General features: G+C 64.4%; 100 protein-coding genes, 2 tRNA genes, 1 rRNA gene, 1 pseudogene and 2 riboswitches (1 of these 106 only partly in view). Of the genes and pseudogenes, 61 read left to right on the top strand and 43 right to left on the bottom strand.

The annotated features are described in order from the left end of the window. A protein-coding gene (locus HAP48_RS10470; RefSeq protein WP_166213841.1) for a cytochrome b family protein crosses the window boundary here: on the top strand, positions 1 to 605 show its final stretch. 901 nt of this gene lie to the left of the window's left edge; 605 of the gene's 1,506 nt are visible here — the last part of the coding sequence; its start codon lies off the left edge, out of view; the stop codon is at positions 603 to 605. Here the strand turns inward: HAP48_RS10470 and HAP48_RS10465 are convergent. Both HAP48_RS10465 and gspD read right to left on the bottom strand, forming a co-directional pair. After that, the gene (locus HAP48_RS10465; RefSeq protein WP_166216601.1) at positions 598 to 1,071 is read right to left on the bottom strand and encodes a tetratricopeptide repeat protein; all 474 of its coding nucleotides are present in this window, start codon (positions 1,069 to 1,071) and stop codon (positions 598 to 600) included. The genes HAP48_RS10470 and HAP48_RS10465 overlap by 8 nt on opposite strands. Positions 1,072 to 1,147: 76 nt before the next feature. Further along, positions 1,148 to 3,526: a type II secretion system secretin GspD gene (gene gspD, locus HAP48_RS10460; protein WP_166213842.1), complete on the bottom strand. Its 2,379-nt coding sequence runs from the start codon at positions 3,524 to 3,526 to the stop codon at positions 1,148 to 1,150. 325 nt (positions 3,527 to 3,851) lie between these two features. On the opposite strand from gspD, the gene HAP48_RS10455 reads away from it, so the two are divergent. From HAP48_RS10455 to HAP48_RS10410, 10 genes are read left to right on the top strand one after another with little or no spacing between them, the layout of a single operon-like run. Beyond that, positions 3,852 to 5,528 carry a GspE/PulE family protein gene (locus HAP48_RS10455; RefSeq protein ID WP_166213843.1) on the top strand — a complete coding sequence of 559 codons (1,677 nt, stop codon included), beginning with the start codon at positions 3,852 to 3,854 and terminating at the stop codon, positions 5,526 to 5,528. Between the two features lie 4 nt (positions 5,529 to 5,532). Further along, a complete protein-coding gene (locus tag HAP48_RS10450) occupies positions 5,533 to 6,744 on the top strand; it encodes a type II secretion system F family protein (protein WP_166213844.1) in 1,212 nt (403 codons plus the stop codon). A 17-nt stretch (positions 6,745 to 6,761) separates the two neighbouring features. After that, positions 6,762 to 7,274, top strand: coding sequence for a type II secretion system major pseudopilin GspG (gspG, locus tag HAP48_RS10445; protein ID WP_166213845.1), 513 nt, complete (start codon positions 6,762 to 6,764; stop codon positions 7,272 to 7,274). A gap of 18 nt (positions 7,275 to 7,292) precedes the next feature. Beyond that, entirely contained in the window at positions 7,293 to 7,757 is a 465-nt protein-coding gene (locus HAP48_RS10440; protein ID WP_029079778.1) for a type II secretion system protein, read from the top strand. After that, a complete protein-coding gene (locus HAP48_RS10435; protein WP_166213846.1) occupies positions 7,732 to 8,142 on the top strand; it encodes a prepilin-type N-terminal cleavage/methylation domain-containing protein in 411 nt (136 codons plus the stop codon). Before HAP48_RS10440 ends, HAP48_RS10435 begins: the two co-directional genes overlap by 26 nt. Then, complete coding sequence (locus HAP48_RS10430) at positions 8,139 to 8,867, top strand: PulJ/GspJ family protein (RefSeq protein ID WP_166213847.1); 729 nt, start codon at positions 8,139 to 8,141, stop codon at positions 8,865 to 8,867. The genes HAP48_RS10435 and HAP48_RS10430 overlap by 4 nt, the downstream gene beginning before the upstream one ends. Next, positions 8,867 to 9,781, top strand: a complete 915-nt coding sequence (locus HAP48_RS10425; protein WP_166213848.1) for a type II secretion system minor pseudopilin — start codon at positions 8,867 to 8,869, stop codon at positions 9,779 to 9,781. The genes HAP48_RS10430 and HAP48_RS10425 overlap by 1 nt, the downstream gene beginning before the upstream one ends. Before the next feature lie 5 nt (positions 9,782 to 9,786). Further along, a complete protein-coding gene (locus HAP48_RS10420; RefSeq protein WP_166213849.1) occupies positions 9,787 to 10,854 on the top strand; it encodes a PilN domain-containing protein in 1,068 nt (355 codons plus the stop codon). After that, positions 10,851 to 11,414 carry a type II secretion system protein GspM gene (gene gspM / locus HAP48_RS10415; RefSeq protein WP_166213850.1) on the top strand — a complete coding sequence of 188 codons (564 nt, stop codon included), beginning with the start codon at positions 10,851 to 10,853 and terminating at the stop codon, positions 11,412 to 11,414. The genes HAP48_RS10420 and gspM overlap by 4 nt, the downstream gene beginning before the upstream one ends. After that, complete coding sequence (locus HAP48_RS10410) at positions 11,414 to 12,058, top strand: hypothetical protein (RefSeq protein ID WP_224497004.1); 645 nt, start codon at positions 11,414 to 11,416, stop codon at positions 12,056 to 12,058. Before gspM ends, HAP48_RS10410 begins: the two co-directional genes overlap by 1 nt. Before the next feature lie 19 nt (positions 12,059 to 12,077). Here the strand turns inward: HAP48_RS10410 and HAP48_RS10405 are convergent, their stop codons facing one another. Continuing rightward, positions 12,078 to 12,569, bottom strand: a complete 492-nt coding sequence (locus HAP48_RS10405) for a prepilin peptidase (RefSeq protein ID WP_166213852.1) — start codon at positions 12,567 to 12,569, stop codon at positions 12,078 to 12,080. 227 nt (positions 12,570 to 12,796) lie between these two features. On the opposite strand from HAP48_RS10405, the gene HAP48_RS10400 reads away from it, so the two are divergent. From HAP48_RS10400 to HAP48_RS10385, 4 genes are all read left to right on the top strand, one after another. Continuing rightward, on the top strand, positions 12,797 to 13,597 hold the full coding sequence (locus tag HAP48_RS10400) for an EfeM/EfeO family lipoprotein (RefSeq protein WP_224497003.1): 801 nt from the start codon (positions 12,797 to 12,799) through the stop codon (positions 13,595 to 13,597). Further along, positions 13,594 to 14,970, top strand: coding sequence for a cytochrome c peroxidase (locus HAP48_RS10395; RefSeq protein WP_166213854.1), 1,377 nt, complete (start codon positions 13,594 to 13,596; stop codon positions 14,968 to 14,970). Before HAP48_RS10400 ends, HAP48_RS10395 begins: the two co-directional genes overlap by 4 nt. A gap of 241 nt (positions 14,971 to 15,211) precedes the next feature. Continuing rightward, on the top strand, positions 15,212 to 17,263 hold the full coding sequence (locus HAP48_RS10390; protein WP_166216605.1) for an alkaline phosphatase family protein: 2,052 nt from the start codon (positions 15,212 to 15,214) through the stop codon (positions 17,261 to 17,263). Positions 17,264 to 17,383: 120 nt separating this feature from the next. Next, positions 17,384 to 18,064, top strand: coding sequence for a hypothetical protein (locus tag HAP48_RS10385; RefSeq protein ID WP_224497001.1), 681 nt, complete (start codon positions 17,384 to 17,386; stop codon positions 18,062 to 18,064). A 23-nt stretch (positions 18,065 to 18,087) separates the two neighbouring features. Here HAP48_RS10385 and HAP48_RS10380 read toward each other — a convergent pair whose 3' ends face one another. Next, positions 18,088 to 19,518, bottom strand: a complete 1,431-nt coding sequence (locus HAP48_RS10380; RefSeq protein ID WP_166213855.1) for a cytochrome c peroxidase — start codon at positions 19,516 to 19,518, stop codon at positions 18,088 to 18,090. A 306-nt stretch (positions 19,519 to 19,824) separates the two neighbouring features. On the opposite strand from HAP48_RS10380, the gene HAP48_RS10375 reads away from it, so the two are divergent. Then, positions 19,825 to 21,588, top strand: coding sequence for an alkaline phosphatase family protein (locus HAP48_RS10375; protein WP_166213856.1), 1,764 nt, complete (start codon positions 19,825 to 19,827; stop codon positions 21,586 to 21,588). A gap of 59 nt (positions 21,589 to 21,647) precedes the next feature. Here HAP48_RS10375 and HAP48_RS10370 read toward each other — a convergent pair whose 3' ends face one another. After that, positions 21,648 to 26,153, bottom strand: coding sequence for a DUF5801 repeats-in-toxin domain-containing protein (locus HAP48_RS10370; RefSeq protein ID WP_166213857.1), 4,506 nt, complete (start codon positions 26,151 to 26,153; stop codon positions 21,648 to 21,650). Between the two features lie 439 nt (positions 26,154 to 26,592). Between HAP48_RS10370 and HAP48_RS10365 the strand changes: the two genes are divergently transcribed. Further along, entirely contained in the window at positions 26,593 to 27,246 is a 654-nt protein-coding gene (locus HAP48_RS10365) for a FecR family protein (protein ID WP_224497000.1), read from the top strand. Between the two features lie 37 nt (positions 27,247 to 27,283). After that, positions 27,284 to 28,150 (top strand): tetratricopeptide repeat protein, encoded by an 867-nt coding sequence (locus tag HAP48_RS10360; RefSeq protein WP_166213858.1) that lies wholly within the window; start codon positions 27,284 to 27,286, stop codon positions 28,148 to 28,150. A 183-nt stretch (positions 28,151 to 28,333) separates the two neighbouring features. Here HAP48_RS10360 and HAP48_RS10355 read toward each other — a convergent pair whose 3' ends face one another. The 5 genes from HAP48_RS10355 to HAP48_RS10335 form a co-directional block, all read right to left on the bottom strand. After that, on the bottom strand, positions 28,334 to 29,200 hold the full coding sequence (locus HAP48_RS10355; protein WP_166213859.1) for an efflux RND transporter periplasmic adaptor subunit: 867 nt from the start codon (positions 29,198 to 29,200) through the stop codon (positions 28,334 to 28,336). Next, positions 29,197 to 29,403 carry a DUF1656 domain-containing protein gene (locus HAP48_RS10350; RefSeq protein ID WP_029079762.1) on the bottom strand — a complete coding sequence of 69 codons (207 nt, stop codon included), beginning with the start codon at positions 29,401 to 29,403 and terminating at the stop codon, positions 29,197 to 29,199. Before HAP48_RS10350 ends, HAP48_RS10355 begins: the two co-directional genes overlap by 4 nt. Further along, positions 29,400 to 31,451: an FUSC family protein gene (locus HAP48_RS10345; RefSeq protein WP_166213860.1), complete on the bottom strand. Its 2,052-nt coding sequence runs from the start codon at positions 31,449 to 31,451 to the stop codon at positions 29,400 to 29,402. The genes HAP48_RS10350 and HAP48_RS10345 overlap by 4 nt, the downstream gene beginning before the upstream one ends. 2 nt (positions 31,452 to 31,453) lie before the next feature. Beyond that, positions 31,454 to 31,927, bottom strand: coding sequence for a MarR family winged helix-turn-helix transcriptional regulator (locus HAP48_RS10340; protein ID WP_166213861.1), 474 nt, complete (start codon positions 31,925 to 31,927; stop codon positions 31,454 to 31,456). Between the two features lie 218 nt (positions 31,928 to 32,145). Next, positions 32,146 to 32,703 (bottom strand): HNH endonuclease, encoded by a 558-nt coding sequence (locus HAP48_RS10335; RefSeq protein ID WP_166213862.1) that lies wholly within the window; start codon positions 32,701 to 32,703, stop codon positions 32,146 to 32,148. Between the two features lie 191 nt (positions 32,704 to 32,894). On the opposite strand from HAP48_RS10335, the gene HAP48_RS10330 reads away from it, so the two are divergent. Continuing rightward, positions 32,895 to 34,655 carry a chloride channel protein gene (locus tag HAP48_RS10330; protein WP_166213863.1) on the top strand — a complete coding sequence of 587 codons (1,761 nt, stop codon included), beginning with the start codon at positions 32,895 to 32,897 and terminating at the stop codon, positions 34,653 to 34,655. 205 nt (positions 34,656 to 34,860) lie between these two features. Here HAP48_RS10330 and HAP48_RS10325 read toward each other — a convergent pair whose 3' ends face one another. From HAP48_RS10325 to HAP48_RS10305, 5 genes and pseudogenes are all read right to left on the bottom strand, one after another. Further along, positions 34,861 to 35,838, bottom strand: coding sequence for a peptidyl-alpha-hydroxyglycine alpha-amidating lyase family protein (locus HAP48_RS10325; RefSeq protein WP_166213864.1), 978 nt, complete (start codon positions 35,836 to 35,838; stop codon positions 34,861 to 34,863). A gap of 67 nt (positions 35,839 to 35,905) precedes the next feature. Continuing rightward, complete coding sequence (locus HAP48_RS10320; RefSeq protein ID WP_166213865.1) at positions 35,906 to 37,693, bottom strand: flavin-containing monooxygenase; 1,788 nt, start codon at positions 37,691 to 37,693, stop codon at positions 35,906 to 35,908. A gap of 100 nt (positions 37,694 to 37,793) precedes the next feature. Then, positions 37,794 to 38,879, bottom strand: coding sequence for a DUF2855 family protein (locus HAP48_RS10315; protein WP_166213866.1), 1,086 nt, complete (start codon positions 38,877 to 38,879; stop codon positions 37,794 to 37,796). Positions 38,880 to 38,986: 107 nt separating this feature from the next. Further along, positions 38,987 to 40,505: pseudogene (locus tag HAP48_RS10310) on the bottom strand (acyl-CoA synthetase). Positions 40,506 to 40,536: 31 nt separating this feature from the next. Next, entirely contained in the window at positions 40,537 to 41,505 is a 969-nt protein-coding gene (locus HAP48_RS10305; protein ID WP_166213867.1) for an NAD(P)H-dependent flavin oxidoreductase, read from the bottom strand. A 205-nt stretch (positions 41,506 to 41,710) separates the two neighbouring features. On the opposite strand from HAP48_RS10305, the gene HAP48_RS10300 reads away from it, so the two are divergent. Further along, positions 41,711 to 42,598 (top strand): LysR family transcriptional regulator, encoded by an 888-nt coding sequence (locus HAP48_RS10300; RefSeq protein WP_166213868.1) that lies wholly within the window; start codon positions 41,711 to 41,713, stop codon positions 42,596 to 42,598. 111 nt (positions 42,599 to 42,709) lie between these two features. Here the strand turns inward: HAP48_RS10300 and HAP48_RS10295 are convergent, their stop codons facing one another. Both HAP48_RS10295 and HAP48_RS10290 read right to left on the bottom strand, forming a co-directional pair. Beyond that, positions 42,710 to 44,278: a glycoside hydrolase family 17 protein gene (locus tag HAP48_RS10295; RefSeq protein WP_175612341.1), complete on the bottom strand. Its 1,569-nt coding sequence runs from the start codon at positions 44,276 to 44,278 to the stop codon at positions 42,710 to 42,712. Between the two features lie 158 nt (positions 44,279 to 44,436). After that, on the bottom strand, positions 44,437 to 45,090 hold the full coding sequence (locus tag HAP48_RS10290) for a DNA-3-methyladenine glycosylase family protein (RefSeq protein WP_166213869.1): 654 nt from the start codon (positions 45,088 to 45,090) through the stop codon (positions 44,437 to 44,439). Positions 45,091 to 45,254: 164 nt separating this feature from the next. On the opposite strand from HAP48_RS10290, the gene gluQRS reads away from it, so the two are divergent. Beyond that, entirely contained in the window at positions 45,255 to 46,124 is an 870-nt protein-coding gene (gluQRS, locus tag HAP48_RS10285; protein ID WP_166213870.1) for a tRNA glutamyl-Q(34) synthetase GluQRS, read from the top strand. 134 nt (positions 46,125 to 46,258) lie between these two features. Then, entirely contained in the window at positions 46,259 to 47,578 is a 1,320-nt protein-coding gene (locus HAP48_RS10280; protein WP_166213871.1) for an ATP-binding protein, read from the top strand. Here HAP48_RS10280 and HAP48_RS10275 read toward each other — a convergent pair. Beyond that, on the bottom strand, positions 47,505 to 48,365 hold the full coding sequence (locus HAP48_RS10275; RefSeq protein ID WP_420869894.1) for a YihY/virulence factor BrkB family protein: 861 nt from the start codon (positions 48,363 to 48,365) through the stop codon (positions 47,505 to 47,507). The genes HAP48_RS10280 and HAP48_RS10275 overlap by 74 nt on opposite strands. A 166-nt stretch (positions 48,366 to 48,531) precedes the next feature. On the opposite strand from HAP48_RS10275, the gene HAP48_RS10270 reads away from it, so the two are divergent. The 5 genes from HAP48_RS10270 to HAP48_RS10250 all read left to right on the top strand — a co-directional run bounded on the left by HAP48_RS10270 (position 48,532) and on the right by HAP48_RS10250 (position 52,402). Further along, on the top strand, positions 48,532 to 48,726 hold the full coding sequence (locus HAP48_RS10270; protein ID WP_166213872.1) for a twin transmembrane helix small protein: 195 nt from the start codon (positions 48,532 to 48,534) through the stop codon (positions 48,724 to 48,726). 157 nt (positions 48,727 to 48,883) lie between these two features. Beyond that, positions 48,884 to 49,456, top strand: a complete 573-nt coding sequence (locus tag HAP48_RS10265) for a cob(I)yrinic acid a,c-diamide adenosyltransferase (protein ID WP_166213873.1) — start codon at positions 48,884 to 48,886, stop codon at positions 49,454 to 49,456. 117 nt (positions 49,457 to 49,573) lie between these two features. Next, the gene (locus HAP48_RS10260) at positions 49,574 to 50,323 is read left to right on the top strand and encodes an electron transfer flavoprotein subunit beta/FixA family protein (protein ID WP_092123260.1); all 750 of its coding nucleotides are present in this window, start codon (positions 49,574 to 49,576) and stop codon (positions 50,321 to 50,323) included. Next, on the top strand, positions 50,323 to 51,273 hold the full coding sequence (locus tag HAP48_RS10255; RefSeq protein WP_166213874.1) for an electron transfer flavoprotein subunit alpha/FixB family protein: 951 nt from the start codon (positions 50,323 to 50,325) through the stop codon (positions 51,271 to 51,273). Before HAP48_RS10260 ends, HAP48_RS10255 begins: the two co-directional genes overlap by 1 nt. A gap of 247 nt (positions 51,274 to 51,520) precedes the next feature. Further along, positions 51,521 to 52,402 carry a 3-hydroxybutyryl-CoA dehydrogenase gene (locus HAP48_RS10250; RefSeq protein ID WP_029079743.1) on the top strand — a complete coding sequence of 294 codons (882 nt, stop codon included), beginning with the start codon at positions 51,521 to 51,523 and terminating at the stop codon, positions 52,400 to 52,402. Positions 52,403 to 52,528: 126 nt separating this feature from the next. On the opposite strand, the gene HAP48_RS49980 is transcribed toward HAP48_RS10250, so the two are convergent. The 3 genes from HAP48_RS49980 to HAP48_RS10240 are packed head-to-tail and all read right to left on the bottom strand — an operon-like array spanning position 52,529 to position 54,242. Next, on the bottom strand, positions 52,529 to 52,654 hold the full coding sequence (locus HAP48_RS49980) for a hypothetical protein (protein WP_275949040.1): 126 nt from the start codon (positions 52,652 to 52,654) through the stop codon (positions 52,529 to 52,531). Beyond that, on the bottom strand, positions 52,651 to 53,862 hold the full coding sequence (locus HAP48_RS10245; RefSeq protein ID WP_224496999.1) for a pyridoxal phosphate-dependent aminotransferase: 1,212 nt from the start codon (positions 53,860 to 53,862) through the stop codon (positions 52,651 to 52,653). Before HAP48_RS10245 ends, HAP48_RS49980 begins: the two co-directional genes overlap by 4 nt. Continuing rightward, positions 53,859 to 54,242 (bottom strand): tautomerase family protein, encoded by a 384-nt coding sequence (locus HAP48_RS10240; protein ID WP_166213875.1) that lies wholly within the window; start codon positions 54,240 to 54,242, stop codon positions 53,859 to 53,861. The genes HAP48_RS10245 and HAP48_RS10240 overlap by 4 nt, the downstream gene beginning before the upstream one ends. 106 nt (positions 54,243 to 54,348) lie before the next feature. On the opposite strand from HAP48_RS10240, the gene HAP48_RS10235 reads away from it, so the two are divergent. Both HAP48_RS10235 and HAP48_RS10230 read left to right on the top strand, forming a co-directional pair. Then, positions 54,349 to 55,206 carry a LysR substrate-binding domain-containing protein gene (locus HAP48_RS10235; RefSeq protein WP_210292824.1) on the top strand — a complete coding sequence of 286 codons (858 nt, stop codon included), beginning with the start codon at positions 54,349 to 54,351 and terminating at the stop codon, positions 55,204 to 55,206. 100 nt (positions 55,207 to 55,306) lie between these two features. Further along, on the top strand, positions 55,307 to 55,495 hold the full coding sequence (locus HAP48_RS10230) for a putative motility protein (RefSeq protein WP_166213877.1): 189 nt from the start codon (positions 55,307 to 55,309) through the stop codon (positions 55,493 to 55,495). Here the strand turns inward: HAP48_RS10230 and tlpA are convergent, their stop codons facing one another. Then, positions 55,496 to 56,188, bottom strand: coding sequence for a thiol:disulfide interchange protein TlpA (gene tlpA, locus HAP48_RS10225; RefSeq protein ID WP_176399263.1), 693 nt, complete (start codon positions 56,186 to 56,188; stop codon positions 55,496 to 55,498). Between the two features lie 115 nt (positions 56,189 to 56,303). Here tlpA and argH point away from each other — a divergent pair, with 115 nt between their 5' ends. From argH to lysA, 3 genes are all read left to right on the top strand, one after another. Continuing rightward, entirely contained in the window at positions 56,304 to 57,701 is a 1,398-nt protein-coding gene (gene argH, locus HAP48_RS10220) for an argininosuccinate lyase (protein WP_166213878.1), read from the top strand. Between the two features lie 92 nt (positions 57,702 to 57,793). Then, positions 57,794 to 58,069 carry an LPS translocon maturation chaperone LptM gene (lptM, locus tag HAP48_RS10215; RefSeq protein ID WP_166213879.1) on the top strand — a complete coding sequence of 92 codons (276 nt, stop codon included), beginning with the start codon at positions 57,794 to 57,796 and terminating at the stop codon, positions 58,067 to 58,069. Between the two features lie 15 nt (positions 58,070 to 58,084). Then, the gene (gene lysA / locus HAP48_RS10210; protein ID WP_166213880.1) at positions 58,085 to 59,350 is read left to right on the top strand and encodes a diaminopimelate decarboxylase; all 1,266 of its coding nucleotides are present in this window, start codon (positions 58,085 to 58,087) and stop codon (positions 59,348 to 59,350) included. Between the two features lie 217 nt (positions 59,351 to 59,567). Here lysA and HAP48_RS10205 read toward each other — a convergent pair whose 3' ends face one another. Together HAP48_RS10205 and HAP48_RS10200 are read right to left on the bottom strand one after the other, a co-directional pair. Then, complete coding sequence (locus HAP48_RS10205; protein ID WP_166213881.1) at positions 59,568 to 60,479, bottom strand: NAD(P)-dependent oxidoreductase; 912 nt, start codon at positions 60,477 to 60,479, stop codon at positions 59,568 to 59,570. A gap of 198 nt (positions 60,480 to 60,677) precedes the next feature. Then, on the bottom strand, positions 60,678 to 61,061 hold the full coding sequence (locus tag HAP48_RS10200; protein ID WP_166213882.1) for a carboxymuconolactone decarboxylase family protein: 384 nt from the start codon (positions 61,059 to 61,061) through the stop codon (positions 60,678 to 60,680). A gap of 172 nt (positions 61,062 to 61,233) precedes the next feature. Here HAP48_RS10200 and HAP48_RS10195 point away from each other — a divergent pair, with 172 nt between their 5' ends. The 4 genes from HAP48_RS10195 to HAP48_RS10180 all read left to right on the top strand — a co-directional run bounded on the left by HAP48_RS10195 (position 61,234) and on the right by HAP48_RS10180 (position 66,343). Further along, positions 61,234 to 63,846, top strand: a complete 2,613-nt coding sequence (locus HAP48_RS10195) for a TIGR02302 family protein (RefSeq protein ID WP_175612342.1) — start codon at positions 61,234 to 61,236, stop codon at positions 63,844 to 63,846. Between the two features lie 243 nt (positions 63,847 to 64,089). Then, complete coding sequence (locus tag HAP48_RS10190) at positions 64,090 to 65,454, top strand: pilus assembly protein TadG-related protein (RefSeq protein ID WP_224496998.1); 1,365 nt, start codon at positions 64,090 to 64,092, stop codon at positions 65,452 to 65,454. Positions 65,455 to 65,465: 11 nt separating this feature from the next. After that, a complete protein-coding gene (locus tag HAP48_RS10185; RefSeq protein WP_210292823.1) occupies positions 65,466 to 65,969 on the top strand; it encodes a TadE/TadG family type IV pilus assembly protein in 504 nt (167 codons plus the stop codon). Further along, positions 65,966 to 66,343, top strand: a complete 378-nt coding sequence (locus HAP48_RS10180) for a TadE/TadG family type IV pilus assembly protein (RefSeq protein WP_224496997.1) — start codon at positions 65,966 to 65,968, stop codon at positions 66,341 to 66,343. Before HAP48_RS10185 ends, HAP48_RS10180 begins: the two co-directional genes overlap by 4 nt. A 120-nt stretch (positions 66,344 to 66,463) precedes the next feature. Here HAP48_RS10180 and HAP48_RS10175 read toward each other — a convergent pair whose 3' ends face one another. Then, on the bottom strand, positions 66,464 to 66,841 hold the full coding sequence (locus HAP48_RS10175; RefSeq protein WP_166213883.1) for a response regulator: 378 nt from the start codon (positions 66,839 to 66,841) through the stop codon (positions 66,464 to 66,466). A gap of 37 nt (positions 66,842 to 66,878) precedes the next feature. Further along, a complete protein-coding gene (locus tag HAP48_RS10170; RefSeq protein ID WP_166213884.1) occupies positions 66,879 to 67,736 on the bottom strand; it encodes an MJ0042-type zinc finger domain-containing protein in 858 nt (285 codons plus the stop codon). Between the two features lie 160 nt (positions 67,737 to 67,896). On the opposite strand from HAP48_RS10170, the gene ftsE reads away from it, so the two are divergent. The 6 genes from ftsE to HAP48_RS10140 all read left to right on the top strand — a co-directional run bounded on the left by ftsE (position 67,897) and on the right by HAP48_RS10140 (position 75,167). After that, positions 67,897 to 68,556 (top strand): cell division ATP-binding protein FtsE, encoded by a 660-nt coding sequence (gene ftsE / locus HAP48_RS10165; protein WP_029079730.1) that lies wholly within the window; start codon positions 67,897 to 67,899, stop codon positions 68,554 to 68,556. After that, positions 68,549 to 69,520 carry a cell division protein FtsX gene (locus HAP48_RS10160; protein WP_166213885.1) on the top strand — a complete coding sequence of 324 codons (972 nt, stop codon included), beginning with the start codon at positions 68,549 to 68,551 and terminating at the stop codon, positions 69,518 to 69,520. Before ftsE ends, HAP48_RS10160 begins: the two co-directional genes overlap by 8 nt. A 162-nt stretch (positions 69,521 to 69,682) precedes the next feature. Further along, positions 69,683 to 70,393, top strand: a complete 711-nt coding sequence (locus HAP48_RS10155) for a YdcF family protein (protein ID WP_166213886.1) — start codon at positions 69,683 to 69,685, stop codon at positions 70,391 to 70,393. 94 nt (positions 70,394 to 70,487) lie between these two features. Next, on the top strand, positions 70,488 to 71,249 hold the full coding sequence (locus tag HAP48_RS10150) for a lysophospholipid acyltransferase family protein (protein WP_166213887.1): 762 nt from the start codon (positions 70,488 to 70,490) through the stop codon (positions 71,247 to 71,249). Between the two features lie 240 nt (positions 71,250 to 71,489). Beyond that, positions 71,490 to 73,103 (top strand): hypothetical protein, encoded by a 1,614-nt coding sequence (locus tag HAP48_RS10145; protein WP_166213888.1) that lies wholly within the window; start codon positions 71,490 to 71,492, stop codon positions 73,101 to 73,103. 231 nt (positions 73,104 to 73,334) lie between these two features. Then, positions 73,335 to 75,167, top strand: coding sequence for an outer membrane protein assembly factor BamB family protein (locus HAP48_RS10140; RefSeq protein WP_166213889.1), 1,833 nt, complete (start codon positions 73,335 to 73,337; stop codon positions 75,165 to 75,167). Between the two features lie 19 nt (positions 75,168 to 75,186). On the opposite strand, the gene HAP48_RS10135 is transcribed toward HAP48_RS10140, so the two are convergent. Continuing rightward, entirely contained in the window at positions 75,187 to 76,467 is a 1,281-nt protein-coding gene (locus tag HAP48_RS10135; RefSeq protein WP_166213890.1) for a serine hydroxymethyltransferase, read from the bottom strand. A gap of 34 nt (positions 76,468 to 76,501) precedes the next feature. Then, positions 76,502 to 76,586, bottom strand: a riboswitch (ZMP/ZTP riboswitch). Between the two features lie 67 nt (positions 76,587 to 76,653). Continuing rightward, positions 76,654 to 76,818: a hypothetical protein gene (locus HAP48_RS10130; protein WP_166213891.1), complete on the bottom strand. Its 165-nt coding sequence runs from the start codon at positions 76,816 to 76,818 to the stop codon at positions 76,654 to 76,656. An 89-nt stretch (positions 76,819 to 76,907) separates the two neighbouring features. On the opposite strand from HAP48_RS10130, the gene HAP48_RS10125 reads away from it, so the two are divergent. From HAP48_RS10125 to HAP48_RS10110, 4 genes are all read left to right on the top strand, one after another. Beyond that, on the top strand, positions 76,908 to 77,786 hold the full coding sequence (locus HAP48_RS10125; RefSeq protein ID WP_166213892.1) for a helix-turn-helix domain-containing protein: 879 nt from the start codon (positions 76,908 to 76,910) through the stop codon (positions 77,784 to 77,786). Positions 77,787 to 77,858: 72 nt separating this feature from the next. Beyond that, a complete protein-coding gene (locus tag HAP48_RS10120) occupies positions 77,859 to 78,671 on the top strand; it encodes an amidohydrolase family protein (RefSeq protein ID WP_166213893.1) in 813 nt (270 codons plus the stop codon). A gap of 24 nt (positions 78,672 to 78,695) precedes the next feature. Further along, positions 78,696 to 79,493 (top strand): enoyl-CoA hydratase/isomerase family protein, encoded by a 798-nt coding sequence (locus HAP48_RS10115; RefSeq protein ID WP_166213894.1) that lies wholly within the window; start codon positions 78,696 to 78,698, stop codon positions 79,491 to 79,493. Positions 79,494 to 79,635: 142 nt separating this feature from the next. Then, the gene (locus HAP48_RS10110) at positions 79,636 to 80,391 is read left to right on the top strand and encodes an SDR family NAD(P)-dependent oxidoreductase (RefSeq protein WP_166213895.1); all 756 of its coding nucleotides are present in this window, start codon (positions 79,636 to 79,638) and stop codon (positions 80,389 to 80,391) included. Positions 80,392 to 80,466: 75 nt separating this feature from the next. Here the strand turns inward: HAP48_RS10110 and HAP48_RS10105 are convergent, their stop codons facing one another. The 5 genes from HAP48_RS10105 to HAP48_RS10085 form a co-directional block, all read right to left on the bottom strand. Further along, complete coding sequence (locus HAP48_RS10105) at positions 80,467 to 81,948, bottom strand: aldehyde dehydrogenase (protein ID WP_166213896.1); 1,482 nt, start codon at positions 81,946 to 81,948, stop codon at positions 80,467 to 80,469. A 118-nt stretch (positions 81,949 to 82,066) separates the two neighbouring features. Further along, positions 82,067 to 82,534, bottom strand: a complete 468-nt coding sequence (locus HAP48_RS10100; RefSeq protein WP_166213897.1) for a peroxiredoxin family protein — start codon at positions 82,532 to 82,534, stop codon at positions 82,067 to 82,069. Positions 82,535 to 82,855: 321 nt separating this feature from the next. Next, positions 82,856 to 83,884, bottom strand: a complete 1,029-nt coding sequence (locus tag HAP48_RS10095) for a hypothetical protein (protein WP_166213898.1) — start codon at positions 83,882 to 83,884, stop codon at positions 82,856 to 82,858. A 341-nt stretch (positions 83,885 to 84,225) separates the two neighbouring features. After that, a complete protein-coding gene (locus HAP48_RS10090; protein WP_166213899.1) occupies positions 84,226 to 87,531 on the bottom strand; it encodes an efflux RND transporter permease subunit in 3,306 nt (1,101 codons plus the stop codon). Between the two features lie 199 nt (positions 87,532 to 87,730). Next, a complete protein-coding gene (locus HAP48_RS10085) occupies positions 87,731 to 88,330 on the bottom strand; it encodes a gamma-glutamylcyclotransferase (RefSeq protein ID WP_166213900.1) in 600 nt (199 codons plus the stop codon). A 154-nt stretch (positions 88,331 to 88,484) separates the two neighbouring features. Here HAP48_RS10085 and HAP48_RS10080 point away from each other — a divergent pair, with 154 nt between their 5' ends. The 6 genes from HAP48_RS10080 (at position 88,485) to HAP48_RS10055 (ending at position 94,012) form a co-directional block, all read left to right on the top strand. After that, the gene (locus HAP48_RS10080; RefSeq protein WP_166213901.1) at positions 88,485 to 89,672 is read left to right on the top strand and encodes a DUF2125 domain-containing protein; all 1,188 of its coding nucleotides are present in this window, start codon (positions 88,485 to 88,487) and stop codon (positions 89,670 to 89,672) included. 3 nt (positions 89,673 to 89,675) lie between these two features. Continuing rightward, positions 89,676 to 90,095 (top strand): hypothetical protein, encoded by a 420-nt coding sequence (locus HAP48_RS10075; RefSeq protein ID WP_166213902.1) that lies wholly within the window; start codon positions 89,676 to 89,678, stop codon positions 90,093 to 90,095. Positions 90,096 to 90,385: 290 nt separating this feature from the next. Further along, on the top strand, positions 90,386 to 91,393 hold the full coding sequence (locus HAP48_RS10070) for a YggN family protein (RefSeq protein ID WP_224496996.1): 1,008 nt from the start codon (positions 90,386 to 90,388) through the stop codon (positions 91,391 to 91,393). Between the two features lie 36 nt (positions 91,394 to 91,429). Further along, positions 91,430 to 91,954 carry a hypothetical protein gene (locus HAP48_RS10065; RefSeq protein ID WP_224496995.1) on the top strand — a complete coding sequence of 175 codons (525 nt, stop codon included), beginning with the start codon at positions 91,430 to 91,432 and terminating at the stop codon, positions 91,952 to 91,954. A gap of 314 nt (positions 91,955 to 92,268) precedes the next feature. Further along, positions 92,269 to 92,691, top strand: a complete 423-nt coding sequence (locus HAP48_RS10060) for a hypothetical protein (RefSeq protein ID WP_224496994.1) — start codon at positions 92,269 to 92,271, stop codon at positions 92,689 to 92,691. 331 nt (positions 92,692 to 93,022) lie between these two features. Then, positions 93,023 to 94,012, top strand: a complete 990-nt coding sequence (locus HAP48_RS10055) for a Bug family tripartite tricarboxylate transporter substrate binding protein (protein WP_166213904.1) — start codon at positions 93,023 to 93,025, stop codon at positions 94,010 to 94,012. Positions 94,013 to 94,046: 34 nt separating this feature from the next. On the opposite strand, the gene HAP48_RS10050 is transcribed toward HAP48_RS10055, so the two are convergent. Continuing rightward, on the bottom strand, positions 94,047 to 94,526 hold the full coding sequence (locus HAP48_RS10050; RefSeq protein ID WP_166213905.1) for a hypothetical protein: 480 nt from the start codon (positions 94,524 to 94,526) through the stop codon (positions 94,047 to 94,049). A gap of 123 nt (positions 94,527 to 94,649) precedes the next feature. On the opposite strand from HAP48_RS10050, the gene HAP48_RS10045 reads away from it, so the two are divergent. Further along, positions 94,650 to 94,985, top strand: coding sequence for a hypothetical protein (locus tag HAP48_RS10045; protein ID WP_166213906.1), 336 nt, complete (start codon positions 94,650 to 94,652; stop codon positions 94,983 to 94,985). 647 nt (positions 94,986 to 95,632) lie between these two features. Here HAP48_RS10045 and HAP48_RS10040 read toward each other — a convergent pair. From HAP48_RS10040 to HAP48_RS10030, 3 genes are read right to left on the bottom strand one after another with little or no spacing between them, the layout of a single operon-like run. Next, positions 95,633 to 96,565: a prephenate/arogenate dehydrogenase family protein gene (locus HAP48_RS10040; protein ID WP_166213907.1), complete on the bottom strand. Its 933-nt coding sequence runs from the start codon at positions 96,563 to 96,565 to the stop codon at positions 95,633 to 95,635. Positions 96,566 to 96,569: 4 nt separating this feature from the next. After that, a complete protein-coding gene (gene hisC / locus HAP48_RS10035) occupies positions 96,570 to 97,667 on the bottom strand; it encodes a histidinol-phosphate transaminase (protein WP_166213908.1) in 1,098 nt (365 codons plus the stop codon). Positions 97,668 to 97,703: 36 nt separating this feature from the next. Next, a complete protein-coding gene (locus tag HAP48_RS10030) occupies positions 97,704 to 98,567 on the bottom strand; it encodes a chorismate mutase (protein ID WP_166213909.1) in 864 nt (287 codons plus the stop codon). Positions 98,568 to 98,741: 174 nt separating this feature from the next. Continuing rightward, positions 98,742 to 98,821, top strand: a riboswitch (SAM riboswitch). An 85-nt stretch (positions 98,822 to 98,906) separates the two neighbouring features. Between HAP48_RS10030 and metX the strand changes: the two genes are divergently transcribed. Both metX and metW read left to right on the top strand, forming a co-directional pair. Further along, positions 98,907 to 100,115, top strand: coding sequence for a homoserine O-acetyltransferase MetX (metX, locus tag HAP48_RS10025; protein WP_166213910.1), 1,209 nt, complete (start codon positions 98,907 to 98,909; stop codon positions 100,113 to 100,115). Next, a complete protein-coding gene (metW, locus tag HAP48_RS10020) occupies positions 100,112 to 100,774 on the top strand; it encodes a methionine biosynthesis protein MetW (RefSeq protein WP_166213911.1) in 663 nt (220 codons plus the stop codon). Before metX ends, metW begins: the two co-directional genes overlap by 4 nt. 132 nt (positions 100,775 to 100,906) lie before the next feature. Here the strand turns inward: metW and HAP48_RS10015 are convergent, their stop codons facing one another. After that, positions 100,907 to 101,779, bottom strand: coding sequence for an alpha/beta fold hydrolase (locus HAP48_RS10015; RefSeq protein ID WP_166213912.1), 873 nt, complete (start codon positions 101,777 to 101,779; stop codon positions 100,907 to 100,909). A gap of 229 nt (positions 101,780 to 102,008) precedes the next feature. Between HAP48_RS10015 and HAP48_RS10010 the strand changes: the two genes are divergently transcribed. Continuing rightward, positions 102,009 to 102,674 carry a TIGR02594 family protein gene (locus HAP48_RS10010; protein WP_166213913.1) on the top strand — a complete coding sequence of 222 codons (666 nt, stop codon included), beginning with the start codon at positions 102,009 to 102,011 and terminating at the stop codon, positions 102,672 to 102,674. 42 nt (positions 102,675 to 102,716) lie between these two features. Here HAP48_RS10010 and HAP48_RS10005 read toward each other — a convergent pair whose 3' ends face one another. Both HAP48_RS10005 and HAP48_RS10000 read right to left on the bottom strand, forming a co-directional pair. Next, the gene (locus HAP48_RS10005) at positions 102,717 to 103,508 is read right to left on the bottom strand and encodes an MOSC domain-containing protein (protein WP_166213914.1); all 792 of its coding nucleotides are present in this window, start codon (positions 103,506 to 103,508) and stop codon (positions 102,717 to 102,719) included. A gap of 56 nt (positions 103,509 to 103,564) precedes the next feature. After that, a complete protein-coding gene (locus HAP48_RS10000) occupies positions 103,565 to 104,080 on the bottom strand; it encodes a GNAT family N-acetyltransferase (protein ID WP_166213915.1) in 516 nt (171 codons plus the stop codon). 57 nt (positions 104,081 to 104,137) lie between these two features. Here HAP48_RS10000 and HAP48_RS09995 point away from each other — a divergent pair, with 57 nt between their 5' ends. Then, positions 104,138 to 104,701 carry a helix-turn-helix domain-containing protein gene (locus tag HAP48_RS09995; RefSeq protein WP_166213916.1) on the top strand — a complete coding sequence of 188 codons (564 nt, stop codon included), beginning with the start codon at positions 104,138 to 104,140 and terminating at the stop codon, positions 104,699 to 104,701. Between the two features lie 191 nt (positions 104,702 to 104,892). Continuing rightward, positions 104,893 to 107,544 (top strand): ATP-dependent chaperone ClpB, encoded by a 2,652-nt coding sequence (gene clpB, locus HAP48_RS09990; RefSeq protein WP_166213917.1) that lies wholly within the window; start codon positions 104,893 to 104,895, stop codon positions 107,542 to 107,544. A gap of 158 nt (positions 107,545 to 107,702) precedes the next feature. Here the strand turns inward: clpB and HAP48_RS09985 are convergent, their stop codons facing one another. From HAP48_RS09985 to HAP48_RS09975, 3 genes are all read right to left on the bottom strand, one after another. After that, on the bottom strand, positions 107,703 to 107,969 hold the full coding sequence (locus tag HAP48_RS09985) for a hypothetical protein (RefSeq protein WP_166213918.1): 267 nt from the start codon (positions 107,967 to 107,969) through the stop codon (positions 107,703 to 107,705). A gap of 95 nt (positions 107,970 to 108,064) precedes the next feature. After that, positions 108,065 to 108,427, bottom strand: a complete 363-nt coding sequence (locus HAP48_RS09980; protein WP_166213919.1) for an SPW repeat protein — start codon at positions 108,425 to 108,427, stop codon at positions 108,065 to 108,067. A gap of 183 nt (positions 108,428 to 108,610) precedes the next feature. Beyond that, complete coding sequence (locus HAP48_RS09975; RefSeq protein ID WP_166213920.1) at positions 108,611 to 110,671, bottom strand: M23 family metallopeptidase; 2,061 nt, start codon at positions 110,669 to 110,671, stop codon at positions 108,611 to 108,613. Between the two features lie 853 nt (positions 110,672 to 111,524). Here HAP48_RS09975 and HAP48_RS09970 point away from each other — a divergent pair. From HAP48_RS09970 to HAP48_RS09960, 3 genes are all read left to right on the top strand, one after another. Beyond that, positions 111,525 to 113,015 (top strand): 16S ribosomal RNA (locus HAP48_RS09970). A gap of 210 nt (positions 113,016 to 113,225) precedes the next feature. Then, positions 113,226 to 113,302 (top strand) — tRNA-Ile (locus tag HAP48_RS09965). Between the two features lie 35 nt (positions 113,303 to 113,337). Then, positions 113,338 to 113,413, top strand: a tRNA-Ala gene (locus HAP48_RS09960). Positions 113,414 to 113,813: the final 400 nt, after the last annotated feature.

Here is a 113,813-nt window from a genome sequence, read left to right as displayed (position 1 = left end):
GCTACAGCGGGCATGACGCGCCTGACATCGCCGCCGGCTTCCAGTCGTCGCCGTCGGTGCCGGCCGTGGAGGCGCGCTTCGTCTGGATCGGCGGACACAAGCTGATGATGCTTGATGACAGCAATGGCCGTCGCAGCCTCGCCGATCCCGCGACCGGCGTGCCTGTAACTCTATCGCGTGACGAGATCATCGCAGCCGCCCGGCGCGCGGTGCCCGGAGCTGCCATGAACTCGGCCCAACAGCTCGATGAACCCGACGCCTATTGGTACACGCTGCACAACATGCGCGAACTCCCCGTGCTGCGGACCGGCTTTGATGATCCCGCGCAAACCTGGCTGCACATCTCTCCGGTCACTGGTGAAATTCTCGACCGCAGCGACGACAGCCGCCGCTCCTATCGCTGGCTGTTCAACGCGCTGCACAGCCTGGATTTCCCGCTGCTGCTGCGCATCTCGCCTGCACGCGATGTCGTGGTGTGGCTGCTGTCAACCGTCGGCACGATCGTCTCGATCAGCGGCATCGTGATCGGCTGGCGCCGACTGCGTCGCCGGCCGCTACGACGGAGACGCGTGTCTCCCTTGGCGCCTATACGGGAAGCTACTTGACCGTCAGGTGCACGTCCGGCGCCGGCGGGCCGGGGACCCATCCCAATGCAAACCGCTGGCCGGCGATGATCTCATTGCGCGAGAGTTTTGATGCGACCGCATCGCGGAAGCGGAGATAGGCTTCGCGCTGCCGCCCGCCGGTGCGGGCCGCCGCCAGATTGAGCCATTTGTAGGCCAGCACGAAATCCACCGGAACGCCGTGACCCTTGTCGTACGTCAGGCCGAGCATGGCTTGCGCGAACGGGTCGCCTTGCACGGCGCCGCGATAGTAGAGATCGGCGGCGGCGTCATAGGCCTGCGGCACGCCAAAACCGTGCTCATACATGAAGCCGAGCAGGCCGAGAGCGCGTGCATTGCCGCGCTCGGCGGCCGGCGCGAGCTCCCGAGATGCTCTGACATAATCGCCGCGATGGAAGGCGGCCGTTCCGCGCGCAAGGCTGTCGGCGCTCGCGACGGATGCGGTCATCGCCCAGAGCGCGACCGCAAGCGAGGCGCAGAGGCCGGTTCGCAGCGCGCGCATGCGGAGCATCCAGTTGCCCGGCTCAGTGGAAGCTGGTGGTGATCGGCGCATTGGTCGATGTCGTGGCGATGCTGCCGCGCAGTTTCGATCGAAGCTCCTCGGCGACGACCTGGGCGTCGGTACCGTTGCGGATGATCTGCGGGCGGATGAAGATGATCAGCTCGGTGCGCTGGGTGCCGTTGCTCTGATGCCCGAAGGCGTCGCCGAGGCCAGGAATCTGGTCGAGCACGGGAAGCGCATTGCGGTTGCCGCTCTGCTGTTCGCTGATCAGGCCCGCCAGCAGCACGGTCTGGCCATTGGCGACCGCGATCTGGCTCTTGACCCGCCGTTCCGACACCGTCGGCGTCAGGTTTACCGAGCTGCTTTGGGGAACGTTGCTGATCTCCTGCTCGACATCGAGCCGCACGGTGCCGTTGACGCTGACGCGTGGCGAGACCTTCAGGATGATGCCGGTGTTGCGATAGTCGATGGTGTTGACCACCGTGTTGCTCGTGGTCAGCACCGTTGCGCTGCCGGTCGAGACCGGGACGACGTCGCCGACCTGCAGCGTCGCGACCTGGTTGTTGATCACGACCAGCGAGGGATTGGACAACACCTTGACGCTGGTGACGGCATGCAGCGCGTCCAGGATCAGGCTCGGCTGCGTCGCGGAGCCGATCAGGAAGTTGAAGCCCGGGAAGGTCTGGTTGATGAAAGCATTGGTGAGCGAGCCCGCCACCGAGACCGCGCCTGTGGTCGCGTCGGTGGTGGTCGCGGGCGCGCTGGTGGCTTGGGTGCCGAGGATCGAGCCGGTGTTCGGCTTCAGGCCGAGGTTCTGGCTGGTGAGATAGGTCTGCACGCCGTAGGACAGGGTGTTGTTGAGCGTGACTTCGGCGATCGTAGCATCGATGGCGACCTGGAGCTGTGGCTCGTCGATCTGCAGCAGCGTCGACTCGATGATGCGGTAGTTGGCCTGGTCGGCATAGATCAGCAGATTGTTGTTCACGACATCGGGCGTGATGCGGACGTCCTGCAGCACAGGCTGGCCGTTGCCGCCGCCGGCGCCGCGTCCGGCATCCAGCGCGGCATTGTTACCCTGGCCCGCATTGGGATTGTTGGCTTGTCCACCGGCGCCAAATCCCTGGCCCAGGCCTTGGCCGGTCGCACCGGTCCCCGACGTGCCGCGGGATGCGAAGCCGCCCATGCTGGAATTCGAGCCGTTGTTGTTGTTGAGCGACAGGCGGTCGGCGACGCTTGACGTCGACGAGGTGCCGGAGCCCGGCGCGAGCTGGCTGTCGGCACTGTCGAGCAGATTGCCGGAGGAGCCGCCGAGGAACATGTCGGTCAGGACCCGCGCGATCTGGCGCGCATCGCCATACTTGACGCGGTAGACATGGACCGTGGTTCGCGCGGTGTCGTTGCGGTCGAGGCGCTTGATCCAGATCGCGGCCGTGTGCAGCATGTCCGGCTTCTTGGTCACGACCAGCACCGCATTGAGGCGTGCGATCGGCATGAACTTGATGACGTTCTGGCTGAGCCCGTTCTCGCCGGAATCGACGATCTTCTCCAGCTCGGCAATGACAGGCGCGGGCGAGCCGCTCGAGATCGGGAAGATGCCGACGGATTGGCCGCGCATCCAGTCGACGTCGAAGCTGAGCACGGTGTCGACCGCGGTGCGGCGCTCGGCCCCGGTGCCCTGGATCAGCAGAAGATTCCGTGTGGTGTCGGCGCGGATCGCGCCCGCCCTGGTGGCAAAGCTGTCGGTCAGCTTCAGCAGGGTCTGGGCCGACACATATTGCAGGGGAACCACTGAGACGCCGAAACCGGGCTCGGGATTGGCTGCCGCGGCATCGATGCGGCCGCCGCCGACGGCGTCGCCGAGCGGGGTCAGGCGATAGCCCGCGGTATCCTTGAGCAGCACGACGCCGCTCAGCCGCAGCGCGTTTTCAAGCACGAACACCATGTCGGATTTCGGCACCGGGCGGACCGAGACCAGGCTCACCGTGCCCTGCACCCGCGGATCGATCGTGTAGCCGACATGCAGGATATCGCCCAGCACGACCTTGGCGACGGTCGCCACCGGCGTGCTCTCGAAATTCAGATCGAAACCATTGCCATTCGCTGCCGGCTGCGGCCGCGCGTCGGCGACGGCCGTCACGTCGCTGCCTTCATACATCGACGCGCGGACATTCCCGCCCTGGTTGCCGGGTGTCGCCGCGAGTGCGCTCACCGGTTGTGGCTGGCGCGGTAGCAGATCCAGCGAGCGCACCTTGTCGGTGACGTCGAGCTGGGACGCGTCCACGCTCTCGCCGACCGTCGCGGAATTGCAGGACGCCAGCAACCCCAGCGACGTCAAGACGAAAATGGCTGTCAGGCCGCCACGGATCGTCGGGCAGCGGCCCACTGTGCCTACGCGTTGCATGAAGGCCCTTCGCTACTTGCTGGCTGATATTTCGATGGCTTGCGACGATCGGTCCTGCCCCGCAGGACTCTTAGCGAGCGTTCATGACAGAAATAAATTGGTTACATGATTGTCGTTCGCGACCTGCATCGTGTCGTGCCAAAATTTGTGCAGCCGGCGCGTTGCTTGTGTCCGCGATGCCACCTCAAAGTTTCTTGAGCGCGGCGGACGATGTGACTTCGCACAGCTGTCACACTTCGGGTTGATAACCGCGCAGTTAACGGGAGCCGAACGGCGCCAGCGCCTCGGCGCGAGCTGATCCAGGATAGCGTGGCGGGATAAGAGAATGGCCAACGACCTGTCCGTTCGGTTTGTGGATTATCTCCGTCAGAACAATCACCTCGCGCCGACCGATGGGCCGGCCGAGCGGACCGGGCAGGGTGCCGACCACAGGCAATTGAAACTGTGGGAGGTCATCAGTCTTTCGCCGGTCGAATTCGCCGACGAAGCCGCGCGCTTCTTCGCGCTGGGCCGCCTGACGCTCCAGGAAATGACCTCGGCCGAGCCGCTGGTCGGGTCGTTCTCGCCGCGCTTCCTGCGCGAGACCATGGTCTATCCGTGCCGGGAAGCCGATGGAACCAGTGTTCTCGCGGTCGTCGACCCCACCGACCAGGCGACGCAGCGGGCCGCGCAGATTGTGCTCGGCGCCGGGATAACAGTGAAAGTGGCATCGTCGGAAGACGTCGCCATCGTGCTGAACAACCGTGCCAGTGCTGAGGAGGACGAGGCCACCGAACTGACGGCGGCGCTGCCCCGCGAAGACGACATCGAGAGCCTGCGCGATCTCGCCAGCGGCGCGCCGGTGGTGCGCGCGGTCAACGATCTGATCGAGAAGGCGGTCGAGCTTCGCGCCAGCGACATCCATATCGAGCCGTTTGCCGCCGGCCTCATGGTCCGGCTCCGGATCGATGGCCTGCTGCGGCCGGTCGCGGCGCTGTCGGGCGTGCTACCCCAGGCGGTGGTGTCCCGCATCAAGATCATCGCCAATCTCAATATCGCCGAGCGCCGCCTGCCGCAGGACGGCGCGGCGCGGCTGCGGGCCGGGCGGACCGATATCGATATCCGCGTCGCGATCATGCCGATGCAGCATGGCGAATCCGCCGTCATCCGTATCCTGCCCAAGGATCGCGGCCTGCTGGTCGTGGAAAAACTCGGCTTCTCGCAGGCTGACGAGGCCAAGCTGCGGCGGCTCTTGAAGCTGCCGCATGGCATGATCGTGATCACGGGACCGACCGGCAGCGGCAAGACCACGACGCTGGCGACGATCCTGTCGATCCTCAACGAGCCCAGCCGCAAAATTCTCACGATCGAGGACCCGGTCGAATACGAGATCCCCGGCGTCAACCAGTCCCAGGTCAAACCGGCGATCGGTCTGACCTTCGCCACCGCCTTGCGCTCCTTCGTTCGACAGGATCCCGACGTCATCATGGTCGGCGAAATCCGGGATACCGAGACCGCGCACGTCGCCGTGCATGCGGCGCTGACCGGGCATCTGGTGCTGACGACGCTGCACACCGAAACGGCGGCGGCCGCGGTGCCACGCCTGCTCGACCTCGGGGTCGAGGGCTATCTGCTCCGCTCGGTGCTGCGCGGCGTGATCGCGCAACGCCTGGTCCGGCAATTATGCGAGCGCTGCAAGACGGCGCGGCCGCTGGCAACGGCCGATTTCACCGAGGATCCCCGGCTTGCGGCGATCGGATTCCGGGCCGGCGAGATTGTTCACGAGCCGTGCGGCTGCGAACGCTGCGGCGGAACCGGCTATCGCGGCCGCCTCGGCGCATTCGAGCTGCTCGAACTGTCGAATGAATTGCGCGAGCTGATCGGGGAGCGAACCGACGGACTGAAGATCGATACGATGGCGATCCGGGCGGGCATGACCACCATGCTCGATGACGGGGTCGCCAAATGCCGCGCCGGATTGACCTCGCCCGCCGAGATCCTCCGCGTTGCGACGGTGCGGTGACGTCGTGCCGAATTATCGCTATCGCGCGTTGACCCAGGCCGGCGAGATCGTGAACGGCACGATCGCCGCCCCGACCGCGGCCGAGGTGGCGCGACGGATCGAATATCTCAAGCTGCTGCCGATCGAAACCACCGAGGACAAGCGCGCGTCTGGTGCTGGCGGTGGCCGCAGCCTGTTCGGCGGGCCGAGCGCCGCCGAGGTCACCACATTCACGCGCGACCTTGCGCTGCTGCTCAAGGCCGGCGCGCGTCTCGACGATGCGCTGGAGCTTCTGTCCGGCGATGCCGATGTCGGGCGGATGCGTCCGGTGGTGGCAAAAATTCGCGCGGCCCTGCTCACCGGCGAGAGCTTTGCCGATGCGGTGGCGGATCATCCGACCCTGTTCCAGCCGATGTACATCGCCCTGGTCCGGGTCGGGGAAATCTCCGGCACGCTGGATTCCGTGCTGGAGATGCTCGGGACCGAGCGCGCGCGTTCCGAGCAGATGCGGCGCAAGCTGACTGACGCCATGCAGTATCCGGCCTTCGTGCTGGTCGCGGCGTCCGGCGTGATGCTGTTCTTCCTGCTGTTCGTGCTGCCGCAGTTCTCGACCGTGCTGGGCGATTTCGGCGGCAAGTCGGATACGGCGCTCGCCAGCTTCATCGCGGTATCGGATTTCCTCCGTGCCAATGCGACGGCGGCAAGCCTGATTAGTGCGGCCACGATCGCGCTCGCATGGTGGCTGCTGCGGCAGGCGCGGGTGCGTGCCGCCCTCGTCAACGCGATCTCGCGGGTTCCCGGCATCAGCAGCGCCTTCCAGTTCTATCGCGCCAGCCTGTTCTGCCGCAATCTCGGCGTCCTGCTCGGCAGCGGCGTCAACCTCACCGCTGCGCTGCGCATCCTCGTCGACATCATGGCGGTGACCGGGAGCGAGGCGAACTGGACCGCCGCCGCCGACCGCGTCCGCCATGGCGGAAAACTGTCGGAAGCCCTCGCCGTGGCGGACAGCCTGCCGCCGATGGCGGTCCGCATGCTGCGGCTCGGCGAAGAGACCGGGCAGCTGCCGGTGCTGGCCGGGCGGGTCGCGGAATTCTACGAAGCAAAATTGCAGCGCAGCCTGGACCGTGTCGTCGGCATTGTCGGTCCGCTGGCGATCATCACCATCAGCACCGTCGTCGGCGGACTGATCGTATCAGTGATGACGGCGCTGCTCTCGGTCACGCAGCTAGTCGGTTAGAGCAGGGGTCATCGGTCATGATATCGCGCAACACCATCATCAGGGCATTTTCCACGCGAGCGGGACGCGCTCGGGCGCGGTCACAAGGGCCGCAGCGTCCGGGTCAGGAAGGCTTCACCCTGGTCGAGATGCTGGTGGTGATTGCGATCATCGGCCTCATCATGGGGCTGATCGGACCGCGCGTGCTCAACTATCTCAGCGAATCCAAGGTCAAGACCGCGCGCATTCAGCTGCAGAGCTTCTCCAGCGCGCTCGACCTGTTCTATCTCGACGCGGGCCGCTTCCCGTCCACGGCGGAGGGCCTCGCCGCTCTGGTCCGGCGCACGCCGGGCGTTGCTGCCTGGAACGGCCCGTATCTGAAGGGCGGCAACGTTCCGAGCGATCCCTGGAATCACGCCTATCTCTATCGGTCGCCCGGCGAACACGGGCCGTATGACATCGTCTCCTATGGATCTGACGGTCAGGAGGGCGGCAGCGGCACTTCGGCCGACATTTCGCTGGAGAAGGCGACAGCCGCCAACAATGAATAGCAAGGGTACATGGCGAGCATGAATGACGCGACGCAGCGCGGTTTCACTTTGCTCGAGATGGTGTGCGTGCTCGCCATCATCGCGCTGCTCGCGGCCGTGCTGCTTCCGTTCATTCCGCACCAGACCTCGCGTTCGCGGTTGCAGGCCTATGCGCTGCAGACCGCGACGCTCTTGAAGGCCGATCGCAATGCCGCCATCGAGCGCAGCACCAGCGTGGCGACCTTGGTTGATGCGGCGAGCCGGGTGATCCACTCGGGCGCATCGCGCATGGCGGTGCGGATTCCCGATGATGTGCGGTTCGATGCCGTGCTGCCGCAGCGCTGTCAGCGGCAGGCCGCGCTATCGACCATTCGTTTCTTCGCCAATGGCGGTTCCTGCGGCGGCTCCATCGCGCTGACGCGGCTCGATGCGGGATATGAAGTGCGCGTCAACTGGCTCACCGGAAGGGTTGAAATCGTTGCTCGCGACGTCGCCGCCAACTGACCGCACTGATGCGGGGTTCACGATCATCGAGGTGCTGGTGGCGCTGGCGCTGGTGGCCGTCTCGATCGTCGCGATCGGTGCCGTCATGGGCGTCAAGACGCGTGGCGTTCGCGCCATGGAGCAGCACGTGGCGCTGATGCAGGCAGCGCGCACCTTGATGACGGTCGGCATTCCGCCCCGCGCCGAATTGCAGCCGGGCTCATCGACCGGGCAGGCAGAGGGCTACCGCTGGACCGTCGACGTCAGTCCGCTCGGTGGTGACTGGACGGTTCCCGAGGGCAACGTGCCCTGGGCCCCGGAGCTGGTGAGAATTCGTGTCAAATCTCCGGGCGGCGCGTTGTCCGACGTCCGCACCGTGCGCCTGATGCCGAGGTCCTCGCAATGACCCCGGCGCGCACAGACCAGCGCGCGCATGAGCGCGGCTTCACGCTGATCGAGACTATCGTCGCGCTGGCGCTGATGGGGCTGTTGCTGTCGGCGCTCGCCAGCATCACGGCGCAATGGCTGCCGAGCTGGAACCGGGGGCTCGACCGGATCCAGCGCAGCGAGCTGATCGGGATCGCGCTGGAACGGATCGGGGCCGACCTCGCCGCGGCGGAGTTCGTTGCCGCCAATCGCGACGCCCACAAGCCGCTGTTCGATGGATCGGAATTGTCGGTGACGTTCGTGCGGACATCGGTGGGACCGAATGCGGGGCCGGGGCTCGACATTGTGCGGCTTGGCGAGATCAGGGATCGCGGCGAATTCGTCACGGTGCGTTCGCAGGCGCGGTTTACGCCGCTGGCCGACGGAGTGTCGCTGTCGGAACAGGTGCATCTCGGCAGCCCGGTCGTGCTGCTGCGCGCGCCCTATCGGCTGTCCTTCGCCTATGCCGGGGCGGACCGGGCATGGAAAAGCGTGTGGCGGGATGCCGACAGACTGCCGGCGATGATCCGCCTGACGGTGCGTGACGCGGCGAGCCAGCGCATCCTGTCGGTGTCGACCATCGCGCCGGTCCATGTCCAGATTCCGAGCGACTGCACCAAGCCGGACGGCAATTGCGGCGACAAGCGCAATTCCGACGGCAACGCCGATCAGGGCAAGACGTCTACCGATCAGGGGAAGACGTGATGGGCGCGACCGGCAAGTGCGGCCAAACGCCGGCCGATCGCGGCTTCGTCATCGTTGCGGTGCTCTGGATCCTGCTCGCGCTGTCGTCGCTGGCGATCATCTTCTCGGCCTATCTCGCCGCCTCGGCGCGGGCGCTGGCTGCCAGCGACCTGTCGTTGCAGACCGAGGCGCTGATGTCGGCCGGAGTTGAGCTCGCCGCCTATCAATTGACGCTGACCGACGAGAAGACGCGGCCGCAGCAAGGGGCGTTTCATTTCGGGCTGGACGATGCCAGCGTCGGCGTGACCTTCACGTCGGAGGCAGGGCGCCTCGATCTGAACTACGCGTCGAAGGAGGTGCTGATTGGCCTGTTCGTCGTGCTCGGCGCCGGCAAGGACGCAGCCGGCGAATACGCCGACCGGATCGTCGGCTGGCGAACCCGGCCCGCGCCGGGCAGCGAGAATGTCGAGGCCGCGCGCTACAATGCGCTCGGCTACTCGCCGCGACAGGGTCTGTTCGTCCATGTCAACGAGCTGGCGCTGATCGCCGGTATCCCCGAAGCCCTGGTCGACCGCGCGCTGCCGTTTGTGACGGTGTTCAACGGCAGCCCGGATGTCGATCTGAAGATCGCGGCGCCGGAAGTCGTCAAGGCGCTGGGCAAGGCGTCGGGCAACGATCAGGACGGCTTCGGGGCGCGTTCGGCCTCGCCAAACGGCATCGCGGCCGGAGCGCAGGCGCCGGACCCGCAAAGTGCGGCATCGACGGCGCAGAGCCCATGCTACCGGATCGCGATCTCGATCCGTTTCCGCAACGGCCATCGCACCACGTCCGAGGCGGTGATCGCACTCGGCGACAAGGTCGAGCCCTATCGTGTGTTGTCCTGGCAGAACGATGTCGAACCGCGAAATCCGGTTCTGCTTCGCGGGAGAGGTTGAGCGCAATGTTGGCCGAAGCACGACAATGGTTTGAGCGGTGGATCGGCGCGGTCGCGGTCACCGTTGACGGCGTCGCTGATAGGTTCGTGCGCCGGCGTGGCCTCGCGCTCGACGAAAATGCCGACGGCACGTTCACTGCCCGTCTCGCGGTGTCGAAGGATGGTTCACCCTCGGTGCCGGTTTCGTTTCGGCTCGATCACGATGCGCCACAGCCTCCACTGTCAACGGATTGGAAGACGGCGTTCGACGGCAGCCGGATCGAGGTGCGCTTGCGATCGGATCAAATCGTCAGCCGCGTGCTCGATTTCCCGAGCCAGGCTGGCGATTTCCTCGACGGCATGATCCGCGCGCAGGTCGACCGGCTGACACCATGGAGCGCCGCTGACGCGGTGTTCGGCTGGGGCGCGCCGCAGCCGGTCGGCAATGACCGTATTGAAGTCGCGTTCAGTGCGACCGCGGCGGCCAAGGTCGATCCGTTGATCCGGTTGGCCAGGACGCTGGGCGGCGCCTCCATCGCGGTCTCGGCGCCGGCGGTTGGCGGCGACGGCACGCTGCAGCAGGTAACGCTGCTCGATCGGCCGCTGCGGGGTCTTGCCGGACCTGTGGTTCCGCGCCTGTTGCGCATCGGCCTGGTCTCGACGGCCGCCGCAGCCGCGGTCTCGCTGCTGCTGAACATCTATCTCGGCGGCTGGCTGCAATCGGAGCAGGACGATCTCCAGCACCGGATCTCGCAGCGCCGTGCCGCGCTGCGCCTCGATGCCAATGGCGATTCGTCCGGTCTCGGCCTGTTGGCCAAGCGTAAGCAGACGACGCCGTCGAGCGTCATGGTCCTGGAAGCGATCTCGCGCGTACTGCCCGATACCACCTATGTGACCGAGCTGCGGATCGAGGGCAACAAGGTGCAGGTGGTGGGAATGACCCAGGATGCGCCATCCCTGATCCGGCTGCTGGAGCAGTCGCCGCAATTCACCCGCGCCACGTTCTTCGCGCCGACGACGCGTGCAGCGAACGAGACGGCGGAGCGGTTCCACGTCGAGGCCAACATCACCGCGAATTTTGGGTCCGGCACATGAACGCAGCATCCCGATCGCTGGCCGCCGTCAGCACCTCGCCACTGGTTGCGACCGCGAGCTATCTCGGCCTTTTCGTGCTTTTGCTCTTTGTCGTCATTTCGTCGCTGTCTGATATCGCTGGCCTGCGCAGCGATGTTGCGGCCTCGGCCGGAATGCTGGAGCAGCTCGAGGGACGATCCAGGGCGAATACCGCGCCTGGTCAGCCCGCGATGCCGACCGGTTCCGCCTATCTCGAGGGTGCGACCGTCACGGTTGCCGGCGCCACCTTGCTGCAACGCGTGTCGGGTGCCGTGATCAAGGCCGGCGGCAACGTGCTGTCGACGCAGCTCGACGTTCCCAACGCGCCGGCGAAGGCCGGCTTCCTCAGCATGGTCGCGAGCTGCGAGATCGAGCAGGCGCAATTGCAACAAGTGCTCTACGATCTCGAAGCCAGCATGCCGTTCCTGTTCATCGACCAATTGGTCGTGCAGCCCGTCGCCGACGAGGCCGCCAAGGGCGCTGATCCCGGCAAGATGCGCGTGCTGCTCGGCGTGTCCGGACAATGGCGGGGAGCCAAGTGATGCAACGCTTCGCAGCGATCATCCTGCTGTTGATTGTGTCGGTTCATGCCGCAGCGGCCGCCGTGCCCGACCGGTCCGGCGATACGCTCGACGCCGGGCTGCTCGATGATACCCGCCTGGGCGGACCGGTGCTGAGTTCGCCGCCGCCGTCCGAACCTGTAACGTCGGTCCGGGTGGCCCCTTCGCCGGCGCCGACGCCGCGGCCACTCAGCGCAAATCCGCTGTGGGGCATCCCGCTCAAGACGCTGTCCAACACGCGCGACCGGCCGGTGTTCTCGCCGTCGCGGCGGCCGCCGCCCGCGGTCGTTGCGGAGCCGGAAGTCAGCAAGCCATTGCCGCCGCCGCCGCGCAAGGCGGTGATCGAGCCGCCGCCGCTGTCGCTGGTCGGCACGATCGCGGGAGATGATGAAAGCTTCGGGATCTTTCTCGATCAATCGAACAAGACCGCGCTGCGACTGAAGATCGGTGACGATTTCCAGGGATGGAAGCTGCGAGCCATCAGCGGGCGTGAAGTCAGGATGGAGAAGGACGAGCAGGAGGCCGTGCTCACATTGCCCCAGCCCGGTGGTGAAGAGAGCGGCGACGTCCGGCTGGTTCCGGTCAGCACGGAGCGGAAGCCTTTGGCCGCGCGGCGCCAGATGTGATTGCAGCGTCCAGCGGAAGCTAGATCAGCGCGAGCCAGCTCTGAAGCGCCGACGTCAGGAGAAGGCCGAGCGCAAGAAAGGGACCGAACGGGATCGACGTCTGGCGCTTCATCTCATGTCCGGCGAGTTGCAGGCCGCCGGCAACTGCAAGTGCCGCGAGTGCCGCGATCAGCAGCAAGGTCGGGATTCCTGTCGTGCCGACCCAGATCGTGGCGGCGGCAAGAAACTTGACGTCGCCAAGTCCCAATCCGTCGACATGCCGCAAGGCGAAGTAAAGCCGCTGCAACAGCCAAAACACTGCGCCGACAAGGACCGCGCTCGCCATTGCGGTGAAGGCGGCTGTCGCGCCTTCAGTGACGACGACGTTTGCGAGACCGAGCGCCGCGATCGCAAGGTTCAGCCAATTCGGAATGATGCCGTGGCGAAGATCGATCAGCGCGACCGCGCAGCAGAGCACGCAAAGCGCGCCGTAAGACCCGATAAAATAAAGAACTTCGCGATCGATATGCATGATGGCGGGACAGGTGTGACGCGTGCTGATTGTGTTGCAACAACTCGCGCGCGTTGAACAGTCCATTTTCAATTGATCCGTCGCCGCGCGACGGGTTTGCGAAATTGTGATCGTCATCGACGGCAGCGAAGCAGAAAAGATGCGACAAAATGTCTGCGCTGTCACAAATCCGCATAGGATACCGACAATAGTCCGCACCACTACGTGCTGCGAGCCCTTCGTGGCAGATGAGTGGGTTGACTATGCACAAGATGCGAGTGGCGGCGTGCCTTGCTTTGCTGGCAGCGTTCGCGGGCGCGCGCGCCGCGAATGCCGGCGCTCTGGAGGAAGGTGCCGAGCGCTATCGGCCGTATTTGATCGAGGGCGTCGCCAGTGCGCTGACAGGCGCGCGTGCATTGCGCGAGCGCGCCGCGGCAGCGGATTTGCCCGGTGCGAAGAAGGCCTGGCTGTCGGCGCGCGCCGGCTGGGAGCGCTCGGAAGTGTTCACCGCAGGCTTCGTTCCCGAGCTCGATGCGCAGATCGACGCCTGGCCGAACGCGGACAGCGGGTTCCACGCCATCGAGGCGAAGCTGTTCGGGGCAGGCAGCACCGACGTCGCCACTGACGCGGCGGGTCTTGTCGAGCATCTGAACGACCTTCATGGCAAGCTCAAGGACATCAAGCTGACGCCGCAGGGCCTCTTGGACGGCACGGTGCGGCTTGCTTACGAGGTCGGAGAGAGCAAGGCGGATGGCGGCGAATCGCGCATCAGCGGCACCTCGCGCGACGACATGCGCAACAACATCGCCGGCATCGACTTCGCTTACCACACGATTTTCTCTGCCGCGCTCAACACGGTCGACGGCAAGCTCGACGAGACGGTGAACAACCGGATCGAGCAGCTCGAGGCGATCGTCGCGACGCCCGACCTGCCGCACGTCAACATTGCCGATCTACGCCAGACCAGTGAGGAGCTGGTCATCGCGTTGCAGAGCGCGTCGGCGAAGCTCGGCCTGCAGCGGCCGACTTTGGAGGCCCAGGCGCGATGACATCGCTTCAGCTGCGTCTGGCTGCGCTGCTCTCCGGCGTCATCGCCCTTGCACTGCTCGGGCGCGCTGTGGCGTTTCCCGTCGATGGCGACAAGACCGTGTTGCCGGTTGCGACCGAGCTGAACGAGGATGCGCTCGACAAGCCGCGCGAGGTGTTCCAGTCCGAGCGCACTGGCAGCAAGTCCTATCTGGTGAATCTCGGCGATCTCGCTTTCAATTCGCCCGGATTGCTTGGCGAGGTGGCGCGGCAGGCCAGCGTGAGCTGCGGCACCTGCCACGTCAATGGTGCCAACAACGCCAAATTCTTCATGCCGAAGATGTCGAGCCGGCCCGGCACGTTCGACACCACCGGTCCTCTGTTCAATCCGAAGGCCAACAATCTGGCGTTCGATCCCGTGCGGATTCCGAGCCTGCGTGGCGCCCGCTATCTGGCGCCCTATGGCGCCGATGGCCGGTTCGCCTCGCTGCGCGATTTCGTCCACAACGTCATCACCAGCGAGTTCGCCGGACCGGAGCCGTCGCCGGCGACGCTCGATGCGATCGTGGCCTATATTCACGACATCGACTTCCTGCCCAACCCGAGCCTCGGTCCCGCGGGACGGCTGGCCGGCAAGATCACCGAGCCGGAACGCCGCGGCGAAGCGTTGTTCTCGCGGCCGTTCCCGCACGATCCCGCGCTGAGCTGCGCCGGCTGCCATGTTCCATCGTCGGGCTTTGTCGATCATCAGCAGCACGACATCGGTTCAGGCGGCCTGTTCAAGACGCCGACCCTGCGTAACGCCGACTTCAACGCGCCGTATTTTCACGACGGCCGGTTCGACAATTTCAGCCAGGTCGTCGATTATTTCGACCAAACCTTCCAGCTCAGCCTCTCGGCGCAGGACAAGGGCGACCTCGTCGCCTATCTCACGGCGGTGGGCGATGGCGTGCAGCCCTACGAGCGCGACGGTGCCGGCGCCACGCTGAAGGAGATCAACGATTTCTCGACGGTGCTTGCGACCGCGATTCCAGCCGGCGACAAGGACATCGTCGCACTTGCGGTCGATACGATCGGCCGTGAGCTGCGCGAATTGACCGAGCAATACCCGGATCGCAAGAACACCAGCGTATCAGGCGGCGAGCAGCAGCGCGTGCTTGCGCGCAACGGTCTCAAAGAGCTCGTGCTCACGCTGCGGCGAATCGAAATGGCTGTTGCGGCGGGGCGCAGCGCTGATGCCACGACTGAGTTCAGGAACTATCGCAACCTGATGGCGGCTGCAGTTCCTGCGTTGCTGGCCAGTGCCGAGCCGTGGTCGCTGTTCAATCAGGACGTGCATGATCAACATTATGCGGCGCTTCGCCAGGTGATGCGCTCCAAGCACATTTCGCATTGATCAGGCTGTATTGGAGTGCTTTTGCGTCCCGCATCGTTGCGCGGATCGCCTGATCTCGTTTCTATCAATGGTTGAATATTTGAATCACGGAGATGCGCGCGCTGCTGATGATGTCTCCGCGAAAATATTTGAACGTTTCGAAATTTCTTGCGCGCATTCATGTAAGCGAAAACCATGCGTCATATTGCCGCACTAAGCAGGGTGCGTTGCTAACCGCAAACACCTGAGGTCGACAATGAGTTTGAATTACAAAAAGCACTGGCGAACCAGCACCGCGCTCTGCATCGCGTCCACGGTGCTCGTTGCGACAGCCGCATATGCCGCTCACTATCCGGGCGGTCACAGTGATTGGGACAAGCGCCCGCATCACAACAACAAGGCGCACCACGATGCCGATCGCGCCAAGAATGACCACGATCATGGCGACAAGGATCACGGCGACAAGGTGAAGACCGCCTCGCCGATCAAGCACGTCATCATCCTGATCGGCGAGAACCGCGGCCTCGATCACACCTTTGGTATCTACAAGCCGAAGGGCAAGGGGCAGACGATCTCCAACCTGTTGTCGAAGGGCATCGTCAACGAGGACGGAACGCCGGGTCCGAACTTTGCGCAGGCGCAGCAGTACTCGGTCGCGGGCCAGACCTCCTTCTATATCGGCGCGCCGACCATCTCGAAGTCGCCCTACAACGCGACCAACCTGATGCCGCAGCCGAACACCAACGGCACGCCGACCGCGCAGAGCGACACCTCGCCCCCGTTCAAGACGATCGCCGAAGCCAGCGTCGAGAAGGATATGGACCCGGCCGATCTCGACATCCTCACCACCGGCTTCAGCGGCCTGCCGACCGGCGTGCTTGATACCCGCGTTCCCGGCGCCGGCGGTCTGAACGGACCGTTCCAGCTGCAGGGCGAGCAGCTCTCTGACGACGACTACACTGGTGACTCGACGCATCGCTTCTATCAGGACTGGCAGCAGGAAGACTGCAGCGCCGCCAGCGCCACCAAGAAGAACAATTCGGGCTGCCTGAACGACCTGTTCCCGTTCGTGATGGCGACCTATTCGGCGTCGAACAAGAGCATGGCCAACTCGATGGGCTTCTACAACGCCCAGCAGGGTCAGGCCCCGGTCCTGAAGATGCTCGCCGACCGCTTCACGCTGAGCGACAACTTCCACCAGTCGTTCCACGGCGGCACCGGTGCGAACCACTTCATGCTCGGCACCGGCGACGCGGCCTTCTGGAGCGACGGCAAGGGCAACCCGGTGACGCCGCCGGCCAACCTGATCGCCAACCCCAACCCGGCCGCGGGTTCGGTCAACCGCTACACCGTCGATGGCAATTGGAGCAACTGCTCTGACGTGTTCCAGCCCGGTGTGAAGCCGATCGTCACCTATCTCAACAACCTGCCGTACGCGGCCGAGCCGAACTGCAAGCCCAACCACTACTACATGCTCAACAACGTCAATCCGGGCTATCTGCCGAACGGCGCGCTGGCGGGCGGCAACAACGTCCCGCCGTCGTCGGTCCGCACGATCGGCGACGCGCTCATGGAGAAGAACATCTCCTGGGCGTTCTATGGTGGTGCGTTTAACGACGCCGTGGCGCTTTCGAACGCCGCGGTTGCCGCCAATCCGTCGAACCCGAACCTCAGCGCCGCCGCGGTTGCCGATCCGGCACACGCGCTCGGCGTTGCCTACTGCCAGATCTGCAATCCGTTCCAGTATGCGACCTCGATCATGGCCAATCCGGCCGTGCGTCAAGCTCACATGAAGGACACTGCCGATCTGATCACGGCGATCCAGAACGGCGCGCTGCCCGCGGTGTCGTTCGGCAAGCCGGACGGTCTGCTCGATGGTCATCCGCAGAGCTCGAAGGTCGACCTGTTCGAGGCCTATGTCCTGAACGTGCTCAACGCGCTGGACAACAACCCCGAGCTGAAGGCTGAAACCGCCGTCTTCATCACCTGGGACGAGGCCGGCGGCTACTGGGACTCCGGCTACCAGCAGTCCATCGACTTCTTCGGCGACGGACCGCGCATCCCGACCCTGATCCTTTCGCCCTATTCGACGGGCGGCAAGGTCAACCACAACTACGCCGACCACGTTTCGCTGCTGAAGTTCATCGAACGCAACTGGGCCCTCCAGCCGCTCACGAACCGCAGCCGCGACAATCTGCCGAACCCGAGCTACTCGAAGAACAACGAGTATGTCCCGACCAACAGCCCGGCACTGTCTGACCTGTTCGACGCGTTCGACTTCAGCAAGCCGGTCACGTTGTCCTACACCGAGTGATCAAGCTCTCGCCCAGCGCGAGGTCTTGAATCCATCCGAGGCCGGCGCCGATCGAACCCATGGTTCGGTCGGCGTCGTCATGTTTTGCCTGCCCACCAGATGATCGATCGGGAATATGCGATGAAGCGTAACGAGAAGATTTGTTCGGGAAGCCCTGCGGCCTGCCTGCTTGCTGTTGCCATCCTGGCCAATGCGACGATGCCGGCCCAGGCGCAGCAGTTTTCCGCCGACCTCGTCGCGAGGAAGGATGATACGGTAACCGCTATGGGAACCTTACGGGTCTCGGACGGAAAAGCACGGATCGAGACAACCGCGTTGCCCGATGGCTTCTTCCTGATCGATACGGCCAGGCCCGCAGCCTATTTCGTCCGTCCGGGCGCCCGCGTCTTCATGGACGCAAGACAATCAAGCCAGCTCACCCAAATGTTCGTTCCGGTCGATCCGGACCAACCGTGCCGGCAATGGCAGGCGATCGCACAACTGGCCGCGCCGATCGATGTCGCGACATGGCATTGCCAACGCGACGGAGAGGAGATGGTCGCGGGGCGCGCCACCGATGTCTATCGGGTCACGGCGTCGTCCGGTCCCGGTTTCGTCGGGTGGATCGACCGCGCGCGGAGGTTCCCGGTGCAGATCAAGACCGCGGATGGGACCGTGATCGCCGTCGATCACATCCGCGACGAGCCCCAGCCGGCGCAAGCCTTCGAAATCCCGGCGAACCTGCGCAAATTCGACCCGCAGGCGCTGATCCGCAGGATTCAGCAGAGCGACGTATGGGTTGCGCCGCCGGCTTCGGAGTGAAGCGAGCCGGTGTCGGCCCGTGCCTACTGCGATTGCCGGCTCGTCACCGGCAGGATCCGGCCGAGCGCGGTGTAGTGCGACTGATGCACGTTGCTGTTGAACAGCGACCAGGGCTCGACCTTTTTCAGGGCGACGGGAACGTCGAAATTCACCAGCTGGGCGAATTGGCGATATTCCGCCATCGCATCGTCGATACGGCCCGCTCCGACGTCGAGATCGATGCGGCGCAGGGTGAGGACGAGGTCCTTCAGGATCGCACGCGCCGCCAGCCGCTCGTCCTTGCCGCCGATCGAGCTGTTCCTGATGTCGGGAATCCGCTCGGTCAATTCGCGCAGCTCGGCGCCGACGCCGGTCACGGCCAGCGACACCACCGCGGTATCGGCGGCCGGGATCGCGACCTCGAGGACGCTCGACAGTTCAAGCACTTCCTTCATCCGGAGCACGACGCCGTCCTTTTCGAAGGGACGGTCGCCGTCACCGACCGCAGTCAGATAGGCGACGAGGTCCTGCGTGTCCTGGGTCGACAGGTCGAGGTCGAACACGCGGTCGAAATGCTCCACCACCTGCTCGTAGCTGTCGTAGCGGCCATCGTGGAAATACGGCGCGTTGAAGTTGGCGTTCAGCAAAGTGGGGGTCTTGACCAGTCCGCCGGATCCGACGTCGTGACGCAGCTGGTCGTTGAAGGTTCCCCCCGGAACATGACAGCCGGCGCAGCTCAGCTCGGCCTGCTTCGGGAACGGCTTGAAGAACAGGTGCTCGCCGCGGCGCTCCGCAACACTGGCCTGTGCGGCAAGCCTGCCGCCGGGCCCGAGCTTTGGATTCGGGAGGAAATCGATATCGTTGATATAGGCGACTAGGCCGTCGAGAACCTCGTCGCGCGGCTTTGGACCCGAAAATTCATTGACGATGACATTATAGACGAAGTCGCGCAGCGAGCCGATGCGCCCGTCATGTCCGTAGGGCGCGAGGAAGCGGGCGCCGCGCAGGCTCGGTATCCTGACCGGATCGAGGATGCTGTTGAACGTCTTGGCATTGAAGAGAAGGCTTGTCGTGTCGAAGGTGCCGGGACGCGAAGAGGCTCCGGGGACGAACAACTTCGGGTTCGATGCGCCATTGACGTGGCAGGTGCCGCAGCTCATCTCGGCCTGCCGGGCCTTGCCGCCCAGGATGGAAGGCGAATTGAACGCAAGATCGCCGAGATTGACCAGATAGGACTTTCGGCCGCCCATCGCTTCGGAATGAAACAGCTCGCGCGGCCTCGCCAGCGCCTCCTCGGAAAATTCGGTGCCGGCCGGCAGCACGGTCTGGTCGCCGCCGAGCGGGAACGCCGTCGCGCGCAACGGAAGGAAGGCAGCGACGAGCGCCAGCAGCGCGATCGGCGTGTGCTTCACGCCGCGACCGGCGGCTGCGGTCCGACCTGCTCCGGAATCGCGCGCAACAATTTCCCAAGCCATCGCGAGAATTCGCCCCTGTCACAAATCGCTTCGTGCCGCCGCCCGATCGGAAGATGTCACGGAGGTGACAGTTTTCTGTCGGCGGGACCAATGACCGTCTGATTGGATAGACGAAGGTTGATTGCGGTTTGATGACGGCAACGAAGCCGAAACCGATGGTTACGCTTCTTACCGGGCGATACTCTGTCGGGGCGCGAACGACACGTCATGCCTTCGCGCGCGCGTCGAAAAACAGTCATCCCAGCGAAATGTGTTTTGCTTAACGTGTAGCTCCATTTCTATTTCTTTCTAAATCAGGAGAGCACTATGCGGCTTTGGGGAGCCATTCCGGCGCTCGCAATTGTTGCTGGCACCGTTGCCACCGCACCGGTGGCAAACGCCGAGAATCTGGTCGAAAAGATCATCGATGAATTCAAGCACGAGGTTAGGGACGAGCTGCGTGATCTGCGCGATCGCGGTCATGAGGGTGTGCATCAGTACAAGCACATCGTGGTCATCTATCAGGAGAACCACAGCTTCGATAACCTCTACGGACACTGGGGCGATGTCGGCCGTGACCGGATCAATGGCACCGCCGACGCCGATGCGGCGCACACCTTGCAAGTCCGGCAGGACAATCAGACCGTCTATGCCTGCCTGCTGCAGAACGACGTCAACCTGACTTCGCCGTCGCCGCAGCCGACGAGCTGCACCGACAACACGGGCACGGTCGCGATCCTGAGCGCCTTCAAGAACAAGCCGTTCGAGATCAACGACTTCATTCCGACCTCGGCCACCACCTGTCCGAAGCCGGTCGGCGCGTTCGCGGCGCACGGCTTCCTCAACGGCACCGGCGCGCCAGGCGGCTGCACCGAGGACATCGTGCATCGCTTCTACAACGAGCAGTACCAGCTCAACGGCGGCCGGCAGAACCGCTACGTGACCGGCAGCGACGCGTCGGGCCTGACGATGGGCTACTACGACACCAAGAAACTGCCGATCTACAGCTATCTGCACGGCCATGGCGCCCCGAACTACGTCATCGCCGACAGCTTCTTCCAGGGTGCTTTTGGCGGTTCGTTCCTCAACCACCAGTTCTTTGTTGCCGCCGCGGCGCCGCAGTTCGTCGGTGCCTTGAGCGACGGCAGCGCCAACGACTTCCACTCGATCGTCGATGCCAACGGCATGCCCACCAGCACGCCGCTCTATACGCCGCTCTCCACCGTGAAGGATGCTCAGCTGACGGCCAAGTGCAGCCAGGCCGGGCTGCCGGCGGGCCTCGCCTGCGGCGACTACGCGGTCAACACCACGCAGCCGACCTACCAGCCTTATTCCCCGGGCACCCCCGACATCAAGCGCCTGCCGCCGCTGCACACGCCGAACATCGGCGATCGGCTGTCGGCAAAGCATGTTGACTGGGCATGGTATTCGGGCGGCTGGTCGAACGCTAATGGCGACGTCGGCGCTTCCGGCTGGACCAACGGCAACGGCACGACCTGCACCGATCCGAACCATCTCACGACGGCGGTGTTCCCGAATTGCGCCGACGTGGACTTCCAGTTCCACCATCAGGCGCTCAACTATTTCGCCAACTACGCACCGGGAACGCAGGCCCGCAGGGATCATCTGAAGGACGAGGCGGAGTTCATCCAGGCGGCCAAGAGCGGCCGGCTGAAGCAGGTCAGCTTCATCAAGCCGATCGGCGAGGAGAACGAGCATCCGGGCTACACCAGCGAGTCCGAAGGCAGCCAGCATCTCGTCGATCTCGTCAAGGCGATCACCGAAGGGCCGGATGGCAAGGACACGCTGATCGTCATCACCTATGACGAGTTCGGCGGGCAGTGGGATCACGTGCCGCCGCCGCCGCACAACCGTCATGGTGCCGAAGCCAGGGCTGCGGACCAGTGGGGCCCGGGCACCCGCATTCCGGCGCTGCTGATCGCCAAGCGCTTCAACAAGTCGGGCGTCGCGCATGAGGATTTCGACACCACGTCGATCCTCAGGATGCTCGAGAAGCGCTTTGATCTCGACCCGCTGGTGACGCGCCCGGTGCGCAGCCTTTCGGCGGCGCTGAAGGCCGGCGACCACTGACAAGAGAAGCGAACCTGGCCCGCGTCAACGTCTGACGCGGGCCGGAGTGTGGGGAGTAGTTAAACGATCAGATCGTGAGGCGTATGGGTCACGACGGCGTCCGGCATATGGTTTGAGAAGTAATCCGGCTGGTGCTCCGGGATAGCTGGCCCGATTGCCGGCGCTGCATCTGCAGCCCCTTGTGCCAGGCGAAATCCGGCGGAATCCTGGTGCTGACCGAACCACGTGGCGGTTTGATCGAAGTCTGGAGGGGACGAGGCTCCCTGCTGTTCAAGGCTCGGAAGCTCCGCCGCGAAATGAAAGGACTGCCCGGTCGTTCCGGATGTTCCGCTGTCTACAAAGGGCAACATGGCCTGAGACAAGGCCGCGTCTACGTGGCCGCTCGTTGACGTCGGGCTAACGTCGGGCGCTGGAGCGCTGGTGCTGCCGCCGACCGGTGGTGCAGCACTGTCCGGGCTGGCCGCGAATGTGAAGGCATCCATGCCCGCCGTGTGGCACTGAATATCGACCTGAAGATTGGTCGGCGCCGAGTCGCCGTCTCCGTCGACCGCAGTTACATCGAACAGGAGATCCGCGTTGATGCTCGTCTTTTCAGTGTAGCTGATGTTGTTGACCGCAAAGGTGGGGTGCCCGGCCTCCGCTCGATCGTAGTCGACCTGGACTTGATTGAACGCCCTGTCAACGTACAGCGTGTACGTCGTCGTCGTGGCATCAAAAGTGTAGGTGTCGATCAGCGAAGCATCCGATGTCTCCTGCACCACGAAGCTGGCGCTGCCGCACAGCGGCTTGGGAACATCGATGCAGAAGTCGTGAACGTCGGAGCTGCCGTCAAGAACCTTGAGGATCACACCGGCCGTGCCGTAACCCTGCCATTGCGTGAGATTGAAACTGACCTGCGACTGCTTCCCGGAGAACGCGAGGTTCAACTGCTCGGTGGGGTCCATTTGCAGTCCGCTGTCGCCGACCGCGATACCGCAGTCCGACGCCTTGACATCGAGCGGATGGCCGGCGCAGTCGGACCCGGTAATCACCAATTGTCCGTCCGGAGCAGTCAATGACGGCGTGCCCCAGGCCGGGGCGTCGAAATCGGAGCCACTAACGGTGACGTCCTTCGACAGCCCGGCGTGCTCGAGATCAAAACAAAAGGTTCCATCCGGATCGATCAGCAACCTGAAGTACGGATCGGCCAGCGTGCCGCCGCAATCCGTAAGATACGCGTCGAGCTCCACGCCGCCGCCCACCTCATGGGTCGTATAGTAGAAGCTGTAGTCATCGCCATGTCCGGTGACGTGCACCGAAGTGATGCCGTCGCCCAGGCATGACGTGGCCAGATCGTATCCTGTGCTGCCGACTGCACCGTCGTGGACGGCAACGCGCATCGCGGCGTCGCCATCCGCGCCGAAATCGACATGGTAAGTGCCGCTTGCGGTCTGATCGTCCTGAGCGGCGACGAAGGTCTCCGGGAAGCCGCAAATGGTCGGGTGATCGTCGGTGATCGTCAGTTGCTTGCCGAGGTCGATGCACGCACTCTGCAAGTCACCGTCCTTGTCCGTGATGGTGGCAACCAGGCTCACGACGCCGGCGGTCAGCGACACGGCTTCGTCAGCGCTGGTGCAGGACGGATGCGTCACCGCGCGATACTCGGTGAAAGTGACTGCTCCCGTGGCCGGATCAAGCGCGATGGTGAATGCCAGCTCCCCGCCTGCGGTGCCGACATGACCTTCGATGGTGTTGCCGTGCAGAACCAGCACGTCGGCGAGGCCGGTATGTACGTCGGTCAGACCGGATGGGGTGCAGTTGCCTCCGTTGATCGTCAGCGCATAGTGGGTTGTCGCGCCATCGGCGCCCTGGAGCGAAGTGAACGCCGTGGAGAAATCGGCTGCAGTCGTCGTCAGCGCCGCGTCCGGCGCCGAGCCGGCGATGTGGTCGTCCAGCGCCGTTGCCGTCAGATGCGTCTCGCTCAGCGTCAGCGACGGAGCGGTGCCGTTGGCCCGGATGCAGGGGCCATCGTCGCTGATGGATAGCCTGCTGCCGAGGTCGAGGTTCGCGCTCTGGAAGTCGCCGTCTCTGTCCGTGATGGTGGCAACCAGGTTAACGATGCCGGCGGCCAGCGACACGGCTTCGCCGCCGTCCGGGCTTCCGCCGATCGGCTGCTCCACCGGCCGGTAGTCGGTGAAGGTCACGCGTCCCGTAGCCGGATCGAGCGTGATGGTGAATGCCAGCGTGCCGTTGGTCGCGCCGACGCGGCCTTCGATGGTGTTGCCATTCAGAACCAGCAGGTCGGCGAGGCCGGTATGCGAGTCGATCAGCCCCGACGCTGCGCCATTGCCGCCCGTGATCGTCAGCGCGTAGTGGATGGTCGCGCCATCGGCGCCTTGCACCGAAGTGAAGGCCGTCGAGAAATCAGCTGAAGTCGTCGTCAGCGCCGCGTCCGGTGCCGAGCCGGCGATGTGGTCGTCCAGCGCCGTTGCCGTCAGATGCGTCTCGCTCAGCGTCAGCGATGGGGCTGTGCCCGCCGCCGCAATGTGCGGGCCATCGTCGGTGATCGTCAGCTGCTTGCCGAGATCGATGCTTATGTCCTGGTACCGGCCGTCGCTGTCCGTGACCGTCGCGATCAGGTTTACGATGTCGGTCCCCAGCGCGATCCCTTCGCCGCTGTCAGGGCTGGTGCCAGACGATTGTTCCACCGCGCGGTGCTCGACGAAGGTCACGCGGCCCGTGGCCGGATCAACCGTGATGGTGAATGCGAGCGCCCCGCTTGCTGTGCTGACGTGGCCTTCGATGGTGTTGCCGTTCAGAACCAGCACGTCGGAGAGGCCGGTGTGCGAGTCGATCAGCCCCGACGCCGCGCCGTTGCCGCCGGTGATCGTCAGCGCGTAGCTGACGGTCAGACCCGGTGCGGTGACGAACGCCGCCGAGAACTCGCCTGAGGTGGTCGTCAACGCGGCGTCCGGTACCGAGCCGACGATGTTGTCGTCCAGCGCCGTCGCTGTCAGATGGGTCTCGCTCAGCGTTAGCGACGGCGCCGGTCTGGCCTCGATCAGCGGGCCGTGGATGGTGATCGTCACCTCCTGCGGGGTGCCGCCTATCGTGGTCACCGTGAAGCTGTCGGTCAGGGTTTGGCCGACGTGGAGCGCTTGCACGGAGCCGTCGGCGTTGTTGAGCGTATAGGTCCACACGCCGGCCGTTGTTAGCGTGAATGAGCCATGGCCACCCGTGCTTGTCGTCGGCGCGTTGATGGCGGTGAAGGTGTTGGCGGGATCGTCGACATCGGTGTCGGTGAGCGTGCCGGTCGCGATGAGCAGACCGGGCGACGCCCCGCTGACGCCGACTGCACCCACAACCGCGCCGGCCTTGGCGCCGGAAATGATGGAGGCGTCATCGACGCCAACAATGGGGATGTCGAAGCTCTCGCTGGTCGAGAGCGTGCCGTCCGATACGGTGATAACGAAACTTTGGGTCGAGTTGACCTTCAGCGCGTTGATCGCGGCATTGTTCGGAACGAAGGTGTAGTTTCCGGTCGCGCTGTTGAGGTAGAGCGTGCCAAACGCGCCGGTGCTCGACACGTCGTAGGTCAGCTGGCCCTGCACCACGTTGCCGGCACTTCCTCCGCCGATGCCGAATGTCACTGCACCGTTGTTGCTGCTCGCGGAAAAGGTTCCGCTCTCCGTACCGAAGTCATCAAATTTCGCGGTATCGATTTCGGTCGGTCCTGCTCCGAGGTTCAGGCGCGGCGGCGCCGGCGGCGGCTTGAAGGTCTCGACGTTGGCGAAGATGACCACCGGCACGGGCGCGAGCGGATCTTGCGTCAGCGGCTGCGCGCCAGGCTGAAAATTGATCGGTTGCAGCAACGGCGACCCATCGAAGGTCGACGTGCCGGACCCTTTCGATCCCGGTCCCTTCTCGAAATAGGCAAGCGTCTCCTGCTGGGCGTCCCGCAATTCCTCCATGTGCGAAGGGGAATTCGTGGCGTGGTTGACGCCGACGGAGGACCCCTTTCTGCTCAGGATGATCGTCTCTCCGGGATCCTCGACGATGATATGCCGGGGGATCGCCTCCTTGGTCACGAGCTCGAAGACGCCGTGGTGGAGGTCCTTGTAGTTGATGCTGTCGTCGTCCAGGAACGTGACGTTCGGCTCCGCGGCCCGGGCTTCCTTCAGGAGCGAGAAGGTCAGCGCGGTGAGCGTCAGCGTGCCGAAGCCGCCCGCTCGAAAGTTGCCAACCGGCGGGTCCGCGGCCGGGGTGCCCGACCTTGCCAGCCAACTGCCAACGGAACGGAAGATGTCCCTGGTCTTCGCGAGCAGGCCCGGTCGCGCGATGTCGCTGGGGTCCTGCGCGCATGCACTTAGCTCGAGGCAGGTGCCACCTGGCAGGTCGAGCACCCTGCCATCGATCAAGCGTATCTCGATCCGCCCGCCGGCTGCGACCTCGATGACGTCACCTTCGCGAACGGGATCGCCAATCGCGCCTCGAACCGCGATGCCGCTTGCACGCCTGATAGTGCCGCAGCCGATCGCCGTCTGAATGTTGCCGATCAATCGGGGCGGCTGGCCCAAATCGGCCATGGACACGCCCCCGAACTCGACGCCGGACGCAACTGACATTGGCTTTTCGCCTGTTGAGCAGCTCAGGCCGGAACGCGGTGCCGCAGTTTTTTGGTTTGGCTCGCCGCGAGGTGAAAAAACCTCGCGCCAGCAGCCATAGGCTTGCCCGCCGAAACGTCCTGATTGAAACTAAATTCGGTAGTGAAAATCGAATTCCAGTAGCGGGGAGCCACTGCGAAAATGGCAGAACAGCTGTCCTTTATCGCGCGTGCAGCCCCGCAAAATTAATAGTATAGTTACTGAGTAAATTGTCCACTTATTAATTTTTATTCGAACTGCGTCAGGCACTTATGCCTGTTTTCGGCAACTCATCTGGCACTCAAGGTCCTGCGGTCTCGGCCCGGCGGTTCCGTTCACCATCGAGCCACGACACGACAAAATCTTCTCAAAGGAGGGGATCGTGCGCATTCATTTGATTGTTCAATTGCTTGCAAGCTTCGTCCTGGCGCTCGCAACTCTTGTGCCCGGCCAGGTGCAGGCGCAAACCGAGCCGACCCAGCCCGCGGTCCAGACTTCTCAATCGAAATTCATCGGGAGAGTCGTGGCGGCCACCGGTTCGGTCACGATCGAGCATCCGAGTGCAGTCGTCGTTCAGGCTGGGCTGTCTGACAAACTGCCTCAGACACAGGTTGGCGACCCCGTCTATCTGGGCGATGTGGTGCAGACCGGAGCCGACGGACGGGTGGGGATCAACTTCACCGACGGCACCTCGTTCAATCTGTCGAGCAACGCCAAAATGGCCATGACCGAGTTCGTGTACGATCCAAACGGCAAGTCAAACTCGACCTTGCTCAAACTGACCAGCGGAACGTTCACCTTTGTTGCCGGCAACATTGCGAAGACCGGCGACATGAAGATCGACACCCCCGTGGCAACGATGGGCATTCGAGGCACCACGCCACGCATCGAAATATCTGAGGATGGCACTGTGAAGTTCGCCACGCTCGTTGAAGAGGGCAAGAGCAAGGTCCGAAAGACCGGGACACGAACGACGCAGCAACCTGAGCAAAACCCCCTCCACAAGTTCAATCCAAACATCTGTCGAGGATGCTAGGGCAGGTGCAGGCCTTTTCGAGCAAGCAAGGGCCGACATGAAACCTCGTGCAAGCGCCGGCGCAATTGTCAGCCTGATATCGCTTCCCGTTGCGATGCTCTTCGCCTGGCCGGCGGTCGCGCAGAAGCCGAAGCCAAAGGAGAGCTATCCGCGGAATGTCGAATTGTGCAGCGGCCGCGAACGTGCGCCGCTCGACGCGCGCATTGGCGGATGCACGGCGCTGATCGATGCGGCGCAGGACATGACGACGACTGGTCTGGCGATCGCCTACAACAACCGCGGCAACGCCTATGCCGCCCAGGGAGATTACGACCGCGCCATCCAGGATTTCGATCGGTCCATCGAGCTCAATCCGACCTACACCAAGCCGTTCAACAACCGCGGCGTGGCCTATTTCAGGAAACACGAATACGAGCTTGCGACTGCGGCTTTCGATCAGGCGATCAAGCTCAACCCGAACTACGGCCAGGCCTTCGCCAATCGCGCGGAAGCCTACCTGAAGACGAATGACTATGCCCATGCAGCGCAGGATTATGATCAGGCCATTCGCCTCGAGCCGAATCTCGAAGGCCTATGGAACGGACGCTGCTGGAGCCGGGCCATTCTCGGCGCGTTGCAGGCGGCGCTGGAGGATTGCAACAAGGCCCTTCAATCAGGTTCGGCCAATGCCGCGACTTACGACTCGCGCGGCCTGATCTATCTGAAGACGGGCCAGTTCGGCGCGGCGATCGACGATTACAGCGCCGCTCTCCGGATCGACCCGAAGCTCGCAAGCGCGCTCTATGGACGCGGATTGGCGAAGCTGAAACAGGGCGACAAGGCCGGCGGCGATGGCGATATCTCGGCGGCCAAGGCGATCCAGGGCAGCATCGGCGACGATTTTGCACGCTACGGCGTGCAATAGGCGAACTTGGCCGACAGAGGCACAGCAAGTGCGGGTGGCCCGCTTGACGCCGCCACGCCGGTGCGGCCCGCCCGGCCGGGCTAGAGCATTTTCGGTTCTGATTGAATCAGAACCGAAGCTCTAGCTTCTTGTTTTGACGCGTTTTCTTCACGCGAACCGGTATCCACTTCGCTCGAAAACGCTCTAGTCCATGATCTCGACCGTCGCCGAACGGCCGGCGACCAGCGCGATGCGATCCGGCAGGTGATCGAGCGCGATGCGCACGGGAACGCGTTGCGCGAGCCGAACCCAGCTGAAGGTCGGATTGACGTTTGCGAGCAGGTTCGCGCCTTCCGTGCGGTCGCGGTCCGCGATGCCGGCCGCAATGCTCTCGACAAGTCCGGTGAGCCGGACCGGCTCGCCCATCAACCGGACCTGCGCCTTGTCGCCGACGCGAATGCGCGCGAGCTTGGTCTCCTCGAAATAGCCTTCGACATGCAGCGTATCGGTGTCGACCAGCGCCATCACGCCCTTGCCGGCGCTGACATAGGCGCCGGGCCGCAGATCCATATTGGTGATGGTGCCGTTCACTGATGCGTGCACCTCGCTGCGATCCAGATTGAGCTGCGCGACCGCGCGATCGGCTACCGCCTGATCGTAGGCGGCCTTGGCCTCGAGCTGCGTGGCCAGCACCTGCTCCTGCTTCTGCTGCGACACCGCATCGGTGGTCAGCGCGCTGTAGCGTTTGAGGTCGGCGTCGGCCTGATCCAGCGTCGCGCGATGGCCGGCGACCGCCGCATCAGCCTGCTGCAACGCCAGCGCAAAGCGTGCGCGATCGATCCGGAACAGGATATCGCCGCGATGCACCGGTTGATTGTCCTTGACCAGCACGTCGGTGACGAAGCCGGAGACGTCGGGAGCGACCTGAACCACGTCGGCGCGGACCTTGCCGTCACGCGTCCACGGCGACTCCATGTAGTAGACCCACAGCGCGCGAGCGACGGCGAACGCGGCAACGAGCGCGATCGCGGTCAGCGCGACCCGGCCAAGCCAGGCAAAATTCCCCTTCATGGCAGAAACTCCGAGAGATAGACGACAACGCCGAGCAGGCAGACATACAGTGCGAAATTGAACAGCGCGCGGTGCCACACCAGCCGGTAGAGCCCAAAGCGCTGCATGATCCGGCTCACGATGACGCTCAGCGCATAGGCCACGATCAGCCACAGCAGCAGCGCCGGGACCAGGACACCGTAGATGTCGAGCTCATATCTCATGCAGCAAAACTCTCCTCGGGCTGCGATCGATACGCGGGTGCATCCGGAAACAGGCCGCGGCGGATGCCGACGAGGCCAAGTAACGCATCGTCCCGCGCGCGCTCATTGGGATCCGTGACGACCGCGGTCAGCGCCGCATCGATGCGTGACAGCAGTTCGGTCGGCATTGCCTCGTCCGCATGGGCGCGAAACGCCGCCGCGAGGTCGTCCAGCATGTCGTCGATGGCACGCACGGTCATCGCGGCGAGGCCGTAACGGGCGCGCCTGAGATCGATGATGTTGAGCCCGATGCGCAGCTGGACCAGGCTGTCGGCATCGCGGCGGTCGCTTTCGGAGATGAAGGCGATGCGCTGGGCCAACAATCCGAGCCGATGCAGCATCAGGCCGGCAAACTGCGCGCGATCGCCGTGGCCAGGCCGCTCGGCCGCGACCGCCAGCGTCTGCCAGCTCGACGTCGTCAGCCGCCTGGCGATCCATTCGGCGCCGACGCCGCGCGCGATCCGCGTCACGATCTCGGCAATCACGATACCGAGGAAGAAGGCGACGGACGAGTTGGCAAAACTGGCAAAATCCGCGCTGTAGGTCGATTGCAGCGCGAGCAGCGTTGCGGTGTTGACAGCGAGAGCCGAGCCGATCGGCGCGGTTTTCGGCCGAGCGATCAGGAAACCATACAGGAGGAAGGTCGGCGCCAGCGCGGCGATCAGGACCTCGACATGGGTGATACCCGGCACCAGCGCGAACTGATAGATCGCGACCACGACGATCGCGACCAGCGAAAACAGGCCGAAGGCCCGGATGCTCCGCGCCGGCTCATCCTGCGCGGCGAAGAAGGAGCAGGCGACCGCCGCCATCATCGGCGCCGAAGCGCCATCGGGCCAGCCGGTTGCGATCCACAGGCCGCAGCAGATCAGGATCGCCACGGCCGCGCCCGCGGCCGACCACAGCGCCATGCCGTGATCCCGATGGCGGACCGGCGCGGCCCCCGATTCCGGGCGGAACGATAGCGGGACGGTGGAGATATCCCGGGCTGCGGTAATCGCATCGCCCAGCGCGCGGCAGTCGGCTGAGATGTCGATGAGCTCGCGCAGCCGGAGCAGCAGGCTGATCGTGATGATGCGCTCCCGCGGCGCGACGCCGTCGAGCGCAGATTGCCGCTCAGCGATTGCAGCGCGGATTTCCTTGCCGGATTGCCGCTGGCGTTCCTCGTCCACGATCCATGCGGCGAGATCGCCGATCAGGTGCCGGAGCTCCGGCTGCCTTTGCAGCGCCGCCTCGCCGAGTGCGGCAAGCCGGTCTTCGATCGACGTGATGATCGGCAACAGCATCAGCATGCGCAGCCGGACCTCACCGAGGCCACGGACGGTGCCGGCGTCGGCCAGCCGGTCATAGGCGAGATGGGTCGAGAGCGTATCGATCTCGACGATGTCGGTTGCAAGGCGGAGGCGCTGGGCCCGGCGTGTCTCGCTGGTCCCGCGATCAAGCAGCACGTCGCGAGATAGACGGCGCGCATCCGACAGCCAGTTCCTGACGCGGCCGCCGACCGCAGGCGCGACGCTGCGGGGAAGCACCACGGTCGACACCAGGCTCGCACAGACGATGCCGAGCGAGATCTCCTCGACCCGCGCCAGCGCCACGTCGAAGATGCTGCCCGGGTCGGCCACCGACGGAAAGCCGATCAGTGCGACGGTATATCCGCCCAGCATGAAGATATAGCTGCGCGGCGTGCCGTCGAGCAGCGACAGATAAAGGCAGAGTCCGACCCAGAGCGCGATCGCAAGGCACAGCAGCTCCGGCGCGTTGACCAGGTTCGGCACCAAGGCGACCGTCATGCTCGCGCCGACCAGGGTGCCGATCACGCGGAAGAACGCCTTCGAGCTGGTCGCGCCGGCGAGCGGTTGTGACGTGATATAGACCGTCGCCATCGCCCAATAGGGCCGCGGCAGATCGATCGCCAGTGCGATGACAAGCGCCAGCATCGACGCGGCGAACGTCTTCAAAGCGAAGATCAGGTCCGCATGGCGGACCAGGAACGGCTCTTCCGCGCGCATGACTATTTCGCCTCTGCGGCAGTCTTCGCGTCCTGCAGGCGGCTCGCACGCTGTTCGATGCGCTGGAGCGTCTCGAAGGTTATCGCAAGTTTCTCGCTGTCGATATCCTTCAGCAGGCTGGCCCGCACGCGGCGCATGATACGGTTGATGTCCGCGGCCTTGGCTTGGCCGCTTGCGGTGAGATGCAGTGTCTTGGCACGGCGATCGGTGGGATCCTCGCGGCGCTCCACCAAGCCCTCGCTCGCGAGCAGATCGATCAGCCGCACCAGCGAAGGCCCCTCGATACCCAATTCGTCGGCGAGCACGCCTTGCCGGACGTTTTCTCCCTGCCGCGACAGCACCAGCAGCGGAATCGCAGTCGCGTCCGACAGGCCATGATCGGACAGCGCCTGATCCGACTCGCGGCGCCAGATCCGCCCAAGTCGGGTGATCAGGAGCCCGATTTCGGCGTGGATATGAGCTTGCGACGGAGCCATGTCCAGTTAGATAGGATACTAATGATTAGGCTACAATCATATTCCTTGGAATATCTCTGCCGGTCACGCAAAAGCGAACGCACTCTGCGGCGAGGACAGAGGCTTATGGTGTCCGACATACTCGAAGAAAATCCATGGATTCGCGGCAGCAGCTATTGGCGCCCACGATTAGCTTCTTTTCGTGTGGATTTCGCCGGAACGTCCGCGCGCCGTATCCGCTACGGATCGAGCTCAGTATCCCAGTAGAGATAATCGAGCCAGCTCTCGTGCAGATAGTTCGGCGGGAACAGCCGGCCGTTGCGGTGCAGCTGATGCACGGTGGGGGCGAAGGGCGTCTGCTTCGGAAACATCCTGGCCTGCTGCGGCGTCAGATTGCCCTTGCGCAGATTGCAGGGCGAGCAGGCGGCGACGACGTTCTCCCAGGTGGTCTGGCCACCCTTGCTGCGCGGAATGATGTGATCGAAGGTGAGGTCGTCGGCCGACAGGCAATATTGGCAGCTGAATCGGTCGCGAAGGAAAACGTTGAACCGGGTGAAGGCGGGGTGGGTGGTCGGCTTGACGAAGGATTTCAGGGATACGACGCTCGGCAGCTGGATTTCGAAGGAAGGACTTCGTACCGCGCGGTCGTAATATTCGACGATGTTGACACGATCGAGGAACACCGCCTTGATCGCGTCCTGCCAGGACCAGAGCGACAGCGGGTAGTAACTCAGCGGCCGGAAGTCCGCATTCAAGACCAGCACCGGCCAACCGCCTTGCGAGACATGTGCGTTCAAATAACGCTCCTGACTCCCATTAGCTGCGAAGCAGCATGCACTCACATACTACAGGCAGCGTGACGGGATTGTGAAGAGCAATGAGCGGCTTATCCGCCGCGCCCTGCCATGTTCCTGCCCCGATTGCCTCCCGCCCGCGAGGCCCGTAAAGGGAGCCGCAAGGCCCTGTCGGCCAGTGACGGACCCTGCCGATGACCACGACGTCAAGCTATCTCGAGGCGCCGCGCCGGTTGCGCGCATTCGTGCGCGCGCACGAGACGAGCCTCGTGGTGCTGGCGGTATTGATCGGTGCGATTGGCGGCCTCGTGGTGGCGGTCATGAGCAGCCTGGTCACGGTGCTGCATTCGGTGCTGTTCAATTTGCCGCTGGGCGACCGGTTGTCGAGCCAGCCCAGCATCGATTCGCTGCGCGCGCTGCTGGTTCCCTCAATCGGCGGCCTGCTGCTCGGTATTGCCTTTCTTCTGCTGCTCCGGGTTCGGCCGGCCCGCGAGATCGATCCGATCGAGGCCAACGCGCTCTATGGCGGGCGGATGTCGTTCCGTGGCAGCGTGATCGTGGCGCTGCAGACGATCTGGTCGAGCGGCATCGGCGGCTCGGTGGGGCTCGAGGCCGGCTATACCCAATTGTCCAGCGGCCTGGCCGCCTCGCTCGGGCGCGGCTTCCACCTCCGCCGCAACGACCAGCGAATCATGGTCGGCTGCGGCGCTGCGGCGGCGATCGCCGGCGCCTTCAGCGCCCCGCTCGCCGGCGCGTTCTACGCTTTCGAACTTGTGATCGGCGGCTATACCCCGGCGAGCCTGACCCCGGTCGGCGTCGCGGCGGTGACCGGCTACTTCGTCGCCCATGCCTTCGAGCCGCTGCCGCTCGGTGTCGGCGTCGGAACCGTCGGCGCTGTGCTCGGACGGGACCTCGCAATTGCCGCGCTGCTCGGCATGGTCGCGGCCCTGACCGGGATTGCGATCATGCGCGGCGTGACGCTGTGCGAGGCGCTGCTCGCCAAGACGAGGCTTTGGCCGCCGCTGCGGCCGGCGCTCGGCGGGCTCGCCGTCGGCGCGATGGCGCTGCTGACGCCGCAGGTGATGTCGTCGGGCCACGGCGCGCTGCGCTTCGCCGGCATCGTGGCGATGCCGCTTGCCTTCATCGCCGGCGTGTTCGCGCTGAAGGCGGTGGCCTCGATCGTCTCGCTCGGCTCGGGCTTCCGCGGTGGATTGTTCTTCGCCACGCTGTTCATGGGTGCGCTCGGCGGCCGGCTGTTCGCGGCCGGCGTCGACATCGTGTGGCCGGGGCTGAATCTCGATCCCAGCGCCTATGCGGTGATCGGCATGAGCGCGCTGTCGGCCTCGGTGATCGGCGGTCCGCTGACGATGTCGTTCATCGCGCTGGAATCCACCGGTGACCTCTGGCTCACCACTGCGGTGCTGCTCGCCGTCATTATCTCGACCACGATCACGCGCGAGCTGTTCGGCTATTCGTTCGCGACCTGGCGGCTGCATCTGCGCGGCGAGACCATCCGCAGCGCCGCCGATATCGGCTGGATCCGCGATCTGACGGTCGGCAAGATGATGCGGCGGGACATGATAACGGTGGACGCCGCGATGCCGATCGAGGCGTTCCGCGAGGAATTTCCGCCGGGGTCGAAGACCCAGGTCGTCGCGGTCGACGGCGAGGGACGTTATGCAGGCCTTGCGCTGGTCGCGGAAGCGCATGCGCCCGATCTCGAGGCCGACAAGGGGCTTGCCGGCATTCTGCGCTACGCCGACGTGATGCTGCATCCCGGCATGAACGTCCAGGAAGCGATCGCGGTGTTCGACGCGGCCGAAGCGGAATCGCTCGCGGTGGTCGAGGGCGACGGCGACCGGCGGCCGATCGGCCTGCTCACCGAAGCGCACGCGATGCGGCGCTATGCGGAAGAATCCGAACTGCGCCGCCGCGAGGTGATCGGCGAGATTTGATTTCGGCGGGGGATAGCCGAGGCGTCAGGCAGCAAACGGAAGTGAGGCTCTGTCCGTCGCAATCTATCAGACCCGTCATCCTGAGGTGCGAGCGCAGCGAGCCTCGAAGGATGCACGGCCGAGCTGCGGCGGCGGGGGCCGTCGATGCTTCGAGACGCGCGTTCCGCGCTCCTCAGCATGACGGGGATAAATAAGGGGGCCGACGCTACGCCGTCACCCGTTCCAGCTTCTGCAAGCACCGCGTCACGCGCACGGCGGCCAGCATCTCGGTGTCCGGAAAGCTGGTCTTCCAGTCGGTGACGCCGACTTCGCCGACATAGATGTCGCCGCGTGAATCCAGTGCGATGCCGTGCGGCGCCAGGAATTTTCCGGTCTCCACGCCCGGGCCGTGCTCGCCGCCGAGCCGGGCGATGCGGTTGCCCTTGTGGTCTACGATCGACAGCCGCGGGCCGAGATTGGGCACCTTGCGATTGACCGCCATGTCGGGGCCGAGCTCGCCGATCACGAAGTTGGGCTGCTTGCCGCCGCCGCAGCAACACAGCGCGCAAGGCCGGTGCAGATTGTTCCACTGCGTCTCGTATCTGCCGTTGCCGTCGAACACCTGGACGCGGTGGTTCTCGCGATCGGCGACGTAGACCCAGCCGTCGGCGTCGGTCGCGATGTTGTGCACGATGTTGAACTGGCCGGGATCGGTGCCGGGCTCGCCCCAGGTTTTGATGAGTTTTCCGTCAGGCGTGTATTTATGGACGCAGGCATTGCCGTACCCGTCGGAGACATAAATCTCGCCCGTCGGCGACAGCGCGGTATGGGTGCAGCGATGGAACGGCTCGCCGCTCATGAACGGCGCCGGCTTGCTCGGGATGCCGATCGTCAGCAGCACCTTGCCGTCGCTCGAGCACTTGCGCACGGTGTGGTCGCCGTCGTCGGTGCAATAGAGATGGTCGTCGGCATCGATGTGCAGGCCGTGGGCGCGCGAGAACAGGCCTTCGCCCCAGCTCCTGAGAAAATTCCCCTCGCGGTCGAGCACCACCATCGGGTGTTCGCCGCGGTTGAAGACATAGACGCGGTCCTTGCTGTCGACCGCGACGGAGGCGACATCCGTCAGGCTCCAGCCGTCGGGCAGTTTCGCGAAATTCTCAACGACGCGGTAGCGATGCTCGCCGGTGCCGAGGATGGTTGGCATTTTTCTTCCTCTCTCTTCTCGTCATTCCGGGTTCGCGCTGCGCGCGCCCCGGAATGACGGTGGATGGTTATGCCAGCTTCACCACCGGCCCGGCATCGCGCGGCAACAGGCCTTCCTCGATCGCCTTGATCTGCAGCGCGAGGGGGCGCGAGTTGATGCGGCATTGCGCGAGGCTGCCGGCGATGAACCACAGGCCCGGCTGTGGCGTGCGGGTGTACATGTTGCGCAGCTCCTGGCCGTCGCCAAAGCCCCAGATCGGGCCGACGCGCACAGCCATGGCTTCACCGAACAGTCTCTTCACCAGCTCTTCCTGCGGCCGGTAGCCGGTCGCGAGCACGATGAGGTCGGCCGCAACCGTCTCGCCGGTCTTCAGCCGCGCGCCTTCGCTTACGAAGGTCTCGATGTCGGAAAACTGCTTCAGAGCGACGGCGCCGCCCGCGACGAGATCGGAGCAGCCGACGTTGAAATAATAGCCGCCGCCCCGCGTCAGGTACTTGAACTGCCAGCCGGTGCCGCCCTCGCCGAAATCGAGCTTGAAGCCCTTGCGCGCGAGGCCGTCGAGCAGCGGCTTGTCGAGCTCCTTCGACTGCTCGGTTATCAGCACATGGCTGCGCTTGGCGAGCGTGAGCGGCATCGAGGTCGCGATCAGATCATTGTCCTCGAGCGAGCCTTCATTGTAGGCGGCATAGGCAAGCTGCGCCGACGGCTCGATATTGGTGACCAGCGTCGAGGAGCGCTGCACCAGCGTGACCTCGGCGCCGGAGGAGTGCAGGTCCTGCGCGATGTCGTGACCGCTGTTGCCGGTGCCGATCACCAGCGCCCGCTTGCCGGCCCAGTGTTCGCCGTCCTCGTAGCCGCTGGAATGCAGCACCTTGCCGGCAAAGTTCTTCAGGCCCGGGATGTCGGGCACGCTGGGAATGCCGCTGACGCCGGTCGCCATCACGACATGGCGCGGCTGCATTTTCCGTGTCGTGCCGTCGGCGCGGCGCAGCTCGATGGTCCAGCGTCCCTGCGCGTCGTCATAGCTGCCGCCGACAAACTCCGTGCCGGTCCAGAAGTTCAGCTCCATGGCGTCGACATAGGATTCGAACCAGTTGGCGAGCTTGTCCTTCGGGATGTAGGTCGGCCAGTTCGGCGGGAACGGCATGTAGGGCAGATGATTGACCTGCACCTGGTTGTGCAGGGTGAGTGCGTGATAGCGCTTGCGCCAATTGTCGCCGACGCGCGCTTCGCGGTCGACGATCAGCGCGTCGATCCTGAGCTGTTGCAGCCGCGCGGCGATCGCAAGCCCGGCCTGTCCGCCGCCGACCACCAGCACATCGGGGTCGTGGTCGGCATATTCGGCCGCTGCCTTGCGCAGGTCGAGCCAGTTGGGTCCGCGGAAGTCGCGGGAATAGGCTTGTCCACGCGGCCTTGTGGTTCCCTGCTGTTCTTCAAAACCCTTCAATTCCTCCAGCGCGGTCAGCAGCGTCCAGGCCTTCAACCGACCGTCATCGGCCGCATCGGGGACCAGCCGCACGATGCCGTGGCCGCGGCCAACCGCCGTCTCGAACTTGAAGATCGCCTCGATCGCCTGGGTGCCGGCGCGCATCACCCGGCGTGGCGCGCCGCGCTCGGCATCGATGCGGAAATTGCTCGGCGTGCTGCGGCGGGCATGCGCGGGCATCTCCTCGAGGATCGCGAAGGCGCGGTTGACGGTCTGGATGTTCCAGCTCAGCGCCAGCACGTCGCGCCAATAGCTGTCGGGATGGAACAGCGGCTTCAGCAGCACATCTTCGGGGCTCGCCAGCGCATCCTCGAACTGCACAAGCCAATTGTCGGCGGCGACCGAAATATCGTCCGTCTTGTCGAGCATTGAGCGTTTCTCGCCATCGGCCGCCTTGGTGCGGCGTTCCCATTGCCGCAAAGCCTATACCCATCCGAAGCCATGCAGAAAGGGCGTGACGGGATATCGCCTATTCGGCCAACGACAGGATCAAGCCTTGATCGGGCGGGACGCGGCCCTGCAGGGTATCGAGATAGGCCTCGCGCACCGCGGCCGGGCCGCGTCGCTCGACCACCTCGAGCCAATCGGGCAGATGTGGCACGAGCTCGGTCCAGGCGGCGCCAAAGCGCTGGTCGATGCCGCCCGGGCCCCATTCCTTGGCGCGCTTGCGGATCTGGTCGGGCGCGAAGAACCACACCGGCTTGGCGCCGGGCAGCGTCGGCTCGTCCGGCTCGTTGGCGCGATGCGTCAGTCCGACCCGGCCGGAATAGACCATCTGTGCGCCGAAGTGCCGGTGCAGGGTCTCGCGCAGCGCGCTGTTGCCGGCCATGTCGACATAGGCGATCGGCTCGGCCGGCGGGATCGCGGTGACCTGGTCATAGGTGACGACCTCGTCATAGCAGCCGAGCGAGCTGACGAAATCGACATTGCCCTTGGAGGTGAGCCCGATCACCCGGATGCCCCTTTTGTGCAGCAGATGGGCGAGGCCAAACGCGGTCTTGCTCGAGGCCGACGACAGGATGACGCGGCGCGCGCCGTAGAATTCGTTCTCGGCCAGGAAGTCGTCGACCAGGAACGACAGCATGAACAAGGGCAGCATCAACGCACGGAAATCGCCCTGGCGGCCGGCATAGGTCGGATCGCCGGAGACCCGGGCATAGGCGTTATAGACCGGCGAGACCTCCTGCCGGTGCGCGGCGCCATCGCGCAGGCCGCGCTTGCTGACGTCGGCGGCCTCGATGACAAGATGGGTCGCCATCGGGAAATAGCCGAACAGCGTTTCGCCGACCGCGACGTTTGGATGCTTCGAGGCCAGCACCTCGCCAAAGCCCCACACCGGAATGATGCCGTAGCCGTCAGGCGCCGGGAACAGATGCCAGTATTTCAGCTGCTCGCCGATCACGGCGTAGGTGATGTTGTTGGCGGTGAACGCGAAGCGGGTCACCTTCACCAGCAGCGCGTCGGCCGGCAGCGCCGCGGCATCGGGCAGCCCTGTCTCAATCACCTTGCACTGCTGCAGGTCATTGCGGATGACGATGAAGTCGGTGGAGTTCATGGCGATGATCCCGGCCTCGGATGAGCGCCGGCATCGTTGCGTCGATCGCCGGCCCTTTGCAACAGCAACAAAGTTTCAAACGCCGTTCGGCTTCGCTGCCACGTCGCTCAGCGAAGCTGTCCTTCGCGGTAGAGGTCGCGCAGCTTGCGCTTGAAAATCTTGCCGGTGGCCTCGCGCGGCAGCGCGTCCATGAAGCGGATGTCTCTCGGCACCTTGAAATTGGCAAGCTTGCCGCGCAGGAAATCCTGGATCGCTGCAACAGAGAGTGCGGCGCCTGCTTCCGGCTCGACGCAGGCGAACAGCCGCTCGCCATATTCGTCGTCGGGAACCCCGAACACCGCGCAGTCGCGGACGCCTTCCATGCCGATCAGGGCATTCTCGATCTCGGCGGGATAGATGTTGACGCCGCCCGAGATCACCATGTCGCGCTTTCGGTCGCACAGGAACAGATAACCGTCCGCGTCGAGATAGCCGACGTCGCCGACGCTGACGAGGCCGTCGCGGTCGGCCTCGGCGCGCGCCTTGGCATTGCCGTGATAATCGAAATCCGACGCCGTGGTCTGGCGCATGAAGATCTCGCCCGGCTCGCCGACGTCGCATTGCGTGCCGTCGGGCCGGAAAATCTTCACGATGCCGCCCTCGATGGCGCGGCCGACCGTGCCGGGCTTGGCCAGCGCTTCGGCCGCCGAATGCCAGACCGGGATGCCGGTCTCGGTCGAACCCAGATATTCGTTGATCACCGGTCCCCACCATTCGATCATCGCGCGCTTGACGTCGACCGGGCAGGGCGCCGCGCCATGGACGATGAAGCGCAGCGACGACAGGTCGTAGCGGCGCCGCGTCTCTTCGGGCAGGCGAAGCAGCCGCACGAACATGGTCGGGACCATATGCATGTGCGTGACGCGGTGGCGCTCGATCAGCTGCAGCAGATCCTCGGGATCGAAGCGCGGCTCGAGCACGATTGCGCAGCCGTTGCGGAACGCGAGCATCCCGTAGGAGTGCGGCGCCGAATGGTACATCGGGCCGTTCATCAGGATCACCTGGTCCTCGTTCGGCTTGACGCCGTAGGTGATGGCGCCGACGCGGCGCGGCCGCCGCCTGCTGCTCCGGCCGCATCGGCTTGCGCTTGACGCCCTTCGGCAGCCCGGTGGTGCCGGAGGTGTAGAACATCGGCGCCGCGCCGATCGGCGCGTCGGTCAGCGGCTGATGCGTCTCACGCCAAAGATCCCAATCGGTCATGCCGTCGGGCACGCGGGTGGAGGCCGGCGCCACGCCATAGGCCGCGGCGATCTCCGGTGGCGTCGTCACGACCAGGAGCTTGATCCCCGGCGGCAACCCGTCGTGGATCTGCGGCAGCAGATCGGCGTGGCAGACCAGCGTGTCGGCGCCGCTGTCGGACAGGATGTAGGCGACCTCGTCGGCCTTCAGATGCCAGTTGATCGGCACCACCGGACTGCCGAGCGCAGCGGCGGCTGCGACCACTTCGAACAACGCGAAATCGTTGCGCAGCATCATGCCGACCGGCTTGCCGCCCTGCACGCCGAGCGCGCGGAAGCCGGTGGCCGCCCGTGCGATGCGGGCGTGAATGTCGCTATAGCTGATCTGTCGGTCGCCGCTGATGATCATACCGGGTCTCTCCAGGCGGGTCGTCCGGGCATCAGGCGCTGGCCCGCAGGAAATCGCTGCGCGCCTCGGTGTACTCCGCCTTCAGCCGCGCCACCAGTTCGGCGACCGGCGGGGCGTCCGTGATCTGGCCGATACCCTGGCCGGAGCCCCAGATGTCACGCCAGGCCTTGGCCTTCGTGTTGCCGCCGGAACCGAAGTTCATCGTGGATTTGTCGGCGACCGGCAGATTGGCCGGATCGAGGCCTGCGGCTGCGATCGACGGCCCGAGATAGTTGCCGTGCACGCCGGTGAACAGGTTCGAATAGACGATGTCGTGCGCCGCATATTCGGTCAGCGCCTGCTTGTACCCGAGGTCGGCGTTGGCTTCCTCGGTCGCGATGAAGCGGGTGCCGATATAGGCGAGGTCGGCGCCGAGCGCGAGCGCGGATGCGATGCTCCAGCCGTCGGAGATCGCACCCGACAGCAGGATCGTGCCGTTGAACCATTGCTTGACCTCACGCACCAGCGCGAACGGCGACAGCGTGCCGGCATGGCCGCCGGCGCCGGCGCAGACCAGGATCAATCCGTCGACGCCCTGCTCGGCGGCCTTGCGGGCGTGCTTGACGTTGATGACGTCGTGGAACACCACTCCGCCATAGGAATGCGCGGCCTCGACGATCTCGGACGGCGGGCGCAACGAGGTGATGATGACAGGCACCTTGTGCTTCACGCAGGTTTCCATGTCGCGCAGGCGGTCATTGGAGGCGTGGCAGATCTGGTTGACGGCGTAGGGCGCGACCTTCTTCTCCGGATGCAGCGCCTGGTATTCGCCGAGCTCGTTCTCGATCTGCGTCAGCCACTCGCCGAGCTTCTCGACCGGGCGGGCATTCAGCGCCGGGAACGATCCGACGATGCCGGCCTTGCACTGCGCGATCACCAGTTCCGGCCCCGAGACGATGAACAGCGGGGAGCCGACGACCGGCAGTTCAAGCTTGTTGGCGAGCGAAGCAGGCAACGGCATTCGGGTCCTCCTTTGTCGCGAGGCCGGCCAGGGCCGGGGCGCGTTCATTGATGTTGATTTGAGCGCGTCGGGCCGGGCGGAGCCGCTGGCCCGCGCTTGCTGCTGTGCATTATAGGGCTGGACGGCATCGCCGAGCCGTTCAATATTGAACAGATAGCTCATCAAGAATGAACAGGGCGGCCGCAGCATCGCCGTGGGGGAGCCGATGGACTGGGACCTTTGCAAGACCTTCGTCGCGGTTGCGGAAACCCGCAGCTTCGCGGCCGCAGCGCGCAGGCTGCGCTCCAGCCACCCGACGGTCGGTCGAAAGGTCACCGAGCTGGAGGATCAACTCGGGGTTCCCCTGTTCGCGCGATCCAATGACGGTCTTTCGCTGACATCGCAGGGGCGCAAATTCCGCGAGCATGTCGAGGCCATGGCGGCGGCGGCGCTACGTGCCGAAGCCGCGGTGTCGGCGACCGGCGCGCAGGCGCGCGGCGTGGTCAAGCTGTCGATCGGTGCGACGCTCGCCTCGCACTGGCTGATGCCGCGGCTCGGTCCGTTTCTCCGTGCCCACGACCACATCCAACTCGAGATCATCACCCATCCGTTTCCGGCCAGCGTGCGCCGCCGAGAGGCAGATGTCGTGTTGCGGCCGGTGGACAGCGGCGACGAGAATCTGATCGGCCGCAAGATCGGCCGTCTCGGCACCGGCTTCTTTGCCTCGCGCGACTACGCCGCGGGGCGGCGTCTGCCCGAACGGCGCGACGAGTGGAAAGGACACAGCATCATTGGGTTCGCCGATCGCGCGTCCAATGAGCGCCTGGCGCGCTGGAGCGATGCCATCACGCGGCAGGGATCGGTGGTGATGCGGTGCTCGTCGCAGGGCGATATGCTTGCCGCGGCGCGGGCCGCGCTCGGAATTTCCGCGCTGTCGTGCTTTGTCGCAGCCGACTATCCCGATCTCGTGCGCGTCGCTCCGCAAAAGCTGTTCAGCGTGGCCGACCTCTGGCTGCTTGCACACCCCGATCTCGTCGAACTCCCCGCGGTGCGCGCGGTAATCGACTTCGTCACCGCTGCCGCGCGCGAGGACCGCGTCAGGCTGCGCGGATAGAGCATGATCCGGAAAAGTGTGTAGCGGTTTTCCGAAAAGATCATGCTCAAAACAAAGAGATAGAGCGGGATGACGATTCGAAGAAAAGTCATCCCGCTCTAGAACGCATTCTCAGGCGCGCGCCCGCCATAGCGTGACTGCAAACAGCAAGAAGGCGGCGCACGTCCACAGCGACTGCCAGTTCTCCGGCCCTTCGTTGAACCCGACATAAATCGCCGCCACGGCAAAAATGCCGGCAAAGATCGATTCCGCGAGCGGGCGATTTCCTTTCGCGGGAGGATTGAGCAGCGTGATCGCCGCAAAGGGCACGACCGCCATGGTGAGCGATGCAAAGGGAAAATCGATGAAGCGCGGGTCGAACACGAGGCCGATCGCGGTCGCGGTGCCGATCACGACGGTGACCATCAAGGCCAATCCGTGCAGGGTCATCAGCACCGATTCAGTGTGGTGTCCCTTCGGACCCAACAATTCCAGGAAGCTGGGCGATGTGCGACCCGACATCAGGGCGTTGGCGCCAAGCACCGGCGAAGCCGTGGCCGCCGCCAGCAGTGAGCCCCACAGCAGCCAGCCACCCGTTCCGTAACTTTCATAGACCATCTTCTGGGCGGCCACCCCGAACAGGATTCCGGCTGTGGTCGCCGATGCGCCGACAGTAAGCCATGACGCAAGCCCGGGTTGTTCGGGCTTGCGGCTTGAGGTCAGCCATGCCGCGCCGAACACCAGGATCGCCAGCGCCATTCCCCCCAGCATTTGCAGCTTCCAGCGCGGGAAATTGCTGATGGGCAGGCCCGCCGGATATTTCAGTGTGCGTTGTTCGGAATCGAACAGACCCCAGGTTCCGCCGATCGTGCCTTCGATCTCCCGCTTCCATCCTTCATCATAGGCCTCGAACAGGTTGACGCGGAAATGCTCGCGCCGCGCGAGGTCCAGCACCTCCGCGACCACCCGCGCCTGATTGGTGCGCGACGGCAGCGCCGACTCGCGCATGCGCCCCTCGCTCGGCCAACCAAATTCTCCGATCAGGATCTCCTTGCCCGGAAAGACCGCCGCGATCTGCCGGCGAATCTCGTCAGCGTGGGCGGCGGCACGTTCCGCCGGAATTGGAATGTTCTCCCAATAGGGCAGGATATGAATCGTGACGAAATCGACCACGTCGGAAAGTTCGCGATTGCTTAGCCAGAATTCCCAGACGTCGGCATAGGTGACGGGGACGCTGACCTGGGCCTTGATCGAGCGGATCAGGGCGGCGAGGTCGGAAGCCGACATTTCCTTGCGCAGCAGGACCTCGTTGCCGACCACCAGCGCGATGATGGTTTCCGGATATTCCCGGGCGAGGCGGATCGCCGTTTCGACCTGCGTTGCATTCTTCTTCCGGTCGCGGTCGAGGAAAATGCCCTGGATGACTTTCAGCCCCGCCTTGGCCGCCAGTTCGGGGATCTGATCGAGGCCGAGATCGGTCGCATAGGTCCGGATGCAGTCGGATATCTTGGCAAGTTGGGCGAGATCTTCCGCGATCTGTTCCTTCGACACCTGCGTCGACTGCGAAAGCGACGTCTGGTGGTTACGGAACGGCGCGTATGAGATGCACTGGACCTTGTCGTTCGGATCGATCGGTGCCCGCACCAGGTTGACCGGTATGCCCAGCCACCACCACACCGCGGCGATGGCGGCCAGGGACATCAGGAGCAGCGTCAGCGGAATGCGGCGAGAAACCAGGTCGGTCCTCCTTGCAGAAAGGATGTGCTGGGCTTGCAAAATGCGCGAGGCCGGCAAATTGAAAAAGTATCGGTCTACTGATGATATATCACGCGATCACACGGCAAGTGTTTTTTCGCACCTTATTTTGCGCCGGCGATCACGCCTTCGCGATTCCGGAGCACGCGATAATACGCCCACCACAAATGGGCGGCGGCGCCGCGCAGCGGACGCCACGGCTCCGCAAGCGGCGCCATCTGCTTCGGCGTCGGCCGCTCCTTCAAACCGAGCCCGACCTTGACCGCTTCCTGAACGGCCAGGTCGCCGGCGGGCCAGGCGTCGCCATGGCCGAGGCAGAACAGGAGATAGACGTCGGCGGTCCAGGGGCCGATCCCGGGCAATGCGGTCAGGGTGTTGTGCGCGGCATCGGCCTCCTCATTGGCGAGCACGTCGAGGTTCAGCCGCTCCTCAGCGAGCTCGCGGGCGATGTGCTTCAGGGTCTTGATCTTGGCCGCGGACAACCCGAGCCGGCCGAGCCGGTCGGCCCGCGCCTTGCGGATCGCATCATGGTGGAACGGATCGAACGCGTTGCTGACCCGTCCCCAGATCGCCGCCGCGCTCGCGGTCGACAGCTGCTGGCCGCAGATGATCGCGGCGAGCCCGGCAAAGCCCGGCTCGCGCTGCCGGATCGCCGGCATGCCGCTCAGTTCCAGGATCGGCCGCAGGCGGCGGTCCTGGGCGACCAGCCTGTGGATTGCGTCGTCGAGGTCGGCCTGGGTTTCGAGATGGATCAGCATTGCGGGATCTGCATCGACTTGTCGTGCGCGGGCTTGACCCGCGCATCCATCTCCTATCGTAACAGAGTCTTGTCCAGCCGCATGGTCCGGAAAAGTAGAAACCGGGTTCGTGCTCGAATCAGAATCGCCGGGGCGAGCCTGGCAATGACGTGTGACCAAACGCCATGCCACCCGTTTTCCGCTTTGCACCGAGTCCGAACGGCTATCTCCATCTCGGCCACGCCTATTCGGCGCTGCTCAACTTTGACCTTGCGCGGCAGTCGGGTGGACGTTTCCTGCTGCGGATCGAGGACATCGATGCGACGCGCTGCCGTCCGGTGTTCGAGCAGGCGATCTACGAGGATTTCGGCTGGCTCGGCATCGGCTGGGAAACCCCGGTGCGGCGGCAGTCCGAGCATTTTGCCGCCTATCGCGCGGCCGTCGACCGGCTTTCGGCGCAGGGGCTGGTCTATCCGAGCTTCGAGAGCCGGGCCGACATCGCGCGGCTGGTCGCCGAAAGAGAGGCCGGTGGTGCATGGCCGCGCGATCCGGATGGCGCGCCGCTCTATCCGGGAGCGGCCAAGTCGCTGTCGGCCGAGGACCGCGACCGGCTGGTCGGGCAGGGCGCGCCATTCGCGCTGCGGCTCGACATGGCGGCCGCGTGCGCGCGCGCCGGAAGCCTGCGCTGGCGGGAAGCGGGCGAGGGGCCGGCCGGCGAGCGCGGAGACGTGGCGGCCCGGCCTGAGGCCTGGGGCGATGTGATCCTGGCGCGCAAGGAAACCCCAACCAGCTACCATCTCTCCGTCGTGATTGATGATGCGCTGCAAGGCATCACCGATGTGGTCAGGGGCGTTGACCTGTTCTGGTCGACCAGCGTGCACCGGCTGCTGCAGGAACTGTTGGGCCTGCCCGCGCCGATCTACCGGCACCACCGGCTGATCCCGGACGCCGCCGGCCGGAAACTGTCGAAATCGACCCAGGCGACCGGGCTGCGCGAGCTGCGGGCGGCGGGGGCGAGCCCGGCCGACATCCGCCGCCTGGTCGGCCTGCCGTAAATCCCGGCCGAATTCAGATCGCGAGCAAGCGGGTTACCAACGTGCCGCTTTGCTCAGGAAAGCCGCAAACGCCGCCGTGACTCTGGCACGCCTGGCATGCCATGTTGCGATGAGGGGCGGGGATCACGGAGACCATGGCGTCAAAATCGCGCGTACGGCGCAGCACGCGGCCATCCGGAGGGGTGCCGCCGAAGACGCGCGCCGCAAAAACGCGCTCCGCCAAATCTCGTACCACAAAGACTCGTGCGACCAAGACCGCAGCCAGGCCGCGCCGCAAGCGGGCCGCGCCGAAGCCGTCCGCGAATGCCGCTCCCGGTATGGTCGAGACCGCACTCGCCGCCTTTGCCCATGAGGTGCGGACGCCGCTGACCGGAATCCTCGCGATCAGCAACCTGCTTGCGACGTCGGATATTGGCGAGCGCGAGCGGCGCTGGGTCGATACCATCAGGGCCGGCGCCGAGCATCTGGCGAGCCTTGCCACCCTGTTCGTCGATGCCGCCCGCAGCGAGGGCCCGGGGCTCGAGATCCGGCAGGACTTTTTCGATCTGCGCACGCTGGCGCGCCACGCCGGGGATTCGCTGGCCGGCCGCGCGGCGGCCAAGGGGCTGCAGGCCTCGGTGGAGGTCTCCAGCAAGCTGCCCGCCTTCGCAGTTGGCGATCCCGTCCGCCTGCGTGCGGCGCTGGAAAACCTGATCGACAACGCCGTCAAGTTCACCGAGCAGGGCAGCATCGAGCTGCATGTCGCGCCGGTGCGCGCCGCCAAAGGCAGGATCGGCGGCGGCGGATTCGGAGTCGCTTTCGCGGTCTCCGACAGCGGCATCGGCCTGACGCTATCTGAGGTCAAGCGCCTGTTCCGGCCGTTCTCGCAGGCCAATGTCTCGATCGCCTCGCGGTTCGGCGGCGCCGGGCTCGGCCTGTCCTCGGTCAGGCAGCTCGCGCGCGCCATGGGCGGCGACATCGTCGCGGCCCAGCGCGCCGGCGGCGGCACGACCTTCACGCTCAGCGTGGTGCTGGCGCGCGCCGAAGGGCCGGTCGGGGCGGCGCCGGGCCAAGGCGGGACGGCGCTGCTGTCGCAAGGGCTGCGGCTGCTCAGCGTCGAGGACAATCCGTTCGGTCGCGTCGTGCTCAACACGATCCTGATCGAGCTCGGTCACCACGCCGAATTCGTTGGCCAAGGCGAGGCCGCGCCCGATCGGCTCGGGCAGGGTGCCTTCGACGCCGTGCTGATGGATATGGTGCTGCCGGGCATCAACGGCGTCGAGGCAATCAGGCGCATCCGCGCGCTGCCGCCGCCGCACGGCCGTATCGTGATCGTCGGGATTTCCGGCCGTGCCGAGGACGAGGCCGCGGCGCGCGCTGCCGGCGCCGACGCCTTCCTGGTCAAGCCTGTTTCTCCGCGGGCGCTAGCGACTGCGCTGCTTGAAGCGACACGCCGTGCGGCAACCGCGACTTGATGATCGCCGCGTTCAGCTCGCCGCCGAACACGAAGATCGCGGCGATGAAATACAGGAACACCAGCGCGATGATGACCGAGGCGAGTCCCGCATACATCGTGACATAGTTGTTGGCGAAGCGCGCCAGGTACATGCCGAAGCCGATGCCGGAGACCAGCGACGCCACCACGGTGAAGATGATGCCGGGCAGGATCTGCGTGAAGCCGCGGCGGCCTGCCGGCAGCCAGGCATGCAGGATGAAGAGCGCGACGACCAGGGCAAGCACCGTGATGCCGTAACGGGCGGTGTTGAGCAGGCTCTCGTTCGATTCGACGAAGAACGGAATATGGCGCCGCGCCGCCTCGATGATCAGCGGTCCGAGCACGATCAGGAACGCCATCGCGAGCGAGGTGAACGCCGCGACCAGGGTGTAGCCGATCGACTCCAGCCGCAGCCAGTACCAGCGCCGCGGTTCGATCACGGCATAGGCGCGGTTCAGCGCCACCCGCAGCGCCTCGACGCCGTTGGAGGCGAAGTAGACCGCGAGTACCGCGCCGATGGTCAGGATGTCGCCGCGGGTGTTGGTCAAGACGTCGTGGATCTGATCGGACAGCGCCTCGGCGACCTGGTCCGGCCAGACCTGGAGCAACAGCCCGACCGCCTGGTCGGCAAGCTCCTTGGAGCCGAAGAAGCCGGCCAGCGACGTCAGCACGATCAGGAACGGAAACAGCGCCATCAGGGTCGACAGCGCGATATGGCTCGCGATCGCCCAGCCGTCATCGGCGAGGAACGTGTAAAAGGCATCCATCACGACATGGGTGACGTAACGAAGCTGCTTCACATTCCACCCGGCATTGTCGACGACGGCTCGGTCCGAGAACCGGCCCAGCATCTGATATTACGCATTGAAAAGCCAGTTGGTTGCATGGCCCAGCTGTGTGGAAGTCCAGTCCATGCGGTGTTATGTACCGCAGATGACATCCGTCCTCAGCATGATCGTTCTTCCTATCGCCGTCGGCGCCGTGGCCCTGGTGCTGCTGCTCGGCCTCGTCAACATGATGAAGGGCGGCTCGCCGAACACGTCGCAGAAGCTGATGCGGCTGCGCGTGCTGTTCCAGTTCGTCGCCATCGTGATCGCGATGCTCGTGGTCTGGGCGATGGGGCGGTAGATGCGCTAACCTTCACCTCTCCCATTGGGAGAGGTCGGATCGCCATCGGCGATCCGGGTGAGGGGTTCAGGTCCGTCGTTAGACCGCATCCCCTCACCCGCTCGCAAGATGCTCGCGACCTCTCCCTGTGGGAGAGGTGACAACACCGGAGCCAACCATGGTCGTTCTCAATCGGATCTACACGCGCACCGGCGATGACGGCACCACCGCGCTCGGCTCCGGCGAGCGGCGGCCGAAATACGATCTGCGTGTTGCTGCCTACGGCACGGTCGACGAGACCAATGCGGCGATCGGCGTGGTGCGGCTGCATCTGGCCGATAGCCCCGATGTCGATGCGATGCTCGGCCGGATCCAGAACGATCTGTTCGATCTCGGCGCCGACCTTGCGGTGCCCGAGCGCGAGGGCAAGACTGAGCGTCTGCGGATGCTGGCGAGCCAGGTCGAGCGGCTCGAGCGCGATATCGACAGCCTGAACGACCAGCTTGCGCCGCTGACCTCGTTCGTGCTGCCCGGCGGGACACCCGCTTCTGCATATCTGCATCTGGCCCGGACGATATGTCGCCGCGCGGAACGCATGATGGTGGAACTCGCAGCCCGGCCGGACGAGACGGTCAATGAAGCTGGCATCCAGTATATGAACCGTCTGTCTGATTTCCTGTTCGTTGCCAGCCGCTTCCAGAACAACAAAGGGGCCGGGGACGTGTTGTGGGTACCGGGCCAGAACCGCTAAACTGGTTCAAAACCGGGGGACGGTTTTTTGGCTTTGCCGCGTTGACCGGGGGGTACGGGACCTTTAGGTTCCGCGCCAGCCAACCGAAACCCATAAAATCAAAGCGAAAGAGGATCGATGAAGGTTCTTGTGCCGGTAAAGCGGGTCGTCGACTACAACGTCAAGGTCCGCGTCAAGAGCGACGGATCGGGCGTGGAGCTCGCCAACGTCAAGATGTCGATGAACCCGTTCGACGAGATCGCCGTCGAGGAAGCGCTGCGGCTGAAGGAAGCCGGCAAGGCGACCGAAGTGGTGGTGGTATCGATCGGACCGGCGCAGGCATCCGAGACCATTCGCACCGGGCTCGCGATGGGCGCCGACCGCGGCATCCTGGTCAAGGCTGAAGGCAATGTCGAACCGCTCGCGGTTGCCAAGATCCTGAAGGCGGTGGTCGAGGCGGAGCAGCCCGGCCTCGTCATCCTCGGCAAGCAGGCGATCGACGACGATAGCAATCAGACCGGCCAGATGCTGGCCGCGCTGCTCGGCTGGTCGCAGGCGACCTTCGCCTCCAAGCTCGAGGTCGAAGGCTCTGACTTCAAGGTCACGCGCGAAGTCGACGGCGGCCTGCAGACCATCAAGCTCAAGGGCCCGGCGATCGTCACCACCGACCTGCGCCTCAACGAGCCGCGCTATGCGTCGCTGCCCAACATCATGAAGGCGAAGAAGAAGCCGATCGACGACAAGAGCGCGTCGGATTACGGCGTCGATCTCACGCCGCGTCTGGAAGTGCTGAAGACCGCGGAACCGGCAGGCCGCAAGGCGGGCGTCAAGGTCAAGGACGTCGCCGAACTCGTGAACAAGCTCAAGACCGAAGCCGGGGTTCTCTGATGACGACGCTGTTGATTGCTGAACACGACCACGAGACCCTGAAGGACTCGACCAACAAGGCGCTGACCGCGGCGAGCCAGCTCGGCGGCGACGTCCATGTGCTGGTTGCCGGTGGCGGCCAGGGCACCAAGGCGGCGGCGGAAGCAGCAAGCAAGCTCGCCGGCGTCGCGAAGGTGCTGGTGGCCGAAGGTCCCGCCTATGAGCACGACCTTGCCGAGCCGCTGGCTGCGCTGATCGTCTCGCTGGCGCCGAACTATGACGCCTTCGTCGCACCCGCGACCTCGCGCTTCAAGAACGTGATGCCGCGCGTCGCAGCGCTGCTCGACGTCATGCAGGTCTCGGAGATCATCAAGGTCGTCGCGCCCGACACCTTCGAGCGGCCGATCTATGCCGGCAACGCGATCCAGACCGTGAAGTCGAAGGACGCCAAGAAGGTGATCACGGTCCGTACCTCGACCTTCGCCGCAGCCGGTGAAGGCGGCAGCGCCGCAATCGAGAACGCCGCATCGGCGGCGGACCCCGGCCTGTCGTCGTTCGTCGGCGAGGAAGTGGCAAAAAGCGACCGTCCGGAACTGACCTCGGCCAAGATCATCGTCTCGGGTGGCCGTGCGATGCAGAGCCGCGAGAACTTCGCCAAGTATATCGAGCCGCTCGCCGACAAGCTTGGCGCCGGCGTCGGCGCCTCGCGCGCCGCGGTCGATGCCGGGTATGCGCCGAACGACTGGCAGGTCGGCCAGACCGGCAAGGTGGTGGCGCCGGAACTCTATGTCGCGGTCGGCATCTCCGGCGCGATCCAGCATCTGGCCGGGATGAAGGACTCCAAGGTGATCGTCGCCATCAACAAGGATGAGGACGCACCGATCTTCCAGGTCGCCGATTACGGCCTGGTCGCCGACCTCTACCAGGCGGTTCCAGAGCTGACCGAAGCACTCGGCAAGCTCGGAAAGTAAGCGACAAGACACCGGCCGGGTGAGTAATCTCCGGCCGGCGTTATTATTCTTGGGGCAACGATCCGGAAACGGTTTTCCGAAAGGATCGAGCTCGATAGGGGAAAATGGGATCGGGGTGTGATTATCTTTAATCACATCATGGTCCCGGGAAACGTTTCCGGCGGATTGGGCAACCCGGAAGGCTTCACTTCGGGTATCGTTGGAATTGGGCAGGCGCGACATGCGCGCCGTTCCGGTGGATGACAAGATGACGGTGGCAATCAAAAAGGTCGGCGTGATCGGTTCGGGCCAGATGGGCAACGGCATCGCCCATGTGGCGGCGCTGGCCGGCTTCGACGTGGTGCTCAATGACGTGTCCGGCGACCGGCTGAAGTCGGCGCTGGCGACCATCAACGGCAATCTGACCCGCCAGGTCGCCAAGAAACACATCAGCGAGAGCGAGCGAAAGCAGGCGCTCGACCGCATCACCTCTTCCGAGACGATCGATGCGCTCGCCGATTGCGATCTCGTGATCGAGACCGCGATCGAGAAGGAAGAGACCAAGCGCAAGATCTTCCACGACCTCTGCGCGGTGCTGAAGCCGGAAGCGATCGTCGCGACCAACTCGTCGTCGATCTCGATTACAAGGCTCGCCGCCTCGACCGACCGCCCGGAGAAATTCATCGGCATTCATTTCATGAATCCGGTGCCGGCGATGGAGCTGGTCGAGCTGATCCGCGGCATCGCCACCGACGACGTGACATTCGACACCTCCAAGGCCTTTGTCGCCAAGCTCGGCAAGCAGGTCGCGGTGTCCGAGGATTTCCCCGCCTTCATCGTCAACCGCATCCTGCTGCCGATGATCAACGAGGCGATCTACACGCTGTATGAAGGCGTCGGTAACGTCGAGGCGATTGACGCCGCGATGAAGCTCGGTGCGCATCATCCGATGGGCCCGCTCGAGCTCGCCGATTTCATTGGCCTCGATACCTGCCTGTCGATCATGCAGGTGCTGCACGAGGGGCTCGCCGATTCCAAGTACCGGCCGTGCCCGCTGCTGGTGAAGTACGTCGAGGCCGGCTGGCTCGGACGCAAGAGCCAGCGCGGCTTCTACGACTATCGCGGTGACAAGCCGGTCCCGACGCGGTGACGCGCAATACGATTTGATTGTCCGTGCACTCCCTTCGCCTCCCCCGCAAGCGGGAGAGGGGGCGGACCATCTTCGCGTCGCCAGTTCAAACCAGTCTCACCGCGCCTTAATCACGCGGCTCTCGTCTCAGATCAGTGCCCGCAGCAGCGCAAGTGTCGCGGGCACGAGACCGACGATGACAGTCACACCCGTTCCAAGTCCGAGCAGATGCGCTGTTAGCGCGAGGCGCTGGCTCTGCCCGTGCGTTGTCATTGCAGGGCCTCGCAGGCGCGCTTCAACCGCTTTGCGGCTTCCTCGATGGTCGATGACGGGTTGGCGAAACTGACGCGGATATAGGGCGACAGCCCAAAATCCTCGCCGGGAAACACCACCAGATCGGCTTGTTCGAGCAGGTAGCTGGAGAAATCGCGGTCAGTCGCAATCAGCTTGCCGTCGGAAGCGCGCTTGCCGATCACGCCGGCGCAACTGACCAGCAGATAGAACGTGGCCTCCGGCGGCGTGCAGGAGAGCCCGCTGCATCCGTTCACCAGTTCAGAAAAGCGGTCACGCCTTGCGCGAAGGATGGCGGCACGCTCGGCCAGCACATCCTGCGCGCTGTCGAGGGCGGCAATTGCGGCCGCCTGGCTGATCGACGACGCACCGGAGGTGGTCTGTGACTGGATCGTGATCATCTCGCGGATCAGCGCCGCAGGGCCGGCGGCGTAACCGATGCGCCATCCCATCATGGCGTAGCTCTTCGCGAGGCCGCTGACGGTCAGCGTCCGCGGCTTCAGGCGCGGCTCGATCTCCGCAAGCGTCGGCGCGGGAGCGCCATTGAACACGATGTGCTCGTAGAGCCCGTCGGCGAGCACCCAGACGTCCGGATGCCGCATCAGGATCGCGGCGATCTCGGCCAGATCCTCCGGAGAATAGAGCGCGCCGGAGGGATTGACCGGATTGTTGACGACGATCCAGCGGGTTCGCGGCGATATCGCCGCCTGCAGATCCTCCGCACGCAGCCTGAAGCCGTTGTTCTGCGCGCAGGGCACGATCACCGGCATGCCGCCCGCCAGCCGCACCTGATCGAGATAGGGCGCCCAGTACGGCGCGGGGACGATCACCTCGTCTTCAGGTGCCAGCGTCGCCAGCAGCGCGTTGAACAGCGCCTGCGTCGAGCCGTTGGTGATCACGATCTCGTTCGGTTCGTAATCGAGCTGGTGGTCGCGCAGCAGCGCGGCCTGCACCGCGCGCTTGAGCTCCGGCGTGCCGTCGACATCGGTGTAGCGGGTCTCGCCGCGCCGTGCCGCTTGATGCGCTGCCGCGATCACATGATCCGGCGTCGGGAAGTCGAGATTGCCCGACGACAGCTCGATGATCTCGCGCCCGGCGGCGCGCAGTTCGCGGGCGCGGCGCCGCAGCACCGATGCGGGCGATGCCTTGATGCCGCTCATGCGCGGCGAGAGGATCGGTGTCGCGTTCATCGGACGTACTGCGCCTCACCGTTGCCGAACGACCAGTTTTCGGGAAGCACCTCGACAAGGTTGATGAAGATGTCCTCGGCGCGCAGGCCGGGACTTTCCGTCAGCAGTTCGGCGATGCGTCGATAGAGCTTCTGCTTCTGCGCAACCGGGCGGGTGTTGCTGACCGTGATCTGAATGGCGACCAGATCGTCGCTGCGCCTGATGCCGAGATAGTCCGCGCCATAGGCGAAATCGTCGTCATCGTGCTCAGAGATCGTCATGAAGCGATCGCCTTCCGGCACATCGAAGGTCTCGCGCATGGCGCGATAGAGGCTCTCGAGAATGGTCTTGCGGTAGGCGGCGGGCTTGCCCCGTCGCAGGGAGACGCGGGTCAGCGGCATGATGGTGGCTCTCCTGGCGGCGTTACGTGCGGCGCCGATCCTAGGGGCTTCTTGATCATTGAAAAACGGTATGATATCGCATTTCAATGATTGTCAATTTAAATGAATGGCGATGAAGGCACTCGACGTCGAGGCGGTGCAGGCGTTTGTCCTGGTGGCCGACCTCAGCAGCTTCACGCGGGCGGCGCAGGTCATGGAGACCACGCAATCCGCGGTCAGCCTGAAGATCAGGCGTCTGGAAGACGGGCTCGGCCGGCGGCTGCTGGAGCGAACGCCGCGGCTGGTCCGGCTGTCCGCGGAAGGGGCTGCCTTCCTCGGCGCGGCGCGCAATCTGGTGGCCGCGCATCAATCGGCGATCGGGTCGTTTGCCGTCGAACATCGGCGATTGGTCGTCGGCATCAGCCATCACATCGTGGGATCGGAACTGGCCTCGCTGTTGAAGCGGATGAACACCACCGATCCGGGACTGGTGATCCAGCTGCATGTCGATACGTCACGTTCGGTGCTCAGCGCATTCGACGACGGCAAGCTCGATGCGGCGATCGTGCTGCGCCACGATGCCAAGCGCCGCGATGGCGATGTGCTGTTCGAAGAACCCTTCGGCTGGATGGCCGCGCCCGATTTTCACCATCGGCCGGGCGAGCCGCTGCGTCTGGCGACGCAAGCCGAGCCTTGCAGCGTGCGCGCCATGGCGGTCGAGGCTCTCGACGCTGCTGGCATCGCCTGGACCGAGGCCTTCGTCGGTGGCGGACTTGCGACGATCGGGGCTGCGATCTCTGCGGGCCTTGCCGTCGCAGCATTGGCGCGCCGGGTGGCGCCGGCCGATACCGTCGACCTCGGACCGCGGCTAGGCCTGCCGCCATTGCCGTCGCGCGACGTCATGCTTCACTCAAAGCTGTCGGACGCGCGGACACGGCAGGCGCTGCGCACCCTGGGTGCGGCCTTCGCGGCGAACGCGGCTTGAGCGGCTCGTCGTCCAAACGATGTGTCAGCCTGACGCGGCCGCCGATACCAAGCGTTAACTTTCCCCGGCTACGCCAAAGCCGGACTTGGGAGTACCGCGTATGGACACGATGAACATGGTCACCAGCATCCTGTCGATGCAGCAGGGCAACCTGCAGGGTGAGATCGCGACCCGTGTGACCAAGCAGAACCTCGACGCGGAAAAGTTCGCGGTTCAGACCCTGCTCGGCGGTCCTTCCACCGCGAACTTGGCCGCCGGCGTCGGCGGCAACCTCAACGCCGTCGCCTGATCAGAACCCCGCCGCGGCCGGCTGTAGCGCCGCCTTCACCAGCTTGATCGCATCGTCGCTGGCCCATTCGGCGGGACCGGCGATATTGGCGATTTCGCAGCCGTTGCCGTCGACCAGCACCGAGGTCGGCATGCCAAGCGCCTTGCCTATGTTCTTAAGGTCCTGAAAGACCTTGGCTTTCTGGTCGCTGAAATAGCCGAGATTGGTCAGATTGGCCTCTCTCAGGAAGTTCTTCGGCTTGTCCGGATCGCGGGTGTCGATGTTGATCGCGACCACTTCGAAATCCTTGCCGCCGAGCTTGGTCTGCAGGCTGTCGAGCGCCGGCATTTCCTTGCGGCAGGGCACGCACCAGGTCGCCCACAAATTGACGAGTACGATCTTGCCGCGCCAGTCCGAGAGCTTCTTCGGCTGGCCGTTGGCATCCTCGAAGGCGAGATCGGGCAGCCTCAAGGGGGTGGTGGCCATGGTCAGCGCCGCGACCTCGCCATGGGCGAGCGGGGCGATCTTCTTGGCCAGATCGACCGCGCTGTTGCAGGCGACGTCGCCACCCGCCGGGTGCCTGAGGCCGGAGACCCCGACATAGCCGAGCACGGCCCCGGCCAGCACGGCGCCGATCACCAGCGGGATGCGCCACCGGGCGGCTGGCTTGGCGGTCGGTTCGGACGGGGTCGTCTCGGGCATATCGTTTGTCATCCTGGGTCAGATGTGGCTAAGCAGTGCCGGGAATACGACCGGAACCGCCATGCCGTTTCGCCGCTCCGGCGATGAAACCGCACGGCCTGCAATACAAATTCGTGAGCGAGAAGTCATGAGCAACAAGATGTGGGGCGGCCGGTTCTCGGAGCGTCCCGACGCGATCATGGAGGAAATCAACGTCTCCATCGACGTCGACCGTCACCTTTATGCCCAGGACATCGCCGCGTCCAAGGCCCACGCCGCAATGCTCGCTGCACAGGGCATCATCACCGGTGCTGATGCGAAAAATATCGGCAAAGGTCTAGACACGATTTTGTCAGAAATCGGCAAGGGCGATTTCGACTTCAAGCGCGCGCTCGAGGACATCCATATGAATGTCGAGTCGCGGCTGTCCGAATTGATCGGGCCCGCGGCGGGCCGGTTGCACACTGCGCGCTCGCGAAACGACCAGGTCGCGACCGATTTCCGGCTCTATGTCCGCGACACCATCGATGAGACAGATGCGGCGCTGGCCGCGTTCCAGCAGGCGCTGGTCGCCCGCGCGCTGGAGCATGCCGGGACCGTGATGCCGGGCTTCACCCATTTGCAGACCGCGCAGCCGGTGACCTTCGGCCATCATCTGCTGGCCTATGTCGAGATGGCCGGCCGCGATCGCGGCCGCTTCACTGACGCGCGCAAGCGGCTGAACGAATCGCCGCTCGGCGCCGCCGCGCTCGCCGGCACCTCGTTTCCGATCGACCGCGCCGCGACCGCCAAGGCGCTCGGCTTCGACCGCCCCATGGCCAATTCGCTCGATGCGGTGTCGGACCGCGATTTCGTGCTGGAGACGTTGTCGGCGGCATCGATCTGCGCGGTGCATATGTCGCGCTTCGCCGAGGAGATCGTGATCTGGACCTCGCCTTTGGTCGGCCTCGTCAGGCTCAGCGACAAGTTCACGACAGGATCGTCGATCATGCCGCAGAAGCGCAATCCGGACGCGGCGGAACTGGTGCGGGCCAAGACCGGCCGCGTGATCGGCGCGCTCACCGCGCTCCTGATCGTGATGAAGGGCCTACCGCTCGCCTATCAAAAGGACATGCAGGAGGACAAGCAGGGCGCGATGGAGGCGTTCGCGGCGCTGTCGCTCGCGATCCGCGCCATGACCGGCATGGTCGAGGATCTGGTGCCGGACGCGGCGAAGATGAAGGCCGCGGCGGGCGAGGGCTACGCCACCGCGACCGACCTTGCCGACTGGCTGGTGCGCACCCTGAAAATGCCGTTCCGCGACGCCCACCACGTTACTGGGCGCATCGTCGGATTGGCCTCCAAGCAGGGCGTGGCGTTGCACGAGCTGCCGCTGAAGGCCATGCAGGAGGTCGAGCCGAAGATCACGGCCGACGCGCTGAAGGTGCTCAGCGTCGAATCCTCGGTGCAGAGCCGGACCTCGTTTGGCGGCACGGCGCCGAAGAATGTGACGGCGCAAGCCAAAGCCTGGGCCAAGCGGCTGGAAAAAGAGCGAAAATCGGGCTGATCGCGAAAATTTGGCCGTGATTTCGTGGCGCTCCGCCTCTCGCCAGAGCACGCCAATGTTTGTATGGTGCGGCCCGAATTGGGGATTTCGTTGTGACTAGCAAGAACCGCCTGACCCCCTCGGGATGGGCCATCATTGTGCTGAGCGTATCAGCGCTGGCGCTCGGCGGCTGCGGCCGCAAGGGACCGCTCGACCTGCCGCCGACCGCGAACGCCGCGCCGGGCACGACAGCGGCGCCGGGCGATACCGAGAGCGAGCGGGCGGCGCAGCCCAGCGTGTTCAATCCGACCTATGGATCGGATGCCGCGCCGGCCGCATCGAAAGGCAATAAACGGCCCTTCATCCTCGATCCGCTGCTCGGCAACTAGTACTCAAAGCGTGTCATGAACCATTTCGACTATCGCAACGGCGTGCTGCATGCCGAGGCGGTCAATCTCATTGAACTCGCGGAAGCCGTCGGCACGCCGTTCTATTGCTATTCGACCGCGACGCTGGAGCGGCACTACCGCGTCTTCACCGAGGCCTTCGCCGGCGAGAAGGCGCTGGTCTGCTACGCCATGAAGGCGAACTCGAACCAGTCGGTGCTGCGCACGCTGGCCAAGCTCGGCGCCGGCGCCGACGTGGTGTCCGGCGGCGAGTTGAAGCGGGCGCTGGCGGCCGGCATTCCGCCGTCGAAGATCGTGTTCTCCGGCGTCGGCAAGACCGAGTCCGAACTGCGCGCCGCGCTCGCCACCGACATCCTCTGCATCAATATCGAGTCCGAGCCGGAGCTCGAGCTGCTGTCGCGCCTGGCGGTCGAGATGAAGATGACCGCGCGGATCTCGGTGCGGGTCAATCCCGACGTCGATGCCGGCACCCATGCCAAGATCTCGACCGGCAAGTCGGAGAACAAGTTCGGCATTCCGATCGCGCGCGCCCGCGAGGTCTATGCCCGCGCGGCGAAGCTGCCGGGCATCCAGGTCACCGGCACCGACGTGCATATCGGCAGCCAGATCACCGATCTCGGCCCGCTGGAGGCCGCCTTCCGTCTGCTCGCCGATTTCGTGCAGACGCTGCGCGCCGACGGCCACGACATCTCCCATGTCGATTTCGGCGGCGGTCTCGGCATTCCCTATTACATGGACCGCGCCGCGCCGCCAGCGCCGGATGCCTATGCCGCGATGGTCAAGCGCGTCACGCATAATCTCGGCTGCACGCTGATGTTCGAGCCGGGCCGCATGATCGTCGGCAATGCCGGCATCCTGGTCACCCGCGTGATCCATGTGAAGCCGGGCGATGCCAAGAACTTCGTCATCATCGACGCCGCGATGAACGACCTGATCCGGCCGACGCTGTATGAAGCCCATCACGACATCCTGCCGGTGCGCCAGCCCGCGCAGGGTACGCCGACCATGGTCGCCGACGTGGTCGGGCCGGTCTGCGAGACCGGCGACTATCTCGCGCTCGACCGCACGCTGCCGCAGCCGAAGGCCGGCGATCTCCTGGCAATCATGACCGCCGGCGCCTATGGCGCAGTGCAGGCCGGCACCTACAACACGCGGCCTCTGGTGCCGGAAGTGCTGGTCAAGGACGACCAGTACGCCGTGGTCCGCCCGCGCATCGACGTCGACGCCCTGATTGCGATGGACAAGCCCGCGCCCTGGTTGTGAGGCACTAGCCGCGCTCCATACTCGATGTCGTCCCTGCCTAGTGCGCAATTGCGCACGGGAGCAGGGGCTCATAACCACCGCTCTTGATTGTTGCACCGAGCTGGGGCCCCAGCTCAGCTAAACCACAAACGCCTGTGGTTATGGGTCCCGGGTCGCGCGGAGCCTGTCATCGGGCGCGCGTTCGCGCGACCCGTTGGCTTGCCCGGGACGACGGCGTTTATTTGGCGGCGTGACTACCCTTTCCAGCGCCACCCACGATCACACCCGCGGCCTTCTCGATCGGCTTGATCGCGGCGGTGAAATCCGACTCCGGTCCTTCTTCGCGGATGATCACCTCCCAGAGCCGGCCGACTGCTTCGGCGACCTCCATCGAAAGCCCGAGCGAGCGCATCTCCTCGACCGCGAGCCGCACGTCCTTCACCATCAACCCGGTGGCGAAGCCGAAGTCGAAGCTGCGCGGCAAGACCGAGCGCGGAAACTTGTCGCGGCTTGCGGTGTTCAGCCCCGAGCCCGCATTGATGACGTCGATCATCACGGCCGGATCGAGCCCGGACTTGACGCCCATCACCACCGCTTCCGAAGTTGCGACCATCGCGGTCGCCGACAGGAAGTTGTTGGCGAGCTTCATGGTCTGGCCGGAGCCCGGCTTGGTGCCGATGAAGAACACCTTGCCGATCACGCCGAGCGCGGATTTCACCAGCTCGAAATCGGCGCGCGGGCCCGACACCATCACCGCCAGCGTGCCCTTCTCGGCGCCGGAGACGCCGCCGGACACCGGGCTGTCGATCTGCTCGATGTTCTTTCTCGCCAGCAGGTCGTGGATCTTCACCGCCATCTGCGAGCCGACGGTGGAGAGATCGATGAAGCGCTTGACGCGCTTGCCCTCGATCACGCCGCCTGTGCCGGTCGCGACCTCGAGCGAGGCCTGCAGCGAGGGCAGGCTCGCCATCACGGTCTCGACGCGGTCGGCGATGTCCCTCGGCGAGGTTGCAGCCGCGGCGCCGAGCGCGACCAGCTTGTCGAGCGCATCCTTGCTTGTGTCGAACACGGTGAGCTTGTGGCCGGCCTCGATCAGCCGGCGCGCCATCGGGAAGCCCATCTTCCCGAGGCCGATGAATCCGATTTCCATGGTGTTTCCTTTTCTTCGTTATTGCGAGGTGAGCGAAGCAAGATGTCCCCAGCCTCGGTGTCGTCCTGCGAAAGCCAGGACCCATTACCCCAGGGAGAGACATTGCGGCGATATGGGCCTGCAGTCTTCGCCATCACAGCCGCCGGCGGTTATGGGTCCCGGCTTTCGCCGGGACGACGATGCGGAGGCAGCAGCGGCTCACGCCTTGTGGTCGAGTTCGGCGAACACCTCGCGCGCGATGCGGAAGCTGTCGACGCCGGCGGGAATGCCGGCATAGATCGAGACCTGCATGAAGATCTCGCGGATCTCGTCGCGGGACACGCCGTTGGTCAGCGCGCCCTTGATATGCGCCTTCAATTCGTGCGGCCGGTTCAGGATCGAGATCATGGCGAGGTTGAGCATGCTGCGGGTCTTGCGCGGCAGCTCCTCGCGGCCCCAGACCGCGCCCCAGCAATATTCGGTGACCAGTTCCTGGAACGGCTTGTTGAAGCTGTCCGAATTCTTCAGCGCATTGTTGACATAGGCCTCGCCGAGCACCGCCTTGCGGATTTCGAGCCCCTTGTCGTGTGTTTTTTGGTCCATATCGTTTCCTCATGCGTTAAGGCGTTGGTTCGGGCCGGGAAGTTACGGGGTCGAGCCGCCGCAGTCACGCCTTCGTGTTATGCGTATTTCCCGGTGTGGGTTACGCCCCGGAACGGGTGCCTCAAAGCCGCCGCTGTGCTAGGCTGACCTGCCGGCTACCCCGGAGATTTTATTGAGCGGAGCCAACATCGACCCGTCCGACAACGCCTCACGCGCCGTCCGCGACAGCGATGCGATCGCGCGGCTGAAACTGACCGAGGCGCTGCAGCGGGCAAGATTTGCGATTGCGTGGGAACGGTCGTGGCCGCATCTGGCGCGGTTCCTGACGGTCGTGGGTCTGTTCCTGGTCGCGTCCTGGGCCGGGCTGTGGCTGGTGCTGCCGTTTGTCGCACGCGTCGCCGGCGCCGGCCTGTTCGCGATTGCAGCCCTCGCGATGCTGTTGCCGCTGCTGCGCTTCCGCTGGCCGAGCCGGGAAGAGGGCCTGAGCCGGCTCGACCGCGGCGCCGGCATCCGCCATCGCCCGGCGACCACGCTCTCCGATACGCTCACCAACAAGGATCCGTTCGCGCTGGCGCTGTGGCAGGCGCAGCGCGAGCGTACGCTGGCCTCGATCAAGCGCATCCGCGCCGGGCTGCCGCGGCCGCGCGTCTCGCTGCATGACCCCTGGGCGCTGCGCGCGCTGGTCATCGTGATGCTGGTCGCAACCTATGTCGCGGCCGGCGACGAGCGCGGCCTGCGGGTCGCCTCCGCGTTCGACTGGAACGGCATCATGGCGCCGCCCAATGTCCGGGTCGATGCCTGGGTAACGCCGCCGAACTACACCGGCAAGCCGCCGATCATCCTGTCGAACGCCAACAAGGACGCCGCCGCGGCCGACAATGCCCCGCTCGCGGTTCCGGCCGGCAGCACGCTTTTGGTGCGCTCCAGCGGCGGCACCATCGACGTCGTCGTCGGTGGCGGCCTCACCGAGGTCGCGCCCGAAGGGCAGGCGCCCAAGGGCACCAACGAGCGGCACTTCAAGATCGCCGCCGACGGCACCGCGCATGTCCGCGCGCCGGCCGGCCAGCCGCAGTGGAAATTCACCGCGACGCCGGACCGCCCGCCGTCGATCGCGCTCGCCAAGGATCCGGAGCGGCAGGCGCGCGGTTCGCTGCAGATGTCCTACCGGCTCGAGGACGATTACGGCGTCAGCGAAGCACGCGCGCAGTTCGCGGCGCGGCTAGGCGATGCGCCCAAGGATTCTGCTAAGGATGCTGCCAAGGATGCCGACGGCAAGGCGGCGCAGCCGCGTCCACTGTTCGAGCCGCCGCAATTCGCGCTGGTGCTGCCCAACGCGCGCACCCGCAACGGCGTCGGCCAGACCGTCAAGGACCTCAGCGAAGACCCCTATGCCGGCGCCGACGTCACGCTGACGCTGACGGCCAAGGACGAGGCCGGCAATGAGGGCAAGAGCGAGCCGTTCAACATGCGGCTGCCGGAGCGCCTGTTCACCAAGCCGCTGGCGCGCGCGCTGATCGAGCAGCGCCGCATCCTGGCGCTCGATGCCAACCAGAACGGCCAGGTGTTCGCCGCACTCGAGGCGCTGTTGATCGCGCCGGAAATGTTCATGCCGGAGACCGGCTATTATCTCGGCCTCCATACCGTCAGCCGCCAGCTCGAGGCGGCACGCACCGACGACCAGCTGCGTGGGGTCGTGGCCAGCCTGTGGGCGCTCGCCGTCACCATCGAGGACGGCAACATCTCCGACGTCGACAAGGCGCTGCGCGCGGCGCAGGACGCGCTCAAGCAGGCGCTGGACCGCGGCGCGACCGACGAGGAGATCAAGAAGCTCACCGACAATCTGCGCGCGGCGTTGGACAACTTCCTGCGCCAGCTCGCCGAGCAGTTCCGCAACAATCCGCAGCAGCTCGCCCGGCCGCTCGATCCCAACGCCAAGGTGTTGAGCCAGCAGGATCTCAAGAACATGCTCGACCGCATGGAGCGGCTGTCGCGTTCCGGCGACAAGGATGCGGCACGGCAGCTGCTCGAGCAGATGCAGCAGATGCTGGAAAATCTGCAGATGGCGCAGCCCAATCAGGGCGACGACGACATGCAGCAGTCGCTCAACGAACTCGGCGACATGATCCGCAAGCAGCAGCAGCTGCGCGACAAGACCTTCAAGCAGGGCCAGGATTCCCGCCGCGACCGCATGCGCGGCAAGCAGGGTGAGCAGTCGATGGGCGACCTGCAGCAGGATCAGCAGGCGCTGCGCGACCGGCTGAAGAAGCTGCAGGAAGAGCTCGCCAAGCGCGGCATGGGTCCGGATCAGCGCGGCCAGAAGGGCCAGGGTCAGAAGGGCGACCAGGCCCAGCAGGGCGACCAAGGCGATCAGGGCGATGACGGCGACGGGCTCGACCAGGCCGACTCCGCGATGGGCGATGCCTCCGGCCGGCTCGGCGAGGGCAATGCCGACGGCGCGGTGGATTCGCAGGGACGTGCGCTGGATGCGTTGCGCAAGGGCGCGCAGAGCCTTGCCGACGCGATGCAGCAGGGCGATGGCGACCAGCCCGGCGACGGCCCCGGCAACCGCGCCGGCCGCCAGCAGAGCGGCGGCAACCAGACCGATCCGCTCGGCCGTCCGCTGCACGGCCGCGAATTCGGCGACGACTACACGGTGAAGATCCCCGGCGAGATCGACGTCCAGCGCGTCCGCCGCATCCTCGAAGAGCTGCGCCGCCGCCTCGCCGATCCGTCACGGCCGCAGCTCGAGCTCGACTACATCGAGCGCTTGCTGAAGGATTACTAGTCTCTCCGCACTTTCCACTGTCATCGCTCGGCTTGCCGCCTTCGCGACAGGCTTCGGCGCGCCCAAGGCCGTTGGCCTCGTCGGAGCCTTGGCGCGAGGACGGGACCGGAATCCAGTAATCCAGAGAGGTTTATGCGAAGCGTTTCGCGTTCCAATTGGCGCGGATCGGCTCCGAGCGTCGTCCACTCGTTCGCACAATTTCTCTAAAATTGTCGGGTTCCCGTTGGTGCGCATTTAAGTCGCTTGCGTCACGCTGCTCGGGAAAAAGTGGCAAGCGTCTCAGGAGATCATATGAGGCACTGCAGCTGTTCATTCATTGCACCGTTGTGCCGGCCTTGGGTCCACGCTCGTCGTGACGAGCAGGGGGCCGGCTGCTTTCAACAATTCCTTCAAGACCAGTCGGGCAGCTACATCATTATTTTTGCGCTGCTGATGCCGGTCCTGGTCGGCACGGCAGGGCTCGGCACCGAAGTGGGGTGGTGGTACTACAAGCACAAGAACATGCAGAGCGCGGCCGACTCCGGCGCTGTGAGCGCCGCAACAGCGGCCGGTGCAGGCGCCGATCTTTTGTCGGAAGCCAATGCCGTGACGGCAAACTACGGTTACGCGAACGCGGTGAACAACGTCACGGTTACGGTGAACCAGCCGCCGAAGGGCGGCAACTACACATCCAATCTGCAGGCCGTCGAGGTCGTCGTGAGCCAGCCGCAACAGCGGCTGCTATCAGCCTTGTTCGGCTCGGATCCTGTACGCGTCACCGCGCGCGCGGTCGCCCTGCCGAATTCCGGGACGGGCTGCGTCCTTGCCCTCAATGCGACCGCCAGTCCCGCGGTCAATGTGAGCGGCAGCAACCAGCTCAACCTGATCAAGTGCAACCTTTACAGCAACTCAAATGCGAGCCCATCGCTCAACGTCGCCGGCAGCGCGGCGGTGTCCGCGAATCAGGTCGGGGTCGTCGGCGACGTCTCCGGCGCGAGCAGCATCACGGCGACCAACGGCATCAAGACGCACATAAAGCCGGTGGCCGACCCGTATGCGAACGTCTCGCCTCCGTCAGAGCCGAGCTGCACGAACGCCAAGATTACGGTCAACGCCAATGGAAAAACGAATTCGCTCAGTCCCGGCTGCTACAAGGGCAACATTACGGTCAATGCCGGCGCAACCCTGAGCCTTGATCCGGGTATCTATTATCTGGACGGCGCCAATCTGAGCGTCGCCGGAAACGCCACGATCACGGGCAGCGGCGTGACCCTGGTTTTTACGGGGTCGGGAAGCAACTGGGGCACCGCTTCAATCGGTAGCAACGCGACCGTCGATCTGACGGCGCCGACCTCGGGCTCCACGAAAGGCATCGTCATGTATGGCGACCGCAACATGCCGGCCGGCACCGCCTTCAATCTTACGGGGGGCGCCACTCAGAACTTCGGCGGTGCCATCTACCTGCCGAAGGCCAACCTGAGCTTCGGTGGCGGAAACGGCACGAGTACATCCTGCACCAAGATCATCGCGGATACCTTGACGTTCACCGGCACGTCGAGCGTTCAGGTGAACTGCTCGGCGCTCGGCACCGCGATGATCGGCTCGCAAACCGCGCAACTCATCGAATGAGGTTGGCTCCGATGCAGATCCAGAGGTCCTTATCCAAGAGTCGTGGTCGATTGCTTTGTTCGCTCAAGCGGCACGTGCGCGCTGCCGGTCTCGACAGGCGTGGCGTCGCGGCCATCGAATTCGGCATCATGATCCCGGTGCTGTCCCTGATGGTCGTCTCGGTCACCGACATCGGGCTCGCACTCTTCCACAAGATGCAGGTCGAAAATGCCGCACAAGCGGGAGCGCAATACGCAATTGTGCGGGGCTTTGATACGACTGGCGTTTCCAACGCGGTAACAGCCGCAACGAATTCCACAGCCATCACCGCTTCGCCCAAGCCGATTCAGTTTTGCGGATGCCCAACGAGTGCGGGCGTTAGCACGGTCAGTTGCGGTGCGGTTTGCCCCAGTGGCGCGCAGGCCGGAACATACGCCATGGTCTCGGCGCAAGGGACCTACAATACGCTCATCAACTACCAGATTGTGGCGACCACATACACCTATAGCGCCCAGTCCACTGCGAGGCTGCAGTGACGCTCACCACGTTGTGGCAAGACAATCGAGGGGCCTCTGCGCTGGAGTTTGCCCTGACCGCTCCCGTGTTTTTCCTGTTCATATTCGGGATCATCGAATTTGGGCTGCTGTTTTGGACCCAGATCGGGCTTCAACATGGGACGGCAATGGCGGCGCGGTGCGCAACTGTCAACAGCACGCTCTGCCCGAACGGAAGCTCCATTACGAATTACGCTGCCCAGCAAGCATTCGGCCTCACGCTCCCAGCACAGACATTTACCTACTCGACGCCAGCGTGCGGCAACCAGGTCAGCGCGAGTTATGCATTTCAGTTTCCGCAGATTCTCAATCTGTCCCCGGTGACGCTGACTGCCCAGGCATGCTTTCCGAGCTGAGCTCGGATTTGAATGCACGCCTAGAGCTTCGGTTCTGATTGAAACAGAATCGAAGCTCTAGCTTGTTGTTTTGACGCCTATTCTTTACGCGAACCGGCGTCCACTTCGCTCGAAAACGCTCTAGCCGGCCTTCCGCGCCGCCAGCGCGTCCGCCACCGCAGTGCGGATATCCGCGACCGAGAACGGCTTCGTCACCACGTCATGCACGATAGCCTCGAGGCCTGAGGCGCGCTCGCGCTGATGGGCGAAGCCGGTCATCAGCAGGATCTTCAGCTCCGGGAAGTCGCGCGCCGCGGTCAGCGCCAGCGCGATGCCGTCCATCACCGGCATCTGTATGTCGGTGAGCAGGAGGTCGAACGCGCCTTCATCGCGGGTCAGCATTTCCAGCGCCTCGGCGCCGTCCTGCGCGGTCACGGTCTCGTGGCCGTCCATGGCGATGGCGCGCGCCACCAGCGAGCGCATCGAGTCTTCGTCGTCGGCGATCAGAACACGCGTCATGGTGATGGGTCGGTTTCCGAGAGTGTTTGCCGGCGGCTCAGGCGCGGCCGCCGGTGAGATCGTGCTTGTTGAAAAAGCGTACGTCGATATTGCGGCCTTCGGGCGGCGGCGAGGCGAGGCGCGACTTGAAGAAGGCGCGCTCGCCGGGATTGAGCACCGGCTGCTCCAGCACCGCATTCCAGGCATAGATTTCCGCGCCCTGCGCGTCGCGGACCGAGAAGCGCAGCCGCGGCAATTCGACCGGCTTCCTGGTTTGGCCGACGATCATGCCCTCGATCACCAGCACCGGCTTGCCGTCCACGGTCTCGTTGGTGATCTTGAGGTCCTTGAAGGCGAGCCCGCGCAGATTCACGTCGAGTCCGACCATCTTGTAGAACAGGGCGGTCTGCGGCAGCAGCCGCACCACGTCGTTGCGCCAGACGAACAGCGCGATGATCAGCGCGGCCATGGCGCCGCAGGTGGTCGGCAGGGCGCCGATCACGGGCATGAACGGAATTCGGGGCAGGGAGGGCAGCCGGAACAGGCGGGGAAGCCGCGGCAGGCGGAAGCGGCGCTTGGTTCCGGTCACCTCCTGGCCGTCGGCATGGGCAGCGGCATCCGCCGCGGCGACCGCCGGCCACTCGTTCCCTTCGGTGGGCAAATCGGCCGAAATCGAGGGGCTTTCGACCACCGGGGTCTCGTCAGCCTCCTCCCGGCCCATCGCGTCCCATTCGGCGGCGAGATCGGAGCCTGCGGACTGATGGGCCAAGGCGGGCGCCGTCACCCCGATGGCGTCCTCCGGCCGGGCCAGCCAGACCTCCCGGCAGCGGGAACAACGGACGCTGCGCCCGGCCTCCCCCAGGGTGGCCGGATTGATGGCATAGGATGTTGTACAATGCGGGCAAACGATATGCATGGAGCCGAATCTCCACCGTGTGGTATGCTCGGATGCTACTTAGCGACCGTTAACGAATCGGAAACCATAACCGACGCACAACCTTTCTGTGCGGTTCGCGGCCGGTCGGCCGGCAGTATGGGGTATTCGGCCATCGGCCCTCTCGAACGGAGCTAGCGCATTGGTTCGGTTCGAAAATGTCGGTTTGCGCTACGGGCTCGGCCCGGAGATTTTGCGCGACCTCTCGTTCATGATCCCGGCGCATTCGTTCCAGTTCCTGACCGGCCCGTCCGGCGCCGGAAAGACCTCGCTGCTGCGGCTGTTGTTTCTGTCGCTGCGGCCGACCCGCGGGCTCGTCAATCTGTTCGGCAAGGACGTCTCCCTGCTGAGCAAGGACCAGGTCGCCGACCTGCGCAAGCGGATCGGCATCGTGCTGCAGGATTTTCGCCTGCTCGACCACATGACGACCTACGAGAACGTCGCGCTGCCGTTCCGCGTGATGGGCCGCGACGAATCGAGCTATCGCCGCGAGGTGATCGACCTCCTGAAATGGGTCGGCCTCGGCGAGCGCATGGATGCGCTGCCGCCGATCCTGTCGGGCGGCGAGAAGCAGCGCGCGGCGATCGCGCGCGCGGTGATCTCGCGGCCGCAATTGCTGCTGGCGGACGAGCCGACCGGCAGCGTCGATCCGACGCTCGGGCGCCGCCTGTTGCGGCTGTTCATCGAGCTCAACAAATCGGGCACCGCTGTTATCATCGCGACCCACGACATCACGCTGATGGATCAATACGAGGCGCGGCGGCTGGTGCTGCATCAGGGACGGCTGCACATCTATGAATAGGAGCGGCGACGAGAAAGTGTCGTTGGTCGATCTCGGGCGCGAACGCCCGCAGGTCCCGGCCACGGCGCGCAACATGTCGCCGATCGTGCCGCGCGCCTCGATCTCGGGCCGCGCGCTGGTCGCGGTGGTCGCGATCATGACCTTCCTCGCCTCGCTGACGACCGGCACCGTTCTCTTGGTCAGTGCATCCGCGGCCGAATGGCAGTCCGAAGTGTCGAGCGAGATCACCATCCAGGTGCGCCCCTCACCGGGCCGTGACCTCGATCGCGACGCGCAGGCCGCAGCGGAAGCGATGCGGGCGCAGTCCGGCATTCTCGAGGTCCGGCCGTTCAGCAAGGAGGAGTCCGCAAAACTGCTGGAGCCGTGGCTCGGCAGCGGGCTCTCGATCGAGGAGCTGCCGGTACCGCGCGTCATCGTGGCGCGGGTGCAGCCCGGCACCACGCTCGATCTCGCCGCGCTGCGCGCGCGGGTGACGCAGGTGGCGCCGACCGCAAGCGTCGACGATCACCGCGCCTGGATCGAGCGCATGCGCTCGATGACCGGCGCCACCGTGTTTGCCGGCGTCGGCATCCTCATCCTCGTGATCATCGCCACCATCATCTCGGTGTCGTTTGCGACCCGCGGCGCGATGGCGTCCAACCGTCCGATCGTCGAGGTGCTGCATTTCGTCGGCGCCGGCGACAGCTACATCGCCAACCGCTTCCTGCGGCATTTCCTCCGGCTCGGCCTTGAAGGCGGGTTGATCGGCGGCGGTGCGGCGATGCTGGCGTTTGGCTTCTCCGAGTCGATCGCCAACTGGTTCTCCGGCACGCCGGTGGGCGACCAGTTCGCGGCGCTGCTCGGCACGTTCTCGCTGCGCCCGTCGGGCTATCTGGTGCTGGCGATGCAGGCGGTGCTGATCGCGGCGATCACCGCCTGGGCGTCGCGGCGCACCTTGTTCGCCACGCTCGACGACATCGACTGACGGCGCACGACGGCGCAACCATGAGGCCAGTCGCGTGATCGCATTTCGCCGCCAGAGTGTGATCCCGCGCGTATTCGCGCAGCCGTCGTCACGGCAAAACCGGGTTTCCACTTTTCCGGTTCATGCATTAAAATCGCCCGGGGGGAAGGGTAACCGCATCACATGAGTTTGCAGTCCGACGATACGTCGCCGAATGGCCATGCCGCGCGCCCGCGCGGCTGGCTGCGCGCCGTCATCGTCGCGCCGCTGGCGTTCGGCTTCGTTGCCGCGGCGGTGGGCTTTGTCGGCTTCCTCTCGCAATTGCGCGGCGTCGAGAGCGATCCGCCGCGCAATGCCGACGGCATCGTGGTGCTGACCGGCGGCTCGTCGCGGGTGTCGGACGCGATGGAGCTGCTCGCCGCGGGCTACGGCAAGCGACTGTTGATCTCGGGTGTGCATCCGACCAACGACGCCGGTGACATCTCCCGCTCGGTGCCCGACAGTCGGGGGCTGATGAGCTGCTGCGTCGATCTCGACCGCTCGGCGGTCAACACCCGCAGCAATGCGGCGGAGACGCGGCGCTGGGCGCGCGAGCGCGGCTTCAAATCGCTGATCGTGGTGACCTCGAACTACCACATGCCGCGCGCGATCGTGGAACTGTCACATGCAATGCCCGACGTCACGCTGATCCCGTTCGCGGTCGTTGGCGACAAATGGCGCGACGAACCGTGGTGGACCAGTGGCGGAACCGTCCGTCTCTTGCTATCGGAGTACGCCAAATATGTCGCCGCGGAGGTCCGGGTGCGGCTCGCCGATGTCGGCCTCGACCTGACCTCCGATCTCGCCGAGCCGGCAGCCGCACCGCGCCGCCCGGCGACGGCGCAGGCGAATTAGGACCAGGCATGATCCGGAAAAGTGCGAAGCGGTTTTCCCTCGCGACAAACGCGGAACGCGTTTGCGCGGAGATCATGCTCAAACAAGGACTGAAATGATCTTCCTGCGCTCGCTGATCTTCAACGTGCTGTTCTATCTGGTGCTGGTGGTGCTCTGCATCATCGCGCTGCCGGCGCTGCTGCTGCCGCGCGGCGCGATGATGGCACTCGAAGGCGCCTGGGCCAGCATCAGCCTGTTCCTGATGCGCGTGGTCTGCAACATCAAGATCGAGTTTCGCGGCGTCGAGAAGATTCCGAAGGGACCGCTGGTGATCGCCTCGAAGCACCAGTCGTTCTGGGAGACGTTTGCGCTGGTGCGCTTCTTCGACCATCCGCTGTTCATCCTCAAGCGCGAGCTGATGATGATTCCGGTGTTCGGCTGGTACCTCAAGAAGGTCGGCATGATCTCGGTGGAGCGCGGCGGCGGCCCGCGCTCGCTGATCAAGACGCTGAAGCGCGCGGCGGCCGAGGTGAAGCTCGGCCGTCAGCTCGTGATCTTCCCGGAGGGCACGCGCACCGCGCCTGGGGCTGTGCCGAACTACAAGGCCGGCGTCGCGCAGATCTATGCCGAGAGCGGCGTGCCGTGCCTGCCGGTCGCGCTCAATTCCGGGCTGTTCTGGCCGCGACGCACCTTCATGCGCTATCCCGGCACGCTGGTGGTCGAATTCCTCGATCCGCTGCCGCCGGGATTGCCGCGCGACGAGTTCATGACCCGCCTGCGCGACCAGATCGAGACCGCCACCAGCCGCATCGTCGAAGCCGGCCGCGCCGAGCAGGCGCAATTGTTCGGCGGCGTGCCGAGCGAGGCGAAGGGTTAGCGCGGAGTTCTTCCCACAAACGGTCGTGCCCGAAGCCGTCGTCCCACGGCTGGATGGGCGCTCAATCTCCATCCCTATTGTTTCGGAAGATTGCCGGCCAACCGCCTTCTGCAACGATCGGTGGATCGCATCAACATTTTCCGAAACGTGAACGCGACAGTCGGAGATCTGTCACAGCAGTGTTGCGATCCGCCGCTTATGAGCAATCCATTTTGATCTTCAAAAAATGGGGGCTCTCCGATGTTCAAGACAATCTCCACACCACAGGCAATCGGCCGCGCAATTGTCCGGCGCCTGATCGCGGGGACGGCTCTCTCACCGGTGCTGTTCGCAGTCCATCCGGCCGTTTCCCAGACTGCTGGCAATCCGCACGAGTTGCTCGTCAGCGGCGCGCTCTACGCAGGCAAGCCGTCGACCGTCGCCGTGGGCCAGACCCTGCCGACCGGCGGAATTGCGGTGGCCGACGGCACCTATCCGACGGTGTTCAACAATGTGGCTGTTGATTCGAACTTCGGCGTGACTGCGCCGGTCGTGATCAAGAAGTATCATCTGGAAGGCGATCGCCTTCGCGAAATCGGCGCGCTGACCGTGCCGGCGGACGTGGCGGTGACAAGCTTCAGCTCCAAGTCAGAATTGTCGCTTCATTTGTCGCCCGACGGCAAGGCCGTGACATTCATGGGCTATGACGCTGCGGTGAACGAGCTGGACGTCTCCAACTCCAATTCGCCCAGCCATGTCGATCCCACCAATCCGGACACCAGCGTGCATGCACGCGTGGTCGCGGAGCTGGGCTTCGACGGATCACTGCACCGGACCAAGGTCAACGTTTATAGCGGCGACAATGGCCGCGGCGCGATCCGCGCCAACAAGGTCAATGGCACCCAGGCCGACCAGTATTTCACGGTCGGCAATGCCGGAAACGGCAGCGGCACCCAGCCGGTGCTGATCGTCAATGACACCGGCGTTCAACTCGCGACGCCGGGCAGCGATGGTTCTGACACCGTGGTTGGCGTGCAGCAGGGAACGCCCGGCAGCAAGAACGGCTTTCAGTTCGGCTTCTCCGTCGGCCAGCTCGGCTTTGCCGCGGACAAGTCCGGCAAAGACGACAATTTCCGCGGCCTCGCGATCTCTGACAACACGCTCTACGTAACCAAGGGCAGCGGAAGCAACGGCATCAACACCGTCTATCAGGTCGGCGCGCCGGGAGTGCTCCCGACCCGGGATACGGCCGCCGCGACGACGTTCGGCATTCTTCCGGGTTTCCCGAGCAATCCCGCGGTGAACTCCGGCGCGAACGGCTTCTATCCCTTCGGCATCTGGTTTGCCAATGCGACGACGCTTTATGTCGCCCAGGAAGGCGACGGCAACCTGGCCGACGCGGCAACGTCACCGACGGCGGGCCTTCAGAAATGGGTCTATGCGAACAGCAGCTGGAGCCTTGCTTACACGCTGCAGAAGGGGCTGAACCTCGGCACGGCCTATCATGTGAAGGGATATCCGACCGACCCGGCAACAGGCGGCCTGCGCAACATCACCGGCCGCGTGAACCGCAACGGCACCGCGACGATCTTCGCCGTGACGTCGACGGTGAGCAATTCGGTCGAGCCCGGCGCCGATCCGAATCTGGTGGTCGCCATCACGGACAAGGTGGCGGCGACGGCGCTTCCGGCGAATGAGGCCTTCGATGTCGTCGTGCCGCCGGCCTTCGGCATGGTCTATCGCGGCGTGTCGTTCGCTCCCGTCAATTGCGATGGTGATCATGGCCGGATGAAGGACCATGGCCGCGCCAATGACGACGGCAAGGACCCGCAGGACGATGTCTGCGGTCCGACCAGGATCGCGGCGGGTCACTGATCGTCTGCCGTGACGTGAGCCCGTGCCGGCTCCGTGTGCAAGGCGGGTGACGCGGCCGGCGTCACCCCCCGCGTCTCGCAAACCGTCATGCCCGGGCTTTTCCCGGGCATCCACGCCTTGGCTGCTTGCACCGCGGGATCTGTTGGTGTCGTCGGGGCGGGATTGGCAACCAGCCGGGTTCTGCTAGGCTGCAACAGTTCTTGTCATCAACAGCAACGCTGGTGAACGACGATGAAACTGGTTGCTGCGACGGCCGTCATCCTGATCTGGTCTTGCCTTCCGGCGACAGCGCAGCAACGCGCCGCCGCGCTCTACGCGCAACGCTGCGCGCAGTGCCACGACAGCGGCAACGCGGATAGTCGCGTGCCGAGCCGCGCCGCGCTGCAGGCAAAATCGTTCGACGAGGTTCTGGGTGCGATCACCACGGGCGCGATGGCATCCTTCGCGCAGGGGCTGACCGGTGACGAGCGCGCGGCGGTCGCCTCGCTCGTCACCGGCAAGGCCGCGTCGCATGCGTCGACCGGGAACGCAGGCCAATGCGCCCCGAGCGAGGCCGGCTTTCCGCAGCCGACCGATGGGCCAGGGTGGAACGGTTGGGGCGCGGATCTCAACAACAGCCGGTTTCAGCCGGCGGCAACGGCTGGCCTCACATCAGATGAAGTCCCTCGGTTACGTCTGAAATGGGCGTTCGGATTCCCGAACACGTCCACCGCCTTCGCTCAGCCGACCGTCGTCGGCGGCCTGCTGTTCGTCGGCGGCGGCGACCGCAAGGTCCACGCCCTCGACGCCAAAAGCGGATGCACCCGCTGGGTGTTTCCGACCGAGGCGGCGGTCCGCACCGCGATCAGTTTTGCCCCGCTGGACAACGGCCAGCCCGCGATCTTCTTTGGCGACGTGTTCGCCAACGTCTACGCCGTGAATGCTGCGACCGGCGCGCTGATCTGGAAGAGCAGGGTCGACGACCATCTGGCCGCCCGGATCACCGGCGCGCCCGTCTTCCATTCCGGCGTCGTCTATGTCGGGGTTTCGTCGATCGAGGAGGCCACGGGGTCGCGGCCGACCTACCAATGCTGCACGTTTCGCGGCAGCGTCGTTGCGTTGAAGGCCGAGACCGGCGCGCAGATCTGGAAGAGCTACACCATTCCTGAAACGCCGCATCCGACCAAGACGAACGCCATCGGCACCCAGCTGTTCGGTCCGGCCGGAGCGTCGGTCTGGTCCGCGCCGACGATCGACGTGCAACGCGGGGCGCTCTATGTCGCGACGTCGAACAGCTATGCCGATCCGGCGACCGATACCAGCGATGCCGTCCTCGCATTCGATCTGGCGACCGGCCGGATGCTTTGGCATCAGCAGGCCACGCCCAGGGACAGCTTCGTCGTTGCGTGTTTCGGCACCGACCAGTCGAACTGTCCTGACAGCCGCGGTCCCGATCATGATTTTGGACAATCGCCCATCCTGGTGAGCCTGCGTAGCGGGCAACGCGTGCTGGCGATCGGCCAGAAATCCGGCGTGGTCCATGCGCTGGATCCCGACAATGAGGGCAAGATCCTGTGGCAGACGCGGATCGGCCAGGGCGGCCCGTTGGGCGGGACCGAATGGGGCTCGGCTGCGGACCAGGACCGTATCTATGTCGCCAATTCGGACGTGCGGTTTCTAAGGGACGGCACGAGGCGTCTGAACTCAAGCGAAGGCGGCGGCCTGTTCGGGCTGGATCTCGCGACCGGGAAGATCACGATGCAGGTGGCGCCGGTGGCCTGCGGCGACCGCCCCCAGTGCAGCCCGGCGCTGTCGGCCGCGATCACCGTGATTCCCGGCGTCGTGTTCTCGGGCGGCGTGAGCGGCTTCTTGCGCGCCTATGCGACCGATGACGCACGGCTGCTTTGGGAGATCGACACCGCCCGCGACTACACTACGGTGAATGGCGTCTCGGCCCGTGGCGGTGCCATGGACGGACCGGGTCCGATCGTTGTGGATCACATGCTGTACGTCAATTCCGGCTACGCGCAGTGGAGCGGATTGCCCGGCAACGTTCTGCTGGCCTTCGAGGTCGGCAATCCCTGATGCGCCGGTGTGCCGCCGATCAGTTCGGTCCGGAGGCGGACACCACGCCCGGAACAGGAAAAGCCCGGCACATCTCGGTGCATTCTGACCTGAGGCGCGCGACGACCGTATCGTCTCCATTCGCCTGCAGCGCCGCCGCGATGAACCCGCCGATACGATGCATTTCGGCTTCTCCCATGCCGCGCGTGGTCGCCGCCGGTGTCCCAAGGCGAACGCCGCTCGGCCGCAGCGGCGGGCGCGGATCGTCCGGAATGACTTGCTTGTTCGTGGTGATGGCGATGGCATCGAGCACGTCCTCGGCCGCTCGCCCGTCCAGTCCGACGGATGCTGCCGTATCGACGACCATCATGTGATTGTCGGTCCCGTCGGTGACCAGCTTCATCCCGCGCTCCATCAGCGCGCCGGCAAGCGCCTTCGCGTTGCGCAAGACCTGCCGTGCGTAGGCCTGGAAATCCGCCGTCGCCGCCTTCCTGAGCGTCACGGCAATCCCCGCCACGACGTTCATGTGAGGTCCGCCCTGCAAACCGGGAAAGACCGAAGCATCGATCCGGCCGGCATGTTCCTTCCGGCACAGGATGATCCCGCCGCGGGGGCCGCGCAGCGACTTGTGGGATGTCGTCGTCATGACGTCGAAGCCGGCATCAAGCGGATTGCGCATGACGTCAGCGGCAACCAGTCCGCCATAATGGCTCACGTCAGCCATCGTCAGCGCGCCGACCTCGTCGGCAATGCTCTTGAACGCCGCATAGTCCAGGTCGCGCGGATAGGAGCTGTAGCCGCACAACACCATCTTCGGGCGCGCTTCACGCGCCATCGCGCGCAATGCGTCGAAATCGATCGCGCCGCCGTTTGACGGCGCCGTCTTGTAGCGAATGAAGTTGAACAGGCGCCCCATGTGGGACACCGGCGCGCCATGGGTGAGATGACCGCCATGGGACAGGTCCATGGCGAGAATGGTGTCGCCGGGATTCAGTAGGCCGAGATAAACGGCCTGATTCATCGGTGACCCGGAAAGCGGCTGAACGTTGGCGTGCCCGGCACGAAACAGCGAGCAGGCCCGCTGCCGCGCGAGGTTCTCGATGTTGTCCGTATACTGCTGGCCGCCGTAGTATCGGCGTCCCGGATATCCTTCCGAATATTCATTGGTGAAGACCGATCCGAGCAGTTCGAGCACCTCCGGGTAGGTGTAATTCTCGGACGGAATCAGTTCGACGCCGTCCTGCTGACGGCGCTCTTCGCCCGCAAGGGCGGCGGCGATCTCTTGATCGTTGATGGACAGTTCGTTGCGAAACGACGGCATGCTCGGGCTCCTCAACACGCTGTTTTTCCAGCAGATGGGTTGCCCAGGCGATCGGCGTCGTACCCTTTGCGCTTCACCGTGGTCAATTCCACGTTGGCTCGCCAGTCGCGCGAAAGGACGAATGAGCACGGAGACTCTTCGTAGAGCATAACTTAGCCGACCGGCGGACCTTTCGCAACGACCAGTTCAATGACCGCGAATAAGGGCGATGCCACTTTCGCGGCCGACGCCGGCAGGCATCATGCCGCCGAACGGCATCATATAGCTGAAGGCGCGCAAGGTGTTCACCCGCACGGTGCCGGCGAGCAGCTGCTTGTCAGAAGAGCCGATCATCGCGAACCAATGGGCCACCTTCTACACCGGCGGCTTTGCGTTTAAATTGCCGCTACGGAGGTGTATGATAGATCAGTCGTAAGTGCATTCAACAGCGAACCAAGCAATTGCTGATCAAGCGTCGAAAACTGATGACCGTTGGTCCGATCAAAACGGACAAAGGCGAAGACAGCGTCTTCGCCCATCCCTCGTTCTACGCTGAATTCGCACCGCGCGACGATCAGGCCGCCTTTGTGGACTCGATCTATATCCTGAAAGACCGGGGCCGGCTGACGGAAAGCCGGATATCGTTCGCTTCCCCGCTCAAGGAGCTTGCCTTCGTATTCCGGGAAGGCGATTCGGCCGGCAAAGTGGTCTTCAACGAGCCGAGCCTCAATTGCAGAAGAAAAGGAAGGGCGTTCTTCGGTTGGATCGTCGGCGTCAAGTTGAAACCGAATTGCCCGGGAACGCCGAGCGTCCACAATCCGACGATCGTCGCGTGTCGCGATGCGCTGGCGCGAATCGTCCGGGACAGTCCATCGTGCTTTGACATCCTCGACAGCGTGGATCTGATGTTACTCGCGCTCGCGCGGAAGGCGAGGCCCCCCTCGATCCTGGGGTGCGACCCGCTGGATGCGCCGCATGGCCGGGTGAGCGACCTGGCGGGCCATATCGGTAAATCGGTCCGGACGCTGCAGAGGCGAGTGCGAACGTCGACCGGTTGCCCGCCCAAGCGTTTTCTTGCCGTGCAGCGGTTCCGTCGCTCGGTCTACGAAATCGCGGCGGGAGGCGATGGTCTGTCGGGGATTGCATCTGATCTCGGATTTTCCGATCAGGCCCACCTCACCAGAGAGTTTCGGCGACACGCCGGTGTCACGCCCGGGGCGTTCCGGCAGGCGTGGGGCAGGCCCCGTGCGCAGGCTGTCCGATTTCTTCAAGACGCCGAACGATCCTCGCGTCTAGTGATGGCGGTGTGGCCACTCGGGACCACGACCGAATCCGGTTGAGCAGGTTCGCCCTTCACGCTGGCAGGTCGCGGGCCGTCGCCTCGATCCATCGTCAGACGCGGGCAGCTCAGAATGATCATCGACGCCTGGATGCAGCATCCGAATCCCGCTTGGATCGGGGATCCGATGTTCGAGTCGTTGCGTCGGTGGAGACCCGGCAAATGGTCGGAAACGGCGCCCCCTATCGGAGACACGCTTGCCGAGATGGATCGTGCAGGCGTTTCTATGGGCATGCTCTGTGGCTGGCACGGTCCGGGCGGGCCGATGATCAGTAACGACGAGGTCGCCCAACACTGCCAGGCTCACCCTGACCGCTTCGTTGGAATCGCTTCGGTCGATCTCTTCCGCCCGATGGACGCGGTACGAGAGTTGAGGCTGCGCGTGAAGAGAGACGGCTTTAAGGGACTACGTATTCTGCCCTGGGTGTGGGGGCTGCCGCCGGACGATCGCCGGTACTATCCTCTGTTCGCGGAGTGCTGCGAACTCGATATCCCGTTCTGCACGCAGGTCGGACACGCGGGGCCTCTGCGCGAATCCGAACCGGGGCGTCCCATTCCCTATCTCGATCGTGTCGCGCTCGAATTTCCCGAGCTTCGCATTCTCGGCGGCCATATCGGCGTCCCGTGGCTCGGCGAGATGTTATCGCTGGTCATGAAGTACCCGAACGTCTTCATCGACACATCGGCCTACAAGGTCAGCCGCTACCCGTCCGATCTCGTCGGGTATATGCGCGGCAACAAAAGGCATCGGGTTCTCTTCGGATCCAACCATCCCTTCTGGCCCGCAGGTGAGTGCCTCGCCGGTCTCGACGACCTCCAACTCGGCGTCGACGCCCGTTCGGCATTCTTGACCGACAACGCGTGGCGTCTGTTCAAGCTTGCCTGATCTTTCGCAACCATAGGATGACCGATGCCCTGGATCATTGAACGCAAGCACCCGCACGTTGCCGTAGTGACAATGAACACCAACAAGGTCAATGCGCAGAATCCGACCTTCTTCGCCGACCTTCACGCAGCCTTCGACCGCCTGGAAGCCGAGTTCGCCGATTGCGCCGTCGTGTTGACCGGATCTGGCGCGGTGTTCACGGCAGGTCTCGACTTCGATCATCACTTCCCGATGTTCGCGCGCCAATCAATCAAGGAGATCGATGCTTGGTTCGACGAATATCGTGCGACGAACCTCCGTCTCTTCACGTATCCGAGGCCGACGGTAGCTGCGATCAACGGCCATGCCTATGCAGGTGGATTCATCACTGCGATCGATTGCGATCACCGGATCGCCAGCGAAGGTCCGCTGCAGTTCGCGCTGAACGAGGTCCCCATCGGCATTCCGATGCCGGCTGTCTACTGCGAGATCATCAAGCATGCGATCGGTCCTCGATCGGCTTTCGAATTGACGCTGTTTGGTCAGGTCTACGATCTCGCCGCGGCGACGCGACTGGGCGTCGTCCAGCAGACGGTCGCGCCGGACAAGTTGCTCGATGCGGCCGTCGTTTGGGCGGCGTTGGTACCGCCGGATTGCTACACGGCCTACGCGTTTTCGAAGCGCGCGCTGCAGGCGACCACAATGACGGCGATCGATGCCGCCGCGCGGCTCGACCGGGACCTGCTGTCGCGCGCCATGTCGGATCTCGGAAGCATTCGCGCCCACACCCGACGCTACAAGGAACTGAAGGGCAGGGACGTCACCTGGCCGCTGCCTGGCTAGGCCGCCAACCAGATGCTTGCATTGCCGAGCACGGGCGGCAGGGTGATGCCGCACGATGACATTCAGGCGCAATTTTGCCGGTTCCGTTGAAACGTGTATCTTTGACCCTGAGCGTTGCCGTTCGTGCGAACGAGGGGGAGCCATGGATATCAACGGAAAAGTCGCATTGGTCACCGGCGGGTCGGGTGGAATTGGAGAGGCGATTACCAAGGCTCTCGCCGCCGCCGGTGCGGACGTTGCCGTTTCCTACGTAGCGGAAGCGGCGCGGGCGGGTGAATTGGTTGAGGCGCTGCGGATGGCTGGCCGGCGCAGCCATGCGGTCCAGCTTGATCAGCGGGATCCTCAATCGATCGATGCGTGCGTCAAAGCCGTGGCCGGCCATTTTGGCCGGATCGATATTCTGATCAACAACGCCGCGTGGAACGTCGGCATCCCGTTCAAGGAGCTCGACGCGCTAACGCCGGAGATCTGGGATCGGATTCTTGAAACGAATCTTCGCGGACCATTTCTGCTCGCACGGGGTTTTGCCTCTGAACTTCGGCGGCACAAGGCAGGTCGCATTGTCAATATCGCGTCAATTGCCGGGGTTGCACCAGGTGGCAGCAGTATCGCTTACGCGGTCAGCAAGGCGGCATTGATCCATCTTACGCATTGCCTGGCAGTTACATTGTCGCCCGAAGTGACCGTCAACTGTGTCGCCCCCGGCTTGGTCGAAGGAACGCGCATGGCCGAGCGCGTGCCCGAAGCAATGCGGCAGATGGCGCGCGCCCAGTCAGTGCTTGGACGAACCGGAAGCGTCGATGACATTGCCCAGCTCGTGGTGGCTTACTGCCGAATGGACAGCGTGACGGGACAAACGATTGTCGTGGACGGCGGAAATCCGATGGCTATGCATTAGCTTTCCTGAGGTGTTCGGACTGCGACTCGGTTCACCCCCGATGGGAGAGGTGAACCGAAGCGAGAAAACGCGCGCTCATCGCATCACGAATGGATTGGCCGGCACGTCCGTCGCGGTCGAGATCCAGACGCTCTTGGTCTCCTGATATTCGCGCACCGCGTCGATGCCGCTCTCGCGGCCGACGCCGGAGAACTTCATGCCGCCGAACGGCATCATGTAGCTGATGGCGCGGTAGGTGTTGACCCACACGGTGCCGGCGCGCAGCTGCTTCGGCACGCGGATGGCGCGCGCGAGATCCTTGGTCCAGATGCCGGCGGCAAGGCCGTAGATCGTGTCGTTGGCGATCCGGATGGCGTCTTCCTCGGTGTCGAACGAGATGATCGACAGCACCGGCCCGAACACCTCCTCGCGCGCGATCCGCATGGTGTTGTCGACATCGGTGAAAATCGTCGGCTCGACGAACTGGCCGCCCTTGATGCCCTCGCCCGTGGCCGGCTTGCCGCCGAGCAGGCAGCGCGCGCCCTCGGCCTTGGCGATGTCGATGTAGTCGAGCACCTTCTTGTACTGCGCCGGCGTCGTGATCGGGCCGACATTGGTGTCGGATTTCATGGGATCGCCGATCTTGGCGGACTTTGCCAGCTCCAGCACCCGCGCGACGAACTTGTCCTTGATCGAGCTCTGCACCAGAAGGCGCGAGCCGGCGATGCAGGTCTGGCCGGTTGCGGCGAAGATGCCGGAGATCGCGCCGGCCGCAGCTGCGGTCAGGTCGGCATCTTCGAACACGATGTTGGGCGACTTGCCGCCGAGCTCGAGCGAGACGCGCTTCAGGCTCTTGGCGGCAGTCTCATAGACTTTTGCGCCGGTGGTATCCGATCCGGTGAAGGTGATTTTTGCGACGCCGGGATGTGAGATCAGTGCGGAGCCTGCCTCGGGCCCGAAGCCGGTCACCACGTTGAAGATGCCGTCGGGAATTCCGGCTTCCTTGGTCAGCGCCGCGAACTCCAGCGTACTCGCCGAGGTGAATTCCGATGGTTTGACCACCACGGCGCAACCGGCGGCGAGCGCGGCGGCGCATTTCCAGGCGACGAACAGCAGCGGCGAGTTCCAGGCGGTGAGCGCCGCGACGACGCCGACCGGCTCATGCGTCGTGTAGGCGAAGGTATCCGCCTTGTCGATCGGCACCAGGCCGCCCTCGAGCTTGTCGACGAGGCCGCCGAAATACCACCACCATTCCGGATGGTAGCGCAGCTGGCCGAGCATCTCGGCCATCAGCTTGCCGTTGTCGCGCACCTCGATCTCGGCGAGACGTTCCGTGTTCGCGGCGACGAGGTCGCCGAGCTTGCGCATCACCTTGCCGCGCGCCGACGCGGTCATCTTCGCCCACGGGCCGCGCCACATCGCCTCATTGGCGGCCTTCACCGCCTTGTCGGCATCGGCAGCCGAGCCGCGCGGAATCTTGGCCCAGGCCTCGCCGCGATAGGGATCGATGCTGTCGAACCACTCGCCATTGGCGGGGTCGACATACTGGCCATTGATATAGAGCTGATAGGTCTTCATGAGATCCTCCCGCAAAGTGACGGTTCTGGTTGACGCAACGGTATCACGCATTTCGCGACGCCGTCATAACGCAGATGGTGCAAGGGCTGCGCATAGGTTGCAGTCGGGCAGGGCGGCGTCAGCCGCGCGCCGCGGCGAGCTCGGCTGCGATGATCGCGCCGAGCGCCATGTCGCTCTGTTGCCCAAAGCCGTGATGCACGATGTTGCCGTCGCGGCCGATCAGGATGCTGGTCGGCGTTCCCTGCATGCCGTAGCGCTGCATGGTGACGGGGATCGGCGTGCCGTCGCCGGCCTCGTCGACGCCGATCGGAAAGGTCAGCCGGTATTCGTGGATGAAGGCCTCCAGCGACACCTCCGTCATCGCCGCGTGGTGCTCGAACACGGTGTGCAGCCCGATCACCTGCAAGTCGGAATGCTTGAACAGCTCGAACGCGCGCTGGGTCTGCGGCGTGCCGTGCGCGACGCAGCCGGGGCACAGCATCTGGAATGCGTGCAGCAGGACCGGGCGGCCGCGCAGCGCCGCCAAGGTCAGGGGTTCACTGGTGTTGAACCAGCGCGACACGGCGATTTCCGGAGCTGGAGTCACAGATCGGTTCCTTGCGCCTGCCACCTCGCGGCAGGTTGGCAAGACCGGCGCGGGTCTGTTAACGATGGCTACAGCATGATCCGGAGAAGTGCGAAGCGGCTTTTCCCTCGCGACAAACGCGGAACGCGCGTTTGCGCGGAGATCGTGCTCAACAACAAGCTAAAGAGCGCGATGACGCTTCAACCTGACCTCATCAATGCGGGACGTCCGCTGTTAGAGGTAAAGCGGACAGGCTGCCCGGCCGCGGAGATACCTTCTTGTGACCCAAAGGCGACATTCAACGCCTGGAGTGATTTCCAGCTTCTGTCTAATCTTCGGATGCTAGCCGGGGAAGTCGCGGAACTCCTTGACGAGATTGAACGGAATTTTCCACCCGGCGCCTCCCCCGCGCATCAGCATCTTGATGTCTTCCGCCCTGTTTTCTTTTCCGGTTTTCGGATCGGTCTCCAGCGTGTGGCCTTGGCTGTCCCAAGGTTTGCTCGCGCTCTTCGAGTAGTAGCCGAGAAAGTGCCCGGCTTCATGGGCAGACGTGTTGGGCCCGCGTTGCGAGCTGATGAAGGCAAGGTCCAGCGATCGAGCAAACGAGCCATTGGGGAAGCCGCCATTGGACAAAAGTTTATCGACGCAGAAAATGGTTAGATGGGCGCCCTGAACTTTGTGTTTGACGAACAAGCTCTTCAGTTTTTCGACCTCGATCACATCGGGAAAGGTCGCCAGGTTCGCATCCTTCATGCCAGTGGCGTTGGCGAGCTCCTGTTTGACGGCAGCCTGCGAGTCGTCGATGACCAGCCAGTCGCTTGGTACCCGCTCGAAGCGGATGTTGGCCTGCGGCCTCCATATATTGTTCATCGTCAGCAATTCATCTTGCTCGTTGCAGGGCTTCTTGGCGTGAAACGCCGGAGCGCCGCCACTCCCCGGAATCATGACATTGCGGAACGCGACCTTGATCTTGATTTCTGGCAGCACGGCGACATGGAGCTTGGCTTCGATCTTCCGGCCGGCCGACCGGGCCACCACCTCCAGGCCGGGAAAGCCAATCGGCTTAATCCGGCCATTGATTTCGAAAAACCGTGCATCGCTATTGAAGGTGGCGGGAAGTGATGCGGCCCTGAGCTGCGGATCGATATCGGGTTTGGAGAAGGTGTCTCTGGCTTGCATTACGCGTCTAAGGGTATCGGCGCCATCGATCTCCTTGATCCCGAGGGCATGGGCGTTAGGATCGACTTTGAGCTTTCTTCCGGGATCGATCAGCGCCACGATGTTGGAGCCGCCGAACGGCACCACCATGCCCGGCGGGCTGCGGCGCTCATCGATGCCGGAGCGGCGGAAAACCTCTTGAAAGGCGGCCATGTCTGGTTCTCCTGTCCTGGTTCGGTCCGTCAAGGCGAAGTTTTGCGCGCGGAAATGAGAGCATCCTCCCGCGGCGGCGGGAACACAATCTGACCGGCCCCGCGGCGAGACGCAGAAAATTTCGGCGGCGAAGTTTCATGGCCAGTCCCTCCACAACAATTGGCACGGACGGCAGTAGGCGTAGCTTACTCCGTTTTCCGGAGAACGCGGAAGGCCAGTCATTGTCCGCTGTTGGGCCCTTGGCGGACACTCACTCAGGTACCGCCGACGTCTGCTCTTCGGGTAGCGCGGACCTCGGCTGCCCCGCACACGCGTTGCGGATTTGTGAGTACACGACTTAATCAGGATGGGGCTGCCGCTGCCCGCCGTGCCCGCCGCGCGGCGCGCCGCCGCTGGCTCCAGAGCCTGGCGCGGTCGAGATAGAGATAGACCACTGGGGTGGTGTAGAGCGTCAGGATCTGGCTCAGGATCAGGCCGCCGAAGATGGCGATGCCGAGCGGCTGGCGCAGCTCGCTGCCTTCGCCGAGGCCGATCATCAGCGGCACCGCGCCGAACAAAGCGGCGAGCGTCGTCATCATGATCGGGCGGAACCGCATCAGGCAGGCCTCGTAGATCGCGTCGCGCGACGACAGGCCGCGCTGGCGCTCGGCGTCGAGCGCGAAGTCGATCATCATGATCGCGTTCTTCTTGACGATGCCGACCAAGAGGATCACCCCAATCATGCCGATGATGTCGAAATCGGTGTGCGACAGCATCAGCGCCGCCACCGCGCCGACGCCGGCCGAGGGCAAAGTGGAGAGGATGGTCAGCGGATGGATGTAGCTCTCGTAGAGCATGCCGAGCGAGATGTAGATCGTCGCCAGCGCGGCGAGAATGAGAAACAGCTCGTTCGCCAGCGCCTGCTGGAAGATCTTCGCGGAGCCGGCAAACCCGCCATTGATGCCCGCCGGCATGCCGAGCGCGTGCATCGCGTTCATCGCGTTCTCGATCGTGGTGGTCGCCGTGCTCAGCGAGGTGCCTGGCGCCAGGTTGAACGAGATGGTGCTGGCGACCAGGAGATCCTGGTGGTTGACGGCGAGCGGCGTCACGCCGGGCTCGAAGCGGGCGACGCTGGACAGCGGGATCATCGTTTCCGCGCTGGTCGAGACCGCGGTTCCGGTCGAGGCGACGCCCTTGCCGGTGGCGCCGATCGAGTTGGTCGCCTGGTTGCGCACCACATTGGCGGCGACAGAGCTGACCGAGCTCTTCTGCGACGACGAGGCCACCGTTCCGGCCACCGCGTTGGTTGACTGCGTGCCGCTCGCCGATCCGCCCGAGGTCGAGATATAGACCTCCTTCAGGGTCTGCGGGTCCTGCGAGAAGCGCGGCGCGACCTCCATGATCACATGATACTGGTTGCGCGCGACGAAGATGGTCGAGACCTGGCGCTGCCCGAACGCGTCATACAGCGTGTTGTCGAGCTGGGCGACCGTGATCCCGAGCCGCGAAGCGGCGTCGCGATCGATGATCAGATTGGCCTGCAGCGCCTTGTTCTGCTGGTCGGTGTTGACGTCGGCCAGCGTCGGCTCCTTCTGCAGCGCCGCGACGAGCTTTGGCGTCCACTCGTTCAGCTCCTCGAAGGTCGAGCCCTTCAGCGTGTACTGGTACGCGGCGTTGCCGGAGCGGCCGCCGGCGCCGAGATCGCCGATCGATTGCAGGAACAAGGTGGCGCCCGCCACCGTCGCGAGCGGCTCGCGCAGCCGCTCGATCACCTTGTCGGCGCGCAGCTTGCGCTGGTCCATCGGCTTCAGCGAGGCGAACACCGTGCCGGTATTGGTGCCGCCGCCGGGGCCCACGCCGCCGCCGCCGGTGAAGCCGACCGCGGTATCGACCGCCGGATCGGTTTTGACGATGTCGATGAACTGCGTCAGCTTCTGCTGCATCAGCTGGAACGAGGTGCTCTGGTCAGCCTGGATCGAGCCGATCAGGAGCCCGGTGTCCTGCTGCGGCACGAAGCCCTTGGGCACGACCGTGTAGAGATGGACGTTCAAATAAAGCGTGCAGCCCAGGATCAGCATCACCAGCAGCGGATGGCGCAGCGCGAGGCCGAGCGTCGCGCGGTAGCCGCCCAACATCAGCTCGAGGACGCGCTCGTTGATCCGGTAGATCCAGCCATGCGGCTGGCCTTCCTCCTTGCGCAGCAGCACGGCGCACATCATCGGCGTCGTCGTCAGCGAGACCACCAGCGAGATCACGATCGCGATCGTGATCGTCATGGCGAATTCGCGGAACAGGCGGCCGACCAGGCCGCCCATCAACAGAATCGGCACGAACACCGCGATCAGCGATACGCTCATCGACAGCACGGTGAAGCCGACCTCGCGGGTGCCGACCAGCGTCGCGTCCAGTCGCGACAGTCCGGCATCCATGTGGCGGGTGATGTTCTCCAGCACCACGATGGCGTCATCGACCACGAAGCCGGTCGCCACCGTCAGCGCCATCAGCGAGAAGATGTCGAGCGTGTAGCCGAGCATGTACATCACGGCGAAGGTCGCAATCAGCGACACCCCGACCGCCACCACAGGCACCAGCGTGGCGCGGGCGTTGCGCAGGAACGCGAACACGACCAGGATCACCAGCGCGACGGCGATCAGGAGCGTGATCTCGACATCGTGCAGCGAGGCCCGGATCGTCTTGGAGCGGTCCATCGCCAGCGTGATGTCGATCGCGTTCGAGACCGAGGCCTTGAGCTGCGGCATCAGCCCCTTCACACTGTCGACCATCTTGATGATGTTGGCGCCCGGCTGCCGGTACACGATCATCACGACCGCCGGCTTGCCGTTGGAAAGGCCGAGCGTGCGGACGTTCTCCACCGAATCGATCACATCGCCGACGTCGGTCAGGCGCACCGCCGCGCCGTTGCGGTAGGCGACGACCAGCGGCCTGTAGTCTGCCGCCTTCCTCGCCTGGTCGTTGGCGTAGATCTGGTAGCGCTGGTCGCCGACGTCGATGCCGCCCTTCGGGCTGTGCGCATTGGCGCTCGAGAGCGCGGCGCGGACGTCCTCGAGGCCGATGCCGTATTTGTAGAGCGCTGGCGGGATCAGCTCGACCCGCACCGCCGGCAGCGAGCCGCCGCCGACCGAGACCTCGCCGACCCCCTCGACCTGCGACAGCTTTTGCGCGAGCACGGTGGAGGCGGCGTCGTACAGCTCGGCCGGGGTCAGCGTATCCGAGGTCAACGTGTAGATCAGGATCGGCGCCGAGGCCGGGTTGAACTTGCGGTAGGTCGGGTTGGCGCGCAGGTTGGTCGGCAAATCGGCGCGCGCCGCGTTGATCGCCGCCTGCACGTCGCGGGCCGCGCCGTTGATGTCGCGCTCGATGTCGAATTGCAGCGTGATGCGTGCCGAGCCGAGCGAAGACGTCGATGTCATCTCGGTGACGCTGGCGATCTGGCCGAGGTGCCGCTCGAGCGGGCTCGCCACGGTGGCGGCGACATCGGCCGGGCTCGCGCCGGGCAAGGTCGCCTGCACCATGATGGTCGGGATGTCGACATCCGGCAGCGGCGACACCGGCAGCTTGAAAAACGCGATGATGCCCGCCACCACCAGCCCAAGCGAGAGCAGCGTGGTGCCGACCGGCCGGCGGACAAAGGGTGCGGAGAGGTTCATTGCATCAGCGAGCGACGTTTGCGGCTCAGCTTCTATCCGTCCGCGCTGCGATGCAAAAGCCTAAATGTCACAGGGCGCTGCCACACCCCTGCCGTGATTTGTCGGATGACCGTGCCGCGCGCCGAAAAAGCGCGATTTGGCAACAACCCGTTTACAAAGCCCGATCGATGAGGCGTTCGAGCTGCTGCGCAAGTGATGGCTACGGGCCCGTCGCACGCGCGTCGCGATGCAGCGTCGCGCCCGCATCATGCAGCATCACCGCCAGCTGATGCAGCGGCTGATCGCGAAAGCCCTGCTGCTCGATTGCGGCCACTGTCGAGAGCACGTAGTCGCGATTGTTGCCGGAGCGGCCGTGGCCCTGCTGCACCAGGCGCAGCTGCTCGGCCAGCGACAGCCGCCCGGCATATTGCACATGGCCGCGATCGACCACATAGGCCAGCGCGCTGACGCGATCGCGCGCCGTGTTCTCCAGCCACACCGAGCGCATCACCTCGCGATAGACATTGGTGGTCTGCTCGCGCGCCCGCAAATAGGCGATGGTGTCGTGGCGCAGGCGGGCGGCGACACGGAAGGCGATGCCGCGGCAGGCACCGCCGCGGTCGAGCCCGAGCACCAGGCCGGGCTTCTCCGGCGTGCCGCGGTGGTCGAACGAATAGACGCAGAGCGCGCGATGCTCGCCGATCAGCCGCGCCGGCACCTGCTCGAGGTACTCGAAGCCCGGCTTCCACATCAGCGAGCCGTAGCCGAACACCCAGAGGTCGCCGTCGGCGGTTTCGGAGTTGAGGGGATTTGCAGCCATTGCACCGATGGGCTAGCAGAACAGGCTGCCCAAGCGAAGCAAATTCCGTGATGTTTCCAAGGCTTGCTAAAGGCTTGCTAAAGGCTTGCTCAGGGCTTGCTCCGGGCCTGCCGCCGCTTAGATTTTGACAAATTCGCCCGCCAAAGGACGCCGCATGTCCGATTTGACCTCCGCCCCCCGCCGCCGCTCGCGCTTCGGCCTCTATGCCGTCCCCGTCGCGGTCCTGATCGCCGCGGTCGCGTGGAGCGGCTTCTGGTTCTTCGCAGCCTCCCAGGTCGGCGTGCAGGCCGATGCCTGGCGCGCGCAGGAGGCGAAGGCCGGCCGGGTCTATGACTGCGGCAACCGCTCGGTGGCGGGCTACCCGTTCCGCTTCGAGGTCCGCTGCACCGATCCGAGCGTGATGCTGGTGTCGCAGACCGCCTCGCCGCAGATGGCGTTCGTGGCGCGGCTGGCCGAGATCCTGGTGGTGGCGCAGGTCTACGACCCCAAGCGCGTGATCGCCGAGTTCAAGGGACCGGCCACGATCGCCGAGCGCAATGCGCAGCCGACATTGCAGGTCAACTGGAAGCTGGGCCGCAGCAGCGTGGTCGGCCTGCCGGCGGTGCCGCAGCGCGCCTCGCTGGTGTTTGACGATCTCGCGATCGATCGGATCGGCGGTGTCGCGCCGATCCCGGTGGCGCATGTCAATCACATCGAGCTGCACGGCCGGCAGGTCGACGGCTCGGCGCCGGACAATCCCGCGATCGAGACCGTGCTGCAGATATCAGGCGGTACCTTGCAGGAGGTGCATCCGCTGCTCACCCAGCCGTTCAACGCCGACATCCATGCGCGGCTCAACGGGTTGAAGGATTTCTCGCCAAAGCCCTGGCCGGATCGCTTTCGCGAGATCCAGGCGGCCGGCGGCAGTGTCGAGATCCAGCAATCGCGGATCGAGCAGGGCGATGTCGTCTCGGTCGCCGCCGGCACGCTGCGCCTCAACGCGCAAGGGTTGATCGAGGGCGAGCTGCAGATGACGGTCGCCGGGCTCGAGCGCGTCATCCCCGCGCTCGGCATCGACAAGATGCTGGAGGAGGGCGTGCCGCAGGCCACGCTGGACCGCGTCGCGCCGGGCGTGAAGAGCCAGGACCTCAAGGGTCTGTTCGGCGCGCTGGATCGCGCGATTCCCGGCCTCGGCAAGGTGATCAAGCAGAACGCCAACGCCGGCATCTCCGCCGGCATCAATTCGCTCGGCACCGAGGCCTCGCTCGAAGGCAAGAAGGCGCGCAGCTTCCCGCTGCGCTTCGCCGACGGCGCGGTGTTTCTGGGGCCGCTGAAGGTCGGACAGATTCCGCCGCTGTTCTGAGCAATGAGTATTGACCATATTGCTGAGGCAGTTCGCGAAACCGGAACGCGTGCCGAGCTACTGCGAGATGCAGCCAGAAAAGCGCTGATCACAAGGCTGCTCGAAAGGCTCGGCGTCGATGTTGCGAGCCATGCGTCTTGGGATCGTGATACTGCGCCGCGAGGCCGGTTGCGGCCGGATGGATGGGAATTGATCTCCAAATATGTGGGCGCGAAGCAGTGCGTGCTGTTTGAGGACCGCGCGCGGGAGATATGGAGATTCCGGGATGGTTCGGACCTACTTCAGATATTGGACAACTGTCCCCCAATGGAATTCTATATTTGTGACGAAGAAGCCAGCTATCTGCTGTGCAGCAATCACCACGACTACCTCATCGGTTGGGGCGCAGCCTCGTCGTGGGTCGACCAACTTGACGAAACGTAGGGCTTCGTAGGGCGGGTTAGGCGACTTGTCCGCCGTAGCTCGAAGAGCGAAGGCGGAAGCCGTAACCCGCCGCGCAAACCCACCAAGATGGCGGATTACGCAGACGCTAATCCGCCCACCACACCGGGCGGACTCCTTAAATCCCTCGCGCGCGATATCACCGTCGCGACCAAACATTCCCGCGTTCGCGATGAGAACAACGTGACCGGAATAATCCGGCTCCTGGCGAATATCACTCCCCGAATACCGCTCTCTGCTGCCTGAGGAAACAAACCCAGTAGGAGGAAGCGATGCGAATTCTCGGGGGAATTCTGCTCGGCAGCATGCTGCTGTCGACTGGTTCTGCGTTTGCGGAAGACGATGCGTCCGAACTGAAGGCGTTGAAGACACGCCTCCGGCAGCTCGAACAGAAAATGGAAGGGCAGTCGCGCAAGGAGGAGGCGCGGGCTGCCAGAGAGAGCGCAAGGCAGAACACGCAGATGGCGGCGAAGGCGCCGGTGCCGTTCGATCCCTGCGCCTCGGGCAAGCTCTGCTACAAGGGCGTCACCGTCACGTTCGGCGGCTGGGTCGATCTCACCGGCATCTACCGCAGCCGCAATCTCGCCTCCGACACCGGCTCGGTCTACAACTTCATTCCGTTCCCGCAGAGCAAGAACTTCAACACCGACGAGTCGCGCTTCTCCGCGCGGCAGAGCCGCTTCTCGTTGCTCGCGGAAGCCGAGGTGTTCGCCAACACCCATGTCGCCGGCTACGGCGAACTGGATCTCGAAGGCGCGGCGCAAACCGCGAATTCGGTCGCGACCAACTCCTTCAACCCGCGGCTGCGCCAGGCCAGCATCGAGATCGATCGCACCGATCTCGGCCTGCATTTTCTCGCCGGCCAGAGCTGGTCGCTCAATGCGCCGAGCAAGGCCGGCATCGATCCGCGCGGGGTCGATGCCCCCGGCGTGATCGATTTTGAATCGGTGCCCGGCTTCCTCGCGGCGCGGCAGCCCGGCATTCGCGTCTGGCAGGATTTCGGGCCCGAGTTCAAGCTCGCGGTCTCGGCGGAGAATGCGCAGACCTCGTTCTTCGGCGGCAACACGCCGCTGGTCGGCACGCCCGCGGTCGGGCCGCAGGGCGTGCTCAATCCGAACGTGCTGGTCAACCTCACCGGTCCGGGCGGCAGCTTCTTCAACAACGCCAACAATGTCAGCCTCAACCACGTGCCCGATTTCACCGTGAAGGGCGCGTGGGATCCGCGGCTCGGGCCCTACAAGCTGCATGTCGAGGGCTGGGCGATGTATCGCGACTTCTAGGACCACTTCAACTTCGCCAATCACGACGTCAACACGGTGAGCTTCGGCGGGCATTTCTCGGCGGAGATCGTGCCGAAGCTGCTGGAGCTGCAGGGCTCGGCGTCGCACGGCGCGCTCGGCCGCTTCACCGCCACGCCGTTCCCGGATGCCACGCTGCGCCAGGACGGCTCGATCCAGCCGCTGCCGATCACGGCATTCCTGATCGGCACGGTCTGGCACACCACGCCGTCGCTCGATCTCTATGCCTATGCCGGCCTCGAGAAGACCAAGGCGACGTTCTCCAATGTCGGCACCGTGCCGTTCGGCTACGGCAATCCGCTCTACAACAACCTCGGCTGCAACATCGAGAACTCGCCGGCGGCGACCTGTAACGCCAACACCTCGCAGGTCCGGCAGTACACCGTCGGCTTCTACGACACGATCTTCAAGGGCGATTACGGGGCGATCAAGGCCGGCGTCCAGTACTCCTACAACCAGCGCTTCGCCTTCGAAGGCGTCGGCGGTGCGCCGAAGACCGACGACCACATCGTCATGACCCAGGTCCGTTACTACCCGTTCTAGGGCGTGATGACGTTCAGTCGAATAGCAACCGCAACGGCGGTGCCGCTCCCTCTCCCCGTTCTTACGGGGAGAGGGTTGGGGTGAGGGGCTGTCTCCGCAGATACGGCGATAGCTGCGCCCGCAGAGACTCCCCCTCACCCGGAACGCATCTGACGATGCGTCATAGCCGCAGCTTTGCTTCGGCGTTCTTGAGGACGGCCGCCGAAGGCGGCCTATGCCTCTCCCCGCACGCGGGGCGAGGTGAAGCGGAGTTCGTACCGAAGCGCTGGTAAAGGAGACTGCAGATGAGGATCGTGACCAGAAAGGAGCGAGCCATGCTCGCGCGCGAGTTGATGATGGTCAGCCGCGCCGCGCATGTGATGCAACGAACCGGGCTGGCGATGGCCGGTGCCATGGCCGGCACCTTCGTCGCCGCGCAGCTCGCGAAGGGCAACGTCGCTGTCTTCAGCACACTTGCCTTCATCGCCACGACGATCGTGGTCGGCGCGGTCGGCTTCTATCTTGGTATCGATATTCCCAAGCTGACGGTGCGCGCGACGGGGCGCATCGACGTCGTCGAGCTTCTGAGCGCGGGCGGCATCTTCCTCGCCGCGCTGGCCGCGCTGGTGTCGGTCTACGGCATCGTCTTCGACGAGATTCCGCCGCGGGCCTGGGAGTTCGTGATCGGCTCGTGGTGGTTTGGCGGCGTCGTCATGCTGGCCACCGCCGGCCTCGTCGGCCGGCAGCGGCTGGCGTAGAAGGTTGCGGCGATGTCGGTGCGGACGAATCGGGATCCGTTGTCGCGACGGTGAATATCGTCGCGACGATAGTCGTGCCACGAACATCGTCATGCCCGGGCAACAGAGCGAAGCACGTCTTCGCGCAGGTGTCCCGGGCATCCACGTCTTGAGTTTCCATCCGTGAGGAAAGACGTGGATGGCCTGGCATAGGCGAGCGGAAGCGACGCCGTTCTTCGAACGGCTATGCCCCGCCATGACGCCAATGCGTGAGTTCTCCTGCTGCGCCAATCTGTCCCGTGGTTCGCGTTGGCCGATGCGATACCCTCGCTGAAAAATCGGGGAGGGTTTCATGCCAGCGAACATCAGCCGCCGTCACGTCATCGCCGCCGGCGCGGCCGCTGCTGCGATGCCTTTGCTGTCGCGCCGGGCGTCGGCGCAGGCGGCGTGGCCGTCGCGGCAGATCCGCATGATCTGCAGCTACCCCGCAGGCGGGCAGACCGACCTCTTGGCGCGTGCTTTCGGCGAATACATCTCGCGGCAGGTCGGGCAGACCGTCGTCATCGAGAACAAGGCGGGCGCCTCGGGCTCGATCGGCGCGGCGGAAGTCGCGCGCGCCGCGCCCGACGGCCACACCATCCTCTGCTCGATCTCGGCCACCTATGTGATGAACCGGGCGATGATGAAGAACCCCGGCTATGACATGGACAAGGACCTGACGCTGGTCAGCGTGATCCCGGGCGCCGGGCTGCTGCTGGTCGCGAACCCGAAGCTCGGCGTCAGGACGCTGGCAGACTTCGTCGCCCATGCGCGCAGCAGCGGCAAGGTCAATTTCGGCACCTACAGCGCGGGCTCGGCGCCGCACATGACGATCAACGAGCTCAACAAGCAATACGGCCTCACCATCGAGCCGATCCATTATCGCGGCGAAGCGCCGATGTGGACCGGGCTCGCGGAAGGCACGCTCGATGTCGCGATGGGCAGCTACACTGCCGCGCAATCCGTGCTGCAGAGCGGCCGCGGCACTGTGTTCGCCGTGCACTCCAAGAAGGTCGCCGCGATCCCGGAGATCAAGACGCTGCCGGAACAAGGCGCGACATCGAAATTCTTCACCTTGAGCGGCTTCTCGGGCTGGGCATTGCCGAAGGCCACGCCGCAGCCGATCGTCGACCGGCTGTCCGAGCTCTGCGTCGCCGCCAACGACGATGCCAAGGTGAAGGAGGTTCTCAACACTTTCGTGCTGGAGCCCGCGATCGGCTTCAAGGACAGCAACGCGCTGTATCAGCGCGAATTGCCGGGCTGGATGGAGGCCGCCCAGTCGCTCGGTCTGCCGCCGGCGTAGAGCAATCCGGGACTGCAGCATGGGTCCTGAAGCTCTAGCCGGAGATCGCAGAAGCTAGCGACTGTTTATCTCCGTGACCATCGAGCGCCGCGCTTTGCCAGGACTCCATGAGATCGGCCAGCTCTTCAGCTTCCAAACCGTAAGTATCGGAAAGCCTGTCGTTCGAATATCCGAGCCATGCGTTCGCAGCGCTAATGTAGCGTGAACGAGGTCGCACCGCGTCGAATTGGACACCGGACGAGGAACTGAAGCGATACGGCCGGAAGTCGGACACTTCCGCCCAGAGGTATTGATTTCGTCCAAAGAGCGTGACTTGAAATCCATTCCTGTCGAGTAGCAGGGCTCCGACCTGCAGAGTGCGGGCAGAGACCACAACTCCAAAGCCGAACAGGCCTGCTCCCAGCATAGACATTCCTACGCCAATACCTGCACTCTTGTTGCCGGCCTGAAGACCTAAAATCGCAATGACGCAGACAAAGACCGATGCGGCAGTCATCAGGGCGCTCAGCGCCATCACAACCCACCACTTGAGCCGCGAAGGGGGCAACGTAACAGGTCCGGGATATGCCGCGAGGAGCCTGCCCACTTTACAGTGACTGAGATTCTCAGACCGACTGCGCCTCGGCGCTCTACCTGCTTGAGCGGAGGTTTCAGCCCTGGCGCGCTTCCGGGCGCGGGCGTTCAAGGCCATCATCACGACAATTATGCCGACGCAAATGAGCACGCCGGCCAATCCGGGCCAGAAACCCTGATCCATCAAATGCCGGAGTTCGACCTTCATCAAGGCAAGGACGAAGCCTACGACGATCAAAGGAAAAACTATTCTTACAATCTTCATGGCACGACCAATGAACAGCGCGAACGGTGTCAAAAGCGCGACCCGCGGCGTTTGAGTTCTAGCTCATCCGAAGCGACAATGCACGCTCCGCGGGTATTTTTGGCCGCCCAGTCGCTCGGTCTGCCGCCGGCGTAGGCAATTTATCTGTTCCGATTTTCAGAATTTAACTTGACGCCTGACCCAACTCAGATGTTCAATACACCCGTCTCACCCGATCGAGGGGCGCTTCGCGGTCGTCACGAACGTGGGTCGAGATGCGGTGGACGCCGAGTGCGCAACTGACGAGTGCGCATGAAGCGGACGGTGAAGTCGTGTGGTCCTGACGCCCTAGCGGCCGGTGTCCCCCGCGAGATGCGAAGCATCTTTGCGAGGCGGTGACAAACAAGCCCAGTCTCGCCGGGGAGAGCGCGAAGTAAGCCGTAACCCATCGCGTAGGGAAAGCCGGGATGTTCCCGGTTACACCTGTGGTCCTATCTCCCGCGTTTTTTACTACGCGGGACCCATGGGTGCGATCGGCACCCGGCTTTCCCTGCGCCCTCTGTTCAAGAGAGGGCGAGACGAAATGCAAAGCTCGGGCAGATCATGTCGCGGGAATGCCGACGTATGACTCACAATGTGCGCAACGAACTCAGTGTCGTCCCGGCGAAGGCCGGGACCCATAACCACCGTAGGTGATTGTTGCGCGACGCTGGGGCCACAGCTTTCCTCACCAATCCAATCCTGTGGTTATGGGTCCCGGCCTTCGCCGGGACGACAGCGAGTATGCGATGGAAGTTGGCCGCCTACTTCTTCAAATTCGCATGCGGCCGGCCGAAATCCGGCGCCGCGGAATCCTGGCCGGTCTCGACGATGCCGCGGCGGATGGCGCGGGTGCGGGTGAAGTGGTCGAACAGCGCTTCGCCGTCGCCGCGCCGGATCGCACGTGTCAGCTTCGACAAATCTTCGGTGAAGGTGCCGAGCATTTCGAGCACGGCGTCCTTGTTGGCGAGGAACACGTCGCGCCACATCGTCGGGTCGGACGCCGCGATGCGGGTGAAGTCGCGGAAGCCGCCGGCAGAGAACTTGATGACCTCGGATTCCGTCACCTGCGCCAGCTCGTCGGCGGTGCCGACGATGGTGTAGGCGATCAGATGCGGCAGATGGCTGGTGATCGCGAGCACGAGGTCATGATGATCCGGCGTCATGATCTCGACCTTGGCACCGAGCGCGGCCCAGAAGGCGCGCAGCCGGTCGGTTGCGGCGGGATCGGTGCCTTCGGGCGGGGTCAGGATGCACCAGCGGTTGATGAAGAGCTCGGCGAAGCCGGAATCCGGCCCCGAATGCTCGGTGCCGGCCACCGGATGCGCCGGCACGAAGTGCACGCCGCCAGGCAGATGCGGCGCCATGTCCTTGACGACCGCGCCCTTCACCGAACCGACGTCGGAGATGATGGCGCCGGGCTTCAGATGACCAGCGATCTCGGCCGCGACCGGGCCGCAGGCGCCGACCGGGATGCAGAGAATGACGAGATCGGCATCCTTGACAGCCTCGACATTGGTTTCGACGACGCGATCGACGATGCCGAGCTCGGCGACGCGCGCGCGCGTCTTCCCCGAGCGCGCGGTGGTCACGATCTCGCCGACCAATCCTTGCGCGCGGGCGCCGCGCGCGATCGAGCCGCCGATCAGGCCGAAGCCGATCAGTGCGATGCGGTTGAAGAGCGGAGCAGTGGTCACGATGTCACTTTCCGGCCAGGAAGTCGCGCAGTCCCTCGACCACGAGGCGGTTGGCTTCCTCGGTGCCAATGGTCATGCGCAGCGCATGCGGCAGCTTGTAATTGTTGAGCGCGCGCAGCACGAGGCCGCGCCTTGTGAGATAGGCGTCGGCTTCCGCCGCGGTCCTGCCCTTGTCGGTCGGGAAATGGATCAGCACGAAATTGGCGACGCTCGGCGTCACCTTCAATCCGAGCTTGCCGATCTCCTCGGTCAGCCAGTTGCGCCACTGTTCGGTGTGGGTCCGCGACATCTGCACATGCGCCGAGTCCTCGATCGCCGCCACTGCCGCCAGCATCGCCGGCGTCGTGACGTTGAACGGGCCGCGGATGCGGTTGCAGGCATCGACGATATGCGCCGGGCCGAACATCCAGCCGATCCGCAGCGCGGCAAGGCCGTGGATCTTGGAGAAGGTGTGTGTCACCACCGTATTGTCCGTGGTTGCGACCAGCTCGATGCCGAGCTCGTAGTCGTTGCGCGAGACGTAATCGGCATAGGCAGCGTCGAGCACCAGCAGCACATGCGACGGCAGGGCGGTGCGCAGGCGCTTGACCTCGTCGAATGGGATATAGGTGCCGGTCGGATTGTTCGGATTGGCGAGCCAGACCAGCTTTGTGCGCGGCGTCACCACCTTGAGAATGGCGTCGACGTCAGCCGTGAAATTGGTCTCGGCCGCGATCACGTTCCTGGCGCCGTTCGCCATGGTGGCGATCGGGTAGACCAGGAAGCCATGGGTGGTCGAGATCGCCTCGTCGCCGGGGGCGAGATAGGTGTGCGCCAGCAGATTGAGGATCTCGTCGGAGCCGGCGCCGCAGATGATGCGGTCAGGATCGAGGCCATAGGCGCGGCCGATCGCCTCGCGCAGCACGCGCGAGGTGCCCTCCGGATAGTCCTCGAGATGGTCGGCCGCCTGCTTGTAGGCCGCGATCGCCTTCGGCGACGGCCCGAACGGCGTCTCGTTGGCGGACAGCTTGAACACCTTGCGGCCCGGTTCCGGCACCGGGCTCTTGCCGGGCGTATAGGGCGCAATATCGAGAATGCCGGGGTTCGGCACGGGGCGGGACATCATCAACTCCGGATCTACAGGCGGCTAGCTCTTACTTCAGGTCCTGGCCGACCCGTTAGTGGGCACCGTATAGCGCGTTGCGTGGCTGCCGACGAGGGCCGAAGAGCGGACCGAGGCGCCGGCCTCGATCAGCGCGAACTTGATCTTCTCGAACCCCTTGTTCTTAAGGTCTTGCCCGGCGACCGAGACCAGCAGCGCCGCGCCGTCGAAGGCGGTGTCGGGGACCGCGACGATCTCGGCGAGCGGCGCCAAAGCGCGTGCGACATCGGCGTTCCAGCCGGAGACGCGCACGCTCCACATCTCGACCTCGGTCACCATGGCGTCGTCGGCGACCCGCGAGATCACGAACACCGGCAGCGCGGCCGGATGATCGGCGCGTTCGAGGAACGGCAGCCGTGCGATGATCTTCGGCGCGCCATCGGCTTCCAGCGCGTTCCACCATGGCGTGCGGCTCGCGATCGCCGAGACCAGTGCGAGGTCGCCCTTCGATTTCGCCACCGCTTCGACCGCGGCCTGCGCGCTGAAATGCGAGACGTAGGGCACCACGAAGCCGAAGTGAAACCGCGCCGAGTCGCGCATGGCGGACTCGCCGACGGAAACATCGGCATGCACCGCGAACGGCGCCTGAACATAAGTGAAGGTCGAGATGATGACGCGCCAGATGCTCTCGATGGTGTCGAGCGGCAGGATGCCGCGATGGCGCTGCACCAGCTCGCGCATCATGCTGGCCTCGCGCGCCGGACGGAACGCCGAGCCGACCTCCTGGGTCTTCTTGACCTGGATCAGGCGGTCGATGATGTCGCCGCGCGCCATCAACAGGCGGTGAACCTGCTCGTCGATCGCATCGATCTCCTTGCGCAGCTCCTGCAGCGAGGGCGGCGACGGGGGTGGCTTGGACATGCTCTAAGACCTTGTCGTCCGCACGGCCCGATGCCGCGTCAGACAGGGTCCCTGATTAGAAAAGACAGCCACCGAAAGCAAAGAGAAACGTCGCAGGCGTGCCTTGCGCATTCGGTTAACCAATTGGGCGGGGATTTGGCTGCCTTGACGGCGGGGGAGCCGGGGACTACCTTCCCTGCGTCCCGTGGTCATTTGAGCCGGCCGGCTTGCAGCCACGTTAAACAACTCGCTAAACAGGCCGGGGACCTTATCAGCTCCCGGCCGAACCTTTGTTCAGGCCGGGTTTTTTATTGGCCTGAGGTCCGTGGAGCCCTCCCGCGCGGAGGCAGGGTCGCCTAGATGAGCAATGTGCGTCCGATATCGAGCCCACAAACCCAGAGCGATGATCGCGCCCATGAGGCCGATCATCCGTCGTCATTGCTGGCGAAGTTTGGGATGGACCAGCCGCTGAAGCTCGATTGCGGCATCGATCTCGCGCCATTCCAGATCGCCTACCAGACCTATGGCGAGCTCAATGCCGACCGCTCCAATGCGATCCTGGTTTGCCACGCGCTGACCGGCGATCAGCACGTCAACAACACCCATCCGGTCACCGGCAAGCCCGGCTGGTGGGACACCATGGTCGGCGCCGGCAAGCCGATCGATCCCGAAAAATACTTCATCATCTGCTCCAACGTGATCGGCGGCTGCATGGGCTCGACCGGGCCGGCGTCGCTGAATCCTGCGACCGGCAAGGTGTGGGGGCTGGATTTCCCGATCATCACGATCCCCGACATGGTGCGTGCGCAGGCGATGCTGATCGATCGGCTCGGCATCGCCACGCTGTTCTGCGTGGTCGGCGGCTCTATGGGCGGCATGCAGGTGCTGCAATGGACCGCAGCCTATCCCGACCGCGTGTTCTCGACGCTCGCGATCGCCTGCTCGACGCGCCACTCGGCGCAGAACATCGCGTTCCACGAGCTCGGCCGCCAGGCCGTGATGGCCGATCCGGACTGGCGCGGCGGCCGCTATGTCGACGAGGACACCCATCCGCATCGCGGATTGGCGGTGGCGCGGATGGCCGCGCACATCACCTATCTGTCGGACGCCGCGCTGCACCGCAAGTTCGGGCGGCGGATGCAGGACCGCGAACTGCCGACCTTCTCGTTCGATGCGGATTTCCAGGTCGAGAGCTATCTGCGCTACCAGGGCTCGTCCTTTGTCGAGCGCTTCGACGCCAACTCCTATCTCTATCTAACCCGCGCGATGGACTATTTCGACATCGCCGGCGACCATGACGGCGTGCTGGCGAAGGCGTTCGCCGGCATCAAGACTCGGTTCTGCGTGGTGTCGTTCACCAGCGACTGGCTGTTTCCGACCTCGGAATCGCGTGCGCTGGTGCACGCGCTGAATGCGTCGAGCGCGCGGGTGTCGTTCGCCGAGATCGAAACCGATCGCGGCCATGACGCCTTCCTGCTCGACGTGCCCGAATTCCTGGAGATCTCCCGCGCCTTCCTGCAGGCCGCAGGCAAGGCGCGCGGACTGAACGGCGGCGGCGGCCAATCATGAGCATGCAGCAGACATTGCCGTTGCCGGGCGTCGCGCCCGAGCGAACCGGCAGCTATCGCACCGACCATCTGCTGGTCGCCGACATGGTGCGGCCGGGCTCGCGCGTGCTCGATGTCGGCTGCGGCGACGGCGAATTGCTGCAGCTGCTGGAGAGCCGCGGCATCGACGGCCGCGGCATCGAGCTGTCGCGCGAGGGTGTCAATGGCTGCGTCGCCAAGGGGCTCGCGGTGGTGCAGGGCGACGCCGACACCGACCTCGTCAACTACCCCGATGACGCGTTCGACTACGTGATCCTGTCGCAAACGCTGCAGGCGACGCGGCAGCCGAAGGTGGTGCTGGAGAATCTGTTGCGCATCGGCCAGCGCGCAATCGTCTCATTCCCGAATTTCGGCTTCTGGAAGATGCGGCTGCAGCTTCTGATCGGCGGCCACATGCCACGCACCGAGAATTTGCCGGCCAGCTGGTACGACACATCAAACATCCATTTCTGCACCATCAAGGATTTCGTGCAGCTCTGCGACGAGATCAACGTCAAGATGGAGCGTGCGGTGGCGCTCGATCTCTACGGCCGCCCGGTGCCGCTCAATCTGCCCTGGTGGGTGTGGAACATGTTCGGCGAGCAGGGCGTGTTCCTGCTCAGCCGGGGCGGGGGAAAGTAGCAGCTGCGTAACCAACCACTGTCGTCATTCCGGGGCGATGCGCAGCATCGAACCCGGAATCCATTCATCCACGAAGTCTGCGGCCCAATGGATTCCGGGTTCTCGCTTCGCGAGCCCCGGAATGACAGCAGGTTACACCGGCGCCGCCACCAGCGATCTCGGATCGCGCACCGGCCAGCGGCCCGCCTCGACCAGCGCGATGAAGCGCTCCACCATTTCGTTGAACAGCGCCGGTTCCTCGAGGTTGAGCACGTGACCCGACTTCGGGAAGAACGACAGGCCGGCGGCCGGCAGATGCTGCTTCAGGAACATGCTGGGCGCGATGCAATTGTCGTCCTCGTCGCCGCACACGATCAGCGCCGGCGTTACCACGCGCTTGATGGCCTCGGTCATGGTGTAGATCGAAGGCCTGCCACCCTGGAAGCTGCGCATCGTGTTGGCCGAGCCCTTCGCATCATGGCGGGCGAGCGCAGCGTAGAAATCGGCGTGGCCGCGCGGGTCCTTCACCAGGAACGGAATCCGGCTCGGCGCCTCGCGCGTGACCTCGGCGACCTCGACCGAGCCGATGGTGTCATATTGCTCGGCATTGGCGCGGCACTGCGCGCGGAAGGTTTCGAGATTCTCGAGGCTCGAGCCGGAGCCGACGGCGGCGAGCGTCATCGACAGCACGCGCTCCGGCGCGTTGAGGGCGACCTGTAGCGACGAATAGGAGCCCATCGACAAGCCGATGAAATGGGCCTTCGCGATGTCGAGGTGGTCCAGCACCGCAAGCGCGTCGGTATAGAAATGCTTGTAGGTGTAGACGTCGGCAGACGGCGGCACGTCCGACGGCGTGTAGCCGCGTGCGGAATAGGCGACGCAGCGATGGCCGCGCGAGAAGTAGCGCATCTGCGGTTCCCAATTGGTGTGGTCCGCGGCGAACTCGTGCAGGAAGATGATCGGGGTGCCACTGCCTGCCTCTTCGAAATGCAGGCGGACATTATCTTTCGTGACGGCGTGGGGCATTGAAATTCTCCTCTCGTTGGCCGGCTCAGATTTGCAATTAATTTTCGGGGCCGCAATGCGGCAGCTCCGATTATTTTGGTCATGGAGTTTGCGCGGAATGACCCAGAAATCGTTTTCGCAGCGCCGCATGAAATCCTCCTCTCGCCACATCCCGAATTTCAAAACCACCGCCGCGTTCCCAAGGGAACGCGATGGGGAATCGGGGGTGTTACAGAGGATCTCGAGAAGTATGGTTCAGTTGCTTGCGTATCGCCGGTCGCTTCGTGTTTTGGCGCTGGCTCTGTGTTCGCTCACGCTCGCCGTGATCTCCGCCGCTCCGGCGTCCGCCCGTCCGCATCATTCGCGTCACGCGCATTCGGCCCATGCCGGCCATCACGCGCGCCACTACGCCCGAAATCACTATCGCCACACCGCGCGGCTGTCGCGCGCCGAGCGCCGCGCACAGATGCAGGCGGGTGGTTTCGCCGAGGCCAATGCGTCCGTGTTGCCGGGCGGCGCTGAAGCCGTGCCCAACACCGGTGGTGTGAGTGCTGAGAGCGGCTTCGGCTCGTCGGGCCTCGTCGCCGAGGCGCGCCGCTATCTCGGCGGCAATCCGACCGACCGCCGTAGCCTGTGGTGCGCGCGCTTCATGAACATGGTGCTGCAGCACACCGGCCATCGCGGCACCGGTTCCGACATGGCGAGTTCGTTCGCCAAATACGGTGAGCGCGTTTCCGGGCCGCAAGTCGGCGCCATCGCCGTGATGAGCCGCCGTGGCGGCGGTCATGTCGGCATCATCACCGGCGTCGATGCCAAGGGCAATCCGATCATGATCTCGGGCAACAGCGGCCATCGCGTCCGCGAGGCGCCGGTGTCGCGCGGCCGGATCTACGCCTATGTGATGCCGACCAACTGATCCGTCGAAAGCTGGGCACGGCGCACGCGCGCCTTGCCCAGCCTACGATGCCATCGGCTGTTCGGCGGCAATCGTGTCGCCGACGGCCGCATCCCCGTCAGCGATGATCTCGGCGTAGATGCCGCATTCATTGTTGCCGAAGCGCTGCATCAGCGTGTTCGGGACCGAGAGGTCGCGCACGCCGGTCTCGGGATCGACATTGACTGCGGCACAGCGGGTGATGCGCTTCACCACCTGGGCCCGTGCGCTGCCGATCGCAATGGTCTGGTCGAGCAGGTTGGCTTCGTGCCAGGCCGGCCAGCCCTCGACATAGAGGTTGGCGCGGAAGCGCAACGGATGGACCGGCGCCTGCACCATGTCCTCGATCGCCCGCAGGCTCGCCAGGTTGATGATCGAGACCACCTTGCGCGGCACGTCGGAAAAACTGTGCCCGGGACTGACCAGCACCTTCGGCGGTCCCTTGATCTGGCCGGCATGACGATCAGCGAAATAGCGCTCGATCGCCGCGCGCCCTGCTTCGGTCTCGAGATCGCCCTGCGCCAGCATCGCGCCATCGCGGCGCAGCGTCAGCACATGGCTGTCGTCGTCGAAATGGGTGCGCAGCGGCGCCAGCCATTCGTCCCGCTGCAGCATCAGGAAATGCGGCTTCGGCAGCCATTTCGGCGCCGACGGATCGAAACCGCTCGGGCCGTTCTCGATCGCGTAGCGGCGATCCGAGCGCAGCGTCTGGCCGACCTTGAGTTCTGCGCGGGGCAGGGGCTCGGGCGTGAGGCCCTTGACCGGGTAGCGATAGATGCCGGTGATCCTGGCGGAGGAAGCGTGCGTAGTGTCCATCCGCCCGCTCTAGCCTGTTTGGCGGGCGAGGAGAACCGCCGCCAACAGTAAGGCAGCTAGTCAGGCCGCGCCGCGCCCGCCTCATCCAGCACGCGCTGCATGAACACCAGATCGAGCCAGCGGCCGAACTTGCGTCCGACCTCGGGCATCCGGGCAACCTCGACAAAGCCGGCCTGCGCATGCAGCCGCAGCGAGGCTTGATTGCCGCCGTCGATGCCGGCGATCATGACGTGCTTGCCGAGCGCGGTGGCTGCTGCGACGAGCTCGTCGATGATGACGCGGCCAAGGCCGCGGCCGCGATGATCGGCGTGGATATAGATGCTGTGTTCGACGCTGTAGCGATAGCCGGGAAAGGCCCGGAAATCGCCGAACGTGCCGTAGCCGAGCACCGTCGTCCCGTCGACGGCCACCAGCACCGGATAACCCAACGCCTGCCGCGCCTTCATCCAGGCCAGCCGCTCGGCGTCGGTGTCCTGCTTCTCAGTCCAGATCGCGCTCGAGTTGGCGACCGCCTCGTTGAAGATCGCGGTGATCGCAGGAATGTCCTGCTCGGTGGCGGGGCGGATGATCATTGACGGTTCCTCGACGGGCCTCTTGAACAACCCCGGTTGTCCACTATATAAGACGCTATGTCAATTATAGAGGACAAAGCCGATGATGCTCTCGGGCGGCGGGTTCGCGCCGAACGGGAGGGCCGCGGCTGGTCGCTGGCGGAACTCGCCGGGCGGGCAGGCGTGTCCAAGGCCATGCTGAGCAAGATCGAGCGGGCGGAGGCAAGCCCGACGGCGGCGACGCTGTCGCGGATTGCCACGGCCTATGGCCTGACCATGGCCGCGCTGTTCGAGGTTGCGTCAGACGGTTCCCGCCTGCAGCGGGCCAAGGATCAGCCGGTGTGGCGCGATCCGAAGGCGGCCTATCTGCGGCGGCAGGTGTTCCTGCATCCGGCCAATCCGCTGGAACTGGTGGAGATCGAGCTGCCGGCCCGGCAGGAAGCCGGCTTCCCCGCCAGCGCCTATCATCTGGTCCGCCAAGTGGTCTGGGTGATCAGCGGCCGCCTCACCTTGATGGAAGGGGCGGTCCGCCACGAACTCGCTGCGGGTGACCGCGTCGAGCTCGGCCCGCCGTCGGACATCGTCTTCCGTAACGAAACTGCTCAGCCCTGCCGCTACCTTGTCGCCATCGTGCGGCGCTGAGCTCGATCGGGTGAAATCGCAGATTGTGGCTCTTCCGTTTTGGAACCAAGTGCCCACATCTGCGGCAAGCCTGAAAAATGATGGCGACGACCAGAGGCTGGTTGAGGAACGTCAACGCGGCCCGCGGAAACCCAATGAAGATGCTGTTGTCATGCCTGAATGGGTGACGATGGCAGGCCGAGGGAAAACGAATGAACATTGAGAAGTACACCGAGCGCTCGCGCGGATTCATCCAGTCTGCCCAGTCGCTCGCAATGCGCGACGGTCACCAGCAGTTCTCGCCGTTGCATCTGTTGAAGGCGCTGCTTGACGACAATGAGGGGCTCGCCGGAGGTCTGATCGACCGTGCAGGCGGCAATTCCAGAGCGATCCTGAAGGCGACCGAAGAGGCGTTGAACAAGCTTCCGAAAGTCTCGGGCAACGGTGCCGGGCAGGTCTACCTGTCCCCGGAGCTGGCGCGTGCCTTCGACGCGGCGGAAAGGGCCGCCGAAAAGGCCGGCGACAGTTTTGTCACCGTCGAGCGGCTGCTGCTCGGGCTCACGCTCGAGAAAGGCAGCGAGGCGGCCTCTATCCTGAGCAAGGGCGGCGTCACGGCGCAGAACCTGAACGCGGCGATCGAAGCGCTGCGCAAGGGCCGCACTGCCGACAGCGCGACCGCCGAGAACGCCTATGACGCGCTGAAGAAATATGCCCGCGACCTGACCCAGGCGGCGCGCGACGGCAAGCTCGATCCGGTGATCGGCCGTGACGAGGAGATCCGCCGTACCATCCAGGTGCTGTCGCGACGGACCAAGAATAATCCCGTCCTGATCGGTGAGCCCGGCGTCGGCAAGACCGCGATCGTCGAGGGCCTGGCGCTGCGCATCCTCAATGGCGACGTGCCGGAGAGTCTGAAGGACAAGAAGCTGCTGTCACTCGACATGGGCGCCCTGATCGCCGGCGCGAAATATCGCGGCGAGTTCGAGGAGCGGCTGAAATCCGTCTTGCAGGAGGTCTCGTCCGCCGAGGGCGGCATCATCCTGTTCATCGACGAGATGCACACGCTGATCGGCGCCGGCAAGGCCGACGGCGCGATGGACGCGTCCAATCTGTTGAAACCTGCGCTCGCGCGCGGCGAGTTGCACTGTATCGGTGCGACCACGCTCGACGAGTACCGCAAGCATGTCGAGAAGGATGCCGCGCTGGCCCGCCGGTTCCAGCCGATCTATGTCAGCGAGCCGACGGTCGAGGACACCATCTCGATCCTGCGCGGCCTGAAGGACAAATACGAGCAGCATCACGGCGTGCGCATCACCGACTCCGCGCTGGTGGCTGCGACCACGCTGTCGAACCGCTACATCACCGACCGTTTCCTGCCCGACAAGGCCATCGATCTGATGGACGAGGCGGCGGCGCGGCTGAAGATGCAGGTCGATTCCAAGCCCGAAGAGCTCGATTCGCTGGATCGCGACATCATCCGGCTGAAGATCGAGCAGGAGGCGCTGAAGAAGGAGAACGATGCCGGCTCGAAAAGCCGCCTGCAGACGCTGGAGAAGGAACTCGCCGGGCTCGAGGAGAGGTCGGTGGCGCTGACGGCGCGCTGGAGCGCGGAGAAGAACAAGCTCTCCAATGCCCAGAAGCTGAAGAGCGAACTCGATGCACTCCGCGTCGAGCTTGCCAATGCACAGCGTCGTGGCGAATTCCAGAAGGCGGGCGAGCTGGCCTATGGCCGGATCCCCGAACTGGAAAGGAAACTCGCCGACATCGAGGCAGCCGAAAGCAGCAAGCCAAACGGCGGCGAGATGATGGAGGAGGCGGTGACCGCCAACCACATCGCGCAGGTCGTCTCGCGCTGGACCGGCGTTCCGGTCGACAAGATGCTCGAGGGCGAAAAGGACAAGCTCCTGAAGATGGAGGACAGTCTTGCCAAGCGCGTCGTCGGCCAGGCCGAAGCGGTGCGCGCGGTGGCAACCGCGGTGCGCCGTGCCCGCGCGGGCCTGCAGGACCCGAACCGGCCGACCGGCTCGTTCATGTTCTTGGGCCCCACCGGCGTCGGCAAGACCGAGCTGACCAAGGCGCTCGCCGCTGACCTGTTCAACGACGAGACCGCGATGGTCCGCCTCGACATGTCCGAGTTCATGGAGAAGCACTCGGTCTCGCGGCTGATCGGCGCGCCTCCCGGCTATGTCGGCTACGACGAGGGCGGTGCCCTGACCGAAGCCGTGCGGCGCCGGCCCTACCAGGTCGTGCTGTTCGACGAGATCGAGAAGGCGCATCCCGACGTCTTCAACGTGCTGTTGCAGGTGCTCGATGACGGCCGGCTGACCGATGGTCAGGGCCGCACCGTCGACTTCCGCAACACGCTGATCATCATGACCTCGAACCTCGGTTCGGAATTCCTGGTGAATCAGCCGGAAGGCGAGGACACCGCGGCAGTTCGCGACCTGGTGATGGGCGTCGTACGGGCGCATTTCAGGCCTGAATTCCTGAACCGCATCGACGAGATCATCCTGTTCCACCGCCTCCAGAAGAGCGAGATGGGCCGCATCGTCGAGATCCAGTTCGCGCGGCTGCGCAAGCTGCTCGAGGATCGCAAGATCGAGCTCACGCTCGACGCGAAGGCGCGGGATTGGCTCGCCGAGAAGGGCTGGGATCCGGCTTACGGTGCCCGTCCGTTGAAGCGGGTGATCCAGCGCAGCGTGCAGGACCCGCTGGCCGAGATGATCCTCGCCGGCGAGGTCAAGGACGGCGATCACGTCAAGATTTCGGAGAAGGGCAACGTGCTGACCTTCAATGGCCAGGTGCCCAAAACCGCCGAGATCGTGCAGTTCGAGGCCCCGGTCTCGAAGCGCAAGCTGAACTAGAGCCTTTCCCGTTCCGATGGAATCGGAACGGGGCTCTAGATTCTTGTTTTGACGCGTTTTCTTCACGCGAACCGGTAGCCACTTCGCTCGAAAACGCTCTAACGGCTCAACAATAAAAAATCCTCCCCGCAGATCGCGGGGAGGATTTGGTTTGCGGATCACTCCTGCGGGACGATCGGCGGCGAAGGGCCGCCTGGCTCGTCGTCCTCGCTGGAATCGAGCTCGGACAGGATGTCGACCAGGTCGCGGGCGCGGCCGGTGGCCAGCGGCTTGCCGGCATTGATCAGCGGCTCGTCATTGGCGAGCCAGGCCTGCGCCTCGGCAAGCTCGGTGATGGTTGCTCCCGATGCAATGATCCTGGCAATCGTGACGTCGTCGGCGTGGCCGACGGCCTTCAGCACGTCGTCGCGGGTGAGCGGGGTCATGGCGCAAATCCTTGTGCATATCTTCGTTGAGCACAACCGAATCCCTGCCCGCCGGCGATCCGCGCCAGCGGGTGGGGACGCTTCAGGTCAAGGCCTCAGCTGTGCGTTGTGAGCCGTGGCGGATGCTGGGACATTACCCAGAGCTCGATCGCCGCAAGGATTGCGACGGCGATGCCGATCACCACGTGCACGGTCGTCGCGGTGGTCATTCCCTGGAAACCAAGGACCCAGGGCGAGACCATTGCCCAAAGCCCGACGATGAGGTTCAGCCACTCCTCCCAGACCGCGAATGCCGCGAGCGCGGCGATCGCAAGGATCGCCATCGTGAGGCCGACCATGTGGGCGTTGGTGGAAACCGTTCCGGCGTCGAACTTGAACAGCCACGGCGACAGGAAGAGAATCGTGCCGAGGATCAGGTTTGCGACGTCACACAGTTTTGCGTTCGTCCAGTTCTCCATGACACCCTCCATTGGAGGTTTCACTGACGAATCAACTGGATGATCGCCGTTTGGGTTCCCGTATTGCGGTGCGAAATTTGATGAAACCGGCGGCGTGACGGCCTGGAAACGGCATCGCATCTGATCTGCGCCTACAGCGTTTCGCAGGATCTGCGCGGCCGGACGGGCCGGCCTCTTGCATCATCAGCGGTTGGTGGAGCGCGTCTGCGACGTCGAGCTGGTGGCGTCCGAGACGATGCGGGCGCTGCCGCGGCTCGACATCTGGGCTTCGATTCGGTCGCGCTCCTTCTCGAAATTCGCCAGCATCGGGCCTTCGAGCGAGCGGCCGCGCGGCAGTTTCACGCGCAACGGATCGACAAATCGGCCGTTGACCAGGATTTCGTAATGGACGTGGGGGCCGGTCGATGCGCCGGTCGAACCGACGAAGCCGATCACTTGGCCCTGCCGCACCTTCTTGCCGGCCTCCATGCCCTTGGCGAAGGCCGACATATGGCCATAGCCCGTCTCGTAGCCGTTGGAGTGCTTCATGCGGATATATTTGCCGTAACCGCCCTCGTACCCGACCTTCTCCAGCACGCCGTTGCCGGAAGCGAAGATCGGCGTGCCGTAGGCGGTGGCCCAGTCGACGCCGGTGTGCATTCTCACGTAACCGAGGATCGGATGGCGGCGGCCGCCGAAGCCCGAACGCATGATCGCGGTGTTGACCGGCTTGCGCACCAGGAACTTCTTCGCGCTCTTGCCGGTCTCGTCGTAGTAGTCGACGACGCCGTCGTCGGAGCTCTGGAAGCGGTAGTATTTCTTGGTTTCGCCGCCCACGGTCAGCGCGGCGTAGAGCACTTCGGTCTTTTCGGTGCTGGTGACGCCCTCGTCCTCGCCGGCATAGTACACGTCGAAGGAATCGCCGGGCTGCACCTTGCGCTGGAAATCGACGTCGTAGGAGTAGATCTTGACCATGTCGTCGATCACGGTCGGCGGCACCTTGTTGCGCAGCGCGGTCTCGTAAATGCTCTGATAGAGTCGCACGCCGCTGCCATCATCCTCGTCGTCGTCGCTGGAATTGTCGGCGGTATCGGTCGTGGTGTTCATGCTCTGCACGTCGACGGCGACGTATTTGCCGATATCGGACAGTGCGGCGACGGCCTCGACGGCGGATTCGTTGGCGACGATGACGCGATAGGGCTGCAGCCTGACATTCGGTCCGGGAGTTGCCGGCGCCATCAGGATTCGCACCTTCTGGCCTTCCTTCAGGCCGCCGTCGCGGCCGCGCGGGCCGAGCGTAGCCGCAATCGCCTTCGCCTCGTCCGCCGTTGCGCCCTGATCGCGCAGGATCGAGGTGATGCTGTCGCCCTTCTTGACGAGGTGAACCCGTTCACCGATCGGATTGCCGCCGGTAACCTGCTCCTTGGTCTTCGGCAGCAGGGTGACGTTTTCCGGCACTACACGGGTCTCGAAGCCCGCATAGGGATCGGGGGCGTTGCCCTCGGTGGCGTAGGCCATCCTCATGTCGGGCCCGGCGCCGGTCGCGTCGGCGGCGGCATTGGCGAGTGAGGCGTAGCGCACTGAGTTGCCGGAGCCGCGCCAATTGGCGGCGTCGCGGACCCGCATCAGGATGTCATCGAGCGCGACGACGGCGGCGAGCTTCGCTTTCGGCAGCACGGATGCCAGATCCTTGGTGACGAACGAGACCTCGGCGTCGGGCTCGGCCGCCGCATTCGGATCCTCGGTCGCCGCCGGCGTGTCTGAGCCGACATCGGTCAGAAGACGTTGCGCGTTGAACGCAGGTATTTTTGCCGACAGATCGCTCGTGGTCATCGAGAGATTGCCGGAAATGCGGATGAAGGGCCGCACCCGCATCACGTCGCGATTGCCGACGCGGGTTACGGTCGATACGCGCACCAGGCTGCGGGAGGCGGAAGATTCGCTGGGTGGCGGCAGGCGGTCGCCCTTGTGCACGCTGACGACGCGATCATTGCCGGTGAACGCGCCGCGCAGCGCGCCTTCGACGCGCTCCGGCACCTTGGCAAAGGTCATCTCGCCATCGAGCGACGCAAAAACGGCGCCGCCGATCAGGGCCGCGCCACATAGACCAGTCAGAATGGTGCCGCTGAACCATTGAACGGAGACACGGCGGCGATCGATCACCGCAGCCTCGGTGCCGTCGACTGAAAGCGGCGGCTCGTGACCGAGATCGATCATCCCGGTCTCGCGCCCAATGCCGCTTCCGCGTGACGCCCGTTGGCTCAACCCAGTATCCCCCCAAATTCCAGCAACTGCGATCGACCTCTGCTCGTCCCCGTTCCCACCTCGATTCCTCGACGAGGAATTCCGGCAGTGTGGCGAGCCACACGCATCAAAGCCGAGAAGCCGATGGCCATTAGCTAGCCGCGATCTCGAACGTCAATGGTGTGCAGATCTCTCGATGTTGCTCGGCCGTGTAGGGAAAGAGGCGACGGGTTCTTGGAGAAAATCGCCTGGTCCCCCGAAAAAACCACCCGAGCCCCCACAGGTTTCGAGCGGTTCAATGCATACCTTATAGCCAGAACGTCGCAGGATTGTGGCTCTAGTGCGGCGCAAGGTCCCCAAATATCAGGGACTTTTCCGCCCCTGAAAAAAGTTTGTCGTCATGCGACGATTTCTTGACGATGAGTGTTGACAGGTCCGAAGGGGCGGGCCTATAAGACACCCACTGAGCGCGGCGCTGCATTGGCCCACCGGCCAAGGCAAGCATTCGCGCCCTTTATGCTCCTCACTTCGATGAGTGACACAACAGCCGACATAAATCGGTTGGGGTTTACCATCGATTTCTGAAGGGTAGAACCACCCTCTAGGGTGTGGGGTCATCGGATCCCGGGCTGTTTGACAAGTAAAGATGAAGAAAGAGAAACGTGGACGGCGGAGTCCTTGCGTCTCTCGGAATACTCGAAAGCTTCGGCTTTTGACGTTCTGAGAGTGGACGAAAGACTTCGGCGGTACACGTTTTAAAGGTTACACCATCGTTGTCAGCGATGTGAATCGCGGACAGCTCGTCGACTTCGGTCGGCGAAGAATGGTGGGACCTCGTCAAACGTTGTGATCAGCCGGTTCAAGGTTTCAAGTCCAACTTGAGAGTTTGATCCTGGCTCAGAGCGAACGCTGGCGGCAGGCTTAACACATGCAAGTCGAGCGGGCATAGCAATATGTCAGCGGCAGACGGGTGAGTAACGCGTGGGAACGTACCTTTTGGTTCGGAACAACACAGGGAAACTTGTGCTAATACCGGATAAGCCCTTACGGGGAAAGATTTATCGCCGAAAGATCGGCCCGCGTCTGATTAGCTAGTTGGTGAGGTAATGGCTCACCAAGGCGACGATCAGTAGCTGGTCTGAGAGGATGATCAGCCACATTGGGACTGAGACACGGCCCAAACTCCTACGGGAGGCAGCAGTGGGGAATATTGGACAATGGGCGCAAGCCTGATCCAGCCATGCCGCGTGAGTGATGAAGGCCCTAGGGTTGTAAAGCTCTTTTGTGCGGGAAGATAATGACGGTACCGCAAGAATAAGCCCCGGCTAACTTCGTGCCAGCAGCCGCGGTAATACGAAGGGGGCTAGCGTTGCTCGGAATCACTGGGCGTAAAGGGTGCGTAGGCGGGTCTTTAAGTCAGGGGTGAAATCCTGGAGCTCAACTCCAGAACTGCCTTTGATACTGAAGATCTTGAGTTCGGGAGAGGTGAGTGGAACTGCGAGTGTAGAGGTGAAATTCGTAGATATTCGCAAGAACACCAGTGGCGAAGGCGGCTCACTGGCCCGATACTGACGCTGAGGCACGAAAGCGTGGGGAGCAAACAGGATTAGATACCCTGGTAGTCCACGCCGTAAACGATGAATGCCAGCCGTTAGTGGGTTTACTCACTAGTGGCGCAGCTAACGCTTTAAGCATTCCGCCTGGGGAGTACGGTCGCAAGATTAAAACTCAAAGGAATTGACGGGGGCCCGCACAAGCGGTGGAGCATGTGGTTTAATTCGACGCAACGCGCAGAACCTTACCAGCCCTTGACATCCCGGTCGCGGACTCCAGAGACGGAGTTCTTCAGTTCGGCTGGACCGGAGACAGGTGCTGCATGGCTGTCGTCAGCTCGTGTCGTGAGATGTTGGGTTAAGTCCCGCAACGAGCGCAACCCCCGTCCTTAGTTGCTACCATTTAGTTGAGCACTCTAAGGAGACTGCCGGTGATAAGCCGCGAGGAAGGTGGGGATGACGTCAAGTCCTCATGGCCCTTACGGGCTGGGCTACACACGTGCTACAATGGCGGTGACAATGGGATGCTAAGGGGCGACCCTTCGCAAATCTCAAAAAGCCGTCTCAGTTCGGATTGGGCTCTGCAACTCGAGCCCATGAAGTTGGAATCGCTAGTAATCGTGGATCAGCACGCCACGGTGAATACGTTCCCGGGCCTTGTACACACCGCCCGTCACACCATGGGAGTTGGTTTTACCTGAAGACGGTGCGCTAACCCGCAAGGGAGGCAGCCGGCCACGGTAGGGTCAGCGACTGGGGTGAAGTCGTAACAAGGTAGCCGTAGGGGAACCTGCGGCTGGATCACCTCCTTTCTAAGGATGATCCTTCAGATCGCTCACGCGTTCTATCGGATCGTTTTAGAAACATTCAGGGGCCAACAGTTTCAGGATTGTTGAGCTCCATTGGCGGGATTTCGCCGTCTTCGTTTCTCTTTCTTCGCGGACGAACACGCGCCAGGGGCTGAGCGCTTGAGCGATGCACCGGCGCAAGCCGGTTGCGCGCCGGCATGCCTCTCGTGTTAGGGGCTTGTAGCTCAGTTGGTTAGAGCGCGCGCTTGATAAGCGTGAGGTCGGAAGTTCAAGTCTTCCCAGGCCCACCATTTTGATCGAGTGCGGAGCATTCGTCTTCTGGTACGGGGCCATAGCTCAGCTGGGAGAGCGCGTGCTTTGCAAGCATGAGGTCGTCGGTTCGATCCCGTCTGGCTCCACCAGATGGAATTGAAGCTCGAGAGTGCCTCGAACATAATCGTCCGCGAAACATCACTTCGCACTCATTGGTCCGGATGGACGGTGACGTGCGTGTTTTCTGACATCGTAAAGAGGAGATCGATCCGAGTTTGGATCTGCGGAGCAATTCGCGGGTACCATTCATAATCTCCAGATCGTTTTCGGCGCTCGCGCATCGCAGTTCATCGCAAGATGAGTGGGATGAGCGAGTTGTAAAACGATCTTTTTAGCGAAGCTTGACCGCCTCGCTATCGGGCCGATCTTACGAAGCAAGCTGGTCTTTCTAGTCAATGTCCGGCTGTGCAATCGCATTCATCGAGGATGCGCGCCTTAAGTGGCAGTTACACAGACAACATTCTGCCGAGTGTGTGGACATTGATAATG

It is taken from the genome of Bradyrhizobium septentrionale (assembly GCF_011516645.4).
Classification (GTDB): domain Bacteria; phylum Pseudomonadota; class Alphaproteobacteria; order Rhizobiales; family Xanthobacteraceae; genus Bradyrhizobium; species Bradyrhizobium septentrionale.
The sequence above is the reverse complement of the archived record's forward strand: the minus strand, read 5'-3'. Positions and strand labels throughout refer to the sequence as shown.

What these genes read in the sequence shown, in the direction of transcription:
- HAP48_RS10465 (WP_166216601.1), bottom strand. Translation starts at nt 1,071, where the DNA reads ATGACCGCATCCGTCGCGAGCGCCGACAGCCTTGCGCGCGGAACGGCC.
- gspD (WP_166213842.1), bottom strand. Translation starts at nt 3,526, where the DNA reads ATGCAACGCGTAGGCACAGTGGGCCGCTGCCCGACGATCCGTGGCGGC.
- HAP48_RS10455 (WP_166213843.1), top strand. Translation starts at nt 3,852, where the DNA reads ATGGCCAACGACCTGTCCGTTCGGTTTGTGGATTATCTCCGTCAGAAC.
- gspG (WP_166213845.1), top strand. Translation starts at nt 6,762, where the DNA reads ATGATATCGCGCAACACCATCATCAGGGCATTTTCCACGCGAGCGGGA.
- HAP48_RS10440 (WP_029079778.1), top strand. Translation starts at nt 7,293, where the DNA reads ATGAATGACGCGACGCAGCGCGGTTTCACTTTGCTCGAGATGGTGTGC.
- HAP48_RS10430 (WP_166213847.1), top strand. Translation starts at nt 8,139, where the DNA reads ATGACCCCGGCGCGCACAGACCAGCGCGCGCATGAGCGCGGCTTCACG.
- HAP48_RS10425 (WP_166213848.1), top strand. Translation starts at nt 8,867, where the DNA reads ATGGGCGCGACCGGCAAGTGCGGCCAAACGCCGGCCGATCGCGGCTTC.
- HAP48_RS10420 (WP_166213849.1), top strand. Translation starts at nt 9,787, where the DNA reads ATGTTGGCCGAAGCACGACAATGGTTTGAGCGGTGGATCGGCGCGGTC.
- gspM (WP_166213850.1), top strand. Translation starts at nt 10,851, where the DNA reads ATGAACGCAGCATCCCGATCGCTGGCCGCCGTCAGCACCTCGCCACTG.
- HAP48_RS10410 (WP_224497004.1), top strand. Translation starts at nt 11,414, where the DNA reads ATGCAACGCTTCGCAGCGATCATCCTGCTGTTGATTGTGTCGGTTCAT.
- HAP48_RS10405 (WP_166213852.1), bottom strand. Translation starts at nt 12,569, where the DNA reads ATGCATATCGATCGCGAAGTTCTTTATTTTATCGGGTCTTACGGCGCG.
- HAP48_RS10400 (WP_224497003.1), top strand. Translation starts at nt 12,797, where the DNA reads ATGAGTGGGTTGACTATGCACAAGATGCGAGTGGCGGCGTGCCTTGCT.
- HAP48_RS10395 (WP_166213854.1), top strand. Translation starts at nt 13,594, where the DNA reads ATGACATCGCTTCAGCTGCGTCTGGCTGCGCTGCTCTCCGGCGTCATC.
- HAP48_RS10385 (WP_224497001.1), top strand. Translation starts at nt 17,384, where the DNA reads ATGAAGCGTAACGAGAAGATTTGTTCGGGAAGCCCTGCGGCCTGCCTG.
- HAP48_RS10380 (WP_166213855.1), bottom strand. Translation starts at nt 19,518, where the DNA reads ATGGCTTGGGAAATTGTTGCGCGCGATTCCGGAGCAGGTCGGACCGCA.
- HAP48_RS10375 (WP_166213856.1), top strand. Translation starts at nt 19,825, where the DNA reads ATGCGGCTTTGGGGAGCCATTCCGGCGCTCGCAATTGTTGCTGGCACC.
- HAP48_RS10370 (WP_166213857.1), bottom strand. Translation starts at nt 26,153, where the DNA reads ATGGCCGATTTGGGCCAGCCGCCCCGATTGATCGGCAACATTCAGACG.
- HAP48_RS10360 (WP_166213858.1), top strand. Translation starts at nt 27,284, where the DNA reads ATGAAACCTCGTGCAAGCGCCGGCGCAATTGTCAGCCTGATATCGCTT.
- HAP48_RS10355 (WP_166213859.1), bottom strand. Translation starts at nt 29,200, where the DNA reads ATGAAGGGGAATTTTGCCTGGCTTGGCCGGGTCGCGCTGACCGCGATC.
- HAP48_RS10350 (WP_029079762.1), bottom strand. Translation starts at nt 29,403, where the DNA reads ATGAGATATGAGCTCGACATCTACGGTGTCCTGGTCCCGGCGCTGCTG.
- HAP48_RS10345 (WP_166213860.1), bottom strand. Translation starts at nt 31,451, where the DNA reads ATGCGCGCGGAAGAGCCGTTCCTGGTCCGCCATGCGGACCTGATCTTC.
- HAP48_RS10340 (WP_166213861.1), bottom strand. Translation starts at nt 31,927, where the DNA reads ATGGCTCCGTCGCAAGCTCATATCCACGCCGAAATCGGGCTCCTGATC.
- HAP48_RS10330 (WP_166213863.1), top strand. Translation starts at nt 32,895, where the DNA reads ATGACCACGACGTCAAGCTATCTCGAGGCGCCGCGCCGGTTGCGCGCA.
- HAP48_RS10325 (WP_166213864.1), bottom strand. Translation starts at nt 35,838, where the DNA reads ATGCCAACCATCCTCGGCACCGGCGAGCATCGCTACCGCGTCGTTGAG.
- HAP48_RS10320 (WP_166213865.1), bottom strand. Translation starts at nt 37,693, where the DNA reads ATGCTCGACAAGACGGACGATATTTCGGTCGCCGCCGACAATTGGCTT.
- HAP48_RS10315 (WP_166213866.1), bottom strand. Translation starts at nt 38,879, where the DNA reads ATGAACTCCACCGACTTCATCGTCATCCGCAATGACCTGCAGCAGTGC.
- HAP48_RS10305 (WP_166213867.1), bottom strand. Translation starts at nt 41,505, where the DNA reads ATGCCGTTGCCTGCTTCGCTCGCCAACAAGCTTGAACTGCCGGTCGTC.
- HAP48_RS10300 (WP_166213868.1), top strand. Translation starts at nt 41,711, where the DNA reads ATGGACTGGGACCTTTGCAAGACCTTCGTCGCGGTTGCGGAAACCCGC.
- HAP48_RS10295 (WP_175612341.1), bottom strand. Translation starts at nt 44,278, where the DNA reads ATGTCCCTGGCCGCCATCGCCGCGGTGTGGTGGTGGCTGGGCATACCG.
- HAP48_RS10290 (WP_166213869.1), bottom strand. Translation starts at nt 45,090, where the DNA reads ATGCTGATCCATCTCGAAACCCAGGCCGACCTCGACGACGCAATCCAC.
- gluQRS (WP_166213870.1), top strand. Translation starts at nt 45,255, where the DNA reads ATGCCACCCGTTTTCCGCTTTGCACCGAGTCCGAACGGCTATCTCCAT.
- HAP48_RS10280 (WP_166213871.1), top strand. Translation starts at nt 46,259, where the DNA reads ATGGCGTCAAAATCGCGCGTACGGCGCAGCACGCGGCCATCCGGAGGG.
- HAP48_RS10275 (WP_420869894.1), bottom strand. Translation starts at nt 48,365, where the DNA reads ATGGATGCCTTTTACACGTTCCTCGCCGATGACGGCTGGGCGATCGCG.
- HAP48_RS10270 (WP_166213872.1), top strand. Translation starts at nt 48,532, where the DNA reads ATGACATCCGTCCTCAGCATGATCGTTCTTCCTATCGCCGTCGGCGCC.
- HAP48_RS10265 (WP_166213873.1), top strand. Translation starts at nt 48,884, where the DNA reads ATGGTCGTTCTCAATCGGATCTACACGCGCACCGGCGATGACGGCACC.
- HAP48_RS10260 (WP_092123260.1), top strand. Translation starts at nt 49,574, where the DNA reads ATGAAGGTTCTTGTGCCGGTAAAGCGGGTCGTCGACTACAACGTCAAG.
- HAP48_RS10255 (WP_166213874.1), top strand. Translation starts at nt 50,323, where the DNA reads ATGACGACGCTGTTGATTGCTGAACACGACCACGAGACCCTGAAGGAC.
- HAP48_RS10250 (WP_029079743.1), top strand. Translation starts at nt 51,521, where the DNA reads ATGACGGTGGCAATCAAAAAGGTCGGCGTGATCGGTTCGGGCCAGATG.
- HAP48_RS49980 (WP_275949040.1), bottom strand. Translation starts at nt 52,654, where the DNA reads ATGACAACGCACGGGCAGAGCCAGCGCCTCGCGCTAACAGCGCATCTG.
- HAP48_RS10245 (WP_224496999.1), bottom strand. Translation starts at nt 53,862, where the DNA reads ATGAACGCGACACCGATCCTCTCGCCGCGCATGAGCGGCATCAAGGCA.
- HAP48_RS10240 (WP_166213875.1), bottom strand. Translation starts at nt 54,242, where the DNA reads ATGCCGCTGACCCGCGTCTCCCTGCGACGGGGCAAGCCCGCCGCCTAC.
- HAP48_RS10235 (WP_210292824.1), top strand. Translation starts at nt 54,349, where the DNA reads ATGGCGATGAAGGCACTCGACGTCGAGGCGGTGCAGGCGTTTGTCCTG.
- HAP48_RS10230 (WP_166213877.1), top strand. Translation starts at nt 55,307, where the DNA reads ATGGACACGATGAACATGGTCACCAGCATCCTGTCGATGCAGCAGGGC.
- tlpA (WP_176399263.1), bottom strand. Translation starts at nt 56,188, where the DNA reads ATGACAAACGATATGCCCGAGACGACCCCGTCCGAACCGACCGCCAAG.
- argH (WP_166213878.1), top strand. Translation starts at nt 56,304, where the DNA reads ATGAGCAACAAGATGTGGGGCGGCCGGTTCTCGGAGCGTCCCGACGCG.
- lysA (WP_166213880.1), top strand. Translation starts at nt 58,085, where the DNA reads ATGAACCATTTCGACTATCGCAACGGCGTGCTGCATGCCGAGGCGGTC.
- HAP48_RS10205 (WP_166213881.1), bottom strand. Translation starts at nt 60,479, where the DNA reads ATGGAAATCGGATTCATCGGCCTCGGGAAGATGGGCTTCCCGATGGCG.
- HAP48_RS10200 (WP_166213882.1), bottom strand. Translation starts at nt 61,061, where the DNA reads ATGGACCAAAAAACACACGACAAGGGGCTCGAAATCCGCAAGGCGGTG.
- HAP48_RS10185 (WP_210292823.1), top strand. Translation starts at nt 65,466, where the DNA reads ATGCAGATCCAGAGGTCCTTATCCAAGAGTCGTGGTCGATTGCTTTGT.
- HAP48_RS10175 (WP_166213883.1), bottom strand. Translation starts at nt 66,841, where the DNA reads ATGACGCGTGTTCTGATCGCCGACGACGAAGACTCGATGCGCTCGCTG.
- HAP48_RS10170 (WP_166213884.1), bottom strand. Translation starts at nt 67,736, where the DNA reads ATGCATATCGTTTGCCCGCATTGTACAACATCCTATGCCATCAATCCG.
- HAP48_RS10160 (WP_166213885.1), top strand. Translation starts at nt 68,549, where the DNA reads ATGAATAGGAGCGGCGACGAGAAAGTGTCGTTGGTCGATCTCGGGCGC.
- HAP48_RS10155 (WP_166213886.1), top strand. Translation starts at nt 69,683, where the DNA reads ATGAGTTTGCAGTCCGACGATACGTCGCCGAATGGCCATGCCGCGCGC.
- HAP48_RS10150 (WP_166213887.1), top strand. Translation starts at nt 70,488, where the DNA reads ATGATCTTCCTGCGCTCGCTGATCTTCAACGTGCTGTTCTATCTGGTG.
- HAP48_RS10145 (WP_166213888.1), top strand. Translation starts at nt 71,490, where the DNA reads ATGTTCAAGACAATCTCCACACCACAGGCAATCGGCCGCGCAATTGTC.
- HAP48_RS10140 (WP_166213889.1), top strand. Translation starts at nt 73,335, where the DNA reads ATGAAACTGGTTGCTGCGACGGCCGTCATCCTGATCTGGTCTTGCCTT.
- HAP48_RS10135 (WP_166213890.1), bottom strand. Translation starts at nt 76,467, where the DNA reads ATGCCGTCGTTTCGCAACGAACTGTCCATCAACGATCAAGAGATCGCC.
- HAP48_RS10120 (WP_166213893.1), top strand. Translation starts at nt 77,859, where the DNA reads ATGATCATCGACGCCTGGATGCAGCATCCGAATCCCGCTTGGATCGGG.
- HAP48_RS10115 (WP_166213894.1), top strand. Translation starts at nt 78,696, where the DNA reads ATGCCCTGGATCATTGAACGCAAGCACCCGCACGTTGCCGTAGTGACA.
- HAP48_RS10110 (WP_166213895.1), top strand. Translation starts at nt 79,636, where the DNA reads ATGGATATCAACGGAAAAGTCGCATTGGTCACCGGCGGGTCGGGTGGA.
- HAP48_RS10105 (WP_166213896.1), bottom strand. Translation starts at nt 81,948, where the DNA reads ATGAAGACCTATCAGCTCTATATCAATGGCCAGTATGTCGACCCCGCC.
- HAP48_RS10095 (WP_166213898.1), bottom strand. Translation starts at nt 83,884, where the DNA reads ATGGCCGCCTTTCAAGAGGTTTTCCGCCGCTCCGGCATCGATGAGCGC.
- HAP48_RS10090 (WP_166213899.1), bottom strand. Translation starts at nt 87,531, where the DNA reads ATGAACCTCTCCGCACCCTTTGTCCGCCGGCCGGTCGGCACCACGCTG.
- HAP48_RS10085 (WP_166213900.1), bottom strand. Translation starts at nt 88,330, where the DNA reads ATGGCTGCAAATCCCCTCAACTCCGAAACCGCCGACGGCGACCTCTGG.
- HAP48_RS10080 (WP_166213901.1), top strand. Translation starts at nt 88,485, where the DNA reads ATGTCCGATTTGACCTCCGCCCCCCGCCGCCGCTCGCGCTTCGGCCTC.
- HAP48_RS10075 (WP_166213902.1), top strand. Translation starts at nt 89,676, where the DNA reads ATGAGTATTGACCATATTGCTGAGGCAGTTCGCGAAACCGGAACGCGT.
- HAP48_RS10070 (WP_224496996.1), top strand. Translation starts at nt 90,386, where the DNA reads ATGCGAATTCTCGGGGGAATTCTGCTCGGCAGCATGCTGCTGTCGACT.
- HAP48_RS10060 (WP_224496994.1), top strand. Translation starts at nt 92,269, where the DNA reads ATGCTCGCGCGCGAGTTGATGATGGTCAGCCGCGCCGCGCATGTGATG.
- HAP48_RS10055 (WP_166213904.1), top strand. Translation starts at nt 93,023, where the DNA reads ATGCCAGCGAACATCAGCCGCCGTCACGTCATCGCCGCCGGCGCGGCC.
- HAP48_RS10050 (WP_166213905.1), bottom strand. Translation starts at nt 94,526, where the DNA reads ATGGCGCTGAGCGCCCTGATGACTGCCGCATCGGTCTTTGTCTGCGTC.
- hisC (WP_166213908.1), bottom strand. Translation starts at nt 97,667, where the DNA reads ATGTCCCGCCCCGTGCCGAACCCCGGCATTCTCGATATTGCGCCCTAT.
- HAP48_RS10030 (WP_166213909.1), bottom strand. Translation starts at nt 98,567, where the DNA reads ATGTCCAAGCCACCCCCGTCGCCGCCCTCGCTGCAGGAGCTGCGCAAG.
- metX (WP_166213910.1), top strand. Translation starts at nt 98,907, where the DNA reads ATGAGCAATGTGCGTCCGATATCGAGCCCACAAACCCAGAGCGATGAT.
- metW (WP_166213911.1), top strand. Translation starts at nt 100,112, where the DNA reads ATGAGCATGCAGCAGACATTGCCGTTGCCGGGCGTCGCGCCCGAGCGA.
- HAP48_RS10015 (WP_166213912.1), bottom strand. Translation starts at nt 101,779, where the DNA reads ATGCCCCACGCCGTCACGAAAGATAATGTCCGCCTGCATTTCGAAGAG.
- HAP48_RS10010 (WP_166213913.1), top strand. Translation starts at nt 102,009, where the DNA reads ATGGTTCAGTTGCTTGCGTATCGCCGGTCGCTTCGTGTTTTGGCGCTG.
- HAP48_RS10005 (WP_166213914.1), bottom strand. Translation starts at nt 103,508, where the DNA reads ATGGACACTACGCACGCTTCCTCCGCCAGGATCACCGGCATCTATCGC.
- HAP48_RS10000 (WP_166213915.1), bottom strand. Translation starts at nt 104,080, where the DNA reads ATGATCATCCGCCCCGCCACCGAGCAGGACATTCCTGCGATCACCGCG.
- HAP48_RS09995 (WP_166213916.1), top strand. Translation starts at nt 104,138, where the DNA reads ATGTCAATTATAGAGGACAAAGCCGATGATGCTCTCGGGCGGCGGGTT.
- clpB (WP_166213917.1), top strand. Translation starts at nt 104,893, where the DNA reads ATGAACATTGAGAAGTACACCGAGCGCTCGCGCGGATTCATCCAGTCT.
- HAP48_RS09985 (WP_166213918.1), bottom strand. Translation starts at nt 107,969, where the DNA reads ATGACCCCGCTCACCCGCGACGACGTGCTGAAGGCCGTCGGCCACGCC.
- HAP48_RS09980 (WP_166213919.1), bottom strand. Translation starts at nt 108,427, where the DNA reads ATGGAGAACTGGACGAACGCAAAACTGTGTGACGTCGCAAACCTGATC.